This window comes from Blastococcus sp. DSM 46786 (genome assembly GCF_900109665.1).
GTDB classification, from domain to species: Bacteria; Actinomycetota; Actinomycetes; order Mycobacteriales; family Geodermatophilaceae; genus Blastococcus; species Blastococcus carthaginiensis.
In genome coordinates, this window is record NZ_FOAO01000020.1 from 1 (window position 1) to 99,704 (window position 99,704).

A 99,704-nucleotide genomic window follows, 5' to 3' on the forward strand; every position below is an offset into this window, starting at 1 on the left:
GATCCGCTCTCCCCAGGCGGCCGACCGCTGGACCTGGCTGGTCCTCGCCTCCCACACCCAACTGCGCCTGGCCCGCCACCTCGCAGCGGATCTGCGCCGGCCCTGGGAGAGACCCCTGCCTCCCGAGCGATTAACCCCCGCCCGGGTCCGACGAGGGTTTCGCCACCTCCGCGTGAAGATCCCCCAGCCGGCCAGCGCGCCGAAACCCACCCGCCCGGGCCCGGGACGCCCTCCCGGTGCCAAAAACCGACAACGCGCCACCCGCCACGGCATCGGCAAGATCACCACACGGAACCATCCCGACACCCACAACCAACAGGTCAGGGGTTAAACGGCAAGCTGAGCGCCACCGCCCACTCGTCGGGGACCCTCCGGGCCCCGCTCCTCGCGGGCCAGACCATGTGCCCGGATAGGTTGCCAGCCATGGCCGCCACCGGGTTCCTGACCGCCGACGAGCTCAACGCCCTCCTGCCGGGCACCCTCCCCGGGCTGCTCGGCATCGTCATCGACACCCACGAGCGCGGCCGGCTCACCAGCCACCTCGACGTCCGGCCGGAGCTGCTGGCACCCAACGGCTACCTGCACGCCGGCACCGTCGTCACCCTGGCCGACACCAGCTGCGGGCTGCCGACGCGCGCCCTCCTGCCCGAGGGCGCCAGCGGGTTCACCACCATCGAGCTCAAGAGCAACCACCTGAGCACCGCACGGGAGGGCCGGATCACCTGCGAGGCGACCAACGTGCACGCCGGGCGGACCACCCAGGTGTGGGACGCCGTCGTCCGCAACGCCTCGACCGGGAAGACCATCGCGCTGTTCCGGTGCACCCAGTCGGTGCTCTGGCCCAGGTGAGCGGGCGAACCCGCCGGTAACCCCCTTGTGAGCGGGGACACCGCAGGTGTGAGACTGGCGCCACACACCATGCGAGGAGGAACACCCGTGGCGCTGCCGAGCCCGTATCCCGACGTCGAGATCCCGAACCTCTCCGTCCCCGAGTTCGTCCTGGCGGCCGGCCGGGAGAAGCCCGATTCACCGGCGCTGATCGACGGCCTCAAGGGAGACGTCATCACGCACGGCCAGCTGGCCCAGTACGTCGACCGGGTCGCGGCCAACCTGCACGCCCGCGGCCTGCGCAAGGGCGACGTCGTCGCCGTCTTCTGCCCGAACACCCCGTGGTTCCCGGTGGTCTTCCACGGCATCGCGGCCGCCGGCTGCGTGATGAGCCCGATCAACTCGCTCTACACGCCCGACGAGATCGCCTTCCAGCTGAAGGACTCCGGCGCGAAGATCCTGATCACCATCGGGCTGTTCATGGACCGCGCCACCGCCGCGGCCGAGAAGTCGCCGGTCGACGAGATCGTCGTCCTCGACGGCGCCGAGGGGCACGCCAACCTGTTCGACCTGCTCGGCGCCGACGCGCCGTCGGTCCAGGTGGACATCGACCCGGCCAACGACCTGGTCACGCTGCCCTACTCCAGCGGCACCACCGGCCTGCCCAAGGGCGTCATGCTGACCCACCGCAACCTGGTGGCGAACGTGGCCCAGTGCCTGCCGCTGCTCAAGACCGGCGCGGACGAGCGGATCATCGCCGTCCTGCCGTTCTTCCACATCTACGGCCTCACCGTGCTGATGAACCAGGGCCTGGCGCTGGGCGGCGCGGTGGTGACCCTCCCCCGGTTCGATCTCGAGGACTTCCTGCGCACCATCCAGGACCACAAGATCACCCGGGCGTTCGTGGCGCCGCCCATCCTGCTGGCGCTGGCCAAGCACCCGCTGGTCGACCAGTACGACCTCAGCTCGCTGAACTCGATCCTCTCCGGCGCCGCGCCCCTGGACGAGCAGCTCGCGCTGGCTGCCCAGGACCGGCTGCGCAAGGGCGCCGACACCGGCGTCACGGTGGGCCAGGGCTACGGCATGACCGAGCTCTCCCCGGTGTCGCACACCACCCCCGACTCGGACGCCCAGCCGCCGGGTGTCTCCATCGACGTCCCCAAGGGCTCGGTCGGGTTCGCCATCCCGAACACCGAGTGCCGGCTGATCGACCCGGGCACCGGCCAGGACGCCGCGCCGGGCGAGCGGGGTGAGCTGTGGGTCCGCGGGCCGCAGGTCATGAAGGGCTATCTCAACAACCCCGACGCCACCGCCGGCACCGTCGACAGCGAGGGCTGGCTGCACACCGGTGACGTCGCGATCGTCGACGAGAACGGCTGCTACACGGTCGTCGACCGGGTCAAGGAGCTGATCAAGTACAAGGGCTACCAGGTGGCCCCGGCCGAGCTCGAGGCCGTGCTGATCAACCACCCGGAGATCGCCGACGCCGCCGTCATCGGCGTGCCGGACAAGGAGAGCGGCGAGGAGCTGCCCAAGGCCTTCGTCGTGCGGGCCCCCGGCTCGGAGATCACCGAGGACGCCGTCATGGCCTACATGGCCGAGAAGGTGGCCCCGCACAAGAAGATCCGCTTCGTCGAGTTCATCGAGCAGGTGCCGAAGTCGGCGGCGGGCAAGATCCTGCGCAAGGACCTCAAGGCCCGCGCGTAGCCCCACCGCTCCCGAGCGTGATCATGGCGCCGGAACCACCGGACAGCGTCGTCCGGTGGTCCCGGCGCCATGATCGTTCGGGGGCAGGGCCGCGGGGGCGGCCGGCGCGTCCGTCCGGCCCCGGACGGTTCCCGGCGGCACCCCGGTGACCCGCTTGTAGGCGCGGGAGAACGCGGCCTCCGAGTCGTAGCCCAGACGACGGGCCAGCTCGGTGACCCGCGCGCCGCGGCCGAGCGCCACCGTGGCCAGGTGCATCCGCCAGCGGGTCACGTACCGCAGCGCAGGCTCCCCGGCGAGCTCGGTGAAGCGGACCGCGAACGCCGACCGCGACATCCTGGCCTCACGCGCGAGCCGGTCCACGGTCCACGGGGCGCCGGGGTCGCGGTGGACGCTCGCGACCGCCCGCCCCACCTGCGGATCCCGCAGCGCCCGCAGCCAGCCCGGGCCCGTGGCCGCCGTGTCGAGCCAGCCTCGGATCGCCTGGATCACCACGACGTCGGCCAGCCGGGTGACGACCGACTCCGCGCCCGGCCGGTCCTGCCGCACCTCGTCGGCGATCATGCCCAGGAGCACGGTGAGCCAGCCGCGGCTCTCGCCCGCCGCCACCAGCAGCACCGGCGGCAGCAGGTCCAGGAGGTGGGTCGCACCGGGCCGTTCCGGCTCCACGACCCCGCAGACCTGCCGGATCCGTTCCCCGCCGCCCTCCACGCGCAGCACCGAGTAGTGGTCCGCGAGGTAGTCCTGCGGCAGCAGGTCGGCCCGGCCCGAGATCGGCGCGCCCGGTCCGCTGCGCAGCAGGTGCCCGCGTCCGTGCGGCACCAGCGCGAGATCGCCCGGACCCAGCGGGTACGACTGGCCGTCCACCTCGAGCAGGCAGCGGCCCTCGATGACGACGTGGAAGCTCATGCAGCCGTCCAGCGCCGGCATCTCCACGCCCCAGGGGGCGCTGCCCTCCGTCCGGCAGTAGAACGTCCCGCGCATGCGGAGGTCACCCAGCACCTCACCCAGCGGGTCCGCAGGCGACCACGGAGCAGCGGGGTCGACGGTCACGACCCCAGCCTGGCGCGCCGCCGACCGGGCGTCCAGGACCGCTGGACGAACGGTCATGGAACCCGGATGCACGGCCGTTCCCCACCACCGACCGTCCGCGCCACGGTGGTCCACGCCGGTCAGCGGGATCGGCACCACCGGGAGGAGCTGGTCATGCGGGTACTGGTCGTCGGGGCGACGGGCGGATCGGGACGGGCGGCGGTCGACGCCCTGGTCGGCGGAGGGCACGAGGTGACGGCGTTCGCGCGGCGGGCGTCGGCGGCGTTCGCGGAGCGGGCGGGCGTCCGGCCGGTCGACGGCGACGCGACGGTGGCGGCGGACGTCGCGCGGGCGGTACGGGGTAAGGACGCCGTCGTCGTGACCCTCGGCATCAGAGAGAACACACTCAAGGTGCGGGTGCTCGGCAGCTCCGGCACACCGATGGACGTCCGGTCGCGCGGCACCGCGGTGGTGGCGGCTGCGATGCGCGAGCACGGGATGCGCCGGCTGGTCGTGCAGAGCTCGTACGGCGTCGGACCGACGCGGGAGCTGCTCCCGCTGTCCAGCCGGGTGGTCTTCGCCCTGATGATCCGGCAGCAGATCCAGGACAGCGAACGTCAGGAGAGCGTCGTGCGCGCCAGCGGGCTGGACTGGACGATCGTGCAGCCGGTCTACCTGACCGACGGCGAGGAGGCCGCGGCCCGCTCGACGACCGGCGAGGTGCGGGCCATGAAGGTGTCCCGGCGGGCGGTCGGTGCGGTGCTGGCCGAGCTGGCCACGAGCACCGCGGACACCGGCACGACCGTGACCCTGTCAGGAGCCCCGGCCCTCGCCCCAGCCTGACCGGGCGGCCCCCTGCAGGGGCCCGACGCGAGCGTGCGAGCGGCGGGGGCAGGCGGCCCCGTCCAGAGGCTCGCCCCGAGCCTGCGAGGGGTGAGGAGGACGGGCGGCCCCCTGCAGGGGCCCGACGCGAGCGTGCGAGCGGCGGGGGGCAGGGGGTCCTCTTAGGGTCGGGGCATGCGTGCGGTGACGATCACTGAGCCCGGCGGTCCCGAGGTGCTGACCTGGGCGGAGGTGCCCGACCCGGTCTGCGGCCCCGGCGAGGTCGTCGTGGACGTCGTCGCCACGGCGGTGAACCGGGCCGATCTCCTCCAGCGGCAGGGCAACTACTCGCCCCCGCCCGGGGCGACGCAGGTCCCCGGCCTCGAGTGCAGCGGGATCGTCAGCGAGGTCGGCGCCGGCGTCACCGGCTGGAAGGTCGGCGACGAGGTGTGCGCGCTCCTGGCCGGCGGCGGCTACGCCGAGCGGGTCGCCGTCCCGGCCCCCCAGATACTGCCCCGGCCCTCGGGCGTGGAGCTGGCGACCGCCGCGGCGCTGCCGGAGGTCACCTGCACCGTGTGGTCCAACGTGTTCATGCTCGCCGGGCTGGGCCGTGGCGACACCTTCCTGGTGCACGGCGGCTCCAGCGGCATCGGCACGATGGCGATCCAGCTCGCCGCCCGCGCCGGGGCCCGGGTGCTCACCACGGCGGGAACGGCGGCCAAGCTCGACGTCTGCCGCGAGCTCGGCGCCGACGTGGGCATCAACTACCGCGACGAGGACTTCGTCGAGCGGGTGAAGGAGGCGACCGACGGCCGCGGGGTCGACGTCGTCCTGGACAACATGGGCGCTGCGTACCTGGCCCGCAACGTCGACGCCCTCGCCGTCGGCGGCCGGCTGGTGGTCATCGGCATGCAGGGCGGCCGGAAGGCGGAGCTGGACCTCGGCAAGCTGCTGGCCAAGCGCGCCTCGGTGCACGCCACCGCGCTGCGGTCCCGGCCGGTGGAGGGGCCCGGCGGCAAGGCCGGGATCGTCGCGGCCGTGCGGCACGACGTGTGGCCGGACGTCGAGCGCGGCACGATCCGGCCGATCGTCGACCGCCGGCTGCCGATGTCGCGGGCGGCCGAAGCGCACCAGGTCGTCGAGGCCAGCGAGCACGTCGGCAAGGTCCTGCTGGTCAACGGCGACTGAAGGGGGCGGGGCCCCTCAACGGGGGCGCAGGCCGGCGACGGCGTCGATGATCCGGCCGACCTCGTCGGCGGTGTTGTAGTGCATGAGGCCCAGGCGCACCGCTCCCCCGCCCTCGTTCACCCCGAGGGCGTCGAAGAGCTCGCGGGCGTAGAAGTCGCCGTCCCACGCGCAGATGCCGGCCCGGGCGAGCTCGGCGGCCACCTGGCGGGGGCGCATGCCGGCGACGGTGAAGGACAGCGTGGGCGTGCACCGCTCGGGCTCGCCGAGGACCTGCACGTGCCGCATCGCGCGCAGCGCCTGGTCCAGCCAGTCGAACAGGTCGCCTTCGTGCCGGGCGACGGCAGCCATCGAGATCCGCAGCCGGTCGCGGCGGCTGCCGTACGCGTCCGCGCAGAGGCCCGCCAGGTGGTCGACGGCGGCGCTCACGCCGGCGTACAGCTCGAACGGCGGCGTCCCGGTCTCGAACCGGTCGGGCACCCGGTCCGACGAGGGCAGCAGCTTCTCCGGCTGCAGGTGGACCAGGAGGTCGGGGTCGGCGACCACCGCGGCGACGTGCGGGCCGCACCACTTGTAGGCCGACACCGCCAGGAGGTCGGCCCCCAGGGATGCCTTGTCCAGGTACACGTGCGGTGCGGCGTGGACGGCGTCGACGTAGACCAGCGCGCCGACGGCGTGGGCCTGCGCGGCGATGCCGGCGACGTCGGGCCGCGTGCCGAGGGCGTTGCTGGCCGCGGTGACGGCCACCAGCCGGGTGCGCCGGTTCAGCAGCTCGGCGTACTGCCAGGCCGGCAGCTCGCCGGTCTCGATGTCCACCTCCGCCCACCGCACCTGCACGCCCGCGGTGGCGGCCAGCTGCAGCCAGGGGCGGACGTTGGCGTCGTGGTCCAGCCGGCTGAGCACGATCTCGTCACCGGGGCGCCACGTGCGGGCCAGCGCGCGGGCCATGCCGTAGGTCAGCGCGGTCGTGCTCGGCCCGAGGACCACGCCCCCGGGCCGCCCGCCCACCAGGTCGGCCACGGCCGCGCGCGCCCCGGAGACCAGCGCCTCGGCCCGCCCGGACGCCGGGAAGACCCCGCCCCGGTTCGCGACCGGCATGCGCATCGCGGACCCCACCGCGTGCGCCACGTTCTCGGGCACCAGCGAGCCGGCCGGGCCGTCGGCGTGCACGTACCCGTCGGAGAGCGCCGGGAAGAGGCCGCGGACCCGCGCGACGTCCAGCCGGCCCCCCGATGACATGGGCCGCACCCTAGTTCGTGCGCCCGGCCCGTCCCGCGCCGTCCCGGTGCCTCGGCGGACCGTCCGCAGCACCGGGCAGGATGGGGGCATGACTGCACCGCAGAACGGCAACGAGCGCCCCCAGCAGGTCGTCGTGGTCGGGCCGGACGGGCGCCCGGTCGGGACCATGCCGATGCCCCAGGGGACCGACGAGGAGGGCGACGGCGCCCCCGGTGTCGGTGAGCTGGTCGAGCAGCCCGCGAAGGTCATGCGGATCGGCACGATGATCAAGCAGCTGCTGGAGGAGGTCCGCGCCGCGCCGCTGGACGACGCCAGCCGCAACCGGCTGCGCGACATCCACGCCTCCTCGATCCGCGAGCTGGAGCAGGGCCTGGCCCCCGAGCTGCGCGAGGAGCTGGAGCGCATCACGCTGCCCTTCAGCGAGGGCGAGACGCCGTCGGACGCCGAGCTGCGGATCGCGCAGGCGCAGCTGGTGGGCTGGCTGGAAGGCGTGTTCCACGGCATCCAGACGGCGCTGTTCGCCCAGCAGATGGCCGCCCGCGCCCAGCTGGAGGAGATGCGCCGCAAGGCCCTCCCCGGCGGTCAGGCTCCGGGGCAGCAGCCCGACTTCCGCCCGGGCGGCGGCCAGTACCTCTGAGACGACCGGAGGTCATGTCGGTGGCTCCCCCCGATCCCCAGGTGCGGGCGTCGGACGACGACCGCGAGGAGACGGTGCGCCAGCTCCAGCGCGGGCTGACCCAGGGCCGGCTCACCGTCGACGAGTTCGACGAGAGGGTGCGGGCGACCTACGCCGCCCGCACCCTCGGCGACCTCGCGGAGCTCACCCGCGATCTGCCGAAGAGCCTGTGGTGAGGCCGGGCACGTCGACGGCCTGACCGTTCCCGGCGCCCTCGCCCGACGAGAGCGCACGCACCTCCTCGTCCGGGACCGAGGAGGCCTGCTCGTCATCGCCGGACACCGCGGGCCGCGCGGCCTGCGCCGGCTCCGGCCGGCCGCCCGCCGCCTGCTCGAAGAAGCGCAGCAGCTCCACGGGGAACGGCATGACCAGCGTGCTGTTCTTGTCCGAGGCCACGTCGGCCACCGTCTGGAGCAGCCGCAGCTGCAGCGCGCCGGGCGTGGCGCTCATCGCCTCGGCGGCCTGCGCGAGCTTGGCCGAGGCCTGGAACTCACCGTCGGCGGAGATCACCCGGGCGCGGCGGTCCCGCTCGGCCTCGGCCTGGCGGGACATGGACCGTCGCATCCCCTCCGGCAGGGAGATGTCCTTGACCTCCACCCGGTCGATCTTGATGCCCCAGTTTTCCGTGGGGGTGTCGATGACGGCCCGGAGCTCGCTGTTGATGGCCTCGCGGTCGGACAGGAGGGTGTCGAGGTCCGCACGCCCGATGACGGAGCGGAGCGACGTCTGCGACACCTGCGACGTGGCGATCATGTAGTTCTCGACGTTGATGACCGCGCGGACCGGGTCGACCACGCGGAAGTAGACGACCGCGTCGACGCCGATCGTGACGTTGTCCCGGGTGATGGTGCCCTGCGACGGCACGTCGAGCACGAGCGTCTGCACGGGCACCTTGGTCATCTGGTCGACGAACGGGACGATGAAGCGCAGCCCCGGTTCACGGACATCGGGGAGCAGCCGGCCGAAGCGCAGGACGACGCCGCGCTGGTATTGCTGCACCGACCTGACGCCGGCTGCGACGAGCACCACGGCCAGTACGACCACCACGGCGAGGACGGCGAGCAGAGCAGTCACCGGGACCACCTCTTCCGGCCGGCTCGGTGCCCGCGGGACCGTCCCGCGGGCACGCTGGTGCCGACCCGTCCACCACCACGGTTCCACGTCTTCGTTGCCCACGCCGCCACGGAGTGCCTCCGAACGCGGCCGCCGTTCATCCGATGCGGTGAGCAAGCCGTCATCGAGGGGTCACCACTCGTGACTCCGGTGACGAGGGAGCGTGCACACCGGAACTGCCCGGTGCTGACCACTGGAGGAACCGTGATTTCTGGAACGTCGAGCGCACCGGCCACCCGGAGCGGGCAGAACGGCCTGGCCGTCGCCTCGCTGATCACCGGCATCGTGGGCGTCGTCCTCGCCCTGCTGTTCGCGGTCATCGGCCTGGCGCTGGGCGTCGTCGCCATCGCCCTGGGCGCCGTGGCGCGCCGCAGCGGCACCCGGTCCGGCCAGGCGACCGCGGGTCTCGTCGCCGGCGCCGTGGCGGTCGTCGTCGCCGTCGTGAACATGGTGATCGCCTACAACGTCCTCACCTGAGTCGCGAGCCCCGACAACGCGAGGGCGCCGGACCCCGGCCGGGGTCCGGCGCCGTCGCGCTGCCGTGGTCCTAGACGGTGAAGCGGCTGACCGCCTCCTGCAGCTCCCCGCTCATCCGGGCCAGCTCGCCGGCGGCACGCTGGGCGTCCTCGACCCGCTGGTTGGTCTCCTGCGTCCCCGCGGCCAGCCCCGAGATCGCCGCCGCGATGTCCTGCGACCCGCTCGCCGCCTCGGCCACGTTGCGGTTCATCTCGTTGGTCGTCGCCGTCTGCTCCTCGACCGCCGCGGCGATCGTCGCCTGGAAGTCGTTGATCTCCCCGATGACCTGGCTGATCTTCCCGATCGCATCCACCGCACCCGCGGTGTCGGCCTGGATCGCCTCCACCCGCTGGGAGATGTCCTCGGTCGCCCGCGCCGTCTCCTGCGCCAGTTCCTTGACCTCCGAGGCGACGACGGCGAAGCCCTTGCCCGCCTCACCGGCCCGCGCCGCCTCGATCGTGGCGTTCAGCGCGAGCAGGTTCGTCTGCTCGGCGATCCCGTTGATCAGCTTGATCACCGTGGCGATCTCCTGCGAGGAATCACCCAGCTTGCCCACCGTCCGCGTCGTGGTCTCCGCGACCCCCACCGCCTGACCGGCCACCCGCGCCGCCTCGGTCGCGTTGTGCGCGATCTCGCGGATCGCCGACTCCATCTGCGAGGAGCCCGTCGCCACCGTGTCCACGCTCGACGCCACCGCACCCGCCGACGTCACCACCTCATCGGCCTGACCAGCGGCGAGGCGGGCGTTCTCCCGCATGCCCTCGGCCGCGGAGTTCAGCTGCGACGACGCGGCCGCCAGCCGGGTGGAGGAGTCGTTGACCAGCACCAGCACGTTGCCGATCGAGTCCAGGGTCTCGTCCAGGGAGGCGGCCATCTCGCCGAGCTCGGCACCGCCGGTGCGGCCGGCGCGGACGGTGAGGTCACCGGCGGCGACCTGGCCGAGCACCTCGCGGATGCGCTGCACCGGCCCGGTGACGCCGCGGGCGACCACGAGGGCCAGGACGACGGAGATCACCAGGCCCACGCCGATGATCAGCAGGGTCATGGTGCGGGCGGTCTCGTAGGCGTCCTTGGCGTCGGCCGCGGTCGCGCGGGCGGCCGCCGCGGCGGCGCCGGTGGCATCGACCAGCGACTCCTCGATGAGGATCTCGTTCTCGTTCATGGTCCTGAGCAGCCCCGGCATGGCGGCGGGGTTGGTGCTGGCCACCGACTGCAGCTCACCGAGCGCGGCCATGTAGGCCTGGGTCGCACCGGCGAAGGTCTCGAACGCCGCGCGCGTCGGCCCGTCGAGCGGCATCTCCGCGACGGCGGCGGTGTCGGCGGCGAGGGACTCGGTGGCCGCCACCGTGCCGCGCTGCGCCTTGGCGATCGTCTCCGGCGGGAGGGTGGGGATGGCGGCCCGCGCCACGTTGGTGGACAGCTGCCACCAGTCGGCCTCGAGCCCCTGCAGCCCGCTGAGCGGGATCGCCCCGCGGTCGTAGACCTCCTGGGCCTGGTCGCTGAGGGTGGACATCCGCTGGATGCCGAACGCGCCCACGCCGACGGTGGTCAGGGCGACGACGAGGATGGAGCCGAGCAGCCGGCTCCGCAGGCCGATGCCGGACGCTCCGCGCCGGGTCTCGTCGGTCCCCGGCTCGGTCGTCGCCGCGGGATCGTGCACGTGGTCCATGCCTGCTCGCTTCCGTGGAGTGGGTGGGTCGGTCGAGGACCGTCGTGCTGCTTTCGGTAGTCGACCGGCCGGAATGCAGCCGAGCCGTGTACCGACTCCACCGACGGCGCGGATCCAGTGGGACGACGCCGTCGCGCGCAGGTCGTGCACCGGCATGCCCTCGCGGGCAGCACCGGGTCCTCCCTCGGCGCAGAGCGTCCTCCCTCACGGTGTGCGGTGAGGGGGGACGCTCGATGATCAGGTCACCCGATCGTGGCCGGGCCCAGAGGCGGGGGGCGGGGCCAGAGGCGGGGCGGGGCCGGGGGCGGGGCGGGCCCGCCGCGGGTCAGAGAGCGGCGAGGAAGGTCGCGACGCCGTCGTCCTCGTTGGTGCCGGTGACGTCGGTCGCGACGGCCAGCAGGTCGGGGTGGGCGTGGGCCATCGCGACCGCCCGGCCCCCGCCGTCGCGCACCCACTCGAAGGCGGCGATGTCGTTGGGCATGTCGCCGAAGACGACGACGTCCTGCGGCCCGACGCCGTGCCCGGCGGCGACCTGCGCCAGGCCGGTCGCCTTGGTCACCCCGGGCGCGGAGATCTCGGCCAGCGCGTCGGTCGACGAGGTGGTGACCGTGGCCCGGTCCCCGACGACGTCGTCCACGAGGCGCACGAAGGCGTCCCTGGTCATCGACTCGTGCCGGGCCAGCAGCTTCGCGACCGGCTGCGCGACCATCTCCGCGAGCGTCGCCTCGGCCACCCCCGGCGCGTCGACGTCCCACCGCGGCTTGTAGATCGGTTCGTGACGGAACTCCAGGCCGTACTCGACCGCGAACCAGGTGTCGGGCTGTTGCCGCCGCAGCTCGGTGGTGACCGACTCGAGGACCTCGGGGTGCAGCGGATCCTCGTGCACGATCTCGAACCGCTCCAGGTCGAGCAGCACCGCACCGTTGCAGCACACCGCGGTGCCGGTGCCGAGGACCTCGCGGATCCGGACCATCCAGCGGGGCGGCCGGCCGGTGGCCAGGACGACGGGCACCCCGTCGGCCCGCCAGCGCCCGAGCTCGGCGACCGTCGCCTCGCTCACCGTGTCGTCCCAGCGCAGCAGGGTGCCGTCCATGTCACTGGCGATCAGCCGCGGCTTCCAGTCAGACATCGGCCAGCACCGCCTCCAAATAGCGGGCGACCCCGTCGACCTCGTGCCCGCTGGTCAGCTCGGGGGCCAGCGCCTTCACCGCCGGGTGGGCGTTGGCCACCGCGACGGCCCGGCCACCGGCGTCCTTGACCGCCGAGAGCATCGGCAGGTCGTTGGGCATGTCGCCGAAGACCAGCACGTCGCCGAAGCCGACGCCGTAGCGCTCCAGCGCCATCGCCAGGCCGCTGGCCTTGGTGATGCCCGGGGGCAGCACCTCGATGAAGCCCAGGCCGGCGTGGGTGAGCTCGGCGTCGGACGGGTCGACGACGGACCGGGCCCGGGCCAGGAGCTCGTCCTGCCCCAGCGCGGCCGAGCGGAGGAACACCTTGAGGACGGCGCCCTCGGGCAGCACCTGCCCCCGCGGCAGCAGGTGCGCCGGCTCGGGGTAGGGCCAGTCGAAGCCGTGCTGGACGCGCAGGCGGGCGTGCACCTCGCCCTGCTCGGCGGCGTCCTCGACGGCGAGGACCAGGTCCCCGGCCACCGTCTCGATCTGCTCGACCACCCGCTCGGCCTGCTCGCGCGGGAGCGCGACGGTGCGCAGCACCTCGTCCCGCTCGAGGTCGACGACGAACCCGCCCTGCGAGAGGACGGCGATGCCGCGGCCGTCGAGGGCCGCGCGCACGCTGTCGAGCAGCCGGGGCCCGCGGCCGGTGACGCCGATGACGGGGATCCCCGCCGCCCAGCATGCCTCCAGCGCCGCCCGGGTGCGGGGGCTCACCTCGCCGTCGGGGCCCAGCAGCGTGCCGTCGAGGTCGCTGGCGACCAGCTTGGGCCGCCAGGGGCCCAGGTCCCCCAGCTCGACGACGGTGTCGGCCCCCTCCAGGACGCCGTGGGCACGGACCGCCCGCGGCGTGCGCGCGGTCATGCGGCCGGCACCGGGGGCACCAGCGTCATGCCCGGGGTCAGCAACTCCACGCCGCCGAGCCAGGGCCGCAGCGCGACCGGCACGTGCACCGACCCGTCGGCCCGCTGGTGGACCTCGAGCAGGCAGGCGATGGTGCGGGCGATGGCGCACAGCGTGCCGTTCAGCGTGGCCGCCGTCTGGTTCTTCCCGTCCTCGTCCCGGTACCGGATGGTGAGGCGCCGGGCCTGGAAGGTCGTGCAGTCCGACGTCGACGTCAGCTCGCGGTAGGTGCCCTGGGTGGGAAACCAGGCCTCGATGTCGTACTTGCGCGTCGCGCTGGTGCCGAGGTCGCCGGCGGCGATGTCGACGACCCGGTAGGGCAGCTCGAGGGCCTGGAGGAACTCCTCCTCCCACGCCAGCAGCCGCAGGTGCTCGGCGGCGGCGTCCTCGGGCCGGCAGAAGCTGAACATCTCGACCTTGTCGAACCAGTGCACGCGGATGATGCCGCGGGTGTCCTTGCCGTAGGAGCCGGCCTCGCGGCGGAAGCAGGACGACCAGCCGGCGTACCGCTTCGGGCCCGACGCGAGGTCGAGCACCTCACCGGCGTGCATGCCGGCCAGCGCCACCTCGGAGGTGCCGACGAGGTACAGGTCGTCGCGCTCGATCCGGTACACCTCCTCGTCGTGCTCGCCGAGGAAGCCGGTGCCCTCCATGGCGCTGGGCTTGACCAGGGCGGGGGCGACGACCGGGGTGAAGCCGGCGGCGACGGCGCGGCTGATCGCCAGCTGGGCCAGCGCGAACTCCAGCAACGCGCCCGGCCCGGTGAGGAAGTAGAAGCGGGACCCCGATACCTTGGCGCCGCGCTCCATGTCGATCGCGCCGAGCTTCTCGCCGATCTCGATGTGGTCGCGCGGCTCGAAGTCGTAGGTGGGCACCTCGCCCACGGTGCGCAGCGTGACCGCGTCGTCCTCGCCGCCGGGCGGGACCTCGTCGGCGACGACGTTCGGGATGCGCAGGTGCACCTCGCGCAGCGCGGCGTCGGCGGCGCGCTGCGCCTCCTCGGCCTCCTTGACCGCCGCGGCCAGGGCCTTGGCCCGCTCCAGAACGGCGGGGCGCTCCTCGGGGGTGGCCTTCTTCACCGCCTGCGAGGCGCTCTTCTGCTCGGCGCGCAGGTCGTCGCCCCGCTTGACCGCGTCGCGGCGGGCGGCGTCGGCGGCCAGCAGCGCGTCGACCAGGGACTCGTCGGCGCCGCGGGCGCGCTGGCTGGCGCGGACGAGGTCAGGGTTCTCGCGCACCAGGCGCAGGTCGATCACAGCCCGATCGTAGAGAGGACTGCACAAAGCTTCGCCTAGCCGTCCACCTCCACCGACTCGGGCGACGGGACATCGGACACGTCCGACTTCCTCGGGCCAGACCGCATGATGCCGGTCGGCAGGAAGTGAGCGTTACGACCAGCGGTCTCGCCGCGCTCGAGGAGCCCGTCTGTCACCATCCTTTCAAGAGCGCGGCGCGCACCGGCATAGGTCAACTCCGTGAGGGTCGCATAATCGCCGGAAGAAACGCGATCGTGCACGTTGAGCCACTGACGAACCACTCGCGTGGCCTCGACCGGGTCGGGTCGAAGATTGGTCAGCACGCCCTGGCGCTTGAGCGCAGCCAAATCGCCCGCCGCCCGCAGCGTCAACTCCGTACTCGCCCGCGAGAGCACCCAGACGTCCCGGTAAGGCTCGATCAAAGGGTTGCCGTCCACGACACACGAGCCTGCGACGCGCAGCGCCTCATCGGCCTCCTGGACAGTCCGTTGGAGCACCTCAGCGCCACGCTGGGCCGTAATGAAGGGCTCGTGGAGCAGCGTATGCAGGATCATGGCCACGCGAACGTCCGCTTGTCGCTCACGCGGTTCGATCTCGTCGACCAACCGCATGACGGGCACCACGGGCTTACCGCCCGTCAATCTGACCCGGACTCGGGGCCCAGGCTCTTCGAGAAGCAGCGGGGGTCGGTGCCCGAGCGTGACCATCTCCCGATACATCCGGTCTACACCGATACCCTGCTTATCGACGAGCCCGAGCGCGCGGACTGCGTCAGCCAGGGCGGGAGACCGCGAATAGCGCTGAGTAAGCACATTGCCAGCGTTCACCCCCCCGACGAAGCCACCGGGCGAGACCACCTCCAGGGAGGCGTCGGCTTCCACCCAGGTCACGACTGTGGCCTCCGCCTGGTGCCAGTCACGGTGCACCACGCCGTTGAGCACCGCTTCTCGTGCAGCTCTGGGAGGCAAGAGTCGAACAAGCCGCTCTGAAAAGGAGCCAGATAGGGTCACGCGATCATTGGCGCCGTCCAGCAGTGCCTCGATCTGAGCCACCTGCTCGAGCAGGCTCGCACCACCCCGTGCATCAGTAGCGGCCAACACCTCACCTCCCTGAACATTCCACCGGGCCCAAGAAAGCCATGCTCTAGGCGCAGGACAGAACAGGAGCGCACCTGCCTGCGTGAGGGTTCCTTCGACTGTCAGCAAACCTAGCCGGCGCAGCAGTTCTTCAGTGGACTCATCTGCCAGGCCGTCATTGGCTGGGCGTCCACGCAGGTAGTCGCGCGCCACTGCTATTGCACCTGGAGAGATGTCGTCCACCGTCATGCGACTTGGACGAGCCATCTCGTCCCAACCAACACGGTCCTGCCGATGGACCCACCAGGCACTGCGATCGACAGGGACGCAGTTCGCGCCCACGCGCCAACGCAACCGATCGCCGGTGTCCTCCACAGGCTCTCGCGCTTCGGACACCAGCAGGACCACCAAGCGGATTCCGCGCTCGAACCGAATTTCAGCCTGTGGGGCGACATCGATTCGCCGGTAGATCTGATGCTTGAGCCACTCAGGATCAAGATCGGTCCCGATAAGGTCACCGGTGCGGTCGTTTACTCCTACGATCAGGGCGCCCCCGCCTGGCGTGTTCGCCATGCAGGCAACTTCGTCCGCGAGCTGGGTTGCAGCACTGGTGTTGCGGGGGGTCCCGTCGAGGAGGACACCGCCGACTCCTCGACGTCCCGCCTCTTCTTTGAGATCGACTCGTTCGCGCTCAACCTCGGTGGGGAGCTCGCCGTCGGCCAGCCTGCGAAGGCAGACGTTCACCTCAGCGCGCAGCTCAGCGAGGTCGGTCAACAGCTCCGCGCCAGGCTGAAATGTCACCTTGTTCGCCTCCACGCAGAGACCGTATCACTTTAGGTTGGCCACTAAAGTGATACAGCGGGCGCGTCCGTGTTGGCTTGTACTCATTCGCACCCGCTGACAATCCATGCCCGCTCCTCCTGAGGGGGAGCGACGCCAGCGCGTCATGCGAGACACTGGCAGCATGCGCTTCCTGCAGCGGCCCTCGCACGACCTGACCTACTCCGACGTCTTCATGGTGCCGGCGCACTCGACCGTCGGGTCGCGGCTGGAGGTCGACCTGCGCACGCCCGACGGCGTGGGCACCACCATCCCGATCGTCGTCGCGAACATGACGGCGATCTCCGGCCGGCGCATGGCCGAGACCGTGGCCCGCCGCGGCGGTCTCGCCGTCCTGCCGCAGGACATCCCGGTCGACGTCGTCGCCGAGGTCGTCTCCTGGGTCAAGACCCGGCACCCGGTCTACGACACCCCGATCACCCTCTCCCCCACCTCGACGGTGGGCGAGGCGCTGTCGCTGCTGACCAAGCGTGCGCACGGCATCGTCGTCGTCGTGGAGGACGGCTCCCCGGTCGGCGTCGTCACCGACGGGCAGTGCCAGGGCGTCGACCGGTTCACCCAGCTCTCCGAGGTGATGACCCGCGAGCCGCTGACCATCCCGGCCGGCACCGACCTCACCAAGATCTTCGACGTGCTCTCCGGCGAGCGGGTGAGCGCCGCCCCCGTGGTCGAGGGCGACCGCCTGGTCGGCGTGATCACCCGCAAGGGCGCCCTGCGCTCCTCGCTGTACACACCGGCGGTGAACGCCCAGGGCCACCTGCTCACCTCGGCTGCCGTCGGCATCAACGGCGACGTCGCGGGCAAGGCCGGCGCCCTGCTCGCCGCCGGGGTGGACGTGCTGGTCGTCGACACCGCGCACGGGCACCAGGAGAAGGCGATCGAGGCGGTCCGCGCGGCCCGCTCGGTCGCTGGCGCCGTGCCGGTCGTCGCCGGCAACGTGGTGACGGCGCAGGGCACCCGCGACCTGATCGAGGCCGGTGCCGACGTCGTCAAGGTCGGCGTCGGCCCCGGCGCCATGTGCACCACCCGCATGATGACCGGCGTCGGCCGGCCGCAGTTCTCCGCCGTCGAGGAGTGTGCCGCCGAGGCCCGGTCGCTCGGCAAGCACGTGTGGGCCGACGGCGGCGTGCGGCACCCCCGCGACATCGCGCTCGCGCTGGCCGCCGGCGCGGCGAACGTGATGGTCGGCTCGTGGTTCGCCGGCACCTTCGAGAGCGCCGGCGACGTCCACGACGACGGCGGCCGGCTGTACAAGGAGTCCTTCGGCATGGCCTCGGCCCGCGCGGTCAAGGCCCGGACGGCGACCCAGACCGGGTTCGAGCGGGCGCGGGCCGGCCTGTTCGAGGAGGGCATCTCCTCCTCCCGCATGTACCTGGACCCGCAGCGCCCCGGCGTCGAGGACCTGATCGACCAGATCGTGGCCGGCGTGCGCTCGTCCTGCACCTACGCGGGCGCGCGCACCGTCGACGAGCTGCACGAGCGGGCGGTGCTGGGGGTGCAGAGCTCGGCGGGCTACGAGGAGGGCCGGCCGCTGCCGACCTCCTGGTGAACGCGCTCCCGCTCCGGCAGTTCGAGGAGCTGGTCGCCGACGCGCTGGACCAGGTGCCCGCCGAGCTGATGGCGCTGCTGGACAACGTCGTCGTCCTGGTCGAGGACCGGAACGCCGACGAGCCCGAGCTGCTCGGGCTCTACGAGGGCTACGCGCTCACGGAGCGCGGGTGGGACTACGGCGGGGCGCTGCCGGACCGGATCATGATCTACCGCGAGGCGATCTGCGACATCTGCGAGACCGAGGACGACGTGGTCGACGAGGTCACGATCACCGTCGTCCACGAGATCGCGCACCACTTCGGCATCGAGGAGGACCGCCTCCACGAGCTCGGGTGGGGGTGAAGACCCCCTCGCCCTCCACCGCTCGCGGCGGGCCTCTGCGCAGGGGGCAAGTAGCGTTGGCGAACGTGCCCGAGAACAGCGCCGGCCGGCTGCCCATCAAGATGCTGCACGACCGCGTCCTGGTGTCGCTGCGCCGGGAGGACGGCGAACGGCGCTCGACCGGCGGCATCCTCATCCCCGCGACCGCCCAGGTGGCGAAGCGGCTGGTCTGGGGCGAGGCCAAGGGCGTCGGGCCCAGCGTGCGGCAGGTGAAGGTCGGCGACCAGGTGCTCTTCTCCCCCGAGGACCAGCACGAGGTCGAGGTGCACGGCGAGGACCTGGTCATCCTGCGCGAGCGGGACGTGCACGCCGTCGCCGCCGAGCGCATCGAGGAGTCCACCGGCCTCTACCTGTAGACCCGGCGGCGGCAGCACCGACAGTGGGCGCCGATGTGCCACTTCCGGGCGGCGAACTGCGCATCAGCGCCCATCGTCGGTCGCTTCAGGGACCGGTCAGCGGGGCTCGCCCTCCGCCCGGGCGTGGGTCTCGATCACCTCGGTCATCCCGGTCAGGAACCGGCGGACGACGGCGAGCTCGTCGTCCGAGAACCCCTCCATGGCGGCGAGCAGGTCGCGCTGCAGCCCGCCAAAGAACTCCGCCCCCGCGGCCATCGACTCGGGGGACATCTGCAGCGTCACCCGGCGGCGGTCCTCGCTGTCCCGCACCCGGCGCAGGTGCCCGGCGCGCTCCATGCGGTCGACCAGCGCGGTCACCGAGGCCGAGCTGAGCTCCACCGCCGCACCCAGCCGCCCGGCGGTCAGCGCCTCCCCGCGGCGGGCGGCGTCCATGACCGCGACCAGCGCCCGGACGTCGGTGCGCCCCAGCCCGTGCAACCCGGCGAAGCGCTGCCCGACCGCATCCAGCTCCACGGTCAGCCGGCGGAGGAGCAGTGCCAGCTCCTGCCGCGCGGGAAAGACGTCCTCGCCCACCGCACCTCCGTTCGCGCGCGGCACCCGTCCGCACTAATATCTCGATCATCGAGATGATCGACCGTCAAGGAACATGATGCCGCGCCGCAGCTCCACCCTCCGCTGGATCCTCCCCGCCGTCGTCGCCCTGCTGTGGCTGGGGCTGGCCGGCCCGCTCGGCTCGCTCAGCGGCAAGCTGGCCGAGGTCTCCGAGAACGACTCCGCCGCCTTCCTGCCCGACAGCGCGGAATCGACGCGGGTCACCGAGCTGCAGCAGCAGTTCCGCACCGAGCGCACGCTGCCGGTGGTGCTGCTCTGGGAGAGCGAGGACGGCGCCCTGGACCGGGCCGCGCTGGCCGAGGCGGAGCAGCGGGTCGAGCAGGCGGCCGCCGTCGCCGAGGAGGCCGGCGCCCTGGCGGGGCAGCCGTCACCGCCGATCCCCTCGGAGGACGGCGAGGCGGTGCAGGCGGTCCTGCCCGTCGACCCGGACCTCGGCGAGGCGCTCCCCGAGGTCATCGGCGAGCTGCGGGCCATCCCCGGCATCGACGGCACGACCGCGTACGTCACCGGCCCCGGCGCGATCTTCTCCGACTTCGCCGAGGGCTTCGCCGGCATCGACGGGCTGCTGCTGCTCGCGGCGTTCGGCGTCGTCCTGCTGATCCTGCTGGTCGTCTACCGCAGCCCCCTGCTGCCGTTGCTGGTCATCGGCACCGCCGGCCTGGCGCTGGTCGTCTCGCTCGCGGTGGCCTACGTCCTGGCCGACCAGGGCTGGATCACGGTGAACGGCCAGAGCCAGGGCATCGCCTCGATCCTGGTCGTGGGTGCGGCCACCGACTACGGCCTGCTGCTGGTCGCCCGTTACCGCGAGGAGCTGCGCCGCGAGCGGTCGCCCGTCGCCGCGATGCGGGTGGCGCTCCGGCAGTCGTGGGAGCCGATCCTCGCCTCCGGCGGGACGGTCATCCTCGGCGTCCTCTGCCTGCTCTTCTCCGACCTGGGCTCCAACCGGGCGCTCGGCCCGATCTCCGCCGTCTGCATCGCCTTCGCCATGCTCGCCGCTCTCACCTTCCTCCCGGCCGTGCTGGTGCTGCTCGGCCGCGCGGCGTTCTGGCCCTTCCGGCCGAGGTACGGCGAGGAGCAGGCGCACGGGCAGGGCTGGGAGCGCGTGTCGTCCTCGGTCGGACGCCGTCCCGGCCGGTACCTCGTCGGCAGCGGCGCCCTCCTCGTCGTCATGGCGCTCTTCCTCCCGACCTTCGACGCCGACGGCATCCCGCTGTCCGAGGCGGTGCGCGGCGGCTCGGAGTCCGGCGCCGGGCAGGAGGCGCTGGCCCGGCACTACGAGGCCGGCTCCGCCAGCCCCGCGGTGATCATCACGCCGGCCGACGGCTGGCAGGACGTCGCCGACGCCGCCGCGCAGGTCGACGGCGTCGCCGGGGTGGCGCCGTTCACCGGCGAGCAGAGCAGGCCGCCCGGGGCCGGGAGCGCCGAGCCGGTCGAGGTGGACGGACTGGTCCGGATCGACGCCACGCTGGCCGACGCCCCCGACAGCGAGGCCGCGCAGGACACCGTCGCCGAACTGCGGACGGTCGTGAGCGACGTCGACCCCGATGCCCTCGTCGGCGGCTCGACCGCCCAGGACCTGGACACCCAGGAGACCGCCGCCCGCGACCTGGCGGTGATCGTGCCGCTGGTGCTGCTGGTGATCACGGTCGTGCTGGCCTTGCTGCTGCGCGCGATCGTGGCCCCGCTGCTGCTCGTCGTCACTGTCGCGCTGAGCACGGCGGCGACGGTGGGCGTCAGCGCCCTGGTGTTCGACCACCTGTTCCGGTTCCCGGGCAGCGACCCGCAGGTGCTGCTCATCGGGTTCGTGTTCCTCGTCGCGCTGGGGATCGACTACAACATCTTCCTCATGACCCGGGCCCGGGAGGAGTCGATCCGGCACGGGGCGCGGGACGGCGTGCTGCGGTCGCTGGCGGTCACCGGCGGGGTGATCACCAGCGCGGGGCTCGTGCTGGCGGCCACCTTCGGCGCGCTCACCGTGCTGCCGCTGGTGATCCTCGTCCAGCTCGGCTTCCTCGTCGGCTTCGGCGTCCTGCTCGACACCTTCGTCGTGCGGACGCTGCTCGTGCCGTCGGCGGTCCACCTGATCGGCGACAGGGTCTGGTGGCCCGGGGAGCTGGCGCAGGGCCCCACCGAGCCGGCCGCGCCCGACCGCGAGCTCACCGGCGCATCGGCGAGGTGATCCGCGGGGCGCCGGCTCAGCCGGCGGTGAAGATCCAGGTGAGCACGGCGCCGCCGACGACCACCCAGAGCAGCGGCACCCGGTTCACCCAGCGGGCCGCGGCCTCGTGGCGGGTGCCGAAGAGCACCCAGGCGGTGACCGTCGTCCCCACGGCCACGAACGGGTAGCCGAACCAGGCGTAGATCAGCAGCGCCGCGAGCGCGGTGCCCGCGCTGCCCGCGGCCATGACGCCGCCGATGGCCACCATGAACCACGGGAGCAGGAAGAGCACGTAGAGCCCCTCCAGCACGCCCAGCTCGACCGCGGCGCGACGCCGCACCGCCGGGTCGGCCGACGGCAGCGGGACGGGCGGGGTCCAGACGGTCACGGCGCCGGAGCGTAGCGGCGAGGATCCCCTGCGTGGCCGCGCGCAGCGGCGAGCCGCGGCTCAGATCTCGCCGGCGCGCACCCCGGCCAGCCACTGCCCCGCCTCGACGAACGCGTCGTCGGACGACTCCGGCGGCACCGCCCGGTTCTCCCGCCCGTCGGCGCGGGCGTAGGAGCCGAGGAAGCGGACGTCGTCGCACACCCGGTGCAGTGCGGCCAGCGCCTCCCCCACCCGGGAGTCCGCGACGTGCCCCTCGCAGTCCATGGAGAAGGAGTAGAACCAGTGGCGCTCCCGGGTCGGCCGGGACTCGATGCGGGTCAGGGAGATGCCGCGGACGGCGAACTCCCGCAGCAGCTCCAGCAACGCGCCGGTGCGGTCGCCGACGATCGCGACCAGCGACGTCTTGTCGTTGCCCGTGGGCGCGGGCAACGGGCCGGGGCGGCTCACGAGGACGAACCGGGTCACGGCGCCCGGGTGGTCGGCGACGTCGTCGGCCAGCGTGTCGAGGCCGTACCGCTCGGCCGCGATCGCCGCGCAGACGGCGGCGTCCACCTCCCCCGCGGCCACCGCCGCCGCGGCCGCGGCCGTCGAGGCGGAGGGCAGCGGGCTGAGCCCCGGCAGCAGCTCGGCCAGCCGCCCGCTCGTCTGGGCGAGGGCGTGCGGGTGGCTGGCCACCGACCGCACGGCGGCCGGCGCCGTGCCGGGGCGGACGGCGAGCACGAAGGCCACGTCCAGGTAGACCTCGCGGGTGATCACCAGCGGGTCGCCGTCGGCCAGCCCGTCCATGGTGGCCGGCACCGAGCCCTCGACGGAGTTCTCCAGCGGCACGAGGGCGGTGTCGGCGTCCCCCGAACGGACGGCGGCCAGCGCCGCGGCGACACTCGGCTGGGGGTCCCGCCGTCCCCCGGCAGTGGCGATCGCCCTGCTCAGGGCCGCCTCGGCGAAGGTACCCTCGGGCCCCAGGTAGGCGAACCGCGGCGACGACGGACTGGGTGGCATCCCGGGCATCCGACGAGGGTAGTGCGCAGGGGACGACGCGGTCGCCCGGCCCGGGTAGGGGTGCCGGCGACCGGCACCACCGGCCCTCCGGGGCCCCACCGCGGAGGGAGGGATGCGTGACCCCCGGACCGTCCCACGTCGCCCCCGGCGACCTGCAGAGCGCCCTGTGGCGGCTGCTCGACGCCAGCGACCGTGAGGACCACGCCCCCTTCCTGGCCCTCGTCGACCAGGCGGCCGACACCTTCCCCGACGCCTGCCCGCCGTCCTGGCAGGCCTGGCGGCACGCGTTCGGCGCCCGGCGCGCCCTGGTCGACGGCGACGTCGCCGCCGCGGCGGCCGCGATCGCGGCGGCCCGCGAGCAGCTCGGCGCCTGCCCGGCGTCGGCCGGGACGGCGCTGCTCCTGGCCTACCTGGCGCACGTCGAGACGACCGCCGACCACCTCGACTCGGCGATGCTGCTCGCCGTCGACGCCAGCCTGCTCACCGACGGGCCGTCGGTGCCGCCCTCGCGCGCGCTGCTGCAGGCGCACCGCTGGCTGTCGATGACGCTCTCGGGCCTGGACCTGGAGGAGCTCGCCGTCCACCACGCGGTCCGCGGGCACCAGGTGGCCGCCGCGCTGCCCGACGTCGGTGACCGCGGGTCGCTGCTGCTCCTGGCCGCCCGCCAGCACGTCGAGCTCGCCCAGACGATGCGCCGCCGCGGGGAGGCCGAGCGCGCCGCCGAGCTGGCCGGCGAGGCGATCGCCTGCGCCATCGCGGCGCGCGCGCTGGACTGGTCGCCCGAGCAGGCCGACGCCGACCTGCTCGACGTCGTGCAGGCCTGGGCGCTCATGTGCAGCGGCGACCCGGACGCCGCCGTGGGCCCGCTGCGGCGGGTGCGGCGGGCGCTGCAGCGGGACGGCGGGCTCTGGCTGCGCGGGTACACCGACCTCGCGCTCGCCCGGGTGCTGTCGGCGCTGTCCGCCCGCGACGGCCGCGCCGCCACCGGCGAGGAGGCCATCGACCTGCTGGTCGACGCGTCGGGGGCGTTCGCCGCCGCCGGTGACCGCCGCCGCTACCGGCAGAGCCTCCTGGAGCTGGGGCAGGGCAACGCCGACCTGGGCCGGCCCGCCGAGGCCCTGCACTGGCTGGAGGCCTACCGCGCCGACACCGGCCGGGCGCACGCCCGCAGCCGTGAGCTGTGGGCGGAGATGTTCGTCCGCCGCAGCCGGCTGCGCGAGGCCGAGCGGCAGGAGGCGGTGCTGCGCCGGCACGCGCTGGAGGACCCGCTGACCGGGCTGGGCAACCGGCGCAGCGCCGAGCGCCGGCTGGGTGCGATCCGGCTGGGCGAGGAGCCGCTGTCGCTGGCCGTCGTCGACGTCGACCGGTTCAAGGAGGTCAACGACGACACCTCGCACACCCACGGCGACGCCGTGCTGCGCCGGGTCGCCGACCTGCTGCGCGAGCACAGCCGCACCGGCGACGAGGTCTACCGCTGGGCCGGTGACGAGTTCCTCGTGGTGCTGCCCACGGCCACCGAGGGGCAGGCGGTGGTGGTCATGGAGCGGCTGCGGTCGGCCGTCGCCGAGGCCGACTGGGGGGACCTGCAGCTCTCGACGCCGGTGACGGTCAGCATCGGCGTGGCGACGGCGCCGGCGGCGACCGCGGGCCAGCCGAGCCCGGTCGCCGGCTGGCGTTCGCTGTTCGACACCGCCGACCTGCACCTCTTCTCCGCCAAGCGCCTGGGCCGCAACCGGGTGCGCGCGCACGGGCCCACCGAGGCGCCGGCCGACCGCGGGACGAGCGCGTGACCACCCTGCACGCGTGGGGCGGGAGGGACGCGGCGGACGGCGGACGGCGCGTTTCCCGTGACGTCCTCGACACTGTCGGTGACGACATGCACAGTGCGCTCGTGCCACCGGGAGCCCTGCACCACCGGGTGACCGCCGCCCTCAGCAACTGGCAGCTCGACGACGCCGAGCAGCTGCTCGCCGGGGTCGAGCGGGACCCGTCGCCCTACGTCGCCGCCACCCCGGCCGCCGACGCGCCCGAGGGCACCCCCGTGTCGCTGGGCCGCGCCTGGGCCGACACCCTGCGCGCCGAGCTGCTGGTGCGCCGGCTGCGCGTCGCCGGGTTCACGCTCGTCGGCGACCCCGTCTCCCCCGCCGAGCCGGCCCTCGACCTGCACGCCGGTGTCGCCGGGCTGATCGACGGCGCCACCGAGGGCTCCCCCGACGGCCCGGACGCCGACCCGCGCTCGGAGCAGGCCTCCCGCGCGGCGCTGGCCATCGCGCTGGTGCGCTCGGCGAAGGCCGCGTTCGACGCCTCCGACGACGCCCTGCAGCGGGCCGCCGGCCTGGCCCGGCACGCCCGCATCGAGCTGCTCTCGCGGCGCATCGACGCCGCGATGGACGAGGCCGTGGAGGCCGCGAGCCTGCTCGACCCGGGGCTGACCCCGAGCCCGCTGCTGGTCGACACCCTCGGCACGCTGGCCGGGGTGCTCGCCGACCTCGAGCTGATGCCGCTGGCGCTGGACTACCAGCGGCGCGCGCTGGAGGCCGCTCAGGCCGTCGCCGCCGACCCTGCCGTGGCGGATCCCGACCCGGACGTGCTCGTCGCCGTCGCCGCCACCCGGCTCGGCGAGCTGTGCGCCGAGCTCGGCGAGGGCCTCCTCGACGACGGCGCCCCCGAGTCCGCCGCGCCCTACTTCGCCGAGGCCCGCGCGCTGGCCGAGCAGGCGCTCGTGCAGCTGCCGCCGGAGTCGTCCGGCGTCGTGCCGGCGCAGATCGTGCACGGGTGGGCCCTGGTCGGCATGGGCGAGCAGGCGGCGGCGGCCGGGCCGCTGCGCGCCGCCGTGCGGCTGTCCACCGCCACCGCCGACCGCGATCGCATGGCCTCGGCCGAGCTGGCCCTGGGCCGCGCGCTGCGCCGCCAGGGCGAGGGGCGCGCGGCCGACGAGCACCTGGTCGCCGCGCTCACGCTGGCCACCGAGCACGGCCTGCCCCGGGTGCGCCGCGCCGCGCTGCGCGAGCTCTGCACCCTGCACGCCGACCTCGACGACGCGGGCCGCGCGCTCCCCTACCTGCAGGCCTACCTCGCCGACGAGCTGGACCGCGTCGACGAGCGGCGCACCCGCTGGGTGGAGCTCTTCGGCCGGCGCAAGAGCCTGCTGGAGACCGAGCGCGCCGCCGGGCAGCTGCGCCGGCAGGCCTACGAGGACCCGCTCACCCACCTGCCCAACCGGCGCTACGCCGAGGCTCGCCTCGACGGGCTGCTGGCCGCCGGCGACGTGCCGGCGCTGGCCGTGGTCGACGTCGACAACTTCAAGACGATCAACGACACCGCCGGGCACCCGGCCGGGGACGCCGTGCTGCGCACCATCGGCGAACTGCTGGTCGCCGGCGTGCGCGACACCGACGAGGTGTGCCGCTGGGCCGGCGACGAGTTCGTCATCCTGCTGCCCGAGACCACCGCGGAGCAGGCCGAGCGGGCGCTGGAGCGCATCCGTGCCTCGGTCGCCCGCTACCCGTGGGTGGACCTCGGCCTCGACGTCCCGGTGACCATCAGCGCCGGCATCGCCTCGGCCACCCGGGGCGACGACCGGAAGACCCTGTTCGCCGCGGCCGACGGGGTGCTCTACGACGCCAAGCGCAGCGGCCGCGACCGCGTGGTGCGGCTCTCCGCGCTCACCCAGACCCGGGCCGCCGACGGCGCCGCCCCGGCACCCGCCCCCGAGACCCCCGCCCCCGAGACCCCTGCACCGGAGGCCCCGGCCGACGACGCCGCCCGCGCCGCCGCCGCCGTCCGCGAGGAGGCCGCCGGCTTCGCCGCGCTGTTGGGCGACCCCCACCCCCCGCTGGGCCGCGCCCGCCCGGGCGAGCCGCTGCTCGTGCCGTCCGCGACGGTGCGCCGCCCCGCCGGGGAGGTCGGCCCGGCGGTGGTCCGGGCCGCGGGCCGCAGCACCGCGCAGGTGCTCGCCCTGGTGCGGGAGGCCCGCCGCGACACCCCCGACCGTGCGGTGCTCGTCGTCCGCGCGTCCCCCGAGACGCTGGTGGCGCTGGCCACCGAGCACGGCTCCGGCACCACGATGGACGGCGCCGCGCTGGCCGCCGCCGTCGGTCCGCTGCCCCGGCCGGCCGGCCGCACCACCGTGCTGCGCGCCGACGGTGCGGACGCCGTCGTCGCCGCCGAGGCCGCCTTCGTGGCGCGGGTCGCCGGCACGGAGGTCGTGCTGATCGACGACGGCCCGCTCCCGGAGGACACCGACTGCCTGGTGGTCGTCGCGGGCGCCGACGCCGCGCAGGTGCCCGGGATCGCCGCGCGCACCGACGTGCCGGTGGTCGCGGTGCCGACGTCGGCCGCGCACCCCGGCGGGCTGGGTGGCCTGGGGGCGCTGGTCTCGATGCTCCACCCGGCCGGCTCCGGCGTCGTCGTCACCGCGGTCGACGACGGCTGCTCCGCCGGCATCTTCGCCGCCCGCGTCGCCCGGAGGAGCGCACGGACGTCGCCATGACCACCGGGTGGCTGGACCTGGCGGCCGGGGCGTCGGGCGACATGCTGCTGGGCGCCCTGGTCGACGCCGGCGTCCCGCTCGACGTGCCGGCCGGGGCGGTGGCCGCGCTGCCGGTCGAGCCGGTGCGGCTGACCACCGAGCAGGTGACCCGCCACGGCCTCGGTGCCACCCGCGTGCACGTGCACGCCCCGCCGTCGGACGTCCTGCGCACCTGGGCCGACGTCCAGGCGCTGCTGCACTCCTCGGCGCTGCCGCCACGGGTGCGCGACGGCGCGCTCGCCGTGTTCGAGCGGCTGGCCGTCGCGGAGGGCCGGGTGCACCGCGTCGACCCGGCGCAGGTGCACTTCCACGAGGTCGGCGCGCTGGACGCCCTGGCCGACGTCGTCGGCGTGGTCGCCGCCCTGGAGCACCTGGCGCTGTCCCGGCTGACCGCCTCACCCGTCGCGCTGGGCAGCGGCTCGGCCCGCGGTGCGCACGGCGTCGTCCCGATCCCGGGCCCGGCGGTGCTGGAACTGCTGGCCGGGGTCCCGGTGCACGCGGGGGCGGTACCCGCGGAGATGTGCACGCCCACCGGCGCCGCCCTGCTCGCCGCCCGGGTGGACGAGTGGACGACGCTGCCCGCCCTCCGTGTCGTGCGGGTGGGCGTGGGCGCCGGCGGCCGTGACCCGGCGGAGCTGCCCAACGTCGTCCGGCTGGTGCTGGGCGAGGCCGCCGAGCCCGCGCCGGTCCGCCCGGTGGTGCTGGAGGCCAACGTCGACGACCTCGACCCGCGCCTGTGGCCGGGCGTCCTCGACGGCCTCCTCGCCGCGGGCGCGTCCGACGCCTGGCTCACCCCGATCCTGATGAAGAAGGGCCGCCCGGCGCACACCCTCTCGGTGCTCTGCCGGCCCGAGGTGGTGCCCGCCGTGCAGGTCGCCGTCTTCGCGACGACGTCGACCATCGGGCTGCGGGTGGTGGAGGTCGGGAAGGTCGCCCTCGAGCGGGTGCACGACACGGTGGAGGTGCTCGGCGCCCCGGTCGGCGTGAAGCTCGCCGTCTCCGGCGGGCGGGTGGTGAACGTGAGCGTCGAGTACGAGGACGTCGCCGCCCTGGCCGGCACCCGCGACCTGCCGGTCAAGGAGGTGCTGCGGGCCGCCACGTCCGCCGCGGAGGCGGCCCACCCGGTAGGGCCGCGGGCCGAGGTCCCACCGCTCTGGGGCTGACCCCCTCGACAGGGTCGTCCACGGCACCAGGCCACCTGCGCGATTGGCCTGCAGACGGCCGGCCGTGACCGGGTGAGGATCACCCGGTGATCGACCGCTTCCTGCTCGCCGGCGCGCCCGCCACCGTCGGCGGCACGCCCAGGCGGCTGCTGCAGCTCTACGCGGGGCTGGCCCTCTACGGCGCCTCGATGGCGCTGCTGGTCCGCTCGGCGCTGGGCGTGATGCCCTGGGACGTGCTGCACCAGGGGCTGGCGGGCCGGCTCGGGTGGTCGCTGGGCGCGGTCACCATCGCGGTGGGGGCGCTGGTGCTGCTGGCGTGGATCCCGCTGCGACAGCGCCCCGGGCTGGGCACGGTCAGCAACGTCCTCGTGATCGGTCTGGCCGTGGACGCCACGCTCGCCGTCCTGCCCGCACCGACGGCGCCGGCGGCACGGGCGGGGTTCCTGGTCGCCGGCGTCCTGCTCAACGCCGTCGCCACGGCCGCCTACATCGGCGTCCACCTCGGCCCCGGGCCCCGCGACGGCCTGATGACCGGCCTGGTGCTGCGCACCGGGCGGTCGGTGCGGCTGGTGCGGACCTCGGTGGAGATCGGCGTCGTCGCGACGGGATGGCTGCTCGGTGGCACCCTGGGCGTCGGCACCGTGGTCTACGCGCTGGCCATCGGCCCGCTGGTGCAGGTGCTGCTGCCGCGGCTGTCGCTGCCGCTGGCCGGATCAGTCCCGGCGACGCAGCCCGACGGCCACGGCGGGGGCGACGGCGAGCACGAGCAGCGCGACCGCCCCGCTGCCGCCGCCGGCCCATGCCGCGAAGACCAGCAGTGACGACAGCTCCACCCCGACCCCGGCCACCGAGGTGATCGTGGCGCGGTACGGGCCGCTGATCCGCCGCTGCAGCTCGGCCTCCGCGGCCACCAGCACCGCCAGGTACACGCCGTAGGCCACCCCGAGCGCGGCGACCACCAGCAGGCCGGCGGTCGCCGCGGCGAGCAGCAGCCCCGCGCCCGCGGCCACGAGCAGCGCACCCAGGAGCCGGCCCGGGGGCCGCACCAGCCGGCCGCCCAGCGCGGCGCCGGCGGCCCCGGCGAGCGAGACGACCAGCACCGCGGTGGGCACCGCGAGAGCGGGCACACCGCGCTCGGCCACCAGCACCGGGAAGTACTCCTCCATCCCGTCCAGCCCGCCGACCAGCGCGACGGCCACGACGGCGGCCAGCAGCGCGGGACGGCGCAGCGCGGCGCCCGGGCCCGGGGACGGTTCCTCGTCGTCCCCGCCGTCGACAGCCGCCTCGGGGAACCGCAGCGCCAGCCCGGCGGCGGCCAGGCAGAGGACGGCGCTGACCCACCCCACCAGCGGGAAGCCGCCGAGGGCGTGGAGCGCGGTCGCCGCGAGCGCCGTAGGCACCTGCACGAGCAGCTCGGCGACGGTCATGGCGGCGTTCACCCGGGCGAAGCACCCCGCCGCGCCCACCTCCGTCAGCCCGTCGTGCACGAGGGCCTCCGCGGTGCCCGACGTGCCGGCGCCGGCCAGGCCCCACAGCACGAAACCGGCCGCGAAGGCGCCGGTCGAGGGGGCCGCCGTCCACACGGCGAACGCTGCGGCCTGCAGCACCCCGGCGAGGACGAGCACCCCGCGGCGGGACCACCGGTCGGCGAGCAGCCCCGCCGGCACCTCGGCCAGCAGGCCGGTGACCGACCAGAAGCCGAACAGCAGCGACAGCTCGCCGGCGGACACCCCGGCGTCGAGGAACAGCAGGGCGTACAACGGGTACAGCGGCACCCATTCGGAGAGCGCGGCCCAGCCGATGGCCAGGCGGGCGAGCGGCCTGGCCGCCGGGGGCAGCGGGGGCGGTGCGGATCAATGTCGGCGCATGACCGGGACGGTAGACCGGACGCGGCGCCCGCGCACCGTGGTTCCACGGGAAACCAGCGGCCCGCGGGTGACCCGTGCGGGGGAAGTGACACGCCGGGGCTCAACCGCCGAACCTGGCGCGCCGTTGCGAAACTGGACGGGCCGGATGCGCCGGTTCCGCCCGCGGAGGGACACGAGATGACGAGCACGGCCGGGCACGCGCCGGTGCCCGGGCGTCCGGAGGCCCGCGAGGCGGAGCCCGGGCTGCCCGTCATGGACGCCGACCCCGCGCTCCAGGGCCTGGTCCGGGTGGCCGCCGCGGTCACCGGCATGCCCTGGGCCTCGGTGATCACCATGGACACCGCCGTCATGCACGTGCTGGCGGTGCACGGTTTCCGCGGCGCCGCCTGGCCGCGGGAAGGCTCCATCGTGGCGACGGTCCTCGAGCGGGGGCCGGGCGTGCAGACCTGCGACGACCTCTCCCGGGACCCGGGGTGGGCCCGCAGCCCGTGGGTCGACGGCCGCCGCGCGCGGATGCGGGCCTTCGGCGCGGTCCCGGTGGTCGTCGACGGCCGCACGGTGGCGGCGGTCTGCGTCTTCGACGTGGTGCCGCACACCTTCGCCGACGCCGAGCGCGAGCGGCTGGCCGACGTCGCCACCGCGGTGGCCTCGCTGGTCCGGGCCGGGCAGCAGGCCCGCCAGCTCGCCGATCTCGCCGCCGCGAGCCAGCTCGCCCGTGCCGAGACCGCGCGTGCGCACCAGGAGCTGGCCCGCTCCACCGCCTTCACCCGGGCGCTGCTCGAGGTGCTCCCCGTGGGCGTGGTGGCCGGGGACGCCGAGGGCCGCGTGGTGCTCTTCAACGCCGCCAGCCGCCGCTGGCACGGCGTCGACGCCGACCCCGCCGTGGACCCGGAGGACGTCCCGGGCACCTTCCGGCTCACCGACGTCGACGGGGTACCGCTGCCGGCCGAACACGTGCCGCTCCGGCGGGTCTACGCCGAGGGCCGGGTCGACGACGCCGAGCTGGGGATCGCGGTGCCCGGTGAGCCGCTGCGCCTCCTCTCCAGCTCGGGCGTGCAGGTGCACGGTGCCGACGGCAGCCTGCTCGGTGCGGTGGTCGCGCTGTCCGACGTCACCGAGCAGCGGGCTCTCGAGGCCGCGCTGCGGGACGCCGCGCTGCACGACCCCCTCACCGGCCTGCCCAACCGCAACCTCCTCCTCGACCGGCTCGACCAGACCCTCGCCGCCGCCGAGCGGGCCCGCCGGCCGATGGCGGTGCTCTACTGCGACCTCGACGGGTTCAAACCGGTCAACGACACCGCCGGGCACGCCGCCGGCGACGAGGTGCTCGTGGAGGCCGCCCGCCGGCTGGCCGCCGCGATCCGCCCCGGCGACACGGTCGCGCGGATCGGCGGCGACGAGTTCGTCGTCCTGTGCCCGGAGGCCGGCTCCGAGCGGGCCGCCCAGGTCATCGCCGACCGGATCACCGCCGCCTTCGACGCGCCGCTGCGCCGCGCCAACGGCGACGAGCACGCCGTCGGCATCAGCATCGGGGTGACGCTGTGCGGGCCCGGGGAGACGCCCGACTCCGCGCTGGCGGCTTCCGACGCCGCCATGTACCGGGTGAAGGCCGCCCGCCGGGGCGCCCGCGTCCCGGCGCCCCGGACCGTCGCCGACCCCGGCGTCCCCGCTCCCTGACCCGACCGCCCGACCGCCCGACCGGCGACCGGCGACCGCCCGACCTGCGACCGCTACCGTGGACCGCCGAGAAGGTCGCCTGCCCGAGCCCCGCCCGGCAGTGCCGTGCGAGGAGGGTTCCCCGTGGTCTGGTCGGTCGTGCTGGCCGCGTTCGTCCTGGTGCTGCCGGTGGAGCTGCCCGACAAGACGCTGTTCGCCAGCCTGGTGCTGGCGACCCGCTTCCCGCCGCTGCCGGTGTTCGTCGGCGTCGGCACCGCGTTCGGCCTGCAGGTGGCGATCGCCGTCACCGCGGGGTCGCTGCTCTCGCTGCTGCCCCAGGCGCTCGTCACCGGCGTCGTCGCGCTGCTGTTCCTGGTGGGCGCGGTGATCCTCTGGCGCAGCGCGACCGCGAGCGCCGAGGGCGCCGGCGAGGCCGCCGACTCCCGCGAGCAGACGTCGTTCCTGCGGGCGGCCGCGATCTCCTTCGGCGTGCTGTTCGCCGCCGAGTGGGGCGACCTCTCCCAGCTCGCCACCGCCGGCCTGGCCGCCCGCTACGACGCGCCGGTGTCGGTCTTCGTCGGCTCCTGGGCCGCCCTGCTCGTCGTCTCCGGCCTCGCGGTGTTCCTGGGCAAGAAGCTGGCCGACCGGCTGCCGATCGCGCTCATCCGCCGGGTCGCCGCCGGCCTGTTCCTCGTCTTCGCCGTCGTGGCGCTCGTGGAGACGGTCCGCGCCCTCACCTGAGCTGAGTGTTCAGTCCAGGCCCGAGATCCAGTCGGCCACCGCGCGGCCGATCTCGTGCGGTGAGTCCTCCGGGACGAAGTGGCTGCCGGCCACGGTGACCTCGGTGAGCGCCGGCCAGCTGCGCACGAGGTCCCGCTGCCGCCCGACCAGGATCGAGCCCGGGTCGGCGTCGATGAAGAGCTTGGGGACGTCGCTGCCGGCCAGCCACGCCCCGTAGCGCTCCACCACCTCGACGACCGCCGCGGGCTCGTCCTCGATCGGCAGCTGGCGGGGCCACTCGAGCGTCGGCCAGCGGTCCTCGCGCCGGGCGAACGGGGCGCGGTAGCGGTCGTGCGCCCCGGGGCTGAGCCCGCGGGCCACCGACGCCGGCAGGATCCGCTCGACGAAGACGTTCTTGTCCAGCACCGCCGCCTCCCCGTCCGAGCCGCGCATCAGCTGGAAGATGTTGCGGGCGTCGGCCGGCCAGTCGTCCCAGGTGACCGGCGCGACGATCGCCTCGGTGAAGGCGATGCCCCGGACCCGGTCCTGATGGCGTTCGGCCCAGTCGAAGCCCAGGCCCGAGCCCCAGTCGTGCAGGACCAGCGTGACGCGGTCGCCGACGAAGGTGCGGTCGAGGAACTCCTCCAGGTAGCCGGCGTGCGTGGCGAAGGAGTAGGTGCCGGGACCGGCGTCGGGCAGCTTGTCCGACTCGCCCATGCCGATGAGGTCGGGGGCGATGCAGCGGCCGAGGTGCTGCACGTGCGGGATCACGTTGCGCCAGAGGTAGGACGACGTCGGGTTGCCGTGCAGGAAGACGATCGACTCGCCCGTGCCGACGTCGACGTACGCCATCTCGGCGTCCTTGACGGTGATCCTCGTGCGGGGGAACGGGTCCTCGGGCGAGACGTCGTCGGCCATGTCCCGATCCTCACACCGCCCGGGGATTCCCGCCGGTCGCCGTCCTCAGGCCGGCCGCGCGACGAGCACCCGGAAGAGGTTGCGCAGCCGGTAGCCGCCGTCGGCCGTGCGGTAGGGCGCCAGGTGCTCGAGCACGGTGTCCCGCAGGGCCTCGGGCTCGGCCCGCCGCACCGCCGAGCGGGCGACCGGCGTGGCCATGAGCGGCCCGAGCAGCTCGTCGGCGTCGGCGTAGTCGAAGGGCACGACCACCTCGTCGAGCCGCTCGACCACCAGCCCCGCCCTCTCCGCCATCGCCCGCAGCCGGGCGGGCTCGCTGACCGCGGGCGCCCGGCCGGGCCGGCGCGGCGCCAGCGCCTCCTGCAGCACGCGCAGGTCGCACTCCCGGTCCCGGCCCCACACCGTCGCGGCGACGACCCCGCCGGCCCGACCGGCCCGGTGCAGCACCGCGACCGGGTCGGCGACGTGCATCAGCACCTGGGCGGCGGCGGCGACGTCGAACCGCCCGGGCGGCGGGTCCTGCGCGTGCCGCACGAGGAAGGTCCCGCCGGGCACGGCTGCGGCCGCCTGCGCGACGGCGTCCGGATCGGTGTCGACGCCGGTCACCCGGGCGCCCCGGTCGGCTGCACGCCGGGCGAGACCGCCCGCGCCGCAGCCCAGGTCGAGCAGGCGGGTGCCGGTGGTCACCGCGGTGGCGTCGAGCACGGCCTCGTGCAGCGTCGCGCCCCAGCCGTCCGCTCCCCCGCTCACCGGGTCGACCCTAGGCGGTGCCTCGATCCGGGAGGCCGGCGCCGGCCACGGGGACCTGAGGCTGCGCCGAGTGCGACGAACCCGTGGCCATCACGCGCCGATGACCACGAGTTCGTCGCACTCGACGGTCGTGGTCGCGACGGCGGAACGGGTAGAGCCTTGACCCTGACGCGACGTCAGGCTGTTGCCTGCTCCTCGTCAGACGAGGGAGGGACCCGATGAACGTGGGCGAGGTCGCCGCGATGGCCGGCGTCACGGTGCGCACGCTGCACCACTACGACCGGATCGGCCTGCTCTCGCCGTCCGGGCGGACGGCGGCCGGCTACCGGCAGTACGCGCCGGCCGACCTGGACCGGCTGCACCGGGTGCTGCTCTTCCGCGAGCTCGGGTTCCCCCTCGAGGAGGTCGCGACCCTGCTGGCCGGCCTGCCTGCAGGGGCCCGCGCCGAGCTTGCGAGGCGTGGGGGCAGGCGGGTCCTTCTACGGCTGGAGCGGACGCAGGCGATGGTCGCGGCCGTCGAGAAGGAGATGGAGGCGAGAGCCATGGGGATCGCGCTGACCCCGGAGGAGAGGTTCGAGGTGTTCGGCGAGCACGACCCGGAGCAGTACGAGGCCGAGGTCCAGGAGCGCTGGGGCGAGACGGACGCCTACGCGGAGTCGAAGCGGAGGGCCGCGGCGTACTCGAAGGAGGACTGGCTGCGGGTCAAGGCCGAGGGGGACGACGTCGAGCGCCGGTTCGCCGAGGCGCCGGCCGCCGGCGCCCCGGCCGACTCGGAGCGGGCGATGGACCTCGCGGAGGAGCACCGGCAGCAGATCAGCCGGAACTTCTACGACTGCCCACCCGAGATGCACGCCGGCCTGGGCGGGATGTACGTCGAGGACGAGCGGTTCACCGCCCATTACGAGCAGCGTGCGCCCGGCCTGGCGCGGTACGTGAGCGCCGCCGTCCAGGCCAACGCCGACCGCCAGGGGTGACCGTGTGCGCTCAGGCCTTCGCCGCGGCCACCAGCGGCGCCTGCCGCGGGTAGAGGTCCTGCTCCAGGCAGTCGACGAGGAACGCCGCCAGGTCGGCGCGGTCGATCCAGGTCGCCCGCGCCGACCGGTGGGCGTCGTGCTCCACCGCACCGGTGGGGGCACCCTCCTTCAGCCGCGGCGGCCGCACCAGGGTCCACTCCCGGTCGCTGGCCGCCCAGCACGCGTGCTCGGCCGGCTTGTCCTGGACGACCGCGCCGCCGAACTTCTGGATCAGCAGCGAGATCAGCCGCGCGACGGGGGACTTCCGGTCGCCCGGCACGTCGATCCCGGCGCCCGAGACCCCGATGAAGCGCGCCACCCCGGCGCGCTGCAACACCGGGACGAGCGCCGCGGCGGTGTCCTGGTGCAGGGTGTGGTCGCCGCCCACCGGGCCGAGGGCGGAAACTACCGCGTCCACGCCGGTGGCCAGGTCGGTCAGCGCGGCGGCGTCGCGGCTGCTGCCGGTGACGACGCGGACGCGCCCGGCCGTCTCCCCCAGCTTCGCCGGGTCGCGCACGAGGACTGCGACCTCGTGCCCCCGACGGAGCAGCTCCTCGACCAGCGGGCGGCCGGTGCGCCCGGTGGCTCCCAGCACGGCGACCTTCATGACGGCTCCTCCTCGGGGACCGGGTCCGCACGGCGCCAGGCCGCCGCCTCGCGCCGCACGGTCTCGAGCACCGGGCGCGGGTCGCGCCCGGTCACCTGCCGCACGTCACCCGTCAGGCCGGCTGCCAGCCCGAGCCGCGCGGTGGTGTAGATGCCGGCGGTCACGCACGCCATCCCGGTGCTCATCCCGAGCGCCGTCCGCGCGTGGCGCACGTACCGCAGCACCCCGGTCGGGCGGTAGGCGATGCGGCGGCCGAGGACCTCGGTGAGCGCACCCGCCACCTCGCCGTAGGTCAGCGCCTCCGGGCCGGTCACCGTCCACGCGCGCCCCCGGTGCGCCCGCGGCTCGGCGAGGACGGCGGCGGCGACGTCGGCCACGTCGAGGACGTCGACGAACGCCGTGCGCCCGCGCCCCGCCGGCAGGACGAGCTCGTCCCGGTCGCGGATGTCGGGGGCGTGGGTGGTCGCGAGGTTCTGCGTGAAGAACGACGGGCGCACGAAGGTCCACCCCAGGCCCGAGCCGCGCAGCCAGCGCTCGACGGTCGCGTGCGGGACGACGGGGATCCGCTCGGCGCCCTGCAGCGACAGGAAGACGACGTGGCCGACGCCGGCGTCCCGGGCCGCGGCCATCGCGGGCAGCAGGTCGTGCCGGACGTCCCCGAGTGCCGGCGGCCGGACCAGGAACACGGTGTCGACGCCGGCGAAGGCGGGCGCCCACGTGGCCGGGTCGGTGAAGTCGAACCGGACCTGCTCGACCCCGGGCCCGGCATGATCGGCGGGCGTGCGGTCCGCGCGGCGGACGGCGGCACCGCACGCCACCAGGCGGTCGACGACGGGCCGGCCGACGTTGCCCGAGGCTCCGGTCACCAGGACGGTCACGTATGTACCGTACATGCAAAGGGGGACGCCGTGTCCGATCTCGAACGACTCGACCGGGCGCTGCTGCGGCTGCGGCGCACCTGGGACGCCCCGGCGGGGATCGAGCACGAGGGGCGCACCGTCGAGGGGTCCACCCTGCTGGTCTGCCTGGCCGTCGAGGAGCACGACCGGGCCGGCGCCGACGTCGGCGTCACCGAGGTCGCCGGGACGCTCGGCGTCACCCACTCGACGGCGAGCCGGCTGGTGAGCCGGTCGGCGGCGGCCGGCATGGTCGCGCGGCGGCCGCACGCCGGCGACCCGCGACGGGTGTCGCTGTCCCTCACCGCGGAGGGGGCACGGCTGGTGACGGCGTCGCGGGCGTTCCGCACCGCGCGGCTGCGCGACGCGCTCGGCTCGTGGCCCGAGGGCGAGGTCGGCACCCTCGCCGACCTGCTCACCCGGTTCGCCGAGGCGATGGCCCCCGACCCGGGTGCGCGGCGCCGCTGACCCCGGCCGGCGGTGGGCCGGGGGTCACCCCCGGGTGACCAGCCCCTCGGACACCATCCAGTCCAGCGCCACGTCGGCGGGCTCCTCCCCGGCGACGTCGACCCGCGCGTTCAGCTCCTGCAGCACTTCGTCGGTCAGCAGCGGGGTGATCTGCCCGAAGACGTCGGCCAGCTCCGGGTACTCGGCGAGCGTCTCGGTCAGCACGACCGGCGAGATGTTGTAGGCCGGGAAGAAGTTGCGGTCGTCCTCGAGCACGGTGAGGTCCAGGGCGGGGATGCGGCCGTCGGTGGTGAACACCTCGCCGAAGTTGCACAGCCCGTCGTCGGTGGCCTCGTAGACCGCCCCGGTGTCGAGGATGCTGATGTTGTCGCGCGGCACCCCCTGCGGGTCACCGAGCGGGATCCCGTAGGTCTCGAGCATCGGACCGAGCCCGTCGTTGCGGCTGGCGAACTCCGACTCCACGCAGAACGTGCGCTCCTCGACCGGGAGCTCGGCGATGCCGGAGAGCGTGGAGACGTTCCCCAGCTCGGGCAGCGCCTCGGAGCGGACGGCGAAGGCGTAGGTGTTGTTGGCCTCGGCCGGCGGGAGCCAGGTCAGACCGTTGGCCGCGTCGGCGTCCCGGACCGCCTCCCACTGCTCCTGCGGGTCCGGGATCGGCTCGGACTCGCCGAGGTAGGACAGCCACGCCGTCCCGGTGTACTCCCACTCCATGTCGATGTCGCCGTCGACCATCCCCTGGCGGGCGGGCACGGAGCCGGGGATGTTGGTCCGGTCGACGACGTCGAAACCGGCGACCTGGAGGGCGATCACCGCGATCTTGCCGAGGATGAGCTGCTCGGTGAAGTTCTTGGCACCGACGACGATCTCGTCGCCCTCGACGCCGTCGATCGGCTCGATGCTGCCCGGCGCCGACGGCGGCGTGTACTGGGTGGCCGCCTGCAGCCCGCAGCCGCTGGTCGCGGCGGTCACGGCGAGGACCAGCGCCGCCAGCCCGGCGGCGGGGCGGGCGCGCATCACAGCCCCCTCGGCCGGGCGACGTGCTCCACGACCCGGCCGAGCCAGTCGACGGCGAGGGCCAGCAGCGCCACCAGGACGGCGCCGCTGACCAGCAACGCGTCCAGGGACAGGTTGATCCCGGTGACGATGAGCACGCCCAGCCCGCCCCCGTTGATGAAGGTGGCCAGGGTGGCCGTACCCACGAGCAGGACCAGCGCGGTGCGCACCCCGGCCAGCAGCACCGGCACCGCCAGGGGGAGCTCGACCCGCAGCAGCACGGCCAGGGCACTCATGCCCATCCCCCGGCCGGCCTCCACGAGGCGGGAGTCGACGCCCTGGAGGCCGACCATCGTGTTGCGCAGGACGGGCAGCGCGGCGTAGACCACCAGCCCGATCACCGCCGTCCGGAAGCCGAACCCGGTCCAGGCGGCCAGCAGCACGAGGAGCCCGATGGCCGGGGCGGCCTGCCCGGTGTTCGCGACCCCGACGATCAGCGGGCTGAAGCGCCGCATCCCACCCCGGGTGAGCAGGATGCCCAGCGGGATCGCGATGACCAGCACGATGAGCGCGGAAGCCGCGGTCAGCTGCAGGTGCTCGACGACGCTCCGGGACAGCGCGCTCCAGCCCAGCTGCCGCGACTCGACGTCGGAGAGGCCGGCGGCGGCCCGCCAGACCACGAAGACCAGCACCGCGACCGCGAGCATCACCGGCTGCCAGAGCAGCGCCCGCCAGCCGCCGGAGCCGGCCCGGGCCGAGCGCTCGTCGGCGGCCTGGGTCGCGGGCTCGGGCGCGGTCGGGTCGGGGGTGCCGTCCCGGCGGACCCCGGTGGAGGCCGTCACCTGGCGCCCCCGCCGGTCCGGGTGCGCTGGATGGCCGCCATCACGGTCTCGACCGCCATCACCCCGGCGAGGGCGTCGCGGCGACCGGTGACGACGACACCGCCCTGGCTGGCGGCGAGCATCGCGTCCAGCGCGTCGTTGAGCGTCGAGCGCAGCCCGACCACGGGGAGCCGCTCGTCGACCGTGCCGGGGATCGCCGTCGTCCGCTCGAGCTCGGCCAGGGTGGGCCAGCTGATCGGGCGCCCGCGCTGGTCGAGCACGACCACGTAGTCGTCGCCGGCCGCCCGCGCCGCGGCCACCGCGGCTGCGGAGTCCGAGCCGACGGTCGCCGTCGTCGGGCGCAGGAGGTCGACGTCGCCCACCCGGGTCAGGGTGAGCTGCTTGAGGGTGGCGCCGGCACCGACGAAGTCGGCCACGTACTCCTCGGCCGGCTCGGCGAGGATCCGCTCGGGGGTGTCGTACTGCACCACCCGCGCACCGACGTCGAAGACGACGATCTTGTCACCCAGCTTCACGGCCTCGTCGAAGTCGTGGGTGACGAACACGATGGTCTTGCCCAGCTCCTCCTGGATGCGGATCAGCTCGTCCTGCAGGCGCTGGCGGGTGATCGGGTCGACCGCGCCGAAGGGCTCGTCCATCAGCAGCACCGGCGGGTCCGCGGCGAGGGCACGGGCGACGCCCACCCGTTGCTGCTGACCACCCGAGAGCTCCCGCGGGTACCGGTCGCGGTACTGCTCGGGGTCCAGGCCGACCAGGTCGAGCAGCTCGTCCACCCGTCCGGCGATGCGGGCGTCGTCCCACTTGAGCATCTTCGGGACCAGGCCGATGTTCGTGGCCACCGTCATGTGCGGGAAGAGCCCGCCGGCCTGGATGACGTAGCCGATGCGCCGGCGCAGCTGGTCGGGGTCCTGGTCGGTGACGTCCTCGTCGCCGAGGTGGATCCGCCCACCGGTCGGCTCGATCAGCCGGTTGATCATCTTGAGCAGCGTGGTCTTTCCGCACCCGGACGGGCCGACGAACATCACCGTCTCCCCGGCGGCGATCTCCAGGGTGACGTCGTCGACGGCGGGCACGCCCTGACCGGGGTAGCGCTTGGTCACGCCGTCCAGCCGGATCGGGACGCCGCTGATGTGCCGGTCGTCGCCGGGACCGGCAGCGGTCGACGGGGCGGGAAGGGTCTCAGACACGGATCCCCCTGGGGGTCGTCAGCCGGCCGGCGAGCACCAGCAGCAGGTCGAGGACGAGCGCCAGCAGGACGATCGCGATCGTCCCGGTGAGCGTGGAGTTGAGGGCGTTGGCCCCGCCGAGCCGGGAGAGGCCCGAGAAGATGAAGCCGCCGAGCCCGGGGCCGAGCACGTAGGCCGCGATGGCGGCGATGCCCATGACCATCTGGGTGGCCACCCGGATACCGGCGAGGATCACCGGCCAGGCCAGCGGGAGCTCCACCCGCAGCAGCGTGCGCACGCGGCTCATCCCGATCCCGCGGGCGGACTCGACCAGCGACCGGTCGACCCCGGCGAGCCCCACGACCGCGTTGCGCAGCACCGGCAGCGCAGCGTAGAAGGTGATCGCGATGACCGCCGGCGTGATGCCGAAGCCGAAGGGCGCCAGCAGGATGCCGAGCAGGGCGAACGAGGGGATGGTCAGGCCCACGGCGGAGAAACCGTTGGCGGCCGAGGTCGCCGCCGGGTTCCGGTAGACCAGCACCGCGAGCGCGACGGCGATCAGCGAGCCGAGCAGGACGCACTGCACCACGAGGCTGACGTGCTGGAACGACTGGAAGGCGACGAGCCCGGCACGCTCGGTCACGTACTCCCACATGGGCCGCACCTCTCCGGGCCCGCGTCGGGGCCATGTCCTCGTCGTCCGGCTTTGCGATCCACCCACCCGGTCGGGGCGGTCAGCGGCCTGCGCCACTCCGGACAGGCGGCGACCCACGACACGCGGCTGTCGACTCTTGCACAGCTCGCCGGGGCAGAGGAGCCGATGATCATGACGGTTGCGTGACATCGAGGGCGGGTCCCCGGGTTCCACCCCACCGCCGGGCTGCGCACGCGTGCGGCGCGGGGGCCTGTCGCCTGCTCACGGTCACCGGCCGGGCGGCCGCAGCTCCCCGCCATCGGGTGCGCGTGCGGCGCTCCTCCCCGGCGTCCCTCACCCGGGGGACGGGACGCCGGGAGAGGAGCGCATCCTGGCGGGGTGGGATGGGTGGTGGCGCGGCTGCAGCAGCCGTGGGTGCAGCGTGCGGTACGGGCAGCGCTGGCAGCAGGCCTGTCGTGGCAGGTGGCCCTGCTGCTGCCGGGGACCCTCTCCGACTACGCCTACTACGCCCCGCTCGGCGCGGTGATCGCGGTCAGCCCGACCGTCGCGGACTCCGCGTCGGCGGCGTGGCGCAGCCTCCTGGCCATCCTGCTCGGCTTCGCGCTCGCCGTCGCGGTCTACGAGCTCACCCGGGCGGTGCCCAACGCGCTGACCATCGCGCTGATCGTGCTGCTGGCGATCGTCGTCGAGCAGTGGCGGGCCCTGCGGGAACAGGCGAGCTGGGTCAGCTTCGCCGCCGTCCTCATGCTGACGGTGGGCACGGCCGATCCGGCCGACTACGCGGTGCGCTACGCCGGGCTCACCTTCCTGGGCGCGGCGATCGGCGTCCTGGTGACCACCGTGCTCTTCCCGCCGCTGCAGCTCACCACGGCGGTCCAGCGGATCCAGGCGGCCCGGGCGCTCGTCGCCGACCACCTGGCGACGATGGCGGCCGCGCTGCGCAGCGGCCGGGTACCGGCGCCCGACGAGTGGGACGCGCGCGGGACGGAGCTCGACCGCGCCCTGGAGCGGATGCGGCACGCGGAGCTGGTCGTCGAGCGCGCGCGGCGGGCCAATCCGCGGGCGCGGAAGTGGCACGGGACCGCCGCCAGCATCCGGGAGCAGTCCCGGGCCCTGGACCGCGTCGCCGTCCTGATCGACGACCTCACCACGCTGGTCGTCGAGTTCCAGCCGCACCGCCGCGGCCTGGACCGCGTCGACGACGGGACCGGCTGGGTGCTGGCCGACGCCCTCGACGGCCTGGCCGGCGTCGTCCGCACCCCGTACCACGCCACCGGCACCGGCACCGGGCCGGACGCGCGCGACCGGGCCGTCGACGAGGCGCTCGCCGCGGCCGGGCGGCTCACCGCGCTGGTGCGCGACTCCGCCATCGGTGACGATCAGGGGTTCTTCGCCCTGGGGGCGGTGGCCGTCGGCCTCCGGCGCAGCCTGGCGGCCCTCGATGCGCACCACCACCGGCAGGAGGTGACCTGAGGGGTCAGACGCGGACGAGCAGCTCCCCGTGCAGCATCCCCAGCCAGCCGTCGTCGGCACCGGCCCAGCGCAGCCACGCGTCCGCGATCCCCTGCAGCTCCCCCGGCGTCGCCAGGCCGTAGGCCACCGCCTGCTCGGCGAACGCCGACGCCGTCGCCCGCCCCGCCCAGGAGCGCCCCCACCACTCCCGCTCGGCGGGGGTGGTGAAGCACCAGGACGACGTCGTCGCCGTGACGTCGCGGAGCCCCGCCGCGTGTGCCCACGCCAGCAGCCGGCGCCCGGCGTCGGGCTCGGCGTCGTTGCGGCGGGCCACCTGCTGGTAGAGCGCCAGCCAGCGGTCCAGCCCCTCGTCGGCGGGGAACCAGGTGGTGGCCGCGTAGTCGACGTCGCGGACGGCGACCAGCCCGCCCGGCCGGCAGACCCGCGCCATCTCCCGCAGCGCGGCCACCGGATCGGTGAGGTGCTGCAGCACCTGGTGGGCGTGGACGACGTCGAAGGAGGCGTCGGGCACGTCGAGGGCGTAGACGTCGCCGACGGCGAACGTGACCTCGACCCCCGCGCGGTCGGCGCCGGCCCGGGCCTCGTCGAGCGGGTCCGCCGACAGGTCAAGCCCCAGCACCCGGCCGGGCGCCACCCGCGCGGCGAGGTCGACGGTGATCGTGCCGGGCCCGCAGCCGACGTCGAGCAGGTCGAGGCCGGGGCGCAGCGCGGGCAGGAGGTGGGCGGCGGAGTTCTCGGCGGTGCGCCACCGGTGCGACTGCAGGACCGGCTCGGCGTGCCCGTGCGTGTAGGTGTCCACGAGGGCAGTGTGGCCTCCCATCCCGCAGAGTGGAATTGCCATCCCACGCCATGAGATTCACCCGTCCACCTCCGCCGCAGCGCGTCCTTCCTGAGCGCCCACGGTGCGGGAGGACGCGGTCAGCCCTCGGCGAGCACCTGCTCGGCCACCGGCACCGCGCGCTCCCGGTCGGCGGGCACCAGGCCGATGCGGGTGCGGCGGTCGAGCAGGTCGGCCACGGTGCGCGCCCCCTCGTGGCGGACGGCGAACCGCAGCTCGCCCACCGTCTCCGGCCGCCCCGCGACGACCGGCGCCGGCCCGAGCGCCTCGACCGCCGGCGCCTCGGTGCCGTACCGGGCGACCAGCCGGGGCGGCGCTCCCAGCCGGTCCAGCGCCACCCGCGGCGCCGCCCCGACGAGCGCGAGTCGTGCGGTGACCGACCGCGCCGCCCCCCGCCCGAGCCGCGCCACGACGGCGTCGACCGCCTCCTCGGCCATCGCGCGGTAGGTGGTCAGCTTCCCGCCGACCACGGAGAGGACCGGTCCGTCCCACGCGAGCAGGTGCCTGCGGGACAGGTCGGCGGTCGCGCCACCGGGGGCCGCCGCCCCGGGCAGCACCAGCGGCCGGTAGCCGGCGTAGGCGCCCACCAGGTCGGCGCGGGTCAGCGGCTCGGCGAGCACCCGGTTCACGGTGTCCAGCAGCTGCGCCACCTCGGCGTCGGCCGGCGTCGCGTCGTCGTCGGGCACCGCCCCCTCGACCGGCTCGTCGGTCAGCCCGAGGTAGACCAACCCGTCCGGCTGCGGCAACGCGAAGACGTAGCGGGAGCGCGACCCGGGCAGCGGCACGGTCAGCGCCGCCGACGGCGAGCCCAGCCGCACGCCGGGCACCACCACGTGCGAGCCGCGCGAGGGCACCAGCCGGATGCCGGGCGCGAGCCGCTGGGCCCACACCCCGGCGGCGTTGACCACCGCCCCCGCCCGCACGGTGAACGGCCGGTCGTCGGTGGTGACGTGCACGTCCGCGCCGTCGACGGCGGTGACCGTGGCCCCGGTGAGCACGCGGGCGCCGTGCGCAGCCGCCGTCCGGGCCAGGGCGACGACGAGGCGCGCGTCGTCGACCAGCTGCCCGTCCCAGAAGACGACGCCGCCACCCCCGGGCCGAACGCCCGCGACCAGCCGGCCGACGTCGGCGGCGCCCACCCGCCGGGTCGGGGGCAGCGACCGCCGCCCGCCGGGCACCGAGAACCGCACCGCGTCGCCGAGCCGCCCGCCCAGCTCTGCGAGCGCGGTGACGTCGCGGCCCGCGGCGTCGGGGACCAGGAAGGGCAGCGGGCGCACCAGGTGCGGCGCCGTCGCCCCCATGAGCACGGCGCGCTCGCGGGCGCTCTCCCGCGCCAGCCCGAGCTCGCCGTGGGCCAGGTAGCGCAGCCCGCCGTGCACCAGCTTCGAGGACCACCTGCTGGTGCCCGCCGCGAGGTCGGTCCGCTCGCAGAGCAGCACCGAGAGCCCGCGCGACGCGGCATCGAGCGCCACCCCGGCACCGGTCACCCCGCCACCGACGACCACCACGTCGACGGCGCCCCCGGCCACCGCCGCCAGGTCACGCGTACGGCGCGCGGGTGACAGGGAACCGATCACCCGGTCCTCCAGCGCTGCGGCACCGGCAGACTGTAGCCGTGCCCGAGCAGCCGGAACTGACGATCCAGGGCTGGGGCCCGCGCCCCGCCACCCCGGGGGACGAGAGCCCCGACGGCGTCCTGACCAAGGCCGCGCGCCGCTACCTGACCCGCGAGCTGGGCTGGGAACCGCGGGCCACGCCCCCCGCGGCGGTGGAGGAGATCCGGCTCGCCCCGTGCCGGCTGCCAGAGGAGGACCGCGCCGCGCTGGCCGGCCTGCTCGGCGAGGACCACGTGCGCACCGACCGCGACGCGCGGCTGCGGCGGGCCGGGGGCAAGAGCTACCTGGACCTGCTGCGCCGGCGGGAGGGCGACGCCTCCGACGCCCCCGACGCCGTCGCGCTGCCCGGCACCACCGAGGAGACGGCCGCGCTGCTGGCGCTGTGCGGCGAGCGCGGCATCGTCGTCGTCCCGTTCGGCGGGGGGACCAGCGTCGTCGGCGGGCTGGCCGGCGTCGACCCCGACGACCGGCCCGTGCTGGCGGTCGACCTGTCCCGCATGGCGTCGGTGCAGGCGCTGGACGTGCCCTCGTCGCTGGTCACCGTCGGGCCGGGCATGCGCGGGCCGGCGCTCGAGCAGGCGCTCGCCCGCGAGGGGCTGACCCTCGGCCACCTGCCGCAGAGCTGGGAGTTCGCCACCCTCGGCGGGTACGCGGCGACCCGCTCGGCGGGCCAGTCGTCCACCGGCGTCGGCCGGTTCGACGAGCTGGTCGCCGGCCTCACCCTGGCCACGCCGTCCGGGGTGCTGGAGCTCGGCCACCCGCCGGCGTCGGCCGCCGGGCCCGACCTGCTCGGCCTGGCGCTGGGCTCGGAGGGGACGCTCGGCGTCATCACCGGGCTGACGCTCCGGGTGCGCCCCAAGCCCACGGCCAGCTCCTACGAGGGCTGGTCGTTCCGCACGTGGGCGGCCGGGCTCGCCGCGCTCCAGCAGCTCGCCCGGCACGACCTGCTGCCCGACGTCGTCCGGCTCTCCGACACCGACGAGACGCGGGCGAACCTGCTCATGGCGGCCGGGGCCGGCGCCAGGGCGCTGCGCGGCAGCCTGCGGGCACGGGGGCGCGGCGAGGGCTGCCTGCTCGTCGTCGGCTGGGAGGGGGTGCCCGACCTGGTGCGCGCCCGTGTGCGCGCCGCGTCGTCGCTGCTGCGCGACGGCGGCGCCGTCCGGCTGGGCCGCCGGGTGGGCGACTCCTGGCGCCGGCACCGGTTCGAGGCGCCCTACCTACGCGACCGGCTCCTGGACGGCGGCCTGCTGGTCGAGACCCTGGAGACCGCGGCCACCTGGACGGCGCTGCCGGCCGTGTACGACGCCACGCGCCGGGCGCTGCAGGAGTCGCTGGCCCGCGGCGGGCACCGGCCGCTGGTGATGGCCCACGTCTCGCACGGGTACGCCACCGGCGCCTCGCTCTACTTCACCGTGATCGCCGACCGCGACGACGCGCTGCCCATCCAGCAGTGGCTCTCCGCGAAGCGGGCCGCCACCGATGCGCTGCTGGCCGCGGGCGGGACGCTCACCCACCACCACGCCGTCGGGGCCGACCACCGGCCGTGGCTCGAGCGCGAGGTGGGGCCGCTCGGCGTCGAGGTGCTGCGGGCGGTCAAGCAGCGGCTGGACCCCCACGGCGTCTGCAACCCCGGCGTCCTGCTCCCCGACTGACGGCGGTGTTGATCAGGCCGGCGGCGCCGGGGGCCGGGGTCAGGGGCCCGCGACGCCGGCGGCGAGCCCGGGCGGGCTCAGATGGCGTGGCCGAACGAGAAGACGCGCTCCGGGTCGACCGCCGCCTTCACGTCGGCCAGCCGCTGGTGGACGCCCGGCGGGTAGGCCGCGGCGACCTCCCCGGGCCCCGACACGTCACCCAGGAAGTTGACCACCGTCTCCGGTGACCTCCAGGGTCCGAGCGCGGCGAGCACGCCCCGCACCGCGGCCGGCACCACGTGGGCCAGCTCCGGGATGCCCGGCCCGATGGCGTACACCGCGTAGGCACCGCTGCGCCCGGCGACGGCGTTGGGCACCGGCGCCGGGCGGGCCAGCGCTCCACCCATCAGCCGCACCTCGAGCATGGCCAGCGGGATGTCGAGCTGCGGGCCCGCGGCGCCCAGCAGCGCGTCCACGGTCTCCTCGGTCAGGTCGGCGAGCAGCATGCCCTTCTCCCACGCCGGCATCGGGTCGACCGGGTCCATGTGGATGGCGTCGGTCTCGTCGGTGCGGATCGGCCCGATGAAGCTCAGCAGGGCCCGCCCGGCCGCGCGCATCGGGGCGACCAGCCGCTCGCCCTCGTCGAAGTCCGTGCCGCAGTAGGCGTAGCGCAGGTGGACGGCGGTCTGCCCGCGCAGCGGCGGCGGCACGAACTCGGCATCGGGCATCCGGAGGATCGCCACCGAGGTGCTGACCTCCTCCGGCAGGGCGGGCGCCCACCGCCGGAAGGCGTGCAGCACCGCCGCCATGTCCTCGCCGGCGAAGAAGATGCCGCCGGCGTAGAGGCCGGTCAGCGGCACCAGCTCCAGCTCCAGGGCGGTGACGACGCCGAAGTTCCCCTTGCCGCCCCGGACCGCCCAGAACAGCTCGGGCTCGGAGTCGGCGGACAGCGTGCGCTGCCGGCCGTCGGCGGTGACGATCTCGACCGCGCGGACGTGGTCGGCGGCGAAGCCGTGCTTGCGGCCGAGCGAGCCCAGCCCGCCGCCGAGCGTGTACCCCACGACCCCGACGTCGGACGACGAGCCGCACAGCCCCGCCAGGCCGAACTCGGCCGCGGACTCCACCAGCCGCTTCCACTTCACCCCGGCCTCGACGCGGACGGTGCGCCGCTCGGGGTCGATGAACAGGCCCTGCATCCGGCGGGTGGTGATCATCATCGAGCCGGCGGCGTTGCGCACCGGGCCGTGGCCGGTGGCCTGGACGGCGACGCGCAGGCCGCGGGCGACGGCCCAGGAGACGGCGGCGGCGACGTCCGCGGCGCACGTGGCGCCGACCGCGATCGCCGGGGTGTGCTGCACCGCGACGTTCCAGGTGGCCACCTCCGCGGCCAGCCCGTCGTCGCCGGCGGCGTAGACGGGGCCGTGGACCAGGCCGCGGAGCTCGTCGACGTCGGCCGCCGGGAAGGGCGGGACGAGGCTGTCGATGGCGTCGGCGTCCAGGAGGGCGACGGATTGCTCGGGCTCGCGGGGGAGCTCGGTGAGGGACATGCGGATTCCTCTTCGCTGCCGCGGCGGTCACCGCGGGTGGGGCACCGCGGGCGGGCCGCGGCTTCTCGGGACGGGAGAAGCCTGCGGGGCTCCCCTTGCCGGGCACTTGGAGCCGACTTGGACGCCGACTTGCAGGGAGACCCGGCGCTTCCCCGCCTCTGGCCGGGGTGCGGCCGGTCGACCGTCCGTGCAGCCGCGCCGTGACCCGGCTGGACGTCCGGCGGCCCGGCTCCACTTCCGGCCGGGACGGCCGGCAGGCCCGCCCCGGCCTCCCGCCCCGGGCAGGAGGCCGTGCGCCCACCGCGCAGGAAAGGGTCCCGCCGGGGACGGCGCGCTGGGAGCATCCGCGGCGTGCGCTTCCGAGTCCTCGGACCGCTCGAGGTCACCGGTCCCGACGGCCGTCCCGTCGACGTGGGCGGCGCCAAGCCCCGGGCGCTGCTGACCCTGCTCCTGGCCGACGCCGACCGGGTCGTCGGCATCGACCGGATCGTGAGCACGCTCTGGGGCGACGAGCCGCCCCCGACGGTCACCGGCACCCTGCAGGCCTACGTCTCCCACCTGCGGCGGGTGCTGGAGCCCGACCGGGGCCCGCGCGAGGCGCCGACCGTGCTGATCACCCGCCCACCGGGCTACCTGCTGCGCGCCGGCGCCGACGACCTGGACGTGCTCCGCTTCACCCGGCTGATCGAGGCCGGTGACCGCGCGGTGGCCGATGGCGCGCCCGCGCGCGGGGTGGCCCTGCTGGACGAGGCGCTGGGCCTCTGGCGCGGGGAGCCGCTGGCCGAGTTGGGCGACCTGCCGGCGGCCGCGAGCGACCGGCTGCGGCTCACCGAGCTGCACGTGCGCGCCCGCGAACGGCGCTGCGACGCGCTGCTGGCCGTCGGCCGTCCCGAGGCCGCCGTCCCCGACCTGCAGCACCTGGTGGCCGAGCACCCCCTGCGCGAGCGGTTGTGGGCCCGCCTGGTCACCGCCCTGTACGCCGCCGACCGGCAGGCCGAGGCGCTCGACGCCTGCCGCCGGTGCGCCGAGCTGCTGCGCGACGAACTCGGCATCGACCCCGGGCCGGAGCTGCGCGACCTGGAGCAGGCGGTGCTGCGGCAGGACCCGCGGCTGCTGCAGCGGCTCCCCCGGCCGGTGCTGCCGCCCGCCCCCGCCCCCACGCCGAGCACCTCGGTCGACGCGCTGGTCGGCCGGCGGGCGGAGCTCGACCAGGTGCGCGCGGTCGCCGAGCAGGTGGCCGGCGGGCGGTCCGCCGTCGTCGTGCTCGAGGGCGAGGCCGGCATCGGGAAGACCCGGCTGGCCGGGGCGATCGCCGACGGCGCCCGGCTGCTGGGCTGGCCGGTCGCGTGGAGCCGGTGCGCCGACGACACGGGTGCGCCGGCACTGTGGCCGTGGACGCAGGTGCTCGAGCAGCTCGGCCAACCCCAGCTGGTCCCCGACGCGGCCGCACCCGGGGACGACGCCGACGCCGCCCGGTTCCGCCTGTTCCAGGACCTGCGCAGCCGGCTCACGGCGGCGGCGTCCCGCCCGGTGCTCGTCGTCCTCGAGGACCTGCAGGGCGCCGACACCACATCGGTGCAGCTGCTCGGGCTGCTCGTCCGCCACCTCCCCCGGGCGCCGGTGCTGCTCGTGGTCACCGCGCGGAGCGTCGGCGAGCGACTGCCCGAGGCCGTCGCGGACTGCCTGGCCCGGCTGGCCCGCGAGCCCGCCGTCACCTGCCTGCGGCTGCGCGGTCTGGACGCCGACGACGTCGCCGCGCTCCTGACCGCCCAGCTGGGCTCCCCCGGCGACCGGGCGCTGGCCACCGCCGTGCACGACCGCACCGGCGGCAACCCGTTCTTCGTCGTCGAGCTGTCGCGCTGGATGGTCGGCGCCCACGACCTCCACCTGGACGCCGTCCCGGTGCCACCGTCGGTCGGGGAGGTGCTGCGCACCCGGCTGGCCCGGCTGCCCGCGGGCGCCCGCGAGGTGCTGGAGGTGGCCGCCGTCGCCGGCCGCGAGGTGTCCCTGGGCCTGCTGGAGGCGGCCGGCACCTCCGTCGACGACGCGCTCATGGCGATGGACTCCGCCCTCGCCGTCGGCCTGGTGGTCGAGGGCGGGCGGCCGTGGAGCTGGCGGTTCGCCCACGCGCTGGTGCAGGAGGTGCTGGCCGGCGACCTGCCCGCGGTTCGGCGGGCGCGGCTGCACGCCCGCGTCGGCGAGGCGCTGGAGCGGCGGATCGCGACGTCGAGCGACGACGGGCTCGTGGAGCGGCTCACCCACCACTTCGTCGAGGCGCTCCCGGTGGTGGGGCCCGGCCCGGCGCTGCTCTACCTGGGCGCGGCCGCCGGTGCCGCGCGGGCCCGGCTGGCCCACGGCGAGGCCGCCGCGCACGGCCGGCGGGCCCTGCAACTGCTCGACCCGGAGGCGCCGGACGCCGCCCGCACCCGGCACGACCTGCTCACCGCGCTGGGCGGCGACCTGCTGCGCAGCGGCCAGCTCACCGAGGCGCGCGAGGTGGTGGCCGAGGCGATCTGCCTGGCCCGCCAGCTCGACGACCGGGAGTGCCTGGCCGAGTCCGCGGCGGTCTGGGGCAGCGTCACGCTGTGGAACTGGCGGCCGCACGGGGTGGTCGACGAGGACATGGTCGCCGTCCTGGAGGACCTGCTCGCCGAGCGCACCGACGGCGACGACCCGACCACCGCCCGGCTGCTGGGCACCCTGGGTGTCGAGCTCGCGTTCGGCCCGGACGACCGCGGGGTGCGGGCGGCCCAGCGGGCGGTCGCGATGGCCCGCCGGATCGGCGACCCCGAGCTGCTGGGGCGGACGCTGAACAACTTCAGCTTGGCGGTGTGGGGGCGGCCCGGGGCGGCCGAGCTGCGCCTCGCCGCGGCCGACGAGTCCCTCGAGCTCGCCGGGCGGGGGTTGCCGCGGCGCACCGAGTTCCTGGCGCACCTGCACCGGGCGGCGATCCGGCTGCACCTCGGCGACCTGGCCGGCTTCGAGGCCGACCACGACCAGGCCCGGCGGCTGGCGGTGTCGCTGAGCGGCCCCGAGGTGCGCCCGCACGTGCTGTGGCAGGCCGGCGGGCTGGCCTGGCTGCGCGGCGACGCCGACCGGGCGGAGGAGCTGACCACCGAGGCCTACGAGGTGTTCCGGCGGGTCACCCCGCACGCGCGGCACGCCTACGCGGCGCACCAGTTCACGCTGCGGCGGGCGGACCACCGCGAGGCCGCCACGCTTCCGCTGCTGGTCGAGACCGGGGACGAGGGCAACCCGCTGCTGCAGGAGATGGCGGTGCTGGCCGCGGCCGAGTCGGGCGACCTGGCCGAGGCGCGCCGGCTGCGCGCTCGCTGGGGCCGCACGCTGGTCCGGGACTGGGCCAGCGACGTCGCCCTCTACCTGCAGGCGGAGAGCTCGCTGTGGCTGGGCGACGAACCCGACTGGGCGGCGGCGCTGGCGTCGCTGCTCCCCTACCGCGGCCGGCAGGCGGTGCTCGGGACGCCGTCGCTCACCCTCGGCGCCTACGACGAGCTGCTGGGCCGGATCGCCGAGCGGCTCGGTGACCCGGCCGGGGCGCGGCGGTGGTGGACGGCGGCGCGGGAGCAGGGCGGGCTCGTCGGTTCACCGCACCAGGTCGCGTTGGCCGAGACGCACCTGCGCCGGGTCGCGACCGAGCCGAGCCCCGCCTGACCCCGGGCACCGCCCTGGCTCACCGTGCGGGGTCCTGGCTCACCGTTCCGGGTCCTGGCTCAGCGTCGACGGTGAGCCAGGACCCCCGATGTTCAGGTCACCTGATCAACAGCGGCGTCGTCAGGAGGTGGTGGCGATCCCGCCGTCGACGGGGATGACGGCGCCGGTGACGTAGGCGCCCGCCCGCGAGGCGAGGTAGACGACGACGCCGGCCATGTCGTCGGGGCGGCCGATGCGGCCCAGCGGCGACTTCGCGGCGATCTCGGCCCCGAAGGCGTCGAGCGTGGCGGCCATCATCTTCGACTCGAAGGGCCCGGGGGCGACGGCGTTGACGGTGATGCCCCTGGGCCCGAGCTCCCTGGCCAGCACGCGGGTGAGCTGGTGCAGCCCGGCCTTGCTGGCCGCGTAGGAGTAGGTCGGCATCGGGTTGACGTGCAGGCCGTCGATGCTGCCGACGTTGACGATGCGCGCCGGGTCGCCCTCCGACGCCGCGGCCTCCAGCTTCGGCAGGAACGCCCGGGTGAGGAAGAACGGCGACTTCAGGTTGAGGTCGAGCAGCTTGTCCCAGGCCGACTCGGGGAAGGTCTCCAGCGGCTCGCCCCAGGTGGCGCCGGCATTGTTCACCAGCACGTGCACCCGCTCCTCGTGCCGGCCCACCTCCTCGGCGAGACGCGTGCACTCGGCCTCGGTGGAGAGGTCGGCCGGGATCGAGACGACGGTGCCGAACTCGGCGAGCTCCGCGGCGGCGGCCTCCCCGGCCTCGGCCTTGCGGGAGCTGATGTAGACCTTCGCCCCCGCCTGCAGCAGGCCGCGGGCCATCATCAGGCCGATGCCGCGGGTGCCCCCGGTGACCACGGCCACCTTGCCGGTCAGGTCGAACAGGTCCACTGGTACCTCCGGTTCGGCGTCGCGGCGCCGTCGTCGGCACCGACCCCGGCACCCTAACGAGGTGGGCGGAGCAGCCGTCCACGACGCCGTCCCCGCCGGCCTGTGCCAGCCTGGCGGTCATGATCGGATCCGCCGCGACCCCGGGGGCCACGAGCGAGGTCGGCCCGCTGCGCACGGTGATGCTGCACCGGCCCGGCCCCGAGCTGCGCCGGCTGACGCCGCGGAACAACGACGAGCTGCTCTTCGACGGCGTCCCCTGGGTGGCGCGGGCGCAGGACGAGCACGACGCGTTCGCCCGGGCGCTCGCCGACCGCGGCGTCGAGGTGCTGCACGTCGCCACGCTGCTGGCCGAGGTACTCGCCGTCCCCGCCGCCCGCGACGAGCTGATCGGCGCCGCCGTCGACGACCCCCGGCTCGGCGCCACCCTGCAGCGCGACGCCACGCGGCACCTGGCCGCGCTCGCCCCCGAGGACCTGGCGACGGCGCTCATCGCGGGGCTGGCGCACGACGAGCTGCGCGGCTCGGGGCTCGCCTACCAGCTCATGGACCGCTCCGACTTCGTCGTCCCCCCGCTGCCCAACCTGCTGTTCACCCGCGACTCCTCGGTGTGGATCGGCGACGAGGTGGCGGTGACCTCCCTCGCCATGCCCGCGCGGCACCGGGAGAGCACGATCACCGCCGCCATCTACACCCACCACCCGCGGTTCGCCGGGGCCGAGCAGCTGTACGGGCCCGAGCTGGAGCACCTGGAGGGCGGGGACGTGCTGCTGCTGGCGCAGGGCGTGGTGGCCGTCGGCGTCGGCGAGCGGACGACGCCCGGCGGCGCGGAGCGGCTGGCCCGCCGGCTGTTCGCCCGCGGCCTGGCGCACACCGCGCTCGTCGTCCCCATCGCGCAGGAGCGGGCGACGATGCACCTGGACACGATCGCCACGATGGTCGACGTCGACGCGATGGTCATGTACCCGGCGGTCGCCGACTCGCTGGCCGCCTGGACGGTGCGCGCGCCCGAGGGCTCCTCCCCCGAGGACGCCGGCACCACCGACCTCGCCGTCACCGGGCCCGAGCCGTTCGTCCGCGCGGCCGCGAGCGCGATGGGCATCGACAAGCTGCGGGTGATCGACACCGGGCTGGACCCGGTCACCGCCGAGCGCGAGCAGTGGGACGACGGCAACAACACCCTCGCCCTGGCCCCGCGGCTGACGGTCGCCTACGAGCGCAACACCGTCACCAACGCCGCGCTCGAGGCAGCCGGCATCGAGGTGGTGCGGATCGCGGGCTCCGAGCTCGGCAGCGGCCGGGGCGGCCCGCGCTGCATGTCCTGCCCGGTCTCCCGCGCCCCTCTCTGAGACTTCGCCGACGTCACGACCTGGGGACTTCTCCCGCGGGGGCTCCGACACGGCGGCGTCGATCACTACGCTGCCAACTCTCCGCGCCGGGCCCGGCGCCTCGGGAAAGGGACGGCGCGGTGGCGACGACGGGGACGGCGCGCAGGACGGGGCGGATCGCGGGGATCGGCGGCGGGCTCGTCGGCTACCTGGTCTTCGTCGAGTTCACCAGCGGCGTGCTGCAGGGCTACTACATCCCGCTCCTCACCGACATCGCCCGCTACCTGGGGGTCAACGACGCCGACGTCAACTGGCTCGAGGCCGCCCAGCTGATGCTGTCGGCGATCGCCGTCCCGGTGCTCGCGAAGCTCGGCGACCTGCACGGGCACCGCAGGGTGCTGCTGTGGTCGGCGGTCGCCACGGCGCTGGCCACCGTCGCGCTGGCGTTCGCCACGAGCTTCCCGGTGTTCCTCGTCGCCTGGGCGCTGCAGGGCCTCTACGTCGTCTGGCTGCCGCTGCAGGTGGCGCTGATCTGGGACCGGTCGCGCCGCACGCCGGGAGCGGCCGGGCAGACCCGCCGCGCCACCGGGCTGATCGTCGCCGCGCTGCAGGCCGGTGCGATCGCGGGCGCGCTGGGCGGCGGCCAGATCGGGCAGAGCCTCGGCGACCACCTGTGGCTGGTGCTCGTGCTGCCCGCGGTGCTGGTCGTCGGCGTCTGCCTGGTCGTGGCGTTCCGGGTGCCCGAGAGCGAGGACCGCACCGGCGGCACCGTCGACGCGACCGGCGTCGCCCTGCTCAGCGTGATCCTGCTGGTGATCACCGGCGGGCTGAGCTTCGTCCGGCTCAACGAGGGCGCGCTGTGGCCGTGGGCGGTGGCCGCGGCCGGCATCCTGCTCGTCGTCCCGTTCGTCGCCTACGAGCTGCGCCAGGACGACCCGCTGGTGGACTTCCGGGTGCTGCGCAGCCCCGCGATGTGGCCGGTGCAGCTCACCGCGGGCCTGTTCGGGGTGAGCGTGCTCGGCGCCCAGGGCCCGCTGTCCACCTACGCCCGCACCGACCCGGCGGTCTACGGCTACGGGCTGGGCCTGTCCACCAGCGAGGTCTCGGTCGTGATCGGCGCGTACGTCATCTCGATGCTGGTCGGCGCCAGCCAGTTCTCGCGGGTGAGCCGGCGCACCACGCCGCGGAGCACCCTCATCGGCGCGGCGACGCTCACCGGCACCGGCTACCTGCTGCTGGTGCCCTTCCACGACACGCTGGCCCAGATGCTCGCCTGCATCGCGATCGCGGGCCTCGGCTCCGGCGCGCTGGTGGCGGCGCTGCCCGCCGCGGCCGCGGCCGCCGCACCGATCGGCCGCACCGCGGTCGCGACCGGTCTCACCAACACCACCAAGGTGATCGGCGGCTCGTTCGCCTCGGCGGCGTTCGCGATCGCGCTGGCCTCGAACGTCCCGCTGCTCGCCGACGGGTCGGCGGGCACCGCCGGTTCGCTGTCCGGTTACATCACGGTGTGGGTGATCTGCGGGACGACGGCGCTGCTGGCCGCGCTGGCGCTGCTCGTCGTCCCGAAGCTCGCCTTCTCCGACCCCGCCGTCCCCGAGACCGCCGAGGAGTCCCGAGCATGAGGCGCGCGCTCGCCCTGGCCGCGACCGGAGCCGCCGCCGCGGCCGCCACCACGACCGCCCGCCGGGTCGTCCGGTTCCGGCCGGTGGAGCAGCCCGCCACGCCGGTCGACCTGACCGGCCTGGACGCCGACGCCGCGGCGCAGCGGCTGGCCGAGCTGATCCGCATCCCGACGGTCTCCTCGAGGGACCCCCGCCAGGTGGACGCCGGGGCCTTCGAGACCTACCGCGCCCGGCTGGCCGAGCTGTACCCGCACACGCACGAGGCGCTGGAGCGCGAGGTGCTCGGCGACGGCGCGCTGCTCTACCGGTGGCGCGGCACCACCGACGAGCCGCCGCTGGTGCTCATGGCGCACTACGACGTCGTCCCGGTGGCCGGGCAGGAGTGGAGCCGCGACCCGTTCTCCGGGCTGGTCGAGGACGGCTGCGTGCACGGCCGCGGCGCCATCGACGACAAGGGCTCGATGGTGGCGGTCCTCGAGGCGGTCGAGGCGCTGGTGGCCGAGGGCTTCACGCCCCGGCGGGACGTCTACCTGTCGTTCGGCAACGACGAGGAGGTCGCCGGGGTCGGGGCGCGGCTCGCCGTCGAGGCGTTCACCGCCCGCGGCATCCGGCCCTGGGCGGTGATCGACGAGGGCGGGGCCGTGGTGAGCGGGATGTTCCCCGGCGTCCCGGGGCAGGTCGCCGTGGTCGGGCTGGCCGAGAAGGGGCTGCTGGACGTCGAGCTGGTCACCACCGACGCGGGCGGGCACGCCTCCTCCCCCGCCCGCGGTGGCGCGCCGGCGCGGTTGGCCAAGGCGATCCTCGCGCTGGAGGCCGACCCCTTCCCCGCGCGGCTGCACGACGTCGTCCTCGGGATGATCGACGCCGTCGGACGGCAGGCCCCGCTGGGCTACCGGGCGCTGTTCGCCCACGCCGCCCAGCTCCGCCCCGTGCTCGCATCGGTGCTGGCCCGGGCGGGCCGCGAGGCCGGCGCCATGGTGCGGACGACGGTGGCGGTCACCCGGCTCGAGGGGAGCAAGGCGGCCAACGTGCTGGCCACCCGGGCGCTGGCGCACCTGAACATCCGGATCGCGCTGGGCGAGAGCGTGCAGACGACGGTGGAGCGGCTGCGCCGGGTCATCGACGACCCGTCGGTCGAGGTGCGCGTCGTGTCGGGCAACGACCCGTCGCCGGTCTCGCGGGCGGACAACGAGGCGTTCGCGCTGATCGGGGCGGCCGCGCGGGCGACCTACCCCGAGGCCGTCGTCGCGCCGTACGTGATGGTGCAGGCCAGCGACGCCCGGCACTTCAGCCAGATCTGCGACAGCGTGTACCGGTTCATGCCCTTCGACCTGAGCCGGGAGGAGCTGTCGGCGCTGCACGCCGCCGACGAGCGCATCTCGATCGCCGCCCTGCACCGCGGCGCGGGGTTCTTCCGGCACCTGATCCGCAGCGTCTGAGGGGCGCCGCCGCGCCCGACTCCGGCGACGACCCCGGTATGGCAACGCGTGGGCGGTCCTGCGAGCCCGTCACCGGCCGACGAAGTGCGCTGCCGCCCGCTTCTGGCCCCCGTGGAAGTGGGCGTCGGCGCACATCATCCGAGGCACGACCGTGCCGGACGACCCGTTCCGATCTCATTCGTGTCACGAGGGGGCGCACAGGTCAGAAGGCTGGATCGAGCCTCGGCTCGGGCCGGCGGGCCCTGACCGGGGTGCCCCCAGGGACAGTCGCCCTCTGCCCACACCCGCGGGGCAGAGCGCTGCTGCGCCCGACCCCATCTCCGCCTGGCGGCATCGACCCGAGCAGCTCGCCCGCACGACGTCGTCCGGCGGCGCCGGGTGGTCGGCGTCACCGGGACCGGTGACGCCGCCCGCTCAGCGCAGGGTGATCTGGCGGGAGAGCAGCCCGGCGCGGGCGCGCCGCTCGTCGGCGGTCAGCGGCGCGGTCTCGGCGAGCGCCTTCTGCAGCCGGGCCTGGAACTCCGTCGCGGGGCCCACCCAGTCGGCGGCGGGGACGTCGGCGGGGAGGTCCCACACCGGGACGACGAGGCCGTGCGCACGGAAGGCCCCGGCGTAGCGGGTGTCCTCGCCCAGCAGGATCTGCTCGGCGGCCGACAACCGGGCGAGCGCGTCGAGGAGCTGCTCCTCCTTCTCCGCCCGCACCCAGCGCAGGTGCGCCCGCTCGTTGCCCGGGCGCACCCAGTACGCGGCCTCCAGCCCCTCGAGCCGCACCGTGGGCAGGATCGCCTCGTTGGCCTGCGTCAGGCCGGCCCGCGCCTGGGGGCTGGGGTCGGTGCCCTCCAGCCAGAAGTCGAAGGTGTCGTGCACGGTCACCTCCAGCGGCGCGGTGAGGTCGAGGACCTCCTGCAGCCGCGGGCCCGCCGACCCGGCGCCACCGATCGGGCCCGGGTCCACGGGCGCACCGGCGGGGGCCTCCAGCGCCGCGGCGATCGCGGTGCCGAGGTCGCGGCTGACGTCGTCCGACGACGTCGCCAGCTGCGCGCCGACGAGGATCTGACCGTTGGCGCGCACCAGGCCGGGCGCGCCCCCGGGCAGGACGCTCGCCAGCGTCAGCTCGCGGCCTTCGGCCGAGCGGAGCGTCGCCGTCGCCGCCGGCACCAGCTCCCGCAGCGCCACCCAGTCGGCCTCGCCCGGCAGGCCCTCGAACGGGCGGGTGACCGGCGGGGCGTAGCCCGAGCCGTGGCAGTGCTTGTAGCGGCGGCCCGACCCGCAGGGGCAGGGCGCCTTCGGGTTGACGCCGCCCTCGGCGACGGGGGCGGCGGCGGCGGAGCGCTTGCGGGAGGCCATGCGGATCAGCGTAGGTGGCGGCACGCGGGGCCCCGCGGCCGCGCGCGCCGGGGCGCGTCACCGGAGCCGGGTGCGACGAACTCGTGGCCATCAGCGGCCGATCGCCACGAGTTCGTCCCACTCGGCGGCGGGCCCACCGGTGCCGGACGCTGCAGGCGGGCTCCTAGGCTTCCCGGCGTGACCGTGTCCGTCGACGCGCTCGACCTCCGCGCCCCGTCGTTCGTCGCCGACCCGTACCCGGCCTTCGCGCGGGCCCGGGCGCAGGCGCCGGTGCAGTGGCACGAGGGGCTGGGGCTGTGGCTGGCGTTCACCCACGCCGAGTCCAACGCCGTGCTGCGCGACCGACGGCTGGGCCGCATCTGGCGGGACGAGGAGCCGGCCGAGCGGTTCGACAGCTTCAACCTCATCCACCGCAACGCCATCCTGGAGATGGAGCCGCCGGACCACACGCGCCTGCGGCGGCTGATCACCAGCGCGTTCGCCCGCGGCCACGTGGAGCGCCTGCGGCCGTGGGTGGAGGAGCTCGCCGGCCGGCTGGCCGACGAGCTGGTCGAGCGCTCGGCCGGGTCGGAGCCGGTCGACCTGCTCACCGGCATGGCCGAGCAGCTGCCGGTCGCCGTCATCGCCGAGCTGCTGGGCGTGCCCGCGGCCGACCGCCCGCTGCTGCGGCCGTGGTCGAACGCGATCGTGAAGATGTACGAGTACGGGCGGACGGCGGCCGTCGAGGAGGCGGCCGAGCGCGCGGCGGACGAGTTCGTCACCTACCTGCGGCAGCTGGCCGCCGAGCGCCGCACCGCCCCCGGCGAGGACCTGCTGTCCCACCTGGTCTCGGTGCGGGACGCCGACGGCGACAAGCTCACCGAGGACGAGCTGGTCACCACCTGCATCCTGCTGCTCAACGCCGGCCACGAGGCGACCGTCAACGTGACGGGCAACGGGATGCTCGCGCTGCTGCGCCACCCCGACCAGCTGGCCGCCCTGCGCGCCGAGCGCGACCTGCTGCCCGCGGCGCTGGAGGAGCTGATGCGCTTCGACCCGCCGCTGCAGCTGTTCGAGCGCACCGCCACCGCCGACGTGCAGATCGGCGGCGTCACCGTGCGGGAGGGGCAGAAGATCGCCGCCCTGCTCGGCGCGGCCAACCACGACCCCGCCGTCTTCACCGGACCCGGGACCCTCGACGTCCGGCGCACCGACAACCCGCACATCGCCTTCGGCGCGGGCATCCACTTCTGCATCGGGGCGCCGCTGGCGCGGGTGGAGCTGCAGGCGACCTTCGGCGCGCTGCTGGGGCGGACGTCGGTGCTGGAGCTCGGCGGTGAACCCGTGCGCCGGCCCGAGTTCGTCATCCGCGGCCTGGAGACGCTGCCCATCGTCCTGGCCCGCTGACCGCGGCACGGATGGCGTCCTCCCTCACCGCCTACCGCGAGGGAGGACACTCGATGATCAGGTCAGGCTGATCGTCGCCGCACCAGTGGAAGGTGAGCGCGGTCACTGGCAGGATCCGCACATGCGCGGCTTGATGCAGGACAGCCCACTGACCGTCGACGCGATCTTCCGGCACGTCGAGCAGCACTACGGCGACGGGACGATCGTCACCAACAACCCCGGCGGGGTGACCCGGGCGACCTATGCGGAGTGGGCGCAGCGCACCCGCAAGCTGGGCGGCGTCCTCGACACGCTCGGCATCGGCGCCGACGGGCGGGTCGGCACGTTCGGCTGGAACAGCCAGCGGCACCTGGAGCTCTACTTCGCCGCGCCGTGCACCGGCCGCGTGCTGCACACGCTCAACGTCCGACTCTTCCCCGAGCAGCTCACCTACATCGCCAACCACGCCGAGGACGAGGTCGTCTTCGTCGACCGCACCGTGCTGCCGCTGCTGTGGCCGCTGATCGACACCATGAAGACCGTGAAGCACGTCGTGGTCATGGACGACGGCGGCGACAACGAGATCCCCGACGACTCCCGGGTGCTCGACTACGAGACGCTCCTGGCCGACGCGCAGCCGGTCGAGTTCGCCGTCACCGACGAGTGGCGCGCCGCCTCGATGTGCTACACGTCGGGCACCACGGGCAACCCGAAGGGCGTCGTCTACTCGCACCGCTCGACGTTCCTGCACACGATGGGCGTGATGGCGCCCAACGCCTTCGGCCTGGGCATCAACGACGTCGCGATGCCGGTCGTCCCGATGTTCCACGCCAACGCGTGGGGCATCGCGCAGGCCGCACCCGCGGCCGGCTCCTCGCTGGTCATGCCGGGCGCGCTCATGCAGCCCGAGGCGCTCGCGAAGCTGATCGTGGAGGAGGGCGTCACCTTCACCGCCGGCGTCCCGACCATCTGGCAGGGCGTGCTCCCCCACCTGGCCGGCCAGCCGCACAAGCTCCGCGACATCGGCTGCGGCGGCTCCGCCGTCCCCAAGGCCCTGTCCGAGGCCTACCGCGAGCAGGTCGGCATCCCGATCCTGCAGGCCTGGGGCATGACCGAGACCCACCCGGTCGCCTCCTCCGGCGTGCTGCCCAAGCGCTACCAGGATGCCGACGACGAGACCAAGGCCGCCCAGCGCGCCCGCGCCGGCATCCCGTTCCTCGGCGTCGAGGCCCGCATCGTCGACTCCGACACCCTCGAGCCGCAGCCGTGGGACGACAAGGCCACCGGTGAGCTGCAGGTGCGCGGCCCCTGGTGCGCCCAGGACTACTACAACCCCGACGCCGGCGTGGAGCTCACCACCGCCGACGGCTGGATGAAGACCGGCGACGTCGCCGCCATGGACGCCTTCGGCTCGATCCGCATCGCCGACCGCACCAAGGACCTCATCAAGTCCGGCGGCGAGTGGATCAGCTCGGTCGACCTGGAGAACGCGATCATGAGCCACCCGAAGGTGAAGGAGGCCGCGGTCGTCGGCATCCCGCACCCGAAGTGGGACGAGCGCCCGCTGGCCTGCGTCGTCCTCAACGCGGGCGAGGAGGCGACCGAGGAGGAGATCCTCGAGCACCTCAAGCCGCTGGTGGCCAAGTGGTGGATGCCCGACGCCGTCGAGTTCATCGACGAGGTGCCCAAGACCAGCGTCGGCAAGTTCTCGAAGAAGGACCTCCGCGCCAAGTTCGCGGAGTACGAGCTGAAGAGCTGACCTCCGGTGGCGGGCGCGGTGGAACCGCGCCCGCCCCCGGACCCGTCATGCTCTCCAGAGGACGACTTCCGGAGGGCGAGTGGAGCGGGACGAGGCGTTCACGCGGTACGTGGACGAGCGCTGGCCGGTGCTCGTCCGCTCCGCGGTGCTGCTCGGCTGCGCCCGCCCGGAGGCCGAGGACCTGGTGCAGACGGCGCTGGTGCGCTGCTACGTCTCCTGGGACAAGGTCGGCACCGCGGCCAACCGGGACGCCTACGTCTACCGGGTGCTGGTCAACTGCCACCACGACAGCCGCCGCCGGCGCTGGTGGGGTGAGCGGCCGACCGCCGAGGTGCCGGACGTCGCCACCGATGACGGCACCGCGCAGGTGGACGACGCCGACGCCGTCCGGCGGGCGCTGGCGCGGCTGACCCCGGCGCACCGCGAGGTCGTCGTCCTGCGCTACTACGCCCACCTGGGCGAGCAGCAGATCGCCGACGCGCTGCGCATCGCACCGGGGACGGTGAAGAGCCGGCTCTCCCGCGCGCTGGCCCAGCTGCAGACCGATCTGGACGTCGCCGAGCTGCGGGGAGGGAGGGCATCGTGACCGACCGGGAGACCTCGACGTTGCTGGGAGAGCTGGCCGACCGCGTGCCGGTGGGCCCCGCGCCGGTGGGGCAGCTGCTCAAGGCCGGGCGCCGGGCGCGCCGACGCCGGGCCGCCGGTGTCTCGCTCGCCGTGGCCGCGGGCGTGGCCGTGGTGGCGGGCGGGGTGGTCACCGTCGTCGACCCGCCCGGCGGGCAGGACGGCGCCGGCGGCTCGGCAACGGCGCTGAGTGCCGAGGAGCCGCGCGAGGGCGCCCCGGAGGCCGCCGACGCCGACCCGGGCACCGGCATGCCGCCGGCGGACGGCGGCGACGAATCCGGGACGGCGGCCGGGAGCGAGCTGTCGCCGCTCGCCGAGGACCCGACCGCCGGGCGCACCGGCCCGCTCGCCGACACGGAGATGAGCTCCTGCGCCGTCGAGTACAGCCCGGCCGCGCTGAGCAAGCAGGACTTCGCCTTCGCCGGCGTGGTGGTGGACATCGGGCGCGCCGTGACGACGCAGCCGGGTACGCCTGGGCCACCGGAGGACCTGGTCGGGGTCACGTTCGCCGTGGAGGAGTGGTTCTCCGGCGACTCCGGGGAGACGGTGACCGTCGATCTCCCGGCGCCCTACGACCCCGCCGCGGGCAGCAGCACGCCGGGACCGGTCTACGGGGTCGGGTCGCGCCTGCTGGTCAGCGGCGCCGACCGGTGGGAGGGCCCGCCGCTGGAGCCGATCGCCTGGCTGTGCGGCTTCACCCGCTACTACGACGAGGAGACCGCGGCCGCCTGGCGCTGAGCTCAGACCAGTCGCCGGACCCCGTTGACCCGCGCCACCTGACCTGAAGCCGCGCCACGGCACGGCTCAACGTACGTCCGAGCGGCTCAACCCTCGCAAACGACCGGCGCTGAACGTCAGCGGACGAAGGGCTCCTCGCCGGTCTCGCTGACCATCGGCTTGCCGGCGGCCTGCCACTCGCCCATGCCGCCGCCGACGTTCACCGCGTCGAAGCCGTTGGCGTTCAGCCAGGCGGCGACCCGGGCCGACCGGCCACCGCCGCGGCAGGTGACGTAGAGCGGGTCGCCCTCGGGCAGCTCCTCGAGCCGCGCCGGGACGTCGCCCATCGGGATGTGGGTGGCGCCCTCGATGTGGCCGTGCACCCACTCGTCGTCCTCGCGGACGTCGAGGACGACGGCGTCCTCGGGCAGCTCGGAGGCGGGCACGGTCGGGACCTGCTGCGGCATCACGCTCCCCATCGTGGCACGGGCACCGGTTGCGCGACCGAGGTCCACCGCACTGGGAGGATGGGCCCGATGTCCCCGAGCCACCGGGCCGCCCCGAGCGGCGCCCGCCCGACGCCCGTGCGCGAGCCCGCCTGGGAGCTGCCGCGCTCGGCGATCGGCCTGTGGGTGGTCGAGAGCCTGATCAGCACCGCGTTCGTGTGGCTGGCGATCGGCGCGTTCCTCCTCTTCGTGCCCGCCGACGCCGGCGACCCGCTGCCGCTGCTGCGCCGACTGGTCCCGCTGGCCGGCGCCGTCTACGCGGTGGTCGCGCTGAGCATCCGCCCGTGGTTCAAGCACCGGGTGTACCGGTGGGAGATCACCAACGAGGCCGCCTACACGCGCACCGGCTGGCTCACCCAGACCTGGACGCTGGTGCCGATCTCGCGCATCCAGACCGTCGACGTCACCCGCGGCGTGCTGCAGCAGATGTTCGGCCTGGCCACCGTCGCGGTGCTCACCGCCTCCAGCCAGGGAACCGTGCGCATCTGGCACCTCGAGCAGGGCGTCGCCCAGCGCGTCGCCGACGACCTCGCCCGCCGGGCCGAGCTGGTCCGCGACCAGGCGACCTGAGCCGCCGTGCAGCCCGCACCCCCACCCCCGCGCCGGCCGGCCGGCCCGCTCCCGCCCTGGCCGCCGCCCCTCGGCCCGCCGCCGGCCCCGCCGACCGCCGGCGCGCCCCGGCGGCTCTCCCCCCGCGTCATCGCCGTCCACACCGCGACGTTCCGCCAGGCCCGGTCGTTCGTGCCCGCCGTCATCCCGATCATCGCGGCCACCGGCTTCGACGGCGGCCTCCGCACCGTCGTCCTCCTCGTCGTCGGCGTCACCCTGCTCTCGCTGCTCACCGCGACGTTGAACTGGTGGCGGTTCAGCTACGCCGACGGGCCGGCTGCCGTCGTCATCACCCGCGGGCTGCTGGCCCGGTCGGTGCGCACCGTGCCGAACGACCGCATCCGGGGCGTCGACGTCGAGGCGCCGCCGCTGCACCGCGTCTTCGGCCTGGTGCGCGTCCGCATCGACGCGGCCGCCGGAGCGGTCACCGACGGCGCCGAGGAACTGCTCGTCGACGGCATCCCCCGCGCGGAGGGCGACCGGCTGCGCGTCGCCGTCCTCACCCACCGCGCCGCCACCGCACCGGCCGGCGCCCCCGACGGTGCCCCGGCGACCGAGCCGGTCGAGGAGGAGTACGCCCGCTTCGACCACCGCTGGCTCCGCTACGCCCCGCTGGTCGGCACCTACCTCGCCGTGCCGCTGGCCGCCGTCGGCGCACTGTTCCGGCTGGCCGAGGAGCTGCCCGAGCAGTGGACCCCGGAGTTCCAGGAGCCCGACCTCTCCGACCTGCGGCTCGTCGGGGCCGGGCTGGCCATCGCGCTGCTGGTGCTGCTGGTCGGGTCCGTCGTCGGTGCGGCCGTGGTCAACTGGCGCTTCCGGGTGGTCCGCCGCGGCGCGTCGCTGGTCGCCTCCCGCGGGCTGCTCACCCGCCGGCACACCGAGCTCGAGATCGACCGCATCCGCGGGGTCACCGTCACCGACGGGCTGGGCATGCGGCTGGTGCGGGCCGCTCGGGTCAGCGCGCTGGTCACCGGCCTCGGCGACGCCGCCGGGCGCGGGCAGCTGTTCCCCCTGGGGCCGCGCACGGAGGCGTGGGCGCTGGCCTTGCGGGTCACCGACGACCCCGGCGCGCTCGTCGCGCACCCGCCCGCGGCCCGCCGCCGCCGGGTGCTGCGCGCCGTCACCTTCGGGCTCCTGGTCACCGCGGGCGGCGGCGTCCTCCTGGCCGGCGAGGGTGCGTGGTGGCTGCTGGCCGCCGGCGCCGGGCTGACCGTGCTCGGCGTCCCGGTCGGGATCGCCCGCTACCGCTCGCTCGGGCACGCCGCCGGAACGCGCACCTTCGCCGTCCGCAGCGGCTGGCTGGTGCGCGAGCAGGCGGTGCTCGAACGGCGGGCGGTCGTCGGCTGGCAGGTCCGGCAGTCGTTCTTCCAGCGACGGGCGGGCCTGGCCACCGTCACCGCCTGCGTGGGCGCGGGCAGCGGTGGCTACGCGGCCCTCGACATGGCCGCCGACGAGGTGCCCGGGTTCGCGCTGGCCGCCTCCGAGCCGTGGGCCGGCGCGCTCGGAAGGTGACCGGCCGGGGGCAGGTGAGGGAAACCTTTCCGAGACCGGCGGTTGTCGATCACGGCCCCGGGTAGCTGGCCCGCGATGTCGTCCTGGGGAGCTCAGCCCGCGGGGCGACCGGTGTGCCGCACCGGCTCGCCGGCACCCAGCCCCACCCGGCCGGCCAGCGCCGCCGCCTCCACCCGCGTCGCCACCTGCAGCCGGCGCAGCAGGTGCGCCACCAGCCGCTTCGTCGTCCGCTCCGAGACGTGCAGCGTCGTCGCGATGTCCACGGTGCTGGCGCCGTCGGCGATCAGCCGCCACAGCCGCCGCTCGTCGGCGGTGAGCTGGTCGACGATGCCCTGCTCCCCCGCCGGCGCGGCGTCCGCCAGGAGCTGGCGCAGCAGCGCCTCCGGCAGCACCGACCAGCCGTCGAGGACGGCCAGCAGCGGCCGCACCAGCGCCTCGGGGTCCGCCGTCTTGGGCAGGAAGCCCGAGGCCCCCGCCCGCAGCGCCTCGATGGCGGCGTCCGCCTCGGCCAGGCCGGAGAGCGCGACCACCCGCACCATCGGGTCCGCGCGGCGGATGGCGGCGATCGCCCTCGTCCCCCCGGGCGGCGGCATGTGCAGGTCGACGATCGCCACGTCGGCGTGGTGCCGCTGCACCATCGCGGCGGCTGCCGACGCGTCCTCCGTCGTCGCCACGACCCGCACCCGGCCCTCGCTGAGCCCCGGGAGCAGCAGGCTCAGCCCACGCGTGAACAACGGGTGGTCGTCCACGACGACCACGTCCACCGGCGGCCTGCGGTCAGCAGCGGCCGCGTCGTCGGTCTGCCCCACATCGCTCCTGACGGTCGGTGCGTCCCCCGGCGCCGCTGACCGGACTTCCGAGGAGGTGCCCGTGACCCTGGCTGCCGACACGCAGGCGTCGACGCGGAGCCGCGGACTGCTCGACGATCTCGCCCGGGTGCTGCGCGCGCATCTCCCGCGCCCGCGCCGGACGACCGTTCCCGACCCCGAGACCCCCAGCCCCGAGGACGCCGTCGTCCGCGCGCTCTGCCACGACATGCGCAGCCCGCTCGCCTCGCTGGAGGCGGTGCTGGGCTCCCTGGACCGCGCGCCCGGGCAGACCGGTGAGCTGCTCGCGCTGGCGCGGGCCCAGACGGCGCACCTGTCGTCGATGCTGCGCACGGCCGACGCCACGGGAGGCGCTGTCCAGCGCTCGCGCGGCACCCGCCGCCTCTGCGACGTCCTGCGGGCCTCGGTGGCTGCCTCCGGGCTGCCCCGGTCGCAGCTCGCGCTCGAGGTCGAGGACGGCGCGGGGGACGTCGCCGTCGCGGACGCCCGCGTGCAGCGCATCCTCGTCAACCTGCTGGAGAACGCCCACCGGCACGGGGACGGCGCACCGGTCCGGCTCCGGGCGACGGCCCGCGCCGGGTGGGTGGACCTGGCGGTCACCCAGGGCGGCGTCCCGGCCGAGCGGGTCCTCCAGCACCTGCGCACCGACCGGCCACCGGCCGACCTCACGGGGCTCGGGCTCTGGTCGGTGCGCCGGCAGGCCGGCGAGCTCGGGGGCCGGGTGCTGTGGTCGGCGGACGGCGACGACTTCACCCTGACCGTGCGCCTCCCGGACCGCTGAGAGGTTGGCACGCGCGGGCCACGGGACGGCACCGGTGGGCCACCGGGGGCGGGCAGAACCACGTCGTCACCGCGAACGCGGTGGAGCGACGACGCAAGGAGAGCCCGTGTTCACGCACACCCACGCCCTGCAGTACGAGGCCAAGCCCGACGGCCCCGACGCCGCGTTCGCCCGCCGGATGCAGGAGATCCTGGGCGGCCAGTGGGGCGAGATGACCGTCGCCACGCAGTACCTGCTGCAGGGCTGGAACTGCCGCCTGCCCGGCAAGTACAAGGACATGCTCCTGGCCATCGGCACCGAGGAGCTGGCCCACGTCGAGATGATCGTGACGATGATCGACCGGCTGCTGGACCACCAGCCGCTCAAGCCCGACGCGGCCGACCGCACCAACGAGGCGGCGGCCGGCTTCGGCAACACGAACCCGCAGCACGCGATCGTCAACGGCGGCGGCGCCTACTACCGCGACTCCATGGGCCTGCCCTGGAGCGGCGGCTACGTGACCGCGAGCGGCAACCTCATGGCCGACTTCCACTACAACGCCACCGCCGAGATGATGGGCCGCCTCCAGGTGTCGCGGCTGTACAACATGACCGACGACCCGGGCGTCAAGGAGATGTTCAAGTTCCTCATCGCCCGCGACCACATGCACCAGATGCAGTGGCTCGCCGCGATCGAGGAGCTCAAGGCGGACGGGCTCGAGGGCATCCCGGTGCCGGAGGCCTTCCCGTTGGAGGAGGAGCCGGACAACTTCGGCTACACCTTCATCGACGCCTCCGACGGTCCGGACGCCGCCGCCGGCCGCTGGGCCTCCGGACCGGCCCTCGACGGCCGCGGTGAGATGCGCGCCGCCCCGATCGAGGCGACCGCCGACGCTCCGATCCTGCCCCCGGGTGACCCGCGGCTGTTCGGGACGCCGCAGATGGAGGGCCAGTCGATGCTGCAGAAGGCCAAGGACATGCTGAAGTAGGCCCTGGCCCCGCCCGTTGCGCCGTCGCCGTACCGGCGGCCCGCCCTCTCCCGGGCGCGGCCGCCGGCCCGGCGGGCCCAGCCCCACCCGGAGGTCCTGCCGTGCACCTGCACCTGCCCCGCCTGCCCGTCCCCGCCGTCCTGCTCTCGCTGGTCTACCTGGCGGCGGTCGCCGTCGCGATCAGCGCGCCCGGGCAGCACGCCCTCGCCGGCCTTCTCGTGCTGACCGGCCTGGTCGCCCGCTGGGTCGTCCGCGCCCGCCGGTCCGGGCGCGCGGCCGCCCCGGTCGCGCTCGCCGTCGCGGGCACCACCACCGCGGTCGACGCCGTCCTGCCCGCCGACCCCGCCGCGGCGACGGCCCACGCCACCGCCGCCTGACCACACCACCAGGCCACGCCACCGCCGCCTGACCAGCCTCGCCGCACCGCCGCCGTCCTCGCCGCACACCGCGAGGGCGACGACCGCACCGCGAGGTCGACGCCCCGACGCACGAGGCGCGCGCCCCCGACCGGGGACGCGCGCCTCGCAACTGAATGGAACCGGCCTCGTTGCAGGGTCCCGCGGCGAGCGTGCGAGCCGTGGGGGGCAACGAGGTCCTTTCAGTGCTGGACGGCCTTCTCCGCCCCGATGCCGGTGAGTGCCCGCACCTCGAGCTCGGCCCACTTCGCCTCGTTCGGCTTCTCCTTGGTGAGCACGGTGCCCAGCCAGCCGAGGAGGAAGGACGCCGGGATGGAGACCAGGCCCGGGTTGCGCAGCGGGAACCAGGCGAAGTCGACGCCGGGGAACATCGACGTCTCGGCGCCCGAGACCACCGGGGAGAAGAGGATCAGCCCGATGCAGATGATCAGCCCGCCGTAGATCGACCACAGCGCGCCCTGGGTGGTGAACTTCTTCCAGAACAGCGTGTAGAGGATCGTCGGGAGGTTCGCCGAGGCGGCCACCGCGAACGCCAGCGCCACCAGGAAGGCGATGTTCAGCCCGGCGCGCAGCGCCAGGATGCCCAGCCCGATGGAGACCGCGCCGATGACGACGGCGGTGATCCGGGCGACCTTGACCTCGCCGTTCGCCGGGACGTCGCCCTTCTTGATCACCGACGCGTAGACGTCGTGCGCGAAGGACGCCGAGGCGGTGATGGTCAGGCCCGCGACCACCGCGAGGATGGTCGCGAAGGCGACGCCGGCGATGATGCCGAGCAGCACCGTGCCGCCGAGCTCGAAGGCGAGCAGCGGGGCGGCGGCGTTGACCCCGCCCGGGGCGGCGACGATGGTCTCCGCACCGACCATGGCGCCGGCGCCGTAGCCGATGATCAGGCTGAACAGGTAGAAGATGCCGATCAGCCAGATCGCCCAGACCACCGAGGTCCGCGCGGCCTTCGCCGTCGGCACGGTGTAGAAGCGCATCAGCACGTGCGGCAGGCCGGCGGTGCCGAACACCAGGGCCAGCGCCAGGCTGATGAAGTCCAGCCGGGTGGTGTCGCTGACGCCGTACTGCGCGCCGGGGTTGAGCACGCCCGTGGTGCCGGCCCGATCGGCGGCGCCACCCAGCAGGGCGGAGAGGTTGAAGCCGTAGTCGGCGAGCACCCACAGCGTCATCACCAGCGCGCCCGCGATGAGCAGGCTGGCCTTGATGATCTGCACCCACGTGGTGCCGCGCATGCCGCCGACGAGGACGTAGAAGATCATCAGCGCGCCGACCACCGTGACGACCAGCGCCTCGGCCACCGGGCCGCTCACCCCGAGCAGCAGGGCGACCAGGCCACCGGCGCCGGCCATCTGGGCGAGCAGGTAGAACAGCGAGACCGCCAGCGTCGAGATGGCGGCCGCGGTGCGCACCGGGCCCTGCCGCATCCGGAAGGCCAGCACGTCGGCCATGGTGAAGCGGGCGGTGTTGCGCATCAGCTCGGCGACCAGCAGCAGCGCCACGAGCCACGCCACCAGGAAGCCGATGGAGTAGAGGAAGCCGTCGTAACCGTAGATGGCGATGGCGCCGGCGATGCCGAGGAACGAGGCCGCCGACAGGTAGTCGCCGGCGATGGCCAGACCGTTCTGCTGGCCGGTGATGGTGCGACCGGCAGCGTAGTAGTCGGCGGCGCTCTTGTTGTTGCGGCTGGCCCGGAAGGTGATGGCCAGGGTGATGACGACGAACGCGCCGAAGATCGAGATGTTGATCGCCGGGTTGCCGATGGTGGCGTCGGCGGCGAGGAGGTCAGGCACGGGTGGCCCCCTGGGTGCGGGTGTCGCCGGCGGGCGCGCCGGGCGCGTAGTCGTGGGCCTCGAGGCGGTCGCGCATCTCGTCGGCGATGGGGTCGGTCCGCTTGTTCGCGTGCGCCACGTAGAGGTGCGTGATCACGAACGTGGTCACGAACTGGCCGAGCCCGAACAGCAGGCCGACGTTCACGTTGCCGAACACCTGGGTGGACATGAAGTCCGAGGCGTACGTCGACAGGAGGACGTAGAGCAGGTACCAGACGAGGAACGCCACGGTCATCGGGAAGGCGAAGCTGCGGAAGCGCTTCTTCAGCTCCACGAACTCCGGCGAGTCCTGCGCGGCGCGGTACTCCTCGGGCGTCAGCAGACGCCGTTCCTGTGGATCGGTCAAGGTTCGAGCTCCTGGTTCGATCGAGCGGGGCGTCGAGATGCGGGCAGTCGGGGACTGTGAGCCCTGTCACGGTAGGGCTGGGGATCCCCACGGGGCGCCGGTCGCGCCGCCGCTGCGCCGAGCGGTGAGCAGGAGTCGTCGTACGGCAGGTCCGGCGAGACGAGCGGTCGCGCGGTCGCACCACGGCACGGCGCAGGCGCACGGTGCTCGGCGCGGTCCGGCCGCACCGGTCCCGTCCCTGCGCGGGCTCGCCGAGGTCAGCGAGCCGGTTCACCGCGGCAGGATGCCGCGGTCGAGCTGCACCGCCTCGGGAGCGTGCAGCCGGACCATGGTCCGGGCGGTGTGCCGTGGCACCCGCCGGGAGGTGGCCAGGGAGACCCCCACCATGGTGAGGAAGGCCAGCGGGACGGTCCACGCCGCCGGCTGGGCGAGCAGCGCGCCCGGCCAGCCCGTGGGGGCCATGCCGAGCAGGGTGGCGATCACCGCCGCGCCGGCGCAGCCGCCGCCGACGAGCATCCCGGCGATCGCGCCGGCGTCGGTCAGCCGGCGCCACCAGATGCCGAGCACGAGCAGCGGGCAGAAGGTCGAGGCGGCGAAGGCGAAGGCCAGCCCGACCGCCTGCGCCACGCCCACCCCCTCGGTCAGCAGGGCCAGGCCCAGCGGGACGAGGACGGCGACGACGGCACCGGCCTGGAAGGCGCGCACCCCGCCGAGCCGGCGGCCCAGCCCGTCCTGGCTGATGACGCCGGCCACCGCGACGGTCAGCCCGGACGACGTGGACAGGAACGCCGCGAACGCCCCGGCGGTGGTCAGCGCCGACAGCAGCTCGCCCAGCGTGCCGGCCAGCATCCGGGACGGCAGCTCCAGCACCACCGACTCGGTGTCGCCGCTGGCGATGAGATCCGGCGCGTAGAGCCGGCCCAGCCCGCCGTACACCGGCGGCAGGAGGTAGAAGAGCCCCAGGAGTGCCAGCACGAACAGGGTCGTGCGCCGCGCCGCGGCCCCGTCGGGGTTGGTGTAGAAGCGCACCACGACGTGCGGGAGACCCATCGTGCCGAGGAACGTGGCGAGGATGATCGAGTACGTGGTGTAGAGCTGCTGATCGCCGGTCCCGGCGAGCGGCGACTCCCAGGAGTCCCCGGGCGTGGTCCCGGTCGAGGCGGGGGACACCCCGCCGTCGCCGAGCCAGATGGTGACCATGAACAGCAGCGGGAACAGCAGCGCGGTGAGCTTCAGCCAGTACTGGAACGCCTGGACGAACGTGATGCTGCGCATGCCGCCGAACAGCACGTTGACCAGCACCACCGTCGCGACGAGCACGCCGCCCAGCCACGGCCCGGTACCGGTGGTGGCGGCCAGTGCGAGGCCCGCCCCCTGGAACTGCGGCATGAGGTACAGCCAGCCGATGGCCACGACGAGCAGCGCGGACAGCCGGCGCACCGCCCGCGACTCCAGCCGGCTCTCGGCGAAGTCGGGCAGGGTGTAGGCGCCGGAGCGGCGCAGCGGCGCGGCCACGAGGACCAGCAGGACGAGGTAGCCCGCCGTCCAGCCGACCGGGTACCACAGCATCTCCGTGCCGAACGCCAGCACCAGGCCGGCGACCCCGAGAAAGGACGCCGCGGAGAGGTACTCCCCGCCGATGGCCGAGGCGTTCAGCCCTGGCCGCACGGTGCGGGAGGCCACGAAGAAGTCGCTGGTGGTGCGGGAGAACCGCCAGCCGTAGGCGCCGACCGCCAGCGTGGCCACGACGACGGCCGTGACCGCGACGACGCTGTAGCCCGCGGCGCTCACGACCGGCCGCTCGCCGGCCGGGGGGTCACGACCGGTCCAGCACGTCGGTGAAGGCGCGTTCGTTGCGCTCGGCGGCCCGGACGTAGAGCCAGCCGATCGCGAACAGGAACGGGTAGACGGCGAACGCCAGGAGCAGCCACGGGAGCGGCACGGCGAGCACTTCGACCGTGGACAGCTCGGGCGCGAGCCAGAACAGCAGGGGGATGCCGCCGACCACCACGGCGAGGGTGGCGAGGGCGAGCAGCGCCAGCCGGAGCTGGGAGCGCAGCAGCGAGGACATGTACACCTCGCCCAGGGCGGTCTGGGCCTCGATCTCGCGGGCGACCGGGACCCGCTGCACACGTGCGGCGCCGGTCCGCGGGCTGGTGACGCGCACCCGGCGGGGCGAGGTGTCCGGCACCGTTCAGCCCCGGCCCTGCGTGCCCGGCCGGGCGCGCCGCACCAGGAGGTCGCGCAGTTCCCGGGTGTGCCGCCGGCTCACGACCAGCTCCGTGCCACCGACGACGACCGTGCACCGCCCGGCGTCCATCCGGACCTCCTCGACGTGCTGGAGCGCGACCAGCAGCGACCGGTGGATCCGCACGAAGCCGGCGTCCTTCCAGCTCTCCTCCAAGGTGGTCAGCGGCACGCGGACCAGATGGCTGCCCGACGCGGTGTGCAGCCGGGCGTAGTCGCCCTGCGCCTCGACGTACCGGACGCTGGAGCGCGGGACGAACCTCGTCACACCCCCCAGTTCCACGGCGATGTCGTCGTCCACCGCCACGGGTCCACCGGCCCGCGCGCCGACCACCCGGCGGACCGCCTCGGACAGCCGGTCGTCGCGGACGGGCTTGAGGACGTAGTCGACGGCGCCGAGCTCGAACGCGTCCACCGCGTGGTCGTCGTAGGCGGTGACGAAGACGACCGGCGGCGGCGCCTTGAACCGGGAGAGCACGCGCGCCAGGTCGACCCCGCTGAGCCCGGGCATCCGGATGTCGAGGAAGACGGCGTCGACCGCCCGCTCCTGGAGCAGGCGCAGCGCCTCCGTGGCCGAGTCGCTGGTCAGCACGGTCCCGATCCGCCCGTCCCGCTCGAGCAGCCAGCGCAGCTCCTCGAGGGCCGGGCGTTCGTCGTCCACCACCAGGACGGTCAACCGGTCTGCGGTCACGGCACCTCCTCGCCGGCGGTCGTCGGCGTCGTGACCGACGGTGCCCTGCTCATGCGTGACCTCGCCAGCTCGGTGCCCTGCTCATGCGTGACCTCGCGAGCTCGGTCACGAGCCCTCCTCGCTGGCGCTCGTCGGCGTCGTGACCGACGGTGCCCTGCTCATGCGTGACCTCGCGAGCTCGGTCACGTGTGCACCCCGGGCGCGAACTTGGGGACGCGCACGATGACCTTCGTCCCCGCGCCAGGGGCGGTCTCGACGACCAGACCGTAGTCGTCCCCGAACGCGGTGCGCAGCCGGGCATCGACGTTGCCCAGCCCCACCGAGTCGACCGAGATGTCACCGGCGAGGGCCCGCCGCACCTTCTCCGGGTCCTCGCCGATCCCGTCGTCCTCGACCGAGATCAGGCACTCCCCGGCCTGGTCGGCGGCGATGATGGTCACGGTCCCGGTGCCCGGCTTGCGTTCCAGACCGTGCCGCACCGCGTTCTCCACGAGCGGCTGCAGGCAGAGGAACGGGACGGCGACCGGCAGGACCTCCTGCGCCACCCGGAGCGTGACCTGGAGCCGGTCACCGAACCGCGCCTTCTCCAGCACCAGGTACCGCTCGATCGACCGCAGCTCCTCGGCCAGGGTCGTGTACTCACCGTGGTGGCTGAACGAGTACCGGGTGAAGTCGGCGAACTCCAGCAGGAGCTCCCGCGCCCGCTCGGGGTCGGTCCGGACGAACGAGGCGATGGCGCCCAGCGAGTTGTAGATGAAGTGGGGGCTGATCTGCGCGCGCAGCGCCCGGACCTCGGCCTCCATCAGCCGCGTCCTCGAGGCGTCGAGCTCCGCCAGCTCCAGGTTCCCCGACACCCAGCGCGCGACCTCGGTGACGGCCCGGACGAGCCCGGCGGAGGCCGACGAGGTGAACGCCTGCAGGGTGCCGACCACCCGGTCCTCCACCACGAGCGGGCTGATCACGACCTGCCGCAGCCCGCAGCCGGCGTCCGAGCAGGCGAAGTCCCTGCGGTCCCGGACCACCGTGCCACCCGACTCCAGGACGATGCCGGCGAGGGCTGCCGCGTCCGGTTCGTGGTGGCCGAAGCGGCCGTCCCAGGCCAGCGTCGTCACGGTGTCGGTCAGCGCGACGGCCGGGACCCCGAGCAGGTCCCGCAGGTGCCGGATGGCGCGGCCGGCGGAGCCGCTGGTCAGGCCCTCCCGCAGCTCCGGCGCCGTCAGGGAGGCCGAGTGGAGGGTCCGGAAGGTCGCCTGCTCCGCCTCCGTGCCGAGGTGACCGGGGCGCAGCCAGCGCAGTGCGTCGCGCATCGACGGGATCTCCCTCCAGGCAGCCCGGCCGACCGTCGGACCGTGGGCCAGCGAACCGTAGATCCTGGCGGCACGAGCACATCGGCGAACCGCGGAGCATCCCCCGGGGCGGGGGTTCCGCCCCGGCTCACCCCGCCGGCAGCTGCTCCCCGCACCGGGGGCAGCCGGTGGGCGGGTCCTCGTCGGCCAGCCCGCCGCAGGCCGGGCACACCCGGCACATCCAGCACGCCGGGTCGCCGCCGTCGTCGGGCACCGACCTCGTCCGGTCGTCGTCGTCCACGCGCCCTCCCAATGCGACAACTCTGTTGCGGCCCGCCCGCCGAGGGGTGCAGGTGCCGGATCGGGGGTAGCCAGCGACGGTCGTACGAAATCCCCTCGGAAGGACCAGGATGACCCGCCGCACGCGCAGGAACGCATTCGCCACCCTGCTCCTCGCCACCACCCTGCCCCTCGCCGCCTGCGGTGGGGGAGGCGGCGCCGACAGCCCGGGGGTCGACGAGCTCGACAACCCGCTCGACGTGCCCGGCGACGAGGTGATCGGCGGCAATCCCGGCCCCGACGAGGCCGTGACCGAGGACATCAAGATCACCGCGGTGGGGCTCGCCTACCCGGACGACGGCGTGTGGGAGCAGGGCGAGGACGTCCGGCTCTACGCCGCCATCGCCAACACCGGGACCACCGGTGACCAGCTGGTCGAGGTCCGCGGCGAGGACTTCGCCGGCGCAGAGCTGATCCCGCTGGACGGTGCCGCCGGCACGATCGAGGTCCCCGAGGAGGACAACGTCTACCTGGAGCCCGAGGGCCCGCCGTCGGTGATCCTCACGGACCTGTCGACGGACCTGCGCTCGTCGCAGTCGATCCCCGTCACCTTCGTCTTCGAGCAGGCCGGCGAGGTCACCATGGAGGCGCCGGTGGTCTCCGAGCCTCCCGGCCAGGGCGACTTCGAGGCTCCGGAGGACCCGACGTCGGAGAACTGATCCCCCCGCGGGACGACCCGCGGATCATCCCGAGGGGCGACGAGGCGGGCGACCGCGGTCCCTAGGCTTCCGCGCATGGAACGGTCGCCCGCCGTCGAGCGCCTGGCCCCGTGGCTGCGGGACCGGCCGTTCGTCGTCGACGCCGGGCTGGCCGCGCTCATCGGCCTGGTCACCGTCGTCCTGCCCGCCGGCACGTACTGGTCCAGCGAAGGTGCCTCGTTCGTCGTGGGCGTGCTGCTGGTGGCGCCGCTGGCGTGGCGCCGCCGTGCGCCGGTCCCGGCCGCGGCGGTCGTCGTCGCGGCCGGGCTGCTCGAGCTGCTGGTCTCCGACCAGTTCCTGGCGGCCAACTACGCGGCGCTGGTGACGGTCTACTCGCTGGCTGCCTACGCCCCGCGCTGGGCCGGGCAGGCGGGCCTGGCCGTCGGGCTGGTGGGTGCGGTCCTCGCGAGCCTGCGCTACTACTCCACCGGCCTCTTCGACGCGGTCTTTCCTGCTGGCTCCATCGGCGTGGCGGTGGTCGCCGCCTGGGCGCTGGGCGACCTGCGGCGCGCGCGCCTCCAGCGGCTGGCCGCGCTCGAGGAGCGGGCGCAGCTGCTGGAGCTGGAGCGCGACCAGGAGATGCGGCTCGCCGCGACGGCCGAGCGGGCCCGCATCGCGCGCGAGATGCACGACGTCGTCGCGCACTCCCTGTCGGTCGTCATCGCGCAGGCCGACGGCGGCCGCTACGCCGGCAAGGCCGATCCGCAGGCCGCCACCGACGCGCTGGAGGCGATCGCCGCCACCGGCCGGCAGGCGCTCACCGACATGCGCGCCTTGCTCGGCGTGCTCCGGGACGGCGGCGGCGAGGAGTACGCCCCGCAGCCCGACGTCGCCGCGATCCCGGCCCTGGTCGAGGACGTGCGGGGCAGCGGCCTGGACGTCGACCTCATCGAGGAGGGGACGCCGCAGCCGATGCCGGCCGGCCCGCAGCTGGCCGCCTACCGCATCGTGCAGGAGTCGCTCACCAACGTGCTCAAGCACGCCGGCCCGGCCGGGCGCGCGTGGGTGCGGCTGCAGTGGCGGCCCGACACGCTGGAGCTCTCCGTCCTCGACGACGGCCGCGGCGCCGCGGCCGCGGTCACCGGCTCCGACGGCCTGGGCCAGGGGCTCCGCGGCATGCGCGAGCGCGCCCAGCTGCACGGCGGCCGGCTGGAGGCCGGGCCCCGGCACGGTGGCGGTTTCGGCGTGCACGCCGCCCTGCCCTACCGTGCAGGCCGATGAGCGCGATCCGGGTCGTCCTCGTGGACGACCAGCAGATGGTGCGGGCCGGGTTCCGCATGGTCATCGACTCCCAGCCCGACCTCACCGTGGTCGGGGAGGCCGGCGACGGCGCGGCGGCGGTCGAGGTGCTGGCCCGGACCCCCGCCGACGTCGTCCTCATGGACATCCGCATGCCCGGCACCGACGGCATCGAGGGCACCCGGCAGGTCACCGCGCTGCCCGAGCCGCCGCGGGTCGTCGTCCTCACCACGTTCGACCTCGACGAGTACGTGGTGGCCGCGATCGGCGCCGGGGCCAGCGGCTTCCTGCTCAAGGACGCCGCGCCCGAGGAGATGCTCTCCGCGATCCGCACCGTGCACGCCGGTGACTCGGTGATCGCGGCGAGCTCCACCCGCCGGCTGCTGCAGCACGTTGCGCCCATCCTGCGGGGCGGGGCGGCTGTCGCACCCGCCGGCGCCGACGACGGCGCCCTGGGCGAGCTGACGCCGCGCGAGCGCGAGGTGCTCGAGCAGATGGCCTACGGCGCGACCAACAGCGAGATCGCCGCGCACTTCTTCGTCAGCGAGGCGACGGTGAAGACCCACGTCGGCCGCGTGCTGGCCAAGACCGGCTCGCGCGACCGGGTGCAGGCCGTCGTCCTGGCCTACCGCACCGGGCTGGTCGCCCCCGCGGACCTCCTCCGCAACGCCTGAGCCGGCGCCGACCGACTCACGCCGGCCATCCGGCACCAGCCGACCAGGTGACCCTCCAGGCGGTCTGCCCCTGAGTGCACCTGCACTCAGAGGCAGAGCGTGCCGAGGGGACCACCTGCCAGGGCCGGTAGGCCCGGCGACGGCCGGGACTACGCACCGGGACAGCGATTGTCCCCGCCGCTGTGCTCCTGGCACACCCGCGGCCGGCCCTCCTCCGGCTGGTCCGGGACGGCCGGTGCCGCCAGCCAGTGCACCCCGACCCCGACGACGAGCGCCGCCGCCACCCCCGCACCCGAGACGGCGAGCACGAGCCGGCGGCGCCACCACAGGCCGAGCACCACACCCACGCCCGCCAGGCAGGCCGCCCGCATCGCCAGCGCGAGGACGTGCTCCCGCAGCGCCTCCCGCCCGGACGACGGCGTGGTGTCCGTCCAGGCGAAGATGCTGTCGGCAGCCCAGCCCCACAGGTCTCCGGCCAGCGTCCACGCCCCCTGCACCGCCGTCCACAGGTAGGCGAAGGCGACCACCGCGAGCGCGGCGCGCTGCCAGATCGCCGGCCGCTCTGCGACGTCCGTGCCGTCCACCGTCACCCCCGGCTGTTCCGCAGTGAGCAGCTCACCGAAGCCCGGCCGATCCGGAACTCCGACCGGAGGATGACACGCCATCCACCTCCGGGTGCAGCAGCGCCCGCGGGAAGACCCGTCCGCGCTCCGACGCGGGGGGACGCCGCCGGGCGGGAGCGTGATCACCGTCGATGAAGTCCGTTCCCGGAGGTGCGCAGTGCCCGTCCCCGTCATGACCGTCCCCGGCGAGCCGCCGGCGTCCCTCGCCGGCGCCGCCGTCCGCGCCGCCGGCCTGCGCAAGACCTACGGCGGCGGCGAGACCGCCGTCCACGCGCTGGCCGGCGTCGACGTCACCTTCGCCCGCGGCGGGTTCACCGCGATCATGGGCCCCTCCGGCAGCGGCAAGTCCACGCTGATGCACTGCCTGGCGGGGCTCGACAGCGCCACCGCCGGGCAGGTGTGGCTCGGCGACACCGAGCTGACCAGCCTCCGGGACGACGAGCTCACCGGGCTGCGCCGCCAGCGGATCGGGTTCGTCTTCCAGGCGTTCAACCTGCTGCCGGTGCTGCCGGCGCGCGAGAACATCGTGCTGCCGATGCAGCTGGCCGGGCTGCGCCCCGACCCGGTCTGGTTCGACGACGTCGTCGCGCGGCTGGGGCTGCGCGAGCGCCTCGGCCACCGCCCGCACGAGCTCTCCGGCGGCCAGCAGCAGCGGGTGGCCATCGCTCGCGCACTGCTCCCCCGCCCCGACGTCGTCTTCGCCGACGAGCCCACCGGCAACCTCGACTCCCGCAGCGGCGCGGAGGTGCTCGGCCTGCTGCGCTCCAGCGTCAAGGAGACCGGCCAGACCGTCGTCATGGTCACCCACGACCCGTCGGCCGCCGCCTACGCCGACCGCGTGGTGCTGCTGGCCGACGGCCGGCTGGCCGGCGAGCTCAGCGATCCGACCGCGGCCTCCGTGCTCGACGCCCTGCGCGGGTTGGGGGCCTGACGTCGTGCGCGCAGTCACCCTGGCGAGCATCCGGGCGCACCTGCCCCGGCTGATCGCCTCCACCCTGGCGATCGTCATCGCCGTGGGCTTCGTGGTCGCCACGCTGGTGCTCAACGAGACCTCGCGCACCACGGTCCTCGAAGCCGTGGGCGCCCCGTACGTCGGCTCCGACGCGGTGGTCACCTCCGACGACGGCTCCGGCCTCGACGACGAGCTGGAGCGCATCGCGGCGCTGGACGGCGTCGCCGCGGTCGACGCCACCTGGGAGACCGGCGTGCAGGCCCTGCTGCCCGGCCGCACGGGCCTGCAGTACCTGCTCGCCGAGTCGGTCGCCGACGCGCCGGCCCTCCGCTGGCAGTCGATGGCGGACGGCGCGCTGCCCGACGCGCCCGGCGAGATCGCGGTGAGCGAGCGCACCGGCGCCGCCGTCGGCGACACGGTCGACCTCACCTTCTTCGCGCCCGACGGCGCCGAGCGGGACGCGTCCGTCACGGTCACCGGCGTCGTGGACCTGGGCGGGGACCCGACGGCGGGCATCTACGGCCGCATCTGGGGCACCGCCGACCAGCTGCGCACCTGGGGCGCCGTGGACCCGGTCGAGCTCCGGGTGGCCGGGGCCGACGGCGTGCCGGCCGGGGACGTGGTGCAGCAGGTCGGCGCCGCCCTGGCCGACCGGCAGGTCGTGGTGCGCACCGGCACCGGGCAGGCCGAGGAGGCCGCCACCCGGCTGACCGGCGACACGATGGCGCTCACCGCGGTGCTGCTGGTCTTCGCCACGGTGGCGGTGCTGGTGGCGGGCCTCGTCATCGCCAACACGTTCGCCGTCCTGCTGGCCCAGCGGACCCGCGAGCTGGCGCTGCTGCGCTGCGTGGGCGCGACCGCCCGCCAGGTGCGCCGCAGCGTGCTGGGCGAGGCAGCGCTGACCGGCCTGGCCGCGTCGGTCGTCGGCGTCCTCGCCGGCATCGGCCTGGCCGCCGGGGTGTCGGCAATCGCCGAGGCCGCCGACTCCCCGGTCCCGCTCTCCGGCCTCTCCGTGCCGCTGGTCGCCGTCGCCGCCGGGCTGGCCGTCGGCACGGCCACCACCCTGCTCGCCGCGCTCGCCCCCGCCCGCGGCGCCACGAAGGTCGCGCCCCTGGCCGCGCTCCGGCCGGCCGACCCCGCGCCGCTGAGGTCGCGGAGCGGCCTGCTGCGCCTGGTGCTGGGCCTGCTGCTGCTCGTCCCCGGCGTGCTGCTCATGGGGGTCGGCGTCGCGCTGGCCGACGTCCTGATCGCGCTGCCGGGCGGGGCGCTGAGCTTCCTCGGCGTCGTCCTGCTGGCCCAGCGGGCGGTGCCCCCGGTGGTGGGCGCCGTCGGCCGGCTGACCGCCCGCCTGGGTGGCGTGCCCGGGCGGCTCGCCTCCGGCAACGCCACCCGCAACCCCCGGCGGACGGCGGCGACGGCGACCGCGCTGCTCATCGGCGTCACCCTGACCACCGCCATGGTCGTCGGCGCGGCGTCGACGCGGGCCACCGCCCAGGCCGGCCTGGCCGCGCAGTACCCCACCGACGTGATCGTCCAGGGCGACGGCGCGATGCCCGCGTCGCTGCCGGGCCGGCTGGCCGCGGTCGACGGCGTGGTGGCCGCGTCCTCCCTCACCGCGGCGACGGCGACCGGGCCGGACGGCGAGGAGACGATCGTCGCCGGGCTGGACGCCGCGACCGCGGCGCCGGTGATGCGCTCCACCGCCGACGTGCCGATCCCCGCGGCCGGCGAGGTCGTGCTGCCGTGGTGGACCGAGTCGAGCTGGGAGGTGCCGGCAGGCGATCCGGTGACCTTCACCGCCGGCGACCGGACGGCGACGTTCACCGCTCTGTACGGCGACGTCGACCGGCCCACGTTCCCCGCCGCCGAGCTGGCCCGGCTCGCGCCCGAGGCCGCTGTCGACACCGTCTGGCTGCGGCTGGCCGACGACGCCGACCACACGGACGTGATCGACGAGGTCACCGACGTGGCGGGCGCCGCGATGCCGTTCGCCTTCGTCACCGGGCTGGCCAGCGAGCGTGCCGCGATCGACTCGGTGCTCGACGTGCTGCTGCTCGTCGTCACCGGCCTGCTGGGCGTAGCGGTGGTGATCGCCCTGATCGGGGTGGGCAACACGCTGGCCCTGTCGGTGGTCGAACGGCGGCAGGAGAACGGCCTGCTGCGGGCGCTGGGCCTGACCCGGGGCCAGCTGCGCGGGCTGCTCGCCTGGGAGTCCGCCCTGGTGGCGGGCGTGGCCGCGGTGCTCGGCGTGCTGCTGGGCAGCGTCTACGGGCTGATCGGCGTCGCGTCGGTGCTCGGCTCCTACGGCGAGCTGGTGCTGAGCATGCCGTGGCTGCAGGTGGCCGCGATCGTGCTGGTCGCGACGGCGGCCGGGCTGCTCGCGTCGGTGCTGCCGGCCCGGCGGGCGGCGCGGACCCCGCCGGTGGCCGCCATCGCCGGCTGACCGGCTCGATCGTGCAGCGTCCTCCCTCAGCGCCCACGGTGAGGGAGGACGCTCCACGGTGAGGTCGGACAGACGTCGCTGTCCTCACAGCCACCGTCCATCTCCGGCTGGGATGCTCGAACCGTGCCGTCCCGCATCGCTCGCCGCACCGCCCTCACCGCCGCCCTGCTCGCCGGCCCCGTGGGCTGGGTGGCCACCGCCGCCTGGGGCCTGCCGACCGCGCTGGGGGCGCACCGCCGCCGGCTGCGTCCCGTGGTCGCGGGCTCGCCGCAGTTCTCCGAGGGCAAGTTCCACAACCGGATGCCCACCCCCGCGCTCTCCCCCGCCAACACCCGCGACGGGCTGCTCCGGCAGTGGCACGAGGAGCGGTACGTCGGCCTGCCGGGCGCACCCATCCCGCTGGCCCACGCCGACCTCCCGGACGACGCCGCCGAGCTCGCCGTCACCTGGTTCGGCCACGCCAGCGCGCTGCTGGAGATCGACGGACGGCGGGTGCTGCTGGACCCGGTGTGGGGGCACCGCGTCTCGCCGTCGCCGATCATCGGTCCCACGCGGCTGCACGAGCCCCCGATGGCGCTGGAGGAGCTGCCGCCGGTCGACGCGGTGCTCATCTCGCACGACCACTACGACCACCTCGACCTGCCCACGGTGCGGACCCTGCTGCGCACCCAGCGCGCACCCTGGGTGGTTCCCCTCGGCATCGGCGAGCACCTGCGCAAGTGGGGCGTGCCCGAGGAGCGGATCGTCGAGCTCGACTGGGACGGCGAGCACCGCATCGGCGACCTGGCGCTCACCTGCACCGAGGCGCGCCACTTCTCCGGCCGGTACTTCCACCGCGACACCACCCTCTGGGCGTCCTGGGTGATCGCCGGCCCCCGGCACCGGGTGTTCTTCGGCGGCGACACCGGCTACACCCCGGCGTTCGCCGGCATCGGCGCCCGGCTGGGCCCCTTCGACCTCACCCTGTTGCCGATCGGCGCGTACAACGACGCCTGGCACGCCATCCACATGGACCCGGAGGAGGCGGTCCGCGCGCACGGCGACCTGGGCGGGCGCGTGCTGCTGCCGGTGCACTGGGCCACCTTCAACCTGGCGTTCCACCGCTGGGCCGAGCCGGTGCAGCGGTTGCTGGCCGCGGCGGGCGCCCGCGGTGTCGACGTCGTCGTCCCGCAGCCGGGCGAGCGGGTGGACGTCCTCTCCCCGCCGCCGTCGCGCGACTGGTGGACCGCGGTGGGCTCGGCCGATGCCGCCGCGCACCCGGACGACGCCGGCGTCGGCAGCAGCGTCCTCGTCCGCGCGCTCACCCGCCTGGTCTCGTTGCTCCCGGGCTGAGCTTCCTCGGGCGGCGACGACCGTCCTCCCTCACCGCGCGGCGTCCTCCCCCACCGCCCACCACGAGGGAGGACGCTCGATGATCAGGTCGGCTGATCATCGCCGGCACCGCAGCCGGTCAGCGCAGCAGCTTCGACATCCGCCGGTCGGCCAGCGGCTTGCCCCCGGTCTGGCAGGTGGGGCAGTACTGCAACGAGGTGTCCGCGAAGCTGACCTCGCGCACCGTGTCGGCGCAGACGGGGCACGGCAGCCCGGTGCGCGCGTGCACCTGCAGCCCCGAGCGCTTCTCGCCCTTCATCGTGGCGGCCCGCTGGCCCACCTGGCGGCCCAGCGCACCGGTGAGGGTCGCGCGCACCGCGTCGAAGAGACGGACCAGGTCGTCGTCGGTCAGCTTGTCGGCCATCTTGAACGGCGAGAGCCGGGCGGCGTGCAGGATCTCGTCGGAGTAGGCGTTGCCGATGCCGGCGACCAGCGTCTGGTCGGTCAACGCCCCCTTGAGCTGCCCCGACCGGCCGGCCATCAGCCGGGTGAAGGTCTCGCGGTCGACCTCCAGCGCGTCCGGGCCGAGCCGCGCGACGCCGGGCACCTCCGCGGGCGACCGGACGACGTAGACGGCCAACCCCTTGCGGGTGCCCTGCTCCGTGAGGTCGAACCCGTTGCCGTCGTCGAGGTGCACGCGCAGGGCCAGCGGGCCCTTGCCCGGCTTGGGCGGAGCCGAGGGCAGGTTCTCCCGCCAGTGCAGCCAGCCCGCCCGCGCGAGGTGGACGACGAGGTGCAGCCCGGAGACGTCGAGGTCGAGGAACTTGCCGTGCCGAGCGGCCCCGGTGATCTCCAGGCCGGCGAGCGCCGACAGGGGCGGGTCGAAGGTCTTGATCGCCTGGACGGCGGCGAGGTCGGCGCGCGCCAGCACGTGGCCGACGGCGTTCTCGCGCAGGAACGCCGCCAGCGCCTCCACCTCGGGCAACTCGGGCACCCGATCATGATCCACCGGATGCGGCCACGGCGCGGCCCCCGATCGGTGGACCCCGCCGCCAGGCCCCGCACCCGGCGGTGTGACGACGGCGGTCTTGCGGTGGTGCGACGACCGCATGACGCCCGCGACGACCTGGTGGAGACCCTGTTGCGGCGGCCTCCGGGGCCCTCGCGGGCGAGTAGACCTCCGTTCGGAGGCCCGCTCCGCAGGGGTGCGGGCCCCGACGGATGGAGACCATCGTGAGAAGGATCCGACTCGGTTCCCTGGCGGTCCTCGCCGGCGTGATCGCGCTGCTGGTCGGCCTGATCAGCCCGGCGTCGGCCGCGGGCTCGGCCACCGCGCCGTACTGCGGGCTGGTGTGGGGCTCGCTGCCGGAAGGCAGCTCGGCGACCACCGCCGGCCTGACCGTCACCGACGTCCGCGCCGGCCGGCACGCCTGCTTCGACCGCCTGGTCGTCGACCTGCACGGTCCCGCGGCGGCGACCGGCTACTCGGTGCGGTACGTCGACGCGGTGCACCAGGAGGGCACGGGCGACGTCGTCCCGCTGGCGGGTGGCGCGGCGCTGCAGGTCGTCGTCCACTCCCCCGCCTACGACGGGTACGGGCGGGCCACCTACCTGCCGCCCAGCCGCAGCGAGGTCGTGGACGTCGACGGCTTCCGCACCCTCGAGCAGGTCGCGTGGGCCGGCTCCTACGAGGGCCGCACCACCCTGGGCGTCGGCACGCGGGCCCGGCTGCCGTTCCGCACCTTCACCCTGATCGGCGCCCCTGGTGACGACGCGGTCCGCCTGGTGATCGACGTCGCCCACCGCTGGTGACCGGTCCCACCCCCGCGGGGGCCTGCGCGCCGGGGCCAACCGGTGCGCAGGCCCCTGTTCCACGGACCGCGCCACCGCGGGGGTGATCCCGGCGTCGTGGGTCTCTGCCCCGTGGGGGTGGGCAGAGACCGACTGCACGAGGACCCGAGGACCGGGGCGGCCGCGCACCCTCGGACCAGGTGCCGCCACGAGGCTCACCCCTGGTGGAGCACCTCGACCACGACCCGGTTCGGGCTCTGCAGCCGGTAGACGCGGAACGGGCGCTCGCCCGCGGTGCCGAGGAACGACACCATCTGCCCCTCGAAGATCGTGTCCAGCACGACCTCCTGCACGGCGGCACCGCCCACGGGCACCGGGTCGGGCCCCTCGTACGGGGCGACCCCGGTGTCCCCCGGCAGCCCCACCCCGGTGAGCACCAGCCGGAGGACGGCGTCCCCGGCGACGTCCACCGCGAGACCGCTCCCCGCCGACCGGGCGTCGGGCACGTAGCGGGCGTCCCACCCCGGCAGCCCCGCGCCGCCCACCTCGAACACCACCCGGTCGAAACCCTCCTGGCGGCCGACGCGGACGTCGGTCACCGTCACCGCGGCTCCGGGTGAGGCCGCGGCCGTGTCGGGCCGGGTGTCGGCGACGAAGGGGGGCGGCACCGTGGGCACCGGCCGCGGCGCGGTCGTGCCGGACCCCGACGTCGTGCCGGGCGGCGGGACGGTGGTGGTGGGCACCGGTGAGGCGGCCGGCGGCGACTCCGGGGGCGGGCTGAGGAAGACGGCGTAATCGGCCGGCAGCAAGGGCGCGTCCGTGAGGGCCCCGGAGGGCAGCGGCGCCTCCACCGGCTCGCCGTCGCTGGTGAGCAGGACCGCCTCGACCCCCGGCAGGCTCGCCGCGGTGAGCACGAGCTGCGCCACGGCACGGCGGTTGGACGACAGCGGCGCCACCCCGGAGAGGTCGATCGTCGCCGTGGCGCCGTCGATGGCGGCCGTCAGCGCAACCCCGGACGGGAGGGCCGTGGACAGCCCCTGGACCCGCTCCTCCTCGGTCGGGCCGGCGGCCAGCGCGGTGAGCAGCTCCGCCAGCCGCTCCTCGGGGGACCCGGTGCCGCTGTCCCGGGCGCGGGGGACGAGCGCCCCGTCCGCGCCGACGAGGTAGGCCCAGCCCGCCTCGTCGGCGGGGACGGCGGACGGCGCGGCCGTCGGCGGGGAGGTCGGCGCGGCCAGCCCGTAGGGGACGTCGGCGGGCGCGATCGTCGAGGGGCCGTCCCCGGTGGGCACCCCGCACGCCGCCGTCACCGCGAGCACGGCGCCCAGCGCGCCCGCGCGCCGGAGCCGGTTCACGTCCGCGCCGCCGGCAGCGAGAGGACGAAACGCGCTCCGCCCTGCGGGCTCGGGGCGCACCACGCCGCGCCCCCGTGCTGCGCGGTCGTCTCGGCCACGATGGCCAGCCCCAGCCCCGCCCCGGGCACCGAGCGGCGCGCCGAACCGGGGGCCCGGGCGAAGCGCTCGAAGATGCGTTCCCGGTCCAGCGAGGCCACGCCGGGGCCGGCGTCGTCCACGGTCACGACCACCGAGCCGTCGCAGCGCTCGACCCCCACGCGCTCGGCCCCTCCGGCGTAGCGGTCGGCGTTGTCCAGCAGGTTGCGCACGGCCCGCTCCAGCCGCGACTTGTCCCCGAGCACGGTGGTCTCCGGCTCGGGGCCGGCCGCCAGCAGGCCGAGCGGGCGGCCGGTCCGCTCGAGCACCTCCCGCACCAGCGCCGTCATGGACACCGGGACGGCGTCGGGGGCGTGGCCCGCGCCGTCGAACCAGGCGAGCTCCAGCAGGTCGTCCAGGGTCACCCGCAGGCGGGACACCTCGCCCTCCACCAGGTCCAGGGCCTGCTGCGCCCGCGGGGGGAGCTCCTGGCGCCGCGTGGCCAGCACCTCGACGCTCGTGGTGAGGCTGGTCAGCGGGCTGCGGAGCTCGTGGCTGACGTCGCCGACGAACCGGGCGTCCCGCGAGATCCGGGCGGCGAGGGCGTCGACCATGCTGTTGAAGGCCGCCACGATGCCCACCAGGTCGGGGTCGTCGGTCGGCGGGAGGCGGGTGGAGAGCTCACCCCCGGCGATGCGGGTCGCGGCGCCGGCGACCTGCTCCAGCGGGAGCACGGCGCGCCGGCTGGCCCACGCCCCGAACCCGGCGCCGGCCAGCGTCGCCGCGACCGCCCCGGCGCCGAGCACGAGCCCCAGCGTGCGCAGCAGCGCCTCCAGGTCGTCGAGCGGCGCCACCTCGTAGAACTCGACGCCGGCGCTCACTACGGGGACGGCGACGACCAGCCGCGGCCCGTCGGCGGTGTCGATCCGCAGCGACCCCGCCGCACCCCCGGCCACCACCTCCTGGAGGCCGGCCGGCACGTCGCGCCCGCCGACCTCCAGGCTGGAGGAGTACCACTCGTCCCCGCTGCGGACGACGACCTCCGCGTCGCCGAACGGGACCAGCTCGCCCAGCACGCCCCCGACGTCGGCCCCGGCGGCGGACAGCCGGGTGCGCAGCACCTCGGCATCGGCGAACGCCTGCTGGGTGAGCGCCTGCTCGCGCTGCTCCACGACGAAGCTGCGGGCCAGCAGCCACGTCGTCGTCACCAGCACCGCCGAGACCAGCAGCGTGCTGGCCGCGAACCCCAGCACGATGCGCCCCCGCAGCCCCCGTCGCCCCGGGGCCCGCCTCACCAGCGGCTCACTGCAGGTCCAGCCGGTAGCCCAGCCCGCGCACGGTGACGACCAGGCGCGGGTTGCCCGGGTCGCGCTCGACCTTGGTCCGCAGCCGCCGCACGTGCACGTCGACGATCCGCTCGTCCCCGAAGAACCCGTGCTCCCACACCCGCTCGAGCAGCGCCTGGCGGCTGAAGACCCGGCCCGGCGCGGCGGCCAGCTCGCACAGCACCCGGTACTCGGTGAGCGTGAGCGGCACCAGCTGGTCCCCCCGGTAGACGGTGCCGCTGGCCTCCCTCAGTACCAGCGGCGCCCGGGGGTCGTGGTCGAGCACGACGCCCGGCCGGGTGGCCGCGGCCGGGGCGCCCGCCGGCACCACGGCGGTCCGGCGTCGCAGGGCGCGTAGCCGCGCGGTGATCTCCTTGATCTGGAAGGGCTTGGTCACGTAGTCGTCCGCGCCCGCCTCCAGAGCCTCGACGATGTCCTGCGTGTCCGCGCGGGCGCTCACCACGACGACGGGCAGGTCGTGGGCCCGCCGCACCTCGCGGATCACGGTGAAGCCGTCCACCGACCCGAGCATCAGGTCGACGATCATCATGTCCGGCGCGGCGATGCCCACCATGCGGACGGCGTCCTCGCCGGAGGCGGCCTCCGCGACGTCGTACCCCTCGTCCTCCAGCGCCCAGCGCAGCGCCGTCCGGATGGAGTCGTCGTCCTCCACGATCATGATCCGCAGCGACACGCGCACATGCTGCCACCGGGAGACCGCGGCCCAGCCCCCGCCGGTCACCGTCATCCGATCGCAATGCAGTGACACGGGAGATCGCAAACTGCGGTCGCGAGGCTGCTGGCAGACCGAGCGGACCCCGACCGCGGAGGAGACCACCGTGCGCCCTGCCGACCGCGACCCCGGTACCGACGGCTCGGGCGAGGTCGTCCTGCGGCTGACGGAGGAGATGCTCGCCGACGGGGTCGCCGACATCCGGTGGCTGCTGCACGACGCGCTGCTCACCGGCGCCCGCCGGGTGGTGGTCGACGTGCGCGAGGTGGAGCACCTGTCCAGCCCGGCCGCGGCCAGCCTCCTCTCCGCGCACCGGACGTGCCGGGCCCGCGGCGGCAGCGTCGTCGTCCGCGGGGCCAACCGGCGGACGCTCGACCTGCTCCGCCGCACCGGGCTGTGGCGGGTGCTCGGGATGGAGGACCTGGGCCGCTCCGCCTGAACCTGCAACCGCTGGGCGGATTCCATGCGTCGACGAGCGCAGGCGCTCGGCGACCCCACGGAGTCGTCCCGCAGGGCGCTGCCTGCAGGACGACGTGCAGCTGGGACGTCAGGCCATCGCTGATCGCGTGCGTTCCAGGGCGCGGTAGACCGGCGTGGCGCACCGAGAATCGGTGGACTCCGACAAGCTCCGCCTGTCTACCAGCGGTAGACTGGAATGCATGGGTGACACGACCACCGTCAAAGTCCACACCAGCACCCGAGACCTGCTCCTGGAACTCGGGGCGGCGCGGCGCGAGAGCGCTGACCAGGTCATCCGGGCCGCGCTGGCGGCCATGAAGCGCGACGAACGCCGCGCTCTCGCCGCCGCCGAGGCACGCGCGATCAAGGACGATCCCGAAGACCGTCGCGAGATCGAGGCGATCCAGGAAGACATCGCCGCGCTGCAACAGACGCGATGAGGGGTGAGGTCTACCGACTGCCCGCCCGGGGCACGGGCCACGAGCAGCGGGGGCCCAGATACGCCGTGGTGCTGCAGCCGGACTGGCTCACCCTCAGCACCTGGGTCGTCGCCTTCACCAGCACCAGCGCCCGAGAGACCAGTTTCCGGCCCCCGGTCGAGATCAACCGGCAGCGCACCCTGGTGATGTGTGACCAGATCGCCACCGTCGACGTGAACAGGCTCGCCGAACCTGCAGGCTTCCTCACCCTCGATGAGATGCAGCGGGTCGACGAAGCACTTTCCTTGGTGCTCGATCTGTAGCGCACCGGATGGCTCACGTGCCCGTGCCACCCCAAGGACCTCCGATCGTCAGATGACGATCTCTTGTCGGCGTCGACGGTGCCGCAGTTGAGCGCGTCGTAAAGCGCTCCGTGGCCGCGGCGGTGCTCCGGGGCCAGGCACAGCCCGACCAGCGACCGCACCGGACCCTCAGCGCACAGCAGCGCGTCGGCCAGCTCGAACAGCTCATCGGCCCGCCGACCCAGGCATCCATACAGCTGACCGCGGAACTCTCGCAGCCGGTCCAGCCCCGCCGGCCCCACGAAGCTCTGGTCAATCCCGTCGGACAGGGGAAGACTGTCCATCGCGGCCACCGCCGATCTTCGAAGCTCGCTACTCCGAAGGATCATGCGGTGGCCGCCTTCATGCCAGCCCTCGAATCACGCTGATGTGGCTCCGCCGGCCACGGAGGTTAAACGGCAAGCTCAGACGAGGCGCCCGAACGACGTCGAGGTCCGGACGACGTCGAAGTTGGGGACGGTGCCCGCGCCTGCCGCGCCGTTGCCCTACCAAATCCTGCACGTGGCGCCCGGGATGTCCGGTCTCGGAGCGCCCGGCAGGCGACGAGCAGACCAACCCAGCCCCTCCTACGCTCGGCCGGGTGCCCACCGCGCTGCTCTGGTTCCGCCGCGACCTGCGCCTGCGCGACCACCCCGCCCTGCTGGCCGCGTGCGACGCGGCGGGCCCGGACGGCGACGTCGTCCCGGTCTTCGTGTTCGACGACCGGCTGTGGGGTCCCTCCGGCGGACCCCGCCGCCGCTTCCTGCTCGACTGCCTGGCCGCCCTGGACGACGACCTCGGCGGCGCGCTGGTCCTGCGCCGCGGCGACCCCGCGCGGGTGCTGCCGGCGCTGGCCGGCGAGGTGGGCGCCACGTCGGTGCACGTCAGCGCCGACGCCGGGCCGTACGGCCGCCGCCGCGACGAGGCGGTCGAACGGGCGCTGGGCGAGGTGCCGTTCGCGCGCACCGGCTCGCCGTACGCGGTGACGCCCGGCCGGGTCACCACGCGCGACGGGACGCCGTTCCAGGTCTTCTCCCCCTTCGCCCGGGCCTGGCGGGAGCACGGCTGGCGTGCACCGGCGTCGTCCCCCGGTGGCGTCCGCTGGCGCAGCGGCGTCCGGTCCGACGAGCAGCCCTCGGCACCGGACCTCGACGGCGTCGCCCTGCCCCCGGCCGGGGAGACCGCCGCGCTGGCCGCCTGGGAACGGTTCCGCGACGAGCGGCTGCTCGGCTACGCCGACGGGCGCAACGCCCCGGGCAGCGACGGGACCAGCCGAATGTCGGCCTACCTGAAGTACGGCTGCATCCACCCCCGCACGCTGCTGGCCGACCTCGCGGCGGCCGGGCAGGCGGAGTCCGTGCGCCGTTACACCGACGAGCTGGCCTGGCGGGACTTCTACGCCGACGTCCTCTGGCACCGGCCGGGGTCGGCCCGGGAGTACCTCAAGCCCGAGCTGCGGGCGATGGGCTACGACGACGGCCCGCACGCTCAAGCGCTGGTGTGCGCCTGGGAGACCGGCCGCACCGGGTTCCCGATCGTCGACGCCGGCATGCGCCAGCTGCTGGGCGAGGCGTACGTGCACAACCGGGTGCGGATGATCGTCGCCTCCTTCCTGGTCAAGGACCTGCACCAGGAGTGGACGCTGGGCGCGCGGTGGTTCATGCGGCACCTCGTCGACGGCGACCTGGCCAGCAACAACCACGGCTGGCAGTGGGTGGCGGGCACCGGCACCGACGCCTCGCCCTACTACCGCGTCTTCAACCCGGTCACCCAGGGCAAGAAGTTCGATCCCGACGGCGCCTACGTGAAGCGGTGGGTGCCGGAGCTGCGCGACGTCGACCCCCGCTACGTCCACGAGCCCTGGACGGCGCCCGGCGGCGTCCCCGCGGGCTACCCGGAGCCGGTCGTCGACCACGCGCACGAGCGACAGGTGGCGCTGGACCGCTACGCCCGCGTCCGCGGTCGCTGACCTCCCGGCCGGGTCACCCGACGAGCAGGGTCACCGGGTCGCGCCGGACGACGGTGCGGACGACGAGCGCGACCGCGACGGCCCCGGCGGCGGCGAGCGCGGTGACGACGACCGGGGCCGGGCCGCCGGCCACGGCCACGGCCAGCACGCCCCACACCACCGCGGCGGTGAACGGCCCGGCGGCGGCGCGGGCGGACAGCACCAGGGCCGACGCGATCAGCGCGACCACGATCAGCGCGACGACCGCCCAGACCTGCGCGGTGGTGCCGGACGCCGGTGCCCCGAGCGCGACCCCCGCCTGGCCGGCGTTGACCGCCGCGGCGACGGTCACCCAGCCCAGCAGCAGGCCCGCGACCGCGGCCGGCAGCAGCCGGCCCAGCCCCTCGACCGGGAGTTCCTGCAGCCGCGCCCAGGCGACCGCGGTGGCCGCCACGATGCAGAACAGCAGCACGAGCGGGACCAGCGGCACGGAGACGCCGATCAGCGGGAAGGCGATCTCCCACGCCGCGTTGCCGGCGAACGCCGCGGCCAGCGGCCACCCGGTGCGGCGGTGCAGCGCGCGACCGCGCTGCGCCGGCAGCGCCTGGTACACCGCCCACGCCAGCGATCCGGCGAAGATCACGCCCCAGATCGTGAAGGCGTAACCGGCCGGCGTGATCAGCGAGCCGGTCTCGTCGCTGACCGCGCCGACGCTGCGCCCGGCGAGGGCGCTGCCCAGCGGGCTGCCGACGATCTGGGCGAGGGCGGCGGCGAGGACCGCCGCGGCCCGGATCCCGTCGTGCCGTGCTCCGTCCGTCGTCATCCTCCCGGTGTGCCCGGGGTGCGCACCGCCGAACCGGTCAACCGGGGGGCGGCGGCGGCCGGGTCGGCGCCCGCGCCCGGGGCCGCGGCCAGGCCCCTCGCCCACGCCACCAGGCCGTCGACGTCGACCCCGTGGGGCGGTGCCGCCGCGTAGCCGGCGATGCTCCCCGCGGCCCGCTCCAGCAGCGTCCGCGCGCCCCGGTCGTTGCCCCGGGCGGCGTGGGTCAGACCGACGGCGAGCTGGGCCAGCCCCCGCCACAGCGCCCGCTCCTCCTCGGGCGCGGTCTTCCAGGCGTCCTCCAGCACCTCGTGGGCGTGGAACGGCCGGCCGGCGTCCAGGAGCCGCTGGGCCTCGGCGAGCGCCACCGCCGGCGGCCGCACGAGGCCCTCGGGCGCGCGGTCCTCACCGACGGCGCCCCGCGGCAGCGGCCGCCCGAGGGCATCCCGCGGGCGGGCGTTGCGGGCGCGCCCCTCGGCGTCGCGGTCGCGGTCTGCCACAGCGGCATCCTCTCCCGCCCCGGCCGCCGCGTGCCCGTCGGGCGGACCGTTCCCTCCCGTCTGCATCCACGGCCGCCGGTCGCCCGGAAGCAAGGGGTGTCAGCACGTCCCGACGAGAGGAACTCGCCATGAGCACCGCCCGCACGATCGGCCGCACCGCCGGAGCCCTCGGCGTGGCCGGTGGCCTCGTCCTGGTCGCCACCCCGGCCCTGGCCGACAACCACACCGCCACCGTCTCGGTCCTGCACGCCGTGCCGGACCTCCCCGTCGACGTCTACGCCAACGGCGAGCGGCTGATCGACGACTTCCAGCCGGGTACGCTCACCGACCCGCTGCAGCTGCCCGCCGGCTCCTACGACCTGGCGCTGTTCCCGGCCGACGCGCCGGACGGCTCGGGCGACCCGCTGCTGTCGGCGATGGACGTCTCCGTCCCCGCCGGCGCCAACGCCACCGTGGTCGCCCACCTGACCGAGGGCGGCGAGCCCGCGCTCACCCCGTTCGTCAACGAGACCGGCGACATCCCCGCCGGCCAGGCACGCGTCACCGTGCGGCACGTGGCGGCCGCGCCCGCCGTCGACGTGCGGGCGGGTGGCCAGGTGGTCGTCGACGGGCTGACCAACCCGAACGGGGAGTCGCTCACCGTCCCGGCCGGCACGGTGAGCGCCGACGTCGTGCTCGCGGGCACCGACACCGTCGCCATCGGCCCGGCCGACCTGACGCTGACCGAGGGCACCACGACGATCGTCTACGCGTGGGGTTCGGAGGACGCCGGCTACGAGCTCGCCGTCCAGGACATCTCCGGCCAGCACTCGGCGCCGTCCGGCGTCCCGGGTGGGAACGCCGGCCTGGCCGACGACTCGGGTCTGCCGCTGCCGGTGGGTGCCGCTGCCGTCGCGGGTGTCGCCCTGGCCGCCGCCGGCGCGTTCCGGCTGGCCCGCTCCTCGCGCTGATCCGCCGCACCCCGAGGAGATGACCGTGCGACCCGCCGCTGCCGGCGCCGTGCTGGGCCTGGCCCTCGCCGTCGGTGCGCCGACCGCCTGGGTCCTGTCCCGGCCCGATGCGGCGGCGGGTCCGCCGGTCGACCAGGTGCTGGAGCGCCCCGCCGCGCTCACCACCGCACCACCGGCGTCCGAGCTGCCGTCGGTGAGCGTCCGGGACGCGGCACCGACCGTGGACCCGGCGGTCGCCCTGCCCGTGCGCATCGAGATGCCCGGCCTCGGCGTGACGGCGCCCGTCGACCCGGTCGGCATCGCCGACGACGGCCAGATGGCCCTGCCCGAGGACGTCGACCGCGTGGGCTGGTACCGCTTCGGCCCGCAGCCCGGCGCGGCCGGGAACTCAGTGATCGCCGGCCACGTGGACGACCGCGAGCAGGGTCCCGGCGCGCTCTTCCCCCTGCGGACGGCCGAACCGGGCGAGGAGATCGCCGTCACCGACGCCGCCGGGGAGACCACCCGCTGGCGGATCGTGTCCCGCGAGGTGATCGAGAAGGACGTCCTCCCGCTGGAGGAGATCTTCCGCCGCGACGGCCCGCCCCGGCTGGTCGTGCTCACCTGCGGCGGCCCGTTCCTCCCCGAGTTCCGCAGCTACCGCGACAACGTCGTCGTGGTGGCCGAGCCGGTCCCCGGCACCACGCCGTGACCGGGTTGCTGGACCGGGCCGCGCGGCTGGGTAGCGTCGGCACCGTGAACTCCGAGCCCGTTCCGGCGCCGTCCGGCGCCGCGGAGCCGGACGACGCCGAGGTGGGCCGCCGGTTCGCCGCCGGTGACGAGCAGGCGCTCGCCCTGGCCTACGAGCGGTGGGCGGGGCAGCTGCATGGCATGGCGGTGCGCGCCTTCGGTCCCGGTCCCGACGCCGAGGACGTCACCCAGCAGACCTTCATCTCCGCCTGGACCGGCCGCGCCCGCTACCGCCCCGAGCAAGGCCCGCTGCCCGCCTGGCTGGTCGGCGTCTGCCGCCACAAGATCGCCGATGCCTGGGCCCGTCGCGACCGGATGCGCCGCGAGGCCGAGGCCGCCGTCTCCGAGGCGCAGGCCACACCGGCCGGCGGGACGACGCCCCCCGTGGACAGCGTCGTGACCGACCGGATGCTCGTGCTCGAGGAGCTGGAACGTCTCGGCCAGCCGCAGCGCGGGATCATCGAGCTCGCCTTCTTCGCCGACCTCACCCACGCCCAGATCTCCGAGCGCACCGGGATCCCGCTGGGCACGGTGAAATCCCACATCCGCCGCACTCTCGAACGCCTGAGGACACGATTGGAGGTGGACGGTGCCGCACTGCCAGCCTGAGCAGCTCGCCCTCGCCGCGCTGCACGAGCCGCTCCCGGCCGACGACGCCGCCCACCTCGGCTCCTGCGCCGAGTGCCGGGCGGAGGTCGCGGGCCTCCAGCGCGCCGTCGGCGCCGTCGCCGTCCCCGAGTTCGCCGAGCCCGGGCCGCCCGTAGCGCCGCCCGCCTCGGTGTGGGCGGGCATCGCGGCGGCCACCGGGGTGCAGGCGGCGCCGGGGGCCCACGCGCACGCCGCCCCGGCCGCCGAGGCGCCCTCAGCGCCCGTGGGCGCGACTGCGCCGGTGGACGCCGGCGGCCAGGTGCTCCCCCTCCGCCGCAGCCGCCGGCCGGTCCTGCTGATCGCCGCCGCCGCGGTCACCGGCGCCGTCGTGGGTGCCGGCGCCGTGGCGCTGGTGCAGGGCGACGAGTCCCTCGAGCCGCTCACGACCGTGGCCCTCGAGCCGCTCGACGGCGAGCCGGCCTCGGGTCGGGCGGAGGTCGTCGTCCGCCCGGACGGCTCCCGCGCCCTGGAGGTCGACCTGGACGCACCCGCGGTCGAGGACGCCTACTACGAGGTCTGGCTGATCGAGCCGGGGATCGTGGAGATGGTGCCGCTCGGCGTCCTGCGCCCGGGGACCCAGACCTTGGAGCTGCCGACCGGGCTCGACCTGGCGGCGTACCCGATCGTCGACGTCTCGGTCGAGCCGCTGGACGGCGACCCGGCGCACTCAGGGGTCTCCGTGGCCCGGGGCCAGCTGGAGAGCTGAGCGACGCCTACCGTGCACGGGTGACCGCCGCACGACCGTCCCCGCTGCCGCAGGAGGAGCTGGGCGCGGCCTGGCGCAAGGCCCGGCCACGGCCGGCAGGCCGGCACCTGGACAGCGCTGCGTGCAGCCGGCAGAGCCACCGTGTGCTGGAGGCGACCTCGCACCACGCGCGGCACGAGGCCGAGCTGGGCGGGTACGTCGCCGAGGCGACCGCCGACGACCTGCTGCAGCAGGGCCGGTCGGTCCTCGGCGGGCTGGCCGGCATGGCGGCCGCCGACGTCGCCTTCGTGGAGTCGGCGCAGGCCGCCCTGGTCGCCCTGCTGAGCGGCTGGCGGCTGCCGGCCGGCTCGCGGGTGGCCTGCCTGCCCGGGGAGTTCGCACCGAACGTGGCGCAGTTGCGCGCCGCGGGCCTGCGGCCGGAGCCGCTGCCGGTCGACGGGCTGGGGCGGGCCGACCTCGACGGCGTGGACCGACTGCTGGCCACCGACCCGCCGCGGGTGGTGCACCTGACGCACGTCGCCAGCCACCGGGGGCTGGTGCAGCCGGGGCGCGAGGTCGCGGCGCTGTGCCGCGCCGCCGGCGTCCCGCTGGTGCTCGACGCCGCGCAGTCACTCGGACACGTGGACGTCGACCTCGGCGCCGACGTCGTCTACGGCACCTCGCGCAAGTGGCTGGCCGGGCCGCGCGGCGTGGGGGTGCTGATCGCCCGCCCGCACGTCGCCGCGCACCTGGCGCCGGTGCTCCCCGAACCGGAGGGCGTGCCGCCGATGCGGGCGTTCGAGTCGGGGGAGGCCCACGTGGCCGGCCGGGTCGGTCTCGTGGTCGCCGTCGGTGAGCACCTGGCCGCCGGCCCCGACCGCGTCCGCGCCCGGCTGGCCGGGTTGGGCCGGCTCACCCGGGAACTTCTGGACGGCGTCGCCGGCTGGCGGGTCGTGGAGCCGCTCGACGAACCGACCGCGACCACCACGCTGCGCCCACCGGACGGCGTCGACGTCGTCGCCACGCGCGCCCGCCTGCTGACCGAGCACGGGATCGTGCTCAGCGCGTTCGGGCCGGAGCGGGCTCCCGGGGAGATGACCGGGCCGGTGCTCCGGGTCTCGCCGCACCTGGACGCCACGGCGGAGGACCTGGAGGCGCTCGCCGCGGCGCTCTGACGCCGGCGGCCCCGCACCGCCCGTGCTCCGACGGGGGCACCGGGCTCTTGTGCGCCACGGCGACGTGGCCCTATGGTTCATTACGTGAGTAACGAACCACGGAACCTCGCCGGCGCGCCGGCCGGTTCCTGCCCGTGAACGACGACGGCGGGCCGATCTTCCGGCAGGTCGCCGATCTGATCGAGAACGCGATCGTCGACGGCTCCCTCGCTGAGGAGAGCCAGGCGCCCTCGTCGAACGAGCTGGCCGCCTTCCACCGCATCAACCCCGCCACCGCCGCCAAAGGCCTCAACCAGCTGGTGGCCGACGGGGTCCTCTACAAGAGACGAGGAGTCGGGATGTTCGTCGCCACGGGCGCCCGCGAACAGCTGCTCAAGCGCCGGCGGAGCGAGTTCGCCGACCAGTACCTCCGCCCCCTGATGGCCGAGGCGCAGAAGCTCGGCATCCCCGCCACCGAGGTCACCGACATGATCGACAACTGGGAGAGCCCGCGATGACCGCAGCGGCCACCGTCTCCGACGTCACGATGAGGTTCTCCGAGCACACCGCGCTCGCCGGGGTCTCGACCTCGATCGAGCAGAACGCCATCACCGGTCTGCTGGGCCGCAACGGCGCCGGCAAGACCACCCTCATGCAGCTGCTCACCGGCCACCGCGTGCCGAGCAGCGGCCGGGTGGAGGTCTTCGGCGCCCGACCGTACGAGAACGACGACGTACTGCGGCGCACCTGCTTCATCAAGGAGGGCCAGCGCTACCCCGACCACTTCCGGGTGCGCGACGCCCTGCACGGTGCCTCGCTGCTGTTCCCGGGGTGGGACGCCGATCTGGCCCAGACCCTCCTCGCCGACTTCGAGCTCCCCGCCGGGCGGCCGATCAAGAAGCTGTCGCGCGGCATGAACTCGGCGGTCGGCATCATCATCGGCCTGGCGTCGCGGGCGCCGTTCACCCTCTTCGACGAGCCCTACGCCGGCCTGGACGTCGTGGCGCGGCACCAGTTCTACGACCGCCTGCTCGCCGACTACGCGGAGCACCCGCGGACCATCCTCATCTCGACGCACCTCATCGAGGAGATCGCCGACCTGCTCGAACGGGTGCTGCTGATCGACCGCGGCCGGCTGCTGCTGGACACCGACGCCGAGTCGGTGCGCGGCAGCGCCGTCACCGTCCGTGGGCCGGTCGACCGCATCCGGGCCTTCGCCGCCGGGCACGACCTGTTGCACCTGGACACCCTCGCCGGCACCGGCCGCGCCGTCGTCCGGCTCCGCAGCGGGGGGGACGGCCCGGACACCTCTGGGCTCCTGGCCGAACCCACGAATCTGCAGGAGCTCGTCGTCGCGATGAGCCTCGCACCGCCGGCACCCCGCCACTCGTCCACCGATGCACTCCAGGGGGTCCCGCGATGAACCGCGTCCTCGCCGCGGCCCGGCTGCACCTGATCCACCCGCTGGTCATCTTCGGGGTCCCCTGGCTCGTCGGTGGCGTCGCCTTCGCGATCAACTGGGCGCTCTGGGCGACCGCCGGCCTGGACGAGGCCTCGGACGGCGACGCCTTCACCGGGGGCGTCTCCTCGCTCTACATCACGGTCGCCGTCGCCTTCGTCCAGGCCGTCACCCAGCTGCTCCCTTATGCCATGGGCATCAGCGTCAGCCGCCGCACCTTCTACCTGGCCACCGCGCTGGTGGCCGTCGCACAGGCGCTCGCCTTCGGCATCGCGCTGGCTACCCTCACCGCGCTGGAGGAGGCGACGGGTGGCTGGGGGGCGGGGCTCGAGTTCTGGGCGCCGGCAGCGATGAACGTCGACAGCTTCGCCCTGCAGGTGCTGCTATCAGGGGCGCCGATGCTCACGCTCATGTTCATCGGGATCGGCATGGGGGTGGTCTACAAGCGCTGGGGCCAACCGGGGGTCTGGGGGCTGATCCTGGGCACCCTGGTCGTCGTCGGCGGCCTCGCCGTCCTGGTGACCGGGCTCGAGGCCTGGGGCTCCCTCGCGCAGTGGTTGGGGGAACAGTCGGTCACGACGCTCGCGGCCGGCCTGCCACTGCTGCTCACCGTCGCGGTCGCCGGACTCTCCTGGCTCGGACTCCGCCGCGTGGTTCCCTGATCGGCATCTCGATCCCGGGCCCCTGTTCCGCCACGTGACGGAACAGGGGCCCGGGACGCGTTGGCTGGGCCAGAGCCGCCGGTGCCCGTACGGCGCGGCCGCGGCCGACGCGCGGCCACGACGAGGGGAGTGCGCCGGCGTTGAGCGCCGCCCGGACACCATCTCCTCGGCTGCTGGTCGGGGCGTGTGCCTGCCGGTGCGGGGTGCTTGCGTGCGCGCGGCCGGGCTTGCCCGGCGGGGCGCCGCTCGAGAAGAGGCGCGGGCGGCGTTCTGAAGCGGCGAGGACACCGCTCCGGTCACAGTGGAGGGCGCCACTCCGGTCGCGATTCAGGGGCCCGAATCGACTGCGTCGGCCGCCGTTCCACGAACGTTGAGCAGCGCTGCCCCGGGAGCGGTGAAGGATGAGGAGTGTGTTTTCCGGGAACGACGAAGAGCCCCAGCCTGGTGGCTGGGGCCCTTCGTGAATGGTTGTCCGGCGGCGTCCTACTCTCCCACCCCGTCTCCAGGGCAGTACCATCGGCGCTGAGAGGCTTAGCTTCCGGGTTCGGAATGTTGCCGGGCGTTTCCCTCTCGCCATGGCCGCCGTAACTCTGTGAACTTCGAACTTCCCCGCTGGGGGGGCTGGTTCGTGCGTTCAGAACCGCACAGTGGACGCGAAACAGTCTTCTTCGTTACGACTTGGTACACAGGGCCCTCGTGGAGGAGGTGTGTGTGGTCAAGCCCTCGGCCTGTTAGTACCGGTCAGCTCCACACCTTACGGTGCTTCCACTTCC

94 protein-coding genes, 1 rRNA gene and 1 pseudogene are annotated in these 99,704 nt (G+C 75.0%); 53 read left to right on the forward strand and 43 right to left on the reverse strand.

What is annotated here, in order from left to right; all coding sequences use genetic code 11:
- Window positions 1-423: 423 nt before the first annotated feature.
- Window positions 424-849 carry a PaaI family thioesterase gene (locus tag BMW62_RS17125; RefSeq protein ID WP_091933359.1) on the forward strand — a complete coding sequence of 142 codons (426 nt, stop codon included), beginning with the start codon at window positions 424-426 and terminating at the stop codon, window positions 847-849.
- Between the two features lie 87 nt (window positions 850-936).
- Window positions 937-2,535 (forward strand): 4-coumarate--CoA ligase family protein, encoded by a 1,599-nt coding sequence (locus tag BMW62_RS17130; protein ID WP_091933362.1) that lies wholly within the window; start codon window positions 937-939, stop codon window positions 2,533-2,535.
- Between the two features lie 21 nt (window positions 2,536-2,556).
- Here the strand turns inward: BMW62_RS17130 and BMW62_RS17135 are convergent, their stop codons facing one another.
- The gene (locus tag BMW62_RS17135; RefSeq protein ID WP_244524111.1) at window positions 2,557-3,585 is read right to left on the reverse strand and encodes an AraC family transcriptional regulator; all 1,029 of its coding nucleotides are present in this window, start codon (window positions 3,583-3,585) and stop codon (window positions 2,557-2,559) included.
- Between the two features lie 66 nt (window positions 3,586-3,651).
- Here BMW62_RS17135 and BMW62_RS17140 point away from each other — a divergent pair, with 66 nt between their 5' ends.
- Window positions 3,652-4,407: an NAD(P)-dependent oxidoreductase gene (locus BMW62_RS17140; protein WP_211435175.1), complete on the forward strand. Its 756-nt coding sequence runs from the start codon at window positions 3,652-3,654 to the stop codon at window positions 4,405-4,407.
- Window positions 4,408-4,581: 174 nt separating this feature from the next.
- Window positions 4,582-5,574: an NAD(P)H-quinone oxidoreductase gene (locus BMW62_RS17145; protein ID WP_091933367.1), complete on the forward strand. Its 993-nt coding sequence runs from the start codon at window positions 4,582-4,584 to the stop codon at window positions 5,572-5,574.
- A gap of 15 nt (window positions 5,575-5,589) precedes the next feature.
- Here the strand turns inward: BMW62_RS17145 and BMW62_RS17150 are convergent, their stop codons facing one another.
- On the reverse strand, window positions 5,590-6,810 hold the full coding sequence (locus tag BMW62_RS17150; protein ID WP_091933370.1) for a cysteine desulfurase-like protein: 1,221 nt from the start codon (window positions 6,808-6,810) through the stop codon (window positions 5,590-5,592).
- A gap of 88 nt (window positions 6,811-6,898) precedes the next feature.
- Between BMW62_RS17150 and BMW62_RS17155 the strand changes: the two genes are divergently transcribed.
- Entirely contained in the window at window positions 6,899-7,447 is a 549-nt protein-coding gene (locus tag BMW62_RS17155; RefSeq protein WP_091933373.1) for a bacterial proteasome activator family protein, read from the forward strand.
- A 20-nt stretch (window positions 7,448-7,467) separates the two neighbouring features.
- A complete protein-coding gene (locus BMW62_RS17160; RefSeq protein ID WP_211435176.1) occupies window positions 7,468-7,662 on the forward strand; it encodes a DUF1707 SHOCT-like domain-containing protein in 195 nt (64 codons plus the stop codon).
- Here BMW62_RS17160 and BMW62_RS17165 read toward each other — a convergent pair.
- Window positions 7,631-8,560 carry a slipin family protein gene (locus BMW62_RS17165; protein ID WP_091933378.1) on the reverse strand — a complete coding sequence of 310 codons (930 nt, stop codon included), beginning with the start codon at window positions 8,558-8,560 and terminating at the stop codon, window positions 7,631-7,633. The genes BMW62_RS17160 and BMW62_RS17165 overlap by 32 nt on opposite strands.
- Window positions 8,561-8,803: 243 nt before the next feature.
- Between BMW62_RS17165 and BMW62_RS17170 the strand changes: the two genes are divergently transcribed.
- Complete coding sequence (locus BMW62_RS17170; protein WP_211435177.1) at window positions 8,804-9,076, forward strand: hypothetical protein; 273 nt, start codon at window positions 8,804-8,806, stop codon at window positions 9,074-9,076.
- 70 nt (window positions 9,077-9,146) lie between these two features.
- Here the strand turns inward: BMW62_RS17170 and BMW62_RS17175 are convergent, their stop codons facing one another.
- From BMW62_RS17175 to BMW62_RS17195, 5 genes are all read right to left on the reverse strand, one after another.
- Window positions 9,147-10,784 carry a methyl-accepting chemotaxis protein gene (locus tag BMW62_RS17175; RefSeq protein WP_091933381.1) on the reverse strand — a complete coding sequence of 546 codons (1,638 nt, stop codon included), beginning with the start codon at window positions 10,782-10,784 and terminating at the stop codon, window positions 9,147-9,149.
- A 325-nt stretch (window positions 10,785-11,109) separates the two neighbouring features.
- Window positions 11,110-11,913, reverse strand: a complete 804-nt coding sequence (locus BMW62_RS17180) for an HAD family hydrolase (RefSeq protein WP_091933384.1) — start codon at window positions 11,911-11,913, stop codon at window positions 11,110-11,112.
- A complete protein-coding gene (locus BMW62_RS17185; protein WP_091933386.1) occupies window positions 11,906-12,817 on the reverse strand; it encodes an HAD family hydrolase in 912 nt (303 codons plus the stop codon). Before BMW62_RS17185 ends, BMW62_RS17180 begins: the two co-directional genes overlap by 8 nt.
- Entirely contained in the window at window positions 12,814-14,109 is a 1,296-nt protein-coding gene (serS, locus tag BMW62_RS17190) for a serine--tRNA ligase (RefSeq protein WP_091933389.1), read from the reverse strand. The genes BMW62_RS17185 and serS overlap by 4 nt, the downstream gene beginning before the upstream one ends.
- A 35-nt stretch (window positions 14,110-14,144) precedes the next feature.
- Window positions 14,145-16,001, reverse strand: a complete 1,857-nt coding sequence (locus tag BMW62_RS17195) for a DUF5635 domain-containing protein (RefSeq protein WP_211435178.1) — start codon at window positions 15,999-16,001, stop codon at window positions 14,145-14,147.
- 148 nt (window positions 16,002-16,149) lie between these two features.
- On the opposite strand from BMW62_RS17195, the gene BMW62_RS17200 reads away from it, so the two are divergent.
- From BMW62_RS17200 to BMW62_RS17210, 3 genes are all read left to right on the forward strand, one after another.
- Window positions 16,150-17,574, forward strand: coding sequence for a GuaB1 family IMP dehydrogenase-related protein (locus BMW62_RS17200; protein WP_091933391.1), 1,425 nt, complete (start codon window positions 16,150-16,152; stop codon window positions 17,572-17,574).
- Entirely contained in the window at window positions 17,571-17,918 is a 348-nt protein-coding gene (locus tag BMW62_RS17205) for a metallopeptidase family protein (RefSeq protein WP_091933394.1), read from the forward strand. The genes BMW62_RS17200 and BMW62_RS17205 overlap by 4 nt, the downstream gene beginning before the upstream one ends.
- 65 nt (window positions 17,919-17,983) lie before the next feature.
- Window positions 17,984-18,313, forward strand: coding sequence for a GroES family chaperonin (locus tag BMW62_RS17210; protein WP_244524112.1), 330 nt, complete (start codon window positions 17,984-17,986; stop codon window positions 18,311-18,313).
- A 96-nt stretch (window positions 18,314-18,409) separates the two neighbouring features.
- Here the strand turns inward: BMW62_RS17210 and BMW62_RS17215 are convergent, their stop codons facing one another.
- Entirely contained in the window at window positions 18,410-18,886 is a 477-nt protein-coding gene (locus tag BMW62_RS17215; protein ID WP_091933397.1) for a MarR family winged helix-turn-helix transcriptional regulator, read from the reverse strand.
- Window positions 18,887-18,959: 73 nt separating this feature from the next.
- Here BMW62_RS17215 and BMW62_RS17220 point away from each other — a divergent pair, with 73 nt between their 5' ends.
- Complete coding sequence (locus tag BMW62_RS17220) at window positions 18,960-21,104, forward strand: MMPL family transporter (RefSeq protein ID WP_244524113.1); 2,145 nt, start codon at window positions 18,960-18,962, stop codon at window positions 21,102-21,104.
- A 16-nt stretch (window positions 21,105-21,120) separates the two neighbouring features.
- Here BMW62_RS17220 and BMW62_RS17225 read toward each other — a convergent pair whose 3' ends face one another.
- Both BMW62_RS17225 and pheA read right to left on the reverse strand, forming a co-directional pair.
- Window positions 21,121-21,471 (reverse strand): hypothetical protein, encoded by a 351-nt coding sequence (locus tag BMW62_RS17225; RefSeq protein ID WP_091933402.1) that lies wholly within the window; start codon window positions 21,469-21,471, stop codon window positions 21,121-21,123.
- Window positions 21,472-21,531: 60 nt separating this feature from the next.
- The gene (gene pheA, locus BMW62_RS17230; protein ID WP_091933405.1) at window positions 21,532-22,479 is read right to left on the reverse strand and encodes a prephenate dehydratase; all 948 of its coding nucleotides are present in this window, start codon (window positions 22,477-22,479) and stop codon (window positions 21,532-21,534) included.
- Between the two features lie 107 nt (window positions 22,480-22,586).
- Here pheA and BMW62_RS17235 point away from each other — a divergent pair, with 107 nt between their 5' ends.
- From BMW62_RS17235 to BMW62_RS17250, 4 genes are all read left to right on the forward strand, one after another.
- Window positions 22,587-24,260, forward strand: a complete 1,674-nt coding sequence (locus BMW62_RS17235; RefSeq protein ID WP_091933408.1) for a GGDEF domain-containing protein — start codon at window positions 22,587-22,589, stop codon at window positions 24,258-24,260.
- Between the two features lie 101 nt (window positions 24,261-24,361).
- A complete protein-coding gene (locus BMW62_RS17240) occupies window positions 24,362-26,962 on the forward strand; it encodes a diguanylate cyclase domain-containing protein (RefSeq protein WP_244524114.1) in 2,601 nt (866 codons plus the stop codon).
- The gene (larC, locus tag BMW62_RS17245) at window positions 26,959-28,164 is read left to right on the forward strand and encodes a nickel pincer cofactor biosynthesis protein LarC (protein ID WP_091933414.1); all 1,206 of its coding nucleotides are present in this window, start codon (window positions 26,959-26,961) and stop codon (window positions 28,162-28,164) included. Before BMW62_RS17240 ends, larC begins: the two co-directional genes overlap by 4 nt.
- 86 nt (window positions 28,165-28,250) lie before the next feature.
- Window positions 28,251-28,985, forward strand: coding sequence for a membrane protein YczE (locus tag BMW62_RS17250; RefSeq protein WP_211435179.1), 735 nt, complete (start codon window positions 28,251-28,253; stop codon window positions 28,983-28,985).
- On the opposite strand, the gene BMW62_RS17255 is transcribed toward BMW62_RS17250, so the two are convergent.
- Window positions 28,878-29,939, reverse strand: coding sequence for an MFS transporter (locus tag BMW62_RS17255; protein ID WP_244524115.1), 1,062 nt, complete (start codon window positions 29,937-29,939; stop codon window positions 28,878-28,880). The two genes, BMW62_RS17250 and BMW62_RS17255, sit on opposite strands and share 108 nt — an antisense overlap.
- Before the next feature lie 270 nt (window positions 29,940-30,209).
- Between BMW62_RS17255 and BMW62_RS17260 the strand changes: the two genes are divergently transcribed.
- Both BMW62_RS17260 and BMW62_RS17265 read left to right on the forward strand, forming a co-directional pair.
- Window positions 30,210-31,709: a diguanylate cyclase domain-containing protein gene (locus BMW62_RS17260; protein ID WP_170852444.1), complete on the forward strand. Its 1,500-nt coding sequence runs from the start codon at window positions 30,210-30,212 to the stop codon at window positions 31,707-31,709.
- A 123-nt stretch (window positions 31,710-31,832) separates the two neighbouring features.
- Window positions 31,833-32,429, forward strand: a complete 597-nt coding sequence (locus BMW62_RS17265) for a TMEM165/GDT1 family protein (RefSeq protein ID WP_091933421.1) — start codon at window positions 31,833-31,835, stop codon at window positions 32,427-32,429.
- Window positions 32,430-32,438: 9 nt separating this feature from the next.
- Here BMW62_RS17265 and BMW62_RS17270 read toward each other — a convergent pair whose 3' ends face one another.
- Complete coding sequence (locus BMW62_RS17270; RefSeq protein WP_091933424.1) at window positions 32,439-33,326, reverse strand: haloalkane dehalogenase; 888 nt, start codon at window positions 33,324-33,326, stop codon at window positions 32,439-32,441.
- Between the two features lie 45 nt (window positions 33,327-33,371).
- Window positions 33,372-34,073: a class I SAM-dependent methyltransferase gene (locus BMW62_RS17275; RefSeq protein ID WP_170852445.1), complete on the reverse strand. Its 702-nt coding sequence runs from the start codon at window positions 34,071-34,073 to the stop codon at window positions 33,372-33,374.
- A gap of 218 nt (window positions 34,074-34,291) precedes the next feature.
- Here BMW62_RS17275 and BMW62_RS17280 point away from each other — a divergent pair, with 218 nt between their 5' ends.
- Window positions 34,292-35,047: a MerR family transcriptional regulator gene (locus tag BMW62_RS17280; RefSeq protein WP_091933429.1), complete on the forward strand. Its 756-nt coding sequence runs from the start codon at window positions 34,292-34,294 to the stop codon at window positions 35,045-35,047.
- A 10-nt stretch (window positions 35,048-35,057) separates the two neighbouring features.
- Here the strand turns inward: BMW62_RS17280 and BMW62_RS17285 are convergent, their stop codons facing one another.
- Window positions 35,058-35,693: an NAD(P)-dependent oxidoreductase gene (locus BMW62_RS17285; protein ID WP_091933432.1), complete on the reverse strand. Its 636-nt coding sequence runs from the start codon at window positions 35,691-35,693 to the stop codon at window positions 35,058-35,060.
- On the reverse strand, window positions 35,690-36,571 hold the full coding sequence (locus BMW62_RS17290) for an NAD(P)H-binding protein (RefSeq protein ID WP_170852446.1): 882 nt from the start codon (window positions 36,569-36,571) through the stop codon (window positions 35,690-35,692). Before BMW62_RS17290 ends, BMW62_RS17285 begins: the two co-directional genes overlap by 4 nt.
- A 30-nt stretch (window positions 36,572-36,601) precedes the next feature.
- Between BMW62_RS17290 and BMW62_RS17295 the strand changes: the two genes are divergently transcribed.
- Entirely contained in the window at window positions 36,602-37,057 is a 456-nt protein-coding gene (locus BMW62_RS17295) for a MarR family winged helix-turn-helix transcriptional regulator (protein ID WP_091933436.1), read from the forward strand.
- A 24-nt stretch (window positions 37,058-37,081) separates the two neighbouring features.
- Here BMW62_RS17295 and BMW62_RS17300 read toward each other — a convergent pair whose 3' ends face one another.
- The 4 genes from BMW62_RS17300 to BMW62_RS17315 are packed head-to-tail and all read right to left on the reverse strand — an operon-like array spanning window position 37,082 to window position 40,713.
- Window positions 37,082-38,071 carry a glycine betaine ABC transporter substrate-binding protein gene (locus BMW62_RS17300; protein ID WP_091933580.1) on the reverse strand — a complete coding sequence of 330 codons (990 nt, stop codon included), beginning with the start codon at window positions 38,069-38,071 and terminating at the stop codon, window positions 37,082-37,084.
- The gene (locus BMW62_RS17305) at window positions 38,071-38,892 is read right to left on the reverse strand and encodes an ABC transporter permease (protein WP_244524116.1); all 822 of its coding nucleotides are present in this window, start codon (window positions 38,890-38,892) and stop codon (window positions 38,071-38,073) included. Before BMW62_RS17305 ends, BMW62_RS17300 begins: the two co-directional genes overlap by 1 nt.
- On the reverse strand, window positions 38,889-40,079 hold the full coding sequence (locus BMW62_RS17310; protein WP_280138667.1) for an ABC transporter ATP-binding protein: 1,191 nt from the start codon (window positions 40,077-40,079) through the stop codon (window positions 38,889-38,891). The genes BMW62_RS17305 and BMW62_RS17310 overlap by 4 nt, the downstream gene beginning before the upstream one ends.
- Window positions 40,072-40,713: an ABC transporter permease gene (locus BMW62_RS17315; RefSeq protein ID WP_091933439.1), complete on the reverse strand. Its 642-nt coding sequence runs from the start codon at window positions 40,711-40,713 to the stop codon at window positions 40,072-40,074. The genes BMW62_RS17310 and BMW62_RS17315 overlap by 8 nt, the downstream gene beginning before the upstream one ends.
- A gap of 378 nt (window positions 40,714-41,091) precedes the next feature.
- Between BMW62_RS17315 and BMW62_RS17320 the strand changes: the two genes are divergently transcribed.
- On the forward strand, window positions 41,092-42,186 hold the full coding sequence (locus tag BMW62_RS17320) for an aromatic acid exporter family protein (RefSeq protein WP_091933442.1): 1,095 nt from the start codon (window positions 41,092-41,094) through the stop codon (window positions 42,184-42,186).
- Between the two features lie 4 nt (window positions 42,187-42,190).
- Here BMW62_RS17320 and BMW62_RS17325 read toward each other — a convergent pair whose 3' ends face one another.
- Both BMW62_RS17325 and BMW62_RS17330 read right to left on the reverse strand, forming a co-directional pair.
- Window positions 42,191-42,985: a methyltransferase domain-containing protein gene (locus tag BMW62_RS17325; RefSeq protein ID WP_244524117.1), complete on the reverse strand. Its 795-nt coding sequence runs from the start codon at window positions 42,983-42,985 to the stop codon at window positions 42,191-42,193.
- A gap of 119 nt (window positions 42,986-43,104) precedes the next feature.
- Complete coding sequence (locus BMW62_RS17330) at window positions 43,105-44,601, reverse strand: glycerol-3-phosphate dehydrogenase/oxidase (RefSeq protein ID WP_091933448.1); 1,497 nt, start codon at window positions 44,599-44,601, stop codon at window positions 43,105-43,107.
- Window positions 44,602-44,639: 38 nt separating this feature from the next.
- Here BMW62_RS17330 and BMW62_RS17335 point away from each other — a divergent pair, with 38 nt between their 5' ends.
- Window positions 44,640-46,292 (forward strand): FAD-binding oxidoreductase, encoded by a 1,653-nt coding sequence (locus BMW62_RS17335; RefSeq protein ID WP_091933450.1) that lies wholly within the window; start codon window positions 44,640-44,642, stop codon window positions 46,290-46,292.
- Between the two features lie 77 nt (window positions 46,293-46,369).
- Here BMW62_RS17335 and BMW62_RS17340 read toward each other — a convergent pair whose 3' ends face one another.
- Window positions 46,370-47,818 carry an FAD-binding oxidoreductase gene (locus tag BMW62_RS17340; protein ID WP_091933453.1) on the reverse strand — a complete coding sequence of 483 codons (1,449 nt, stop codon included), beginning with the start codon at window positions 47,816-47,818 and terminating at the stop codon, window positions 46,370-46,372.
- A 351-nt stretch (window positions 47,819-48,169) separates the two neighbouring features.
- Between BMW62_RS17340 and BMW62_RS17345 the strand changes: the two genes are divergently transcribed.
- A complete protein-coding gene (locus BMW62_RS17345; protein ID WP_170852447.1) occupies window positions 48,170-51,490 on the forward strand; it encodes an AfsR/SARP family transcriptional regulator in 3,321 nt (1,106 codons plus the stop codon).
- Between the two features lie 120 nt (window positions 51,491-51,610).
- On the opposite strand, the gene BMW62_RS17350 is transcribed toward BMW62_RS17345, so the two are convergent.
- Window positions 51,611-52,378, reverse strand: coding sequence for an SDR family oxidoreductase (locus BMW62_RS17350; RefSeq protein ID WP_091933458.1), 768 nt, complete (start codon window positions 52,376-52,378; stop codon window positions 51,611-51,613).
- A gap of 119 nt (window positions 52,379-52,497) precedes the next feature.
- Here BMW62_RS17350 and BMW62_RS17355 point away from each other — a divergent pair, with 119 nt between their 5' ends.
- The 3 genes from BMW62_RS17355 (at window position 52,498) to BMW62_RS17365 (ending at window position 56,767) form a co-directional block, all read left to right on the forward strand.
- Window positions 52,498-53,724 (forward strand): arginine deiminase, encoded by a 1,227-nt coding sequence (locus tag BMW62_RS17355; protein ID WP_091933461.1) that lies wholly within the window; start codon window positions 52,498-52,500, stop codon window positions 53,722-53,724.
- A gap of 119 nt (window positions 53,725-53,843) precedes the next feature.
- Entirely contained in the window at window positions 53,844-55,328 is a 1,485-nt protein-coding gene (locus BMW62_RS17360) for an MFS transporter (RefSeq protein WP_091933464.1), read from the forward strand.
- Window positions 55,325-56,767 (forward strand): M20/M25/M40 family metallo-hydrolase, encoded by a 1,443-nt coding sequence (locus tag BMW62_RS17365; RefSeq protein WP_091933467.1) that lies wholly within the window; start codon window positions 55,325-55,327, stop codon window positions 56,765-56,767. Before BMW62_RS17360 ends, BMW62_RS17365 begins: the two co-directional genes overlap by 4 nt.
- A gap of 414 nt (window positions 56,768-57,181) precedes the next feature.
- On the opposite strand, the gene BMW62_RS17370 is transcribed toward BMW62_RS17365, so the two are convergent.
- The gene (locus BMW62_RS17370; RefSeq protein ID WP_091933470.1) at window positions 57,182-58,114 is read right to left on the reverse strand and encodes a DUF5926 family protein; all 933 of its coding nucleotides are present in this window, start codon (window positions 58,112-58,114) and stop codon (window positions 57,182-57,184) included.
- Window positions 58,115-58,291: 177 nt separating this feature from the next.
- Between BMW62_RS17370 and BMW62_RS17375 the strand changes: the two genes are divergently transcribed.
- The 4 genes from BMW62_RS17375 to BMW62_RS17390 all read left to right on the forward strand — a co-directional run bounded on the left by BMW62_RS17375 (window position 58,292) and on the right by BMW62_RS17390 (window position 62,600).
- The gene (locus BMW62_RS17375) at window positions 58,292-59,500 is read left to right on the forward strand and encodes a cytochrome P450 (RefSeq protein ID WP_091933472.1); all 1,209 of its coding nucleotides are present in this window, start codon (window positions 58,292-58,294) and stop codon (window positions 59,498-59,500) included.
- A 121-nt stretch (window positions 59,501-59,621) separates the two neighbouring features.
- Window positions 59,622-61,238, forward strand: a complete 1,617-nt coding sequence (locus BMW62_RS17380; RefSeq protein WP_091933475.1) for a long-chain fatty acid--CoA ligase — start codon at window positions 59,622-59,624, stop codon at window positions 61,236-61,238.
- A gap of 79 nt (window positions 61,239-61,317) precedes the next feature.
- Window positions 61,318-61,824, forward strand: coding sequence for a SigE family RNA polymerase sigma factor (locus BMW62_RS17385; RefSeq protein ID WP_091933478.1), 507 nt, complete (start codon window positions 61,318-61,320; stop codon window positions 61,822-61,824).
- Window positions 61,821-62,600, forward strand: a complete 780-nt coding sequence (locus BMW62_RS17390) for a hypothetical protein (protein ID WP_091933481.1) — start codon at window positions 61,821-61,823, stop codon at window positions 62,598-62,600. Before BMW62_RS17385 ends, BMW62_RS17390 begins: the two co-directional genes overlap by 4 nt.
- A gap of 116 nt (window positions 62,601-62,716) precedes the next feature.
- On the opposite strand, the gene BMW62_RS17395 is transcribed toward BMW62_RS17390, so the two are convergent.
- Window positions 62,717-63,046: a rhodanese-like domain-containing protein gene (locus BMW62_RS17395; RefSeq protein ID WP_244524128.1), complete on the reverse strand. Its 330-nt coding sequence runs from the start codon at window positions 63,044-63,046 to the stop codon at window positions 62,717-62,719.
- 69 nt (window positions 63,047-63,115) lie between these two features.
- Between BMW62_RS17395 and BMW62_RS17400 the strand changes: the two genes are divergently transcribed.
- The gene (locus BMW62_RS17400) at window positions 63,116-63,655 is read left to right on the forward strand and encodes a PH domain-containing protein (protein ID WP_091933486.1); all 540 of its coding nucleotides are present in this window, start codon (window positions 63,116-63,118) and stop codon (window positions 63,653-63,655) included.
- A gap of 6 nt (window positions 63,656-63,661) precedes the next feature.
- Complete coding sequence (locus tag BMW62_RS17405; protein WP_091933489.1) at window positions 63,662-65,206, forward strand: PH domain-containing protein; 1,545 nt, start codon at window positions 63,662-63,664, stop codon at window positions 65,204-65,206.
- 92 nt (window positions 65,207-65,298) lie between these two features.
- Here the strand turns inward: BMW62_RS17405 and BMW62_RS17410 are convergent, their stop codons facing one another.
- The gene (locus BMW62_RS17410; RefSeq protein WP_244524118.1) at window positions 65,299-66,015 is read right to left on the reverse strand and encodes a response regulator; all 717 of its coding nucleotides are present in this window, start codon (window positions 66,013-66,015) and stop codon (window positions 65,299-65,301) included.
- A gap of 61 nt (window positions 66,016-66,076) precedes the next feature.
- Here BMW62_RS17410 and BMW62_RS17415 point away from each other — a divergent pair, with 61 nt between their 5' ends.
- The 3 genes from BMW62_RS17415 to BMW62_RS17425 all read left to right on the forward strand — a co-directional run bounded on the left by BMW62_RS17415 (window position 66,077) and on the right by BMW62_RS17425 (window position 68,158).
- Complete coding sequence (locus BMW62_RS17415; protein ID WP_091933492.1) at window positions 66,077-66,814, forward strand: sensor histidine kinase; 738 nt, start codon at window positions 66,077-66,079, stop codon at window positions 66,812-66,814.
- 106 nt (window positions 66,815-66,920) lie between these two features.
- The gene (locus BMW62_RS17420; protein ID WP_091933494.1) at window positions 66,921-67,781 is read left to right on the forward strand and encodes a manganese catalase; all 861 of its coding nucleotides are present in this window, start codon (window positions 66,921-66,923) and stop codon (window positions 67,779-67,781) included.
- Between the two features lie 101 nt (window positions 67,782-67,882).
- The gene (locus tag BMW62_RS17425) at window positions 67,883-68,158 is read left to right on the forward strand and encodes a hypothetical protein (protein ID WP_244524119.1); all 276 of its coding nucleotides are present in this window, start codon (window positions 67,883-67,885) and stop codon (window positions 68,156-68,158) included.
- A 221-nt stretch (window positions 68,159-68,379) separates the two neighbouring features.
- On the opposite strand, the gene BMW62_RS17430 is transcribed toward BMW62_RS17425, so the two are convergent.
- The 7 genes from BMW62_RS17430 to BMW62_RS22770 form a co-directional block, all read right to left on the reverse strand.
- Window positions 68,380-69,993, reverse strand: coding sequence for a solute symporter family protein (locus BMW62_RS17430; RefSeq protein ID WP_170852448.1), 1,614 nt, complete (start codon window positions 69,991-69,993; stop codon window positions 68,380-68,382).
- Window positions 69,986-70,378 (reverse strand): DUF485 domain-containing protein, encoded by a 393-nt coding sequence (locus BMW62_RS17435; RefSeq protein ID WP_091933497.1) that lies wholly within the window; start codon window positions 70,376-70,378, stop codon window positions 69,986-69,988. The genes BMW62_RS17430 and BMW62_RS17435 overlap by 8 nt, the downstream gene beginning before the upstream one ends.
- A gap of 270 nt (window positions 70,379-70,648) precedes the next feature.
- Window positions 70,649-72,169 carry a sodium/solute symporter gene (locus BMW62_RS17440; RefSeq protein ID WP_091933500.1) on the reverse strand — a complete coding sequence of 507 codons (1,521 nt, stop codon included), beginning with the start codon at window positions 72,167-72,169 and terminating at the stop codon, window positions 70,649-70,651.
- Window positions 72,170-72,194: 25 nt separating this feature from the next.
- Entirely contained in the window at window positions 72,195-72,569 is a 375-nt protein-coding gene (locus tag BMW62_RS17445; protein ID WP_091933502.1) for a hypothetical protein, read from the reverse strand.
- Between the two features lie 3 nt (window positions 72,570-72,572).
- Window positions 72,573-73,316, reverse strand: a complete 744-nt coding sequence (locus BMW62_RS17450; RefSeq protein WP_091933505.1) for a LytR/AlgR family response regulator transcription factor — start codon at window positions 73,314-73,316, stop codon at window positions 72,573-72,575.
- Window positions 73,317-73,498: 182 nt separating this feature from the next.
- Window positions 73,499-74,623 (reverse strand): histidine kinase, encoded by a 1,125-nt coding sequence (locus BMW62_RS17455; protein ID WP_091933508.1) that lies wholly within the window; start codon window positions 74,621-74,623, stop codon window positions 73,499-73,501.
- Window positions 74,624-74,750: 127 nt separating this feature from the next.
- On the reverse strand, window positions 74,751-74,903 hold the full coding sequence (locus tag BMW62_RS22770; RefSeq protein ID WP_170852443.1) for a hypothetical protein: 153 nt from the start codon (window positions 74,901-74,903) through the stop codon (window positions 74,751-74,753).
- 109 nt (window positions 74,904-75,012) lie between these two features.
- On the opposite strand from BMW62_RS22770, the gene BMW62_RS17460 reads away from it, so the two are divergent.
- From BMW62_RS17460 to BMW62_RS17470, 3 genes are all read left to right on the forward strand, one after another.
- Window positions 75,013-75,600: a copper chaperone PCu(A)C domain-containing protein gene (locus BMW62_RS17460; protein ID WP_091933510.1), complete on the forward strand. Its 588-nt coding sequence runs from the start codon at window positions 75,013-75,015 to the stop codon at window positions 75,598-75,600.
- 75 nt (window positions 75,601-75,675) lie between these two features.
- Window positions 75,676-76,860 carry a sensor histidine kinase gene (locus BMW62_RS17465; protein ID WP_091933514.1) on the forward strand — a complete coding sequence of 395 codons (1,185 nt, stop codon included), beginning with the start codon at window positions 75,676-75,678 and terminating at the stop codon, window positions 76,858-76,860.
- Window positions 76,857-77,552, forward strand: a complete 696-nt coding sequence (locus BMW62_RS17470) for a response regulator (protein WP_091933516.1) — start codon at window positions 76,857-76,859, stop codon at window positions 77,550-77,552. Before BMW62_RS17465 ends, BMW62_RS17470 begins: the two co-directional genes overlap by 4 nt.
- A 149-nt stretch (window positions 77,553-77,701) precedes the next feature.
- On the opposite strand, the gene BMW62_RS17475 is transcribed toward BMW62_RS17470, so the two are convergent.
- A complete protein-coding gene (locus BMW62_RS17475; protein WP_139206300.1) occupies window positions 77,702-78,136 on the reverse strand; it encodes a hypothetical protein in 435 nt (144 codons plus the stop codon).
- 211 nt (window positions 78,137-78,347) lie between these two features.
- Between BMW62_RS17475 and BMW62_RS17480 the strand changes: the two genes are divergently transcribed.
- The 3 genes from BMW62_RS17480 (at window position 78,348) to BMW62_RS17490 (ending at window position 82,902) form a co-directional block, all read left to right on the forward strand.
- Window positions 78,348-79,106, forward strand: coding sequence for an ATP-binding cassette domain-containing protein (locus BMW62_RS17480; RefSeq protein WP_091933594.1), 759 nt, complete (start codon window positions 78,348-78,350; stop codon window positions 79,104-79,106).
- Between the two features lie 4 nt (window positions 79,107-79,110).
- On the forward strand, window positions 79,111-81,570 hold the full coding sequence (locus tag BMW62_RS17485) for an ABC transporter permease (protein WP_091933521.1): 2,460 nt from the start codon (window positions 79,111-79,113) through the stop codon (window positions 81,568-81,570).
- A 123-nt stretch (window positions 81,571-81,693) separates the two neighbouring features.
- Window positions 81,694-82,902: an MBL fold metallo-hydrolase gene (locus BMW62_RS17490; protein WP_211435181.1), complete on the forward strand. Its 1,209-nt coding sequence runs from the start codon at window positions 81,694-81,696 to the stop codon at window positions 82,900-82,902.
- 118 nt (window positions 82,903-83,020) lie between these two features.
- Here the strand turns inward: BMW62_RS17490 and BMW62_RS17495 are convergent, their stop codons facing one another.
- Window positions 83,021-83,875, reverse strand: a complete 855-nt coding sequence (locus BMW62_RS17495) for an Fpg/Nei family DNA glycosylase (protein ID WP_091933525.1) — start codon at window positions 83,873-83,875, stop codon at window positions 83,021-83,023.
- Window positions 83,876-84,114: 239 nt separating this feature from the next.
- On the opposite strand from BMW62_RS17495, the gene BMW62_RS17500 reads away from it, so the two are divergent.
- Complete coding sequence (locus BMW62_RS17500; protein ID WP_244524120.1) at window positions 84,115-84,693, forward strand: AMIN-like domain-containing (lipo)protein; 579 nt, start codon at window positions 84,115-84,117, stop codon at window positions 84,691-84,693.
- A 194-nt stretch (window positions 84,694-84,887) separates the two neighbouring features.
- Here BMW62_RS17500 and BMW62_RS17505 read toward each other — a convergent pair whose 3' ends face one another.
- From BMW62_RS17505 to BMW62_RS17515, 3 genes are read right to left on the reverse strand one after another with little or no spacing between them, the layout of a single operon-like run.
- Window positions 84,888-86,024: an AMIN-like domain-containing (lipo)protein gene (locus BMW62_RS17505; protein WP_170852449.1), complete on the reverse strand. Its 1,137-nt coding sequence runs from the start codon at window positions 86,022-86,024 to the stop codon at window positions 84,888-84,890.
- Entirely contained in the window at window positions 86,021-87,394 is a 1,374-nt protein-coding gene (locus tag BMW62_RS17510; protein ID WP_244524121.1) for a sensor histidine kinase, read from the reverse strand. The genes BMW62_RS17505 and BMW62_RS17510 overlap by 4 nt, the downstream gene beginning before the upstream one ends.
- Window positions 87,395-87,401: 7 nt before the next feature.
- Window positions 87,402-88,118, reverse strand: coding sequence for a response regulator transcription factor (locus BMW62_RS17515; RefSeq protein WP_091933600.1), 717 nt, complete (start codon window positions 88,116-88,118; stop codon window positions 87,402-87,404).
- A gap of 145 nt (window positions 88,119-88,263) precedes the next feature.
- On the opposite strand from BMW62_RS17515, the gene BMW62_RS17520 reads away from it, so the two are divergent.
- The 3 genes from BMW62_RS17520 to BMW62_RS17530 all read left to right on the forward strand — a co-directional run bounded on the left by BMW62_RS17520 (window position 88,264) and on the right by BMW62_RS17530 (window position 89,358).
- Window positions 88,264-88,596 (forward strand): STAS domain-containing protein, encoded by a 333-nt coding sequence (locus BMW62_RS17520; protein WP_091933536.1) that lies wholly within the window; start codon window positions 88,264-88,266, stop codon window positions 88,594-88,596.
- A 220-nt stretch (window positions 88,597-88,816) separates the two neighbouring features.
- Window positions 88,817-89,056, forward strand: coding sequence for a hypothetical protein (locus BMW62_RS17525; RefSeq protein WP_091933602.1), 240 nt, complete (start codon window positions 88,817-88,819; stop codon window positions 89,054-89,056).
- Complete coding sequence (locus BMW62_RS17530; RefSeq protein WP_091933539.1) at window positions 89,053-89,358, forward strand: type II toxin-antitoxin system PemK/MazF family toxin; 306 nt, start codon at window positions 89,053-89,055, stop codon at window positions 89,356-89,358. Before BMW62_RS17525 ends, BMW62_RS17530 begins: the two co-directional genes overlap by 4 nt.
- A gap of 74 nt (window positions 89,359-89,432) precedes the next feature.
- Here BMW62_RS17530 and BMW62_RS17535 read toward each other — a convergent pair.
- Window positions 89,433-89,726, reverse strand: a pseudogene (locus BMW62_RS17535) (transposase); the annotation flags it as partial.
- Window positions 89,727-89,977: 251 nt separating this feature from the next.
- On the opposite strand from BMW62_RS17535, the gene BMW62_RS17540 reads away from it, so the two are divergent.
- Complete coding sequence (locus BMW62_RS17540; protein ID WP_091933542.1) at window positions 89,978-91,345, forward strand: cryptochrome/photolyase family protein; 1,368 nt, start codon at window positions 89,978-89,980, stop codon at window positions 91,343-91,345.
- A gap of 13 nt (window positions 91,346-91,358) precedes the next feature.
- Here BMW62_RS17540 and BMW62_RS17545 read toward each other — a convergent pair whose 3' ends face one another.
- Both BMW62_RS17545 and BMW62_RS17550 read right to left on the reverse strand, forming a co-directional pair.
- Window positions 91,359-92,147, reverse strand: a complete 789-nt coding sequence (locus tag BMW62_RS17545) for a hypothetical protein (RefSeq protein WP_091933545.1) — start codon at window positions 92,145-92,147, stop codon at window positions 91,359-91,361.
- Entirely contained in the window at window positions 92,144-92,644 is a 501-nt protein-coding gene (locus BMW62_RS17550) for a DUF309 domain-containing protein (protein WP_244524122.1), read from the reverse strand. The genes BMW62_RS17545 and BMW62_RS17550 overlap by 4 nt, the downstream gene beginning before the upstream one ends.
- Before the next feature lie 128 nt (window positions 92,645-92,772).
- Between BMW62_RS17550 and BMW62_RS17555 the strand changes: the two genes are divergently transcribed.
- From BMW62_RS17555 to BMW62_RS17590, 8 genes are all read left to right on the forward strand, one after another.
- Window positions 92,773-93,594 carry a DUF4397 domain-containing protein gene (locus BMW62_RS17555; RefSeq protein WP_091933550.1) on the forward strand — a complete coding sequence of 274 codons (822 nt, stop codon included), beginning with the start codon at window positions 92,773-92,775 and terminating at the stop codon, window positions 93,592-93,594.
- A gap of 19 nt (window positions 93,595-93,613) precedes the next feature.
- Entirely contained in the window at window positions 93,614-94,285 is a 672-nt protein-coding gene (locus tag BMW62_RS17560) for a class F sortase (RefSeq protein ID WP_244524123.1), read from the forward strand.
- Between the two features lie 44 nt (window positions 94,286-94,329).
- On the forward strand, window positions 94,330-94,932 hold the full coding sequence (locus BMW62_RS17565; RefSeq protein ID WP_244524124.1) for an RNA polymerase sigma factor: 603 nt from the start codon (window positions 94,330-94,332) through the stop codon (window positions 94,930-94,932).
- Window positions 94,913-95,677: an anti-sigma factor gene (locus BMW62_RS17570; RefSeq protein ID WP_091933556.1), complete on the forward strand. Its 765-nt coding sequence runs from the start codon at window positions 94,913-94,915 to the stop codon at window positions 95,675-95,677. Before BMW62_RS17565 ends, BMW62_RS17570 begins: the two co-directional genes overlap by 20 nt.
- 20 nt (window positions 95,678-95,697) lie before the next feature.
- Window positions 95,698-96,831: an ergothioneine biosynthesis PLP-dependent enzyme EgtE gene (gene egtE, locus BMW62_RS17575; protein WP_211435182.1), complete on the forward strand. Its 1,134-nt coding sequence runs from the start codon at window positions 95,698-95,700 to the stop codon at window positions 96,829-96,831.
- A gap of 134 nt (window positions 96,832-96,965) precedes the next feature.
- Window positions 96,966-97,328 carry a GntR family transcriptional regulator gene (locus tag BMW62_RS17580; RefSeq protein ID WP_091933558.1) on the forward strand — a complete coding sequence of 121 codons (363 nt, stop codon included), beginning with the start codon at window positions 96,966-96,968 and terminating at the stop codon, window positions 97,326-97,328.
- The gene (locus BMW62_RS17585) at window positions 97,325-98,233 is read left to right on the forward strand and encodes an ABC transporter ATP-binding protein (protein WP_091933561.1); all 909 of its coding nucleotides are present in this window, start codon (window positions 97,325-97,327) and stop codon (window positions 98,231-98,233) included. Before BMW62_RS17580 ends, BMW62_RS17585 begins: the two co-directional genes overlap by 4 nt.
- A complete protein-coding gene (locus tag BMW62_RS17590) occupies window positions 98,230-98,931 on the forward strand; it encodes a hypothetical protein (protein WP_091933564.1) in 702 nt (233 codons plus the stop codon). Before BMW62_RS17585 ends, BMW62_RS17590 begins: the two co-directional genes overlap by 4 nt.
- Window positions 98,932-99,401: 470 nt before the next feature.
- Here the strand turns inward: BMW62_RS17590 and rrf are convergent.
- Window positions 99,402-99,518 (reverse strand): 5S ribosomal RNA (gene rrf / locus BMW62_RS17595).
- Between the last annotated feature and the right edge of the window lie 186 nt (window positions 99,519-99,704).

Coding starts and splice junctions, on each gene's coding strand:
- BMW62_RS17125 (WP_091933359.1), top strand. CDS start 424: ATGGCCGCCACCGGGTTCCTGACCGCCGACGAGCTCAACGCCCTCCTG.
- BMW62_RS17140 (WP_211435175.1), top strand. CDS start 3,652: ATGCACGGCCGTTCCCCACCACCGACCGTCCGCGCCACGGTGGTCCAC.
- BMW62_RS17145 (WP_091933367.1), top strand. CDS start 4,582: ATGCGTGCGGTGACGATCACTGAGCCCGGCGGTCCCGAGGTGCTGACC.
- BMW62_RS17150 (WP_091933370.1), bottom strand. CDS start 6,810: ATGTCATCGGGGGGCCGGCTGGACGTCGCGCGGGTCCGCGGCCTCTTC.
- BMW62_RS17155 (WP_091933373.1), top strand. CDS start 6,899: ATGACTGCACCGCAGAACGGCAACGAGCGCCCCCAGCAGGTCGTCGTG.
- BMW62_RS17175 (WP_091933381.1), bottom strand. CDS start 10,784: ATGGACCACGTGCACGATCCCGCGGCGACGACCGAGCCGGGGACCGAC.
- BMW62_RS17180 (WP_091933384.1), bottom strand. CDS start 11,913: ATGTCTGACTGGAAGCCGCGGCTGATCGCCAGTGACATGGACGGCACC.
- BMW62_RS17185 (WP_091933386.1), bottom strand. CDS start 12,817: ATGACCGCGCGCACGCCGCGGGCGGTCCGTGCCCACGGCGTCCTGGAG.
- BMW62_RS17200 (WP_091933391.1), top strand. CDS start 16,150: ATGCGCTTCCTGCAGCGGCCCTCGCACGACCTGACCTACTCCGACGTC.
- BMW62_RS17220 (WP_244524113.1), top strand. CDS start 18,960: ATGATGCCGCGCCGCAGCTCCACCCTCCGCTGGATCCTCCCCGCCGTC.
- pheA (WP_091933405.1), bottom strand. CDS start 22,479: ATGCCCGGGATGCCACCCAGTCCGTCGTCGCCGCGGTTCGCCTACCTG.
- larC (WP_091933414.1), top strand. CDS start 26,959: ATGACCACCGGGTGGCTGGACCTGGCGGCCGGGGCGTCGGGCGACATG.
- BMW62_RS17260 (WP_170852444.1), top strand. CDS start 30,210: ATGACGAGCACGGCCGGGCACGCGCCGGTGCCCGGGCGTCCGGAGGCC.
- BMW62_RS17270 (WP_091933424.1), bottom strand. CDS start 33,326: ATGGCCGACGACGTCTCGCCCGAGGACCCGTTCCCCCGCACGAGGATC.
- BMW62_RS17280 (WP_091933429.1), top strand. CDS start 34,292: ATGAACGTGGGCGAGGTCGCCGCGATGGCCGGCGTCACGGTGCGCACG.
- BMW62_RS17285 (WP_091933432.1), bottom strand. CDS start 35,693: ATGAAGGTCGCCGTGCTGGGAGCCACCGGGCGCACCGGCCGCCCGCTG.
- BMW62_RS17300 (WP_091933580.1), bottom strand. CDS start 38,071: ATGCGCGCCCGCCCCGCCGCCGGGCTGGCGGCGCTGGTCCTCGCCGTG.
- BMW62_RS17315 (WP_091933439.1), bottom strand. CDS start 40,713: ATGTGGGAGTACGTGACCGAGCGTGCCGGGCTCGTCGCCTTCCAGTCG.
- BMW62_RS17340 (WP_091933453.1), bottom strand. CDS start 47,818: ATGTCCCTCACCGAGCTCCCCCGCGAGCCCGAGCAATCCGTCGCCCTC.
- BMW62_RS17355 (WP_091933461.1), top strand. CDS start 52,498: ATGATCGGATCCGCCGCGACCCCGGGGGCCACGAGCGAGGTCGGCCCG.
- BMW62_RS17365 (WP_091933467.1), top strand. CDS start 55,325: ATGAGGCGCGCGCTCGCCCTGGCCGCGACCGGAGCCGCCGCCGCGGCC.
- BMW62_RS17370 (WP_091933470.1), bottom strand. CDS start 58,114: ATGGCCTCCCGCAAGCGCTCCGCCGCCGCCGCCCCCGTCGCCGAGGGC.
- BMW62_RS17380 (WP_091933475.1), top strand. CDS start 59,622: ATGCGCGGCTTGATGCAGGACAGCCCACTGACCGTCGACGCGATCTTC.
- BMW62_RS17395 (WP_244524128.1), bottom strand. CDS start 63,046: ATGCCGCAGCAGGTCCCGACCGTGCCCGCCTCCGAGCTGCCCGAGGAC.
- BMW62_RS17400 (WP_091933486.1), top strand. CDS start 63,116: ATGTCCCCGAGCCACCGGGCCGCCCCGAGCGGCGCCCGCCCGACGCCC.
- BMW62_RS17455 (WP_091933508.1), bottom strand. CDS start 74,623: ATGCGCGACGCACTGCGCTGGCTGCGCCCCGGTCACCTCGGCACGGAG.
- BMW62_RS17460 (WP_091933510.1), top strand. CDS start 75,013: ATGACCCGCCGCACGCGCAGGAACGCATTCGCCACCCTGCTCCTCGCC.
- BMW62_RS17465 (WP_091933514.1), top strand. CDS start 75,676: ATGGAACGGTCGCCCGCCGTCGAGCGCCTGGCCCCGTGGCTGCGGGAC.
- BMW62_RS17470 (WP_091933516.1), top strand. CDS start 76,857: ATGAGCGCGATCCGGGTCGTCCTCGTGGACGACCAGCAGATGGTGCGG.
- BMW62_RS17480 (WP_091933594.1), top strand. CDS start 78,348: ATGACCGTCCCCGGCGAGCCGCCGGCGTCCCTCGCCGGCGCCGCCGTC.
- BMW62_RS17525 (WP_091933602.1), top strand. CDS start 88,817: ATGGGTGACACGACCACCGTCAAAGTCCACACCAGCACCCGAGACCTG.
- BMW62_RS17530 (WP_091933539.1), top strand. CDS start 89,053: ATGAGGGGTGAGGTCTACCGACTGCCCGCCCGGGGCACGGGCCACGAG.
- BMW62_RS17545 (WP_091933545.1), bottom strand. CDS start 92,147: ATGACGACGGACGGAGCACGGCACGACGGGATCCGGGCCGCGGCGGTC.
- BMW62_RS17555 (WP_091933550.1), top strand. CDS start 92,773: ATGAGCACCGCCCGCACGATCGGCCGCACCGCCGGAGCCCTCGGCGTG.
- BMW62_RS17560 (WP_244524123.1), top strand. CDS start 93,614: ATGACCGTGCGACCCGCCGCTGCCGGCGCCGTGCTGGGCCTGGCCCTC.
- BMW62_RS17585 (WP_091933561.1), top strand. CDS start 97,325: ATGACCGCAGCGGCCACCGTCTCCGACGTCACGATGAGGTTCTCCGAG.
- BMW62_RS17590 (WP_091933564.1), top strand. CDS start 98,230: ATGAACCGCGTCCTCGCCGCGGCCCGGCTGCACCTGATCCACCCGCTG.